The 113,731-nt window shown below is 63.3% G+C and carries 109 protein-coding genes, 2 tRNA genes and 2 pseudogenes (2 of these 113 running past the window's edge); 76 read left to right on the top strand and 37 right to left on the bottom strand.

Going from position 1 to position 113,731, the window contains the following annotated elements; all coding sequences use genetic code 11:
• Positions 1–22: the start of an NRAMP family divalent metal transporter gene (locus BSG09_RS07190; RefSeq protein WP_092931606.1), read on the bottom strand. Its footprint begins 1,247 nt before the window's first position; 22 of the gene's 1,269 nt are visible here — the first part of the coding sequence; the start codon lies at positions 20–22; its stop codon lies beyond the left edge, outside the window.
• A gap of 627 nt (positions 23–649) precedes the next feature.
• Here BSG09_RS07190 and psmA point away from each other — a divergent pair.
• From psmA to gyrA, 4 genes are all read left to right on the top strand, one after another.
• The gene (psmA, locus tag BSG09_RS07185) at positions 650–1,390 is read left to right on the top strand and encodes an archaeal proteasome endopeptidase complex subunit alpha (RefSeq protein ID WP_092931604.1); all 741 of its coding nucleotides are present in this window, start codon (positions 650–652) and stop codon (positions 1,388–1,390) included.
• On the top strand, positions 1,383–2,081 hold the full coding sequence (psmB, locus tag BSG09_RS07180) for an archaeal proteasome endopeptidase complex subunit beta (RefSeq protein ID WP_092931602.1): 699 nt from the start codon (positions 1,383–1,385) through the stop codon (positions 2,079–2,081). Before psmA ends, psmB begins: the two co-directional genes overlap by 8 nt.
• Before the next feature lie 109 nt (positions 2,082–2,190).
• A complete protein-coding gene (gene gyrB, locus BSG09_RS07175) occupies positions 2,191–4,110 on the top strand; it encodes a DNA topoisomerase (ATP-hydrolyzing) subunit B (RefSeq protein ID WP_092931600.1) in 1,920 nt (639 codons plus the stop codon).
• 18 nt (positions 4,111–4,128) lie between these two features.
• Positions 4,129–6,615: a DNA gyrase subunit A gene (gene gyrA / locus BSG09_RS07170; RefSeq protein ID WP_092931598.1), complete on the top strand. Its 2,487-nt coding sequence runs from the start codon at positions 4,129–4,131 to the stop codon at positions 6,613–6,615.
• Between the two features lie 112 nt (positions 6,616–6,727).
• Here the strand turns inward: gyrA and BSG09_RS07165 are convergent, their stop codons facing one another.
• Together BSG09_RS07165 and BSG09_RS07160 are read right to left on the bottom strand one after the other, a co-directional pair.
• Complete coding sequence (locus tag BSG09_RS07165) at positions 6,728–7,261, bottom strand: Rrf2 family transcriptional regulator (RefSeq protein ID WP_092931596.1); 534 nt, start codon at positions 7,259–7,261, stop codon at positions 6,728–6,730.
• Positions 7,262–7,506: 245 nt separating this feature from the next.
• Positions 7,507–8,193 carry a metal-dependent transcriptional regulator gene (locus tag BSG09_RS07160; protein WP_092931594.1) on the bottom strand — a complete coding sequence of 229 codons (687 nt, stop codon included), beginning with the start codon at positions 8,191–8,193 and terminating at the stop codon, positions 7,507–7,509.
• Positions 8,194–8,325: 132 nt separating this feature from the next.
• Between BSG09_RS07160 and rocF the strand changes: the two genes are divergently transcribed.
• Positions 8,326–9,246, top strand: a complete 921-nt coding sequence (rocF, locus tag BSG09_RS07155) for an arginase (protein WP_092931592.1) — start codon at positions 8,326–8,328, stop codon at positions 9,244–9,246.
• A 111-nt stretch (positions 9,247–9,357) separates the two neighbouring features.
• The gene (locus BSG09_RS07150) at positions 9,358–10,527 is read left to right on the top strand and encodes an NAD(P)/FAD-dependent oxidoreductase (protein WP_092931590.1); all 1,170 of its coding nucleotides are present in this window, start codon (positions 9,358–9,360) and stop codon (positions 10,525–10,527) included.
• A 71-nt stretch (positions 10,528–10,598) separates the two neighbouring features.
• Here the strand turns inward: BSG09_RS07150 and BSG09_RS07145 are convergent, their stop codons facing one another.
• Positions 10,599–11,141, bottom strand: a complete 543-nt coding sequence (locus BSG09_RS07145; protein ID WP_092931757.1) for an acyltransferase — start codon at positions 11,139–11,141, stop codon at positions 10,599–10,601.
• Positions 11,142–11,273: 132 nt separating this feature from the next.
• On the opposite strand from BSG09_RS07145, the gene BSG09_RS07140 reads away from it, so the two are divergent.
• The gene (locus tag BSG09_RS07140) at positions 11,274–11,612 is read left to right on the top strand and encodes a DUF7344 domain-containing protein (RefSeq protein WP_092931588.1); all 339 of its coding nucleotides are present in this window, start codon (positions 11,274–11,276) and stop codon (positions 11,610–11,612) included.
• Positions 11,613–11,619: 7 nt separating this feature from the next.
• On the opposite strand, the gene BSG09_RS07135 is transcribed toward BSG09_RS07140, so the two are convergent.
• A complete protein-coding gene (locus BSG09_RS07135) occupies positions 11,620–12,414 on the bottom strand; it encodes an Nmad3 family putative nucleotide modification protein (RefSeq protein ID WP_092931586.1) in 795 nt (264 codons plus the stop codon).
• Between the two features lie 195 nt (positions 12,415–12,609).
• On the opposite strand from BSG09_RS07135, the gene BSG09_RS07130 reads away from it, so the two are divergent.
• The 3 genes from BSG09_RS07130 to BSG09_RS07120 all read left to right on the top strand — a co-directional run bounded on the left by BSG09_RS07130 (position 12,610) and on the right by BSG09_RS07120 (position 17,675).
• On the top strand, positions 12,610–13,344 hold the full coding sequence (locus BSG09_RS07130) for an MBL fold metallo-hydrolase (protein ID WP_092931584.1): 735 nt from the start codon (positions 12,610–12,612) through the stop codon (positions 13,342–13,344).
• Positions 13,345–13,641: 297 nt separating this feature from the next.
• Positions 13,642–16,905 (top strand): MMPL family transporter, encoded by a 3,264-nt coding sequence (locus BSG09_RS07125; protein ID WP_223174700.1) that lies wholly within the window; start codon positions 13,642–13,644, stop codon positions 16,903–16,905.
• Complete coding sequence (locus BSG09_RS07120) at positions 16,902–17,675, top strand: TrmB family transcriptional regulator (RefSeq protein ID WP_092931580.1); 774 nt, start codon at positions 16,902–16,904, stop codon at positions 17,673–17,675. Before BSG09_RS07125 ends, BSG09_RS07120 begins: the two co-directional genes overlap by 4 nt.
• 26 nt (positions 17,676–17,701) lie before the next feature.
• Here the strand turns inward: BSG09_RS07120 and BSG09_RS07115 are convergent, their stop codons facing one another.
• Positions 17,702–18,769 (bottom strand): mRNA surveillance protein pelota, encoded by a 1,068-nt coding sequence (locus BSG09_RS07115; RefSeq protein WP_092931578.1) that lies wholly within the window; start codon positions 18,767–18,769, stop codon positions 17,702–17,704.
• 193 nt (positions 18,770–18,962) lie between these two features.
• Here BSG09_RS07115 and BSG09_RS07110 point away from each other — a divergent pair, with 193 nt between their 5' ends.
• Together BSG09_RS07110 and BSG09_RS07105 are read left to right on the top strand one after the other, a co-directional pair.
• A complete protein-coding gene (locus tag BSG09_RS07110; RefSeq protein WP_092931576.1) occupies positions 18,963–19,589 on the top strand; it encodes a hypothetical protein in 627 nt (208 codons plus the stop codon).
• 262 nt (positions 19,590–19,851) lie between these two features.
• A complete protein-coding gene (locus tag BSG09_RS07105; RefSeq protein ID WP_092931574.1) occupies positions 19,852–20,415 on the top strand; it encodes an HTH domain-containing protein in 564 nt (187 codons plus the stop codon).
• A gap of 160 nt (positions 20,416–20,575) precedes the next feature.
• Here the strand turns inward: BSG09_RS07105 and rqcH are convergent, their stop codons facing one another.
• Complete coding sequence (rqcH, locus tag BSG09_RS07100) at positions 20,576–22,726, bottom strand: ribosome rescue protein RqcH (RefSeq protein ID WP_092931572.1); 2,151 nt, start codon at positions 22,724–22,726, stop codon at positions 20,576–20,578.
• A 198-nt stretch (positions 22,727–22,924) separates the two neighbouring features.
• On the opposite strand from rqcH, the gene BSG09_RS07095 reads away from it, so the two are divergent.
• Positions 22,925–23,566 (top strand): hypothetical protein, encoded by a 642-nt coding sequence (locus tag BSG09_RS07095; protein ID WP_092931570.1) that lies wholly within the window; start codon positions 22,925–22,927, stop codon positions 23,564–23,566.
• 39 nt (positions 23,567–23,605) lie between these two features.
• Here the strand turns inward: BSG09_RS07095 and BSG09_RS07090 are convergent, their stop codons facing one another.
• Positions 23,606–25,153: a molybdopterin-dependent oxidoreductase gene (locus tag BSG09_RS07090; protein WP_092931568.1), complete on the bottom strand. Its 1,548-nt coding sequence runs from the start codon at positions 25,151–25,153 to the stop codon at positions 23,606–23,608.
• A gap of 138 nt (positions 25,154–25,291) precedes the next feature.
• On the opposite strand from BSG09_RS07090, the gene BSG09_RS07085 reads away from it, so the two are divergent.
• Entirely contained in the window at positions 25,292–25,837 is a 546-nt protein-coding gene (locus tag BSG09_RS07085) for a hypothetical protein (protein WP_175542160.1), read from the top strand.
• 12 nt (positions 25,838–25,849) lie between these two features.
• On the opposite strand, the gene BSG09_RS07080 is transcribed toward BSG09_RS07085, so the two are convergent.
• On the bottom strand, positions 25,850–27,511 hold the full coding sequence (locus tag BSG09_RS07080) for a tRNA uridine(34) 5-carboxymethylaminomethyl modification radical SAM/GNAT enzyme Elp3 (RefSeq protein WP_092931566.1): 1,662 nt from the start codon (positions 27,509–27,511) through the stop codon (positions 25,850–25,852).
• A 169-nt stretch (positions 27,512–27,680) separates the two neighbouring features.
• Between BSG09_RS07080 and mbhE the strand changes: the two genes are divergently transcribed.
• The 7 genes from mbhE to mnhG are packed head-to-tail and all read left to right on the top strand — an operon-like array spanning position 27,681 to position 33,823.
• Positions 27,681–30,110 carry a hydrogen gas-evolving membrane-bound hydrogenase subunit E gene (gene mbhE, locus BSG09_RS07075; protein WP_092931564.1) on the top strand — a complete coding sequence of 810 codons (2,430 nt, stop codon included), beginning with the start codon at positions 27,681–27,683 and terminating at the stop codon, positions 30,108–30,110.
• Entirely contained in the window at positions 30,107–30,571 is a 465-nt protein-coding gene (locus tag BSG09_RS07070) for an MnhB domain-containing protein (RefSeq protein WP_092931562.1), read from the top strand. Before mbhE ends, BSG09_RS07070 begins: the two co-directional genes overlap by 4 nt.
• A complete protein-coding gene (locus BSG09_RS07065; protein WP_092931560.1) occupies positions 30,568–30,921 on the top strand; it encodes a sodium:proton antiporter in 354 nt (117 codons plus the stop codon). Before BSG09_RS07070 ends, BSG09_RS07065 begins: the two co-directional genes overlap by 4 nt.
• Positions 30,918–32,567: a complex I subunit 5 family protein gene (locus BSG09_RS07060; protein ID WP_092931558.1), complete on the top strand. Its 1,650-nt coding sequence runs from the start codon at positions 30,918–30,920 to the stop codon at positions 32,565–32,567. Before BSG09_RS07065 ends, BSG09_RS07060 begins: the two co-directional genes overlap by 4 nt.
• The gene (locus tag BSG09_RS07055; protein WP_092931556.1) at positions 32,567–33,172 is read left to right on the top strand and encodes a Na+/H+ antiporter subunit E; all 606 of its coding nucleotides are present in this window, start codon (positions 32,567–32,569) and stop codon (positions 33,170–33,172) included. Before BSG09_RS07060 ends, BSG09_RS07055 begins: the two co-directional genes overlap by 1 nt.
• Complete coding sequence (locus tag BSG09_RS07050; protein WP_092931554.1) at positions 33,165–33,455, top strand: MrpF/PhaF family protein; 291 nt, start codon at positions 33,165–33,167, stop codon at positions 33,453–33,455. Before BSG09_RS07055 ends, BSG09_RS07050 begins: the two co-directional genes overlap by 8 nt.
• Positions 33,452–33,823: a monovalent cation/H(+) antiporter subunit G gene (gene mnhG / locus BSG09_RS07045; RefSeq protein ID WP_092931552.1), complete on the top strand. Its 372-nt coding sequence runs from the start codon at positions 33,452–33,454 to the stop codon at positions 33,821–33,823. Before BSG09_RS07050 ends, mnhG begins: the two co-directional genes overlap by 4 nt.
• A 6-nt stretch (positions 33,824–33,829) precedes the next feature.
• On the opposite strand, the gene BSG09_RS07040 is transcribed toward mnhG, so the two are convergent.
• Positions 33,830–34,303, bottom strand: coding sequence for an SHOCT domain-containing protein (locus tag BSG09_RS07040; RefSeq protein ID WP_092931550.1), 474 nt, complete (start codon positions 34,301–34,303; stop codon positions 33,830–33,832).
• Between the two features lie 137 nt (positions 34,304–34,440).
• Here BSG09_RS07040 and BSG09_RS07035 point away from each other — a divergent pair, with 137 nt between their 5' ends.
• Positions 34,441–34,647: a hypothetical protein gene (locus BSG09_RS07035; RefSeq protein WP_092931548.1), complete on the top strand. Its 207-nt coding sequence runs from the start codon at positions 34,441–34,443 to the stop codon at positions 34,645–34,647.
• A 131-nt stretch (positions 34,648–34,778) separates the two neighbouring features.
• On the opposite strand, the gene BSG09_RS07030 is transcribed toward BSG09_RS07035, so the two are convergent.
• Both BSG09_RS07030 and BSG09_RS07025 read right to left on the bottom strand, forming a co-directional pair.
• The gene (locus BSG09_RS07030; RefSeq protein ID WP_092931546.1) at positions 34,779–36,926 is read right to left on the bottom strand and encodes a DHH family phosphoesterase; all 2,148 of its coding nucleotides are present in this window, start codon (positions 36,924–36,926) and stop codon (positions 34,779–34,781) included.
• Positions 36,927–37,016: 90 nt separating this feature from the next.
• Positions 37,017–37,280, bottom strand: a complete 264-nt coding sequence (locus tag BSG09_RS07025; protein ID WP_092931544.1) for a hypothetical protein — start codon at positions 37,278–37,280, stop codon at positions 37,017–37,019.
• A gap of 112 nt (positions 37,281–37,392) precedes the next feature.
• Here BSG09_RS07025 and BSG09_RS07020 point away from each other — a divergent pair, with 112 nt between their 5' ends.
• The 4 genes and pseudogenes from BSG09_RS07020 to BSG09_RS07005 all read left to right on the top strand — a co-directional run bounded on the left by BSG09_RS07020 (position 37,393) and on the right by BSG09_RS07005 (position 39,662).
• Entirely contained in the window at positions 37,393–38,121 is a 729-nt protein-coding gene (locus BSG09_RS07020; RefSeq protein WP_092931542.1) for a metal-dependent hydrolase, read from the top strand.
• 187 nt (positions 38,122–38,308) lie between these two features.
• Positions 38,309–38,704 carry an OsmC family protein gene (locus BSG09_RS07015; RefSeq protein WP_092931753.1) on the top strand — a complete coding sequence of 132 codons (396 nt, stop codon included), beginning with the start codon at positions 38,309–38,311 and terminating at the stop codon, positions 38,702–38,704.
• Between the two features lie 70 nt (positions 38,705–38,774).
• Positions 38,775–38,891 (top strand): annotated as a pseudogene (locus tag BSG09_RS07010) (DUF3006 domain-containing protein); the annotation flags it as partial.
• Between the two features lie 270 nt (positions 38,892–39,161).
• The gene (locus BSG09_RS07005) at positions 39,162–39,662 is read left to right on the top strand and encodes a gamma carbonic anhydrase family protein (protein WP_092931540.1); all 501 of its coding nucleotides are present in this window, start codon (positions 39,162–39,164) and stop codon (positions 39,660–39,662) included.
• Positions 39,663–39,666: 4 nt separating this feature from the next.
• On the opposite strand, the gene BSG09_RS07000 is transcribed toward BSG09_RS07005, so the two are convergent.
• From BSG09_RS07000 to BSG09_RS06975, 6 genes are all read right to left on the bottom strand, one after another.
• Positions 39,667–40,686: an amidohydrolase family protein gene (locus tag BSG09_RS07000; protein WP_092931538.1), complete on the bottom strand. Its 1,020-nt coding sequence runs from the start codon at positions 40,684–40,686 to the stop codon at positions 39,667–39,669.
• A 51-nt stretch (positions 40,687–40,737) separates the two neighbouring features.
• Positions 40,738–41,970 (bottom strand): HD domain-containing protein, encoded by a 1,233-nt coding sequence (locus BSG09_RS06995; RefSeq protein ID WP_092931536.1) that lies wholly within the window; start codon positions 41,968–41,970, stop codon positions 40,738–40,740.
• A gap of 257 nt (positions 41,971–42,227) precedes the next feature.
• Entirely contained in the window at positions 42,228–43,403 is a 1,176-nt protein-coding gene (locus BSG09_RS06990; protein ID WP_092931534.1) for an outer membrane protein assembly factor BamB family protein, read from the bottom strand.
• An 87-nt stretch (positions 43,404–43,490) separates the two neighbouring features.
• A complete protein-coding gene (locus tag BSG09_RS06985; protein ID WP_092931532.1) occupies positions 43,491–44,252 on the bottom strand; it encodes a tRNA-dihydrouridine synthase in 762 nt (253 codons plus the stop codon).
• A 1-nt stretch (position 44,253) separates the two neighbouring features.
• Positions 44,254–45,246, bottom strand: a complete 993-nt coding sequence (gene cofD / locus BSG09_RS06980) for a 2-phospho-L-lactate transferase (RefSeq protein WP_092931530.1) — start codon at positions 45,244–45,246, stop codon at positions 44,254–44,256.
• Between the two features lie 169 nt (positions 45,247–45,415).
• Positions 45,416–46,849 carry an FAD-binding oxidoreductase gene (locus tag BSG09_RS06975; protein WP_092931528.1) on the bottom strand — a complete coding sequence of 478 codons (1,434 nt, stop codon included), beginning with the start codon at positions 46,847–46,849 and terminating at the stop codon, positions 45,416–45,418.
• Between the two features lie 260 nt (positions 46,850–47,109).
• Here BSG09_RS06975 and BSG09_RS06970 point away from each other — a divergent pair, with 260 nt between their 5' ends.
• Both BSG09_RS06970 and BSG09_RS20720 read left to right on the top strand, forming a co-directional pair.
• Positions 47,110–48,510 (top strand): FAD-binding oxidoreductase, encoded by a 1,401-nt coding sequence (locus BSG09_RS06970; protein WP_092931751.1) that lies wholly within the window; start codon positions 47,110–47,112, stop codon positions 48,508–48,510.
• 188 nt (positions 48,511–48,698) lie between these two features.
• Positions 48,699–48,866, top strand: coding sequence for a hypothetical protein (locus BSG09_RS20720; protein WP_175542158.1), 168 nt, complete (start codon positions 48,699–48,701; stop codon positions 48,864–48,866).
• A gap of 710 nt (positions 48,867–49,576) precedes the next feature.
• Here the strand turns inward: BSG09_RS20720 and BSG09_RS06965 are convergent.
• Both BSG09_RS06965 and BSG09_RS06960 read right to left on the bottom strand, forming a co-directional pair.
• A complete protein-coding gene (locus tag BSG09_RS06965) occupies positions 49,577–51,130 on the bottom strand; it encodes a hypothetical protein (RefSeq protein ID WP_092931526.1) in 1,554 nt (517 codons plus the stop codon).
• A gap of 85 nt (positions 51,131–51,215) precedes the next feature.
• A complete protein-coding gene (locus tag BSG09_RS06960) occupies positions 51,216–51,947 on the bottom strand; it encodes a ZIP family metal transporter (protein ID WP_092931524.1) in 732 nt (243 codons plus the stop codon).
• 153 nt (positions 51,948–52,100) lie between these two features.
• On the opposite strand from BSG09_RS06960, the gene BSG09_RS06955 reads away from it, so the two are divergent.
• Positions 52,101–52,412 (top strand): MTH1187 family thiamine-binding protein, encoded by a 312-nt coding sequence (locus BSG09_RS06955; protein WP_092931522.1) that lies wholly within the window; start codon positions 52,101–52,103, stop codon positions 52,410–52,412.
• Positions 52,413–52,499: 87 nt separating this feature from the next.
• Here BSG09_RS06955 and BSG09_RS06950 read toward each other — a convergent pair whose 3' ends face one another.
• From BSG09_RS06950 to BSG09_RS06940, 3 genes are all read right to left on the bottom strand, one after another.
• Complete coding sequence (locus BSG09_RS06950) at positions 52,500–53,156, bottom strand: proteasome subunit beta (RefSeq protein ID WP_092931520.1); 657 nt, start codon at positions 53,154–53,156, stop codon at positions 52,500–52,502.
• A 33-nt stretch (positions 53,157–53,189) separates the two neighbouring features.
• Positions 53,190–54,350 (bottom strand): methionine adenosyltransferase, encoded by a 1,161-nt coding sequence (locus BSG09_RS06945; protein ID WP_092931518.1) that lies wholly within the window; start codon positions 54,348–54,350, stop codon positions 53,190–53,192.
• 122 nt (positions 54,351–54,472) lie between these two features.
• Positions 54,473–55,480 (bottom strand): pyridoxal phosphate-dependent aminotransferase, encoded by a 1,008-nt coding sequence (locus BSG09_RS06940; RefSeq protein ID WP_092931516.1) that lies wholly within the window; start codon positions 55,478–55,480, stop codon positions 54,473–54,475.
• A 98-nt stretch (positions 55,481–55,578) separates the two neighbouring features.
• Between BSG09_RS06940 and BSG09_RS06935 the strand changes: the two genes are divergently transcribed.
• The 11 genes from BSG09_RS06935 to BSG09_RS06885 all read left to right on the top strand — a co-directional run bounded on the left by BSG09_RS06935 (position 55,579) and on the right by BSG09_RS06885 (position 64,240).
• Positions 55,579–56,208, top strand: coding sequence for a class I SAM-dependent methyltransferase (locus BSG09_RS06935; protein WP_092931514.1), 630 nt, complete (start codon positions 55,579–55,581; stop codon positions 56,206–56,208).
• A gap of 170 nt (positions 56,209–56,378) precedes the next feature.
• The gene (locus BSG09_RS06930) at positions 56,379–57,038 is read left to right on the top strand and encodes a helix-turn-helix domain-containing protein (protein ID WP_092931512.1); all 660 of its coding nucleotides are present in this window, start codon (positions 56,379–56,381) and stop codon (positions 57,036–57,038) included.
• A 59-nt stretch (positions 57,039–57,097) separates the two neighbouring features.
• Positions 57,098–57,454: a HalOD1 output domain-containing protein gene (locus BSG09_RS06925; RefSeq protein ID WP_092931511.1), complete on the top strand. Its 357-nt coding sequence runs from the start codon at positions 57,098–57,100 to the stop codon at positions 57,452–57,454.
• 108 nt (positions 57,455–57,562) lie between these two features.
• Entirely contained in the window at positions 57,563–59,326 is a 1,764-nt protein-coding gene (gene ligA / locus BSG09_RS06920) for an ATP-dependent DNA ligase LigA (RefSeq protein WP_092931509.1), read from the top strand.
• Between the two features lie 98 nt (positions 59,327–59,424).
• Positions 59,425–60,558: a histidinol-phosphate transaminase gene (gene hisC / locus BSG09_RS06915; protein WP_092931507.1), complete on the top strand. Its 1,134-nt coding sequence runs from the start codon at positions 59,425–59,427 to the stop codon at positions 60,556–60,558.
• Entirely contained in the window at positions 60,555–61,109 is a 555-nt protein-coding gene (locus BSG09_RS06910; RefSeq protein WP_092931505.1) for an adenylate kinase family protein, read from the top strand. The genes hisC and BSG09_RS06910 overlap by 4 nt, the downstream gene beginning before the upstream one ends.
• Positions 61,106–61,720 carry a CDP-alcohol phosphatidyltransferase family protein gene (locus BSG09_RS06905; protein WP_092931503.1) on the top strand — a complete coding sequence of 205 codons (615 nt, stop codon included), beginning with the start codon at positions 61,106–61,108 and terminating at the stop codon, positions 61,718–61,720. The genes BSG09_RS06910 and BSG09_RS06905 overlap by 4 nt, the downstream gene beginning before the upstream one ends.
• Positions 61,721–61,806: 86 nt before the next feature.
• The gene (locus BSG09_RS06900) at positions 61,807–62,349 is read left to right on the top strand and encodes a multiprotein bridging factor aMBF1 (protein WP_092931501.1); all 543 of its coding nucleotides are present in this window, start codon (positions 61,807–61,809) and stop codon (positions 62,347–62,349) included.
• A gap of 79 nt (positions 62,350–62,428) precedes the next feature.
• Entirely contained in the window at positions 62,429–63,073 is a 645-nt protein-coding gene (tpiA, locus tag BSG09_RS06895; RefSeq protein WP_092931499.1) for a triose-phosphate isomerase, read from the top strand.
• 71 nt (positions 63,074–63,144) lie between these two features.
• A complete protein-coding gene (locus BSG09_RS06890) occupies positions 63,145–63,579 on the top strand; it encodes a hypothetical protein (RefSeq protein WP_092931497.1) in 435 nt (144 codons plus the stop codon).
• A gap of 58 nt (positions 63,580–63,637) precedes the next feature.
• Entirely contained in the window at positions 63,638–64,240 is a 603-nt protein-coding gene (locus BSG09_RS06885; protein WP_092931495.1) for a toll/interleukin-1 receptor domain-containing protein, read from the top strand.
• Here BSG09_RS06885 and BSG09_RS06880 read toward each other — a convergent pair whose 3' ends face one another.
• Positions 64,241–64,930, bottom strand: coding sequence for a J domain-containing protein (locus BSG09_RS06880; RefSeq protein ID WP_092931493.1), 690 nt, complete (start codon positions 64,928–64,930; stop codon positions 64,241–64,243).
• 349 nt (positions 64,931–65,279) lie between these two features.
• Here BSG09_RS06880 and BSG09_RS06875 point away from each other — a divergent pair, with 349 nt between their 5' ends.
• The 5 genes from BSG09_RS06875 (at position 65,280) to BSG09_RS06855 (ending at position 69,398) form a co-directional block, all read left to right on the top strand.
• The gene (locus BSG09_RS06875) at positions 65,280–65,699 is read left to right on the top strand and encodes a DUF3054 domain-containing protein (protein WP_092931491.1); all 420 of its coding nucleotides are present in this window, start codon (positions 65,280–65,282) and stop codon (positions 65,697–65,699) included.
• A 297-nt stretch (positions 65,700–65,996) separates the two neighbouring features.
• The gene (locus BSG09_RS06870; RefSeq protein ID WP_092931489.1) at positions 65,997–66,212 is read left to right on the top strand and encodes a hypothetical protein; all 216 of its coding nucleotides are present in this window, start codon (positions 65,997–65,999) and stop codon (positions 66,210–66,212) included.
• A gap of 70 nt (positions 66,213–66,282) precedes the next feature.
• The gene (locus BSG09_RS06865) at positions 66,283–67,281 is read left to right on the top strand and encodes an ornithine cyclodeaminase family protein (RefSeq protein ID WP_092931487.1); all 999 of its coding nucleotides are present in this window, start codon (positions 66,283–66,285) and stop codon (positions 67,279–67,281) included.
• 188 nt (positions 67,282–67,469) lie between these two features.
• Complete coding sequence (locus BSG09_RS21255; protein WP_254799172.1) at positions 67,470–68,147, top strand: hypothetical protein; 678 nt, start codon at positions 67,470–67,472, stop codon at positions 68,145–68,147.
• A gap of 252 nt (positions 68,148–68,399) precedes the next feature.
• Complete coding sequence (locus BSG09_RS06855; RefSeq protein ID WP_092931485.1) at positions 68,400–69,398, top strand: DHH family phosphoesterase; 999 nt, start codon at positions 68,400–68,402, stop codon at positions 69,396–69,398.
• An 11-nt stretch (positions 69,399–69,409) separates the two neighbouring features.
• Here BSG09_RS06855 and BSG09_RS06850 read toward each other — a convergent pair whose 3' ends face one another.
• Positions 69,410–69,874, bottom strand: coding sequence for an Hsp20/alpha crystallin family protein (locus BSG09_RS06850; RefSeq protein ID WP_092931747.1), 465 nt, complete (start codon positions 69,872–69,874; stop codon positions 69,410–69,412).
• 152 nt (positions 69,875–70,026) lie between these two features.
• On the opposite strand from BSG09_RS06850, the gene BSG09_RS06845 reads away from it, so the two are divergent.
• The 8 genes from BSG09_RS06845 to BSG09_RS06810 all read left to right on the top strand — a co-directional run bounded on the left by BSG09_RS06845 (position 70,027) and on the right by BSG09_RS06810 (position 78,922).
• A complete protein-coding gene (locus BSG09_RS06845; RefSeq protein ID WP_092931483.1) occupies positions 70,027–70,716 on the top strand; it encodes a type 1 glutamine amidotransferase domain-containing protein in 690 nt (229 codons plus the stop codon).
• Between the two features lie 326 nt (positions 70,717–71,042).
• A complete protein-coding gene (locus tag BSG09_RS06840) occupies positions 71,043–71,246 on the top strand; it encodes a DUF1918 domain-containing protein (RefSeq protein ID WP_092931481.1) in 204 nt (67 codons plus the stop codon).
• Between the two features lie 64 nt (positions 71,247–71,310).
• Complete coding sequence (locus BSG09_RS06835) at positions 71,311–71,760, top strand: RNA-binding protein (protein ID WP_092931479.1); 450 nt, start codon at positions 71,311–71,313, stop codon at positions 71,758–71,760.
• Positions 71,761–71,960: 200 nt separating this feature from the next.
• Positions 71,961–72,593, top strand: coding sequence for a TetR/AcrR family transcriptional regulator (locus BSG09_RS06830; protein WP_092931477.1), 633 nt, complete (start codon positions 71,961–71,963; stop codon positions 72,591–72,593).
• Complete coding sequence (locus tag BSG09_RS06825; RefSeq protein ID WP_092931475.1) at positions 72,590–74,062, top strand: MATE family efflux transporter; 1,473 nt, start codon at positions 72,590–72,592, stop codon at positions 74,060–74,062. The genes BSG09_RS06830 and BSG09_RS06825 overlap by 4 nt, the downstream gene beginning before the upstream one ends.
• A gap of 318 nt (positions 74,063–74,380) precedes the next feature.
• Entirely contained in the window at positions 74,381–75,631 is a 1,251-nt protein-coding gene (locus BSG09_RS06820; RefSeq protein ID WP_092931473.1) for an RNA-guided endonuclease InsQ/TnpB family protein, read from the top strand.
• Between the two features lie 224 nt (positions 75,632–75,855).
• Positions 75,856–77,094, top strand: coding sequence for a cation:proton antiporter (locus tag BSG09_RS06815; RefSeq protein WP_092931471.1), 1,239 nt, complete (start codon positions 75,856–75,858; stop codon positions 77,092–77,094).
• 64 nt (positions 77,095–77,158) lie between these two features.
• A complete protein-coding gene (locus BSG09_RS06810; protein WP_092931469.1) occupies positions 77,159–78,922 on the top strand; it encodes a YcaO-like family protein in 1,764 nt (587 codons plus the stop codon).
• Positions 78,923–78,962: 40 nt separating this feature from the next.
• Here the strand turns inward: BSG09_RS06810 and BSG09_RS06805 are convergent, their stop codons facing one another.
• Positions 78,963–79,427, bottom strand: coding sequence for a hypothetical protein (locus BSG09_RS06805; RefSeq protein ID WP_223174703.1), 465 nt, complete (start codon positions 79,425–79,427; stop codon positions 78,963–78,965).
• A gap of 195 nt (positions 79,428–79,622) precedes the next feature.
• Between BSG09_RS06805 and cmk the strand changes: the two genes are divergently transcribed.
• The 5 genes from cmk (at position 79,623) to BSG09_RS06780 (ending at position 84,965) form a co-directional block, all read left to right on the top strand.
• Positions 79,623–80,234 (top strand): (d)CMP kinase, encoded by a 612-nt coding sequence (gene cmk, locus BSG09_RS06800; RefSeq protein WP_092931465.1) that lies wholly within the window; start codon positions 79,623–79,625, stop codon positions 80,232–80,234.
• A gap of 410 nt (positions 80,235–80,644) precedes the next feature.
• Positions 80,645–81,157: a hypothetical protein gene (locus BSG09_RS06795; protein WP_092931463.1), complete on the top strand. Its 513-nt coding sequence runs from the start codon at positions 80,645–80,647 to the stop codon at positions 81,155–81,157.
• Positions 81,150–82,736 (top strand): sodium:solute symporter family transporter, encoded by a 1,587-nt coding sequence (locus tag BSG09_RS06790; protein ID WP_092931461.1) that lies wholly within the window; start codon positions 81,150–81,152, stop codon positions 82,734–82,736. The genes BSG09_RS06795 and BSG09_RS06790 overlap by 8 nt, the downstream gene beginning before the upstream one ends.
• 6 nt (positions 82,737–82,742) lie before the next feature.
• Positions 82,743–83,255, top strand: a complete 513-nt coding sequence (locus tag BSG09_RS06785; protein ID WP_223174704.1) for a hypothetical protein — start codon at positions 82,743–82,745, stop codon at positions 83,253–83,255.
• Between the two features lie 66 nt (positions 83,256–83,321).
• On the top strand, positions 83,322–84,965 hold the full coding sequence (locus BSG09_RS06780) for an acyl-CoA synthetase (protein ID WP_092931457.1): 1,644 nt from the start codon (positions 83,322–83,324) through the stop codon (positions 84,963–84,965).
• A gap of 27 nt (positions 84,966–84,992) precedes the next feature.
• On the opposite strand, the gene guaB is transcribed toward BSG09_RS06780, so the two are convergent.
• Positions 84,993–86,495 carry an IMP dehydrogenase gene (gene guaB / locus BSG09_RS06775; RefSeq protein ID WP_092931455.1) on the bottom strand — a complete coding sequence of 501 codons (1,503 nt, stop codon included), beginning with the start codon at positions 86,493–86,495 and terminating at the stop codon, positions 84,993–84,995.
• A 498-nt stretch (positions 86,496–86,993) separates the two neighbouring features.
• Here guaB and BSG09_RS06770 point away from each other — a divergent pair, with 498 nt between their 5' ends.
• From BSG09_RS06770 to BSG09_RS06765, 3 genes are all read left to right on the top strand, one after another.
• Positions 86,994–87,884 (top strand): DUF5794 domain-containing protein, encoded by an 891-nt coding sequence (locus BSG09_RS06770; RefSeq protein ID WP_092931453.1) that lies wholly within the window; start codon positions 86,994–86,996, stop codon positions 87,882–87,884.
• Positions 87,885–87,941: 57 nt separating this feature from the next.
• Positions 87,942–88,116: transfer RNA gene (locus BSG09_RS20715), tRNA-Trp, on the top strand.
• A 1,505-nt stretch (positions 88,117–89,621) separates the two neighbouring features.
• Positions 89,622–90,017, top strand: coding sequence for an SPW repeat domain-containing protein (locus tag BSG09_RS06765; protein ID WP_092931451.1), 396 nt, complete (start codon positions 89,622–89,624; stop codon positions 90,015–90,017).
• Positions 90,018–90,093: 76 nt separating this feature from the next.
• Here the strand turns inward: BSG09_RS06765 and BSG09_RS06760 are convergent, their stop codons facing one another.
• Complete coding sequence (locus BSG09_RS06760; RefSeq protein ID WP_092931449.1) at positions 90,094–91,083, bottom strand: nucleoside recognition protein; 990 nt, start codon at positions 91,081–91,083, stop codon at positions 90,094–90,096.
• Between the two features lie 173 nt (positions 91,084–91,256).
• On the opposite strand from BSG09_RS06760, the gene BSG09_RS06755 reads away from it, so the two are divergent.
• Entirely contained in the window at positions 91,257–91,856 is a 600-nt protein-coding gene (locus BSG09_RS06755) for an NADPH-dependent FMN reductase (RefSeq protein ID WP_092931447.1), read from the top strand.
• A 31-nt stretch (positions 91,857–91,887) separates the two neighbouring features.
• Here the strand turns inward: BSG09_RS06755 and BSG09_RS06750 are convergent, their stop codons facing one another.
• The gene (locus BSG09_RS06750) at positions 91,888–92,535 is read right to left on the bottom strand and encodes a hypothetical protein (RefSeq protein WP_092931445.1); all 648 of its coding nucleotides are present in this window, start codon (positions 92,533–92,535) and stop codon (positions 91,888–91,890) included.
• Positions 92,536–92,997: 462 nt separating this feature from the next.
• Between BSG09_RS06750 and BSG09_RS06745 the strand changes: the two genes are divergently transcribed.
• From BSG09_RS06745 to BSG09_RS06720, 6 genes are all read left to right on the top strand, one after another.
• Positions 92,998–93,528, top strand: coding sequence for a hypothetical protein (locus tag BSG09_RS06745; RefSeq protein WP_092931745.1), 531 nt, complete (start codon positions 92,998–93,000; stop codon positions 93,526–93,528).
• Positions 93,529–93,625: 97 nt separating this feature from the next.
• Positions 93,626–94,678: a DNA-methyltransferase gene (locus BSG09_RS06740; protein ID WP_092931443.1), complete on the top strand. Its 1,053-nt coding sequence runs from the start codon at positions 93,626–93,628 to the stop codon at positions 94,676–94,678.
• 60 nt (positions 94,679–94,738) lie between these two features.
• Positions 94,739–96,865, top strand: a complete 2,127-nt coding sequence (locus BSG09_RS06735; RefSeq protein ID WP_092931441.1) for a bacterio-opsin activator domain-containing protein — start codon at positions 94,739–94,741, stop codon at positions 96,863–96,865.
• A gap of 118 nt (positions 96,866–96,983) precedes the next feature.
• Positions 96,984–97,274, top strand: a complete 291-nt coding sequence (locus BSG09_RS06730; RefSeq protein ID WP_092931743.1) for a HalOD1 output domain-containing protein — start codon at positions 96,984–96,986, stop codon at positions 97,272–97,274.
• A gap of 137 nt (positions 97,275–97,411) precedes the next feature.
• Positions 97,412–98,287 (top strand): universal stress protein, encoded by an 876-nt coding sequence (locus BSG09_RS06725; RefSeq protein ID WP_092931439.1) that lies wholly within the window; start codon positions 97,412–97,414, stop codon positions 98,285–98,287.
• A gap of 177 nt (positions 98,288–98,464) precedes the next feature.
• Positions 98,465–99,877: an aryl-sulfate sulfotransferase gene (locus tag BSG09_RS06720; protein ID WP_175542156.1), complete on the top strand. Its 1,413-nt coding sequence runs from the start codon at positions 98,465–98,467 to the stop codon at positions 99,875–99,877.
• Between the two features lie 38 nt (positions 99,878–99,915).
• Here the strand turns inward: BSG09_RS06720 and BSG09_RS06715 are convergent, their stop codons facing one another.
• A complete protein-coding gene (locus BSG09_RS06715) occupies positions 99,916–100,437 on the bottom strand; it encodes a DedA family protein (RefSeq protein WP_092931741.1) in 522 nt (173 codons plus the stop codon).
• Between the two features lie 202 nt (positions 100,438–100,639).
• Here BSG09_RS06715 and BSG09_RS06710 point away from each other — a divergent pair, with 202 nt between their 5' ends.
• On the top strand, positions 100,640–101,107 hold the full coding sequence (locus tag BSG09_RS06710; RefSeq protein WP_092931435.1) for a metal-dependent hydrolase: 468 nt from the start codon (positions 100,640–100,642) through the stop codon (positions 101,105–101,107).
• A 54-nt stretch (positions 101,108–101,161) separates the two neighbouring features.
• Here BSG09_RS06710 and BSG09_RS06705 read toward each other — a convergent pair whose 3' ends face one another.
• Both BSG09_RS06705 and BSG09_RS06700 read right to left on the bottom strand, forming a co-directional pair.
• Positions 101,162–101,656, bottom strand: a complete 495-nt coding sequence (locus BSG09_RS06705; RefSeq protein ID WP_092931739.1) for a metal-dependent hydrolase — start codon at positions 101,654–101,656, stop codon at positions 101,162–101,164.
• A gap of 54 nt (positions 101,657–101,710) precedes the next feature.
• Positions 101,711–102,724 (bottom strand): lysylphosphatidylglycerol synthase transmembrane domain-containing protein, encoded by a 1,014-nt coding sequence (locus BSG09_RS06700; protein ID WP_092931433.1) that lies wholly within the window; start codon positions 102,722–102,724, stop codon positions 101,711–101,713.
• 115 nt (positions 102,725–102,839) lie between these two features.
• Between BSG09_RS06700 and BSG09_RS06695 the strand changes: the two genes are divergently transcribed.
• The 4 genes from BSG09_RS06695 to BSG09_RS06680 all read left to right on the top strand — a co-directional run bounded on the left by BSG09_RS06695 (position 102,840) and on the right by BSG09_RS06680 (position 107,582).
• Entirely contained in the window at positions 102,840–104,417 is a 1,578-nt protein-coding gene (locus BSG09_RS06695) for a sulfatase (protein ID WP_092931431.1), read from the top strand.
• Positions 104,418–104,541: 124 nt separating this feature from the next.
• Positions 104,542–105,402, top strand: a complete 861-nt coding sequence (locus tag BSG09_RS06690) for a hypothetical protein (protein ID WP_092931429.1) — start codon at positions 104,542–104,544, stop codon at positions 105,400–105,402.
• A gap of 98 nt (positions 105,403–105,500) precedes the next feature.
• Positions 105,501–106,484 carry a glycosyltransferase family 4 protein gene (locus BSG09_RS06685; protein WP_092931427.1) on the top strand — a complete coding sequence of 328 codons (984 nt, stop codon included), beginning with the start codon at positions 105,501–105,503 and terminating at the stop codon, positions 106,482–106,484.
• Complete coding sequence (locus BSG09_RS06680; protein ID WP_092931425.1) at positions 106,485–107,582, top strand: glycosyltransferase; 1,098 nt, start codon at positions 106,485–106,487, stop codon at positions 107,580–107,582.
• 436 nt (positions 107,583–108,018) lie between these two features.
• Here the strand turns inward: BSG09_RS06680 and BSG09_RS06675 are convergent, their stop codons facing one another.
• A complete protein-coding gene (locus tag BSG09_RS06675) occupies positions 108,019–109,311 on the bottom strand; it encodes an MFS transporter (RefSeq protein ID WP_092931423.1) in 1,293 nt (430 codons plus the stop codon).
• A 3-nt stretch (positions 109,312–109,314) separates the two neighbouring features.
• A pseudogene (locus tag BSG09_RS06670) lies at positions 109,315–109,485 on the bottom strand (MBL fold metallo-hydrolase); the annotation flags it as partial.
• Positions 109,486–109,586: 101 nt separating this feature from the next.
• Here BSG09_RS06670 and BSG09_RS06665 point away from each other — a divergent pair.
• Positions 109,587–110,321, top strand: coding sequence for a helix-turn-helix domain-containing protein (locus BSG09_RS06665; RefSeq protein ID WP_092931419.1), 735 nt, complete (start codon positions 109,587–109,589; stop codon positions 110,319–110,321).
• A gap of 145 nt (positions 110,322–110,466) precedes the next feature.
• On the opposite strand, the gene BSG09_RS20710 is transcribed toward BSG09_RS06665, so the two are convergent.
• Positions 110,467–110,617: transfer RNA gene (locus tag BSG09_RS20710), tRNA-Met, on the bottom strand.
• Between the two features lie 102 nt (positions 110,618–110,719).
• Here BSG09_RS20710 and BSG09_RS06655 point away from each other — a divergent pair.
• Positions 110,720–111,859, top strand: coding sequence for a DUF7115 domain-containing protein (locus tag BSG09_RS06655; protein ID WP_092931415.1), 1,140 nt, complete (start codon positions 110,720–110,722; stop codon positions 111,857–111,859).
• Between the two features lie 36 nt (positions 111,860–111,895).
• Here BSG09_RS06655 and BSG09_RS06650 read toward each other — a convergent pair whose 3' ends face one another.
• A complete protein-coding gene (locus BSG09_RS06650) occupies positions 111,896–112,303 on the bottom strand; it encodes a DUF5830 family protein (protein WP_092931413.1) in 408 nt (135 codons plus the stop codon).
• A gap of 342 nt (positions 112,304–112,645) precedes the next feature.
• Between BSG09_RS06650 and BSG09_RS06645 the strand changes: the two genes are divergently transcribed.
• Positions 112,646–112,909 (top strand): helix-turn-helix domain-containing protein, encoded by a 264-nt coding sequence (locus tag BSG09_RS06645; RefSeq protein WP_092931411.1) that lies wholly within the window; start codon positions 112,646–112,648, stop codon positions 112,907–112,909.
• A gap of 43 nt (positions 112,910–112,952) precedes the next feature.
• Here the strand turns inward: BSG09_RS06645 and BSG09_RS06640 are convergent, their stop codons facing one another.
• Positions 112,953–113,731, bottom strand: the 3' portion of a protein-coding gene (locus tag BSG09_RS06640; protein WP_092931737.1) for an NAD-dependent succinate-semialdehyde dehydrogenase. The gene runs 583 nt beyond the window's last position; only the last 779 of its 1,362 coding nucleotides appear in the window; its start codon lies off the right edge, out of view; its stop codon occupies positions 112,953–112,955.

Raw genomic sequence — 113,731 nt, 5'->3', positions numbered from 1 at the left:
CCGACGCGGACTGTTCGCTCACACGTGCCCACCTCCTGCATCGATTCCAGTGGTGGTTTCATCAGCGGATCGCTGTCGGATCGGACGCGAGGCGAACCCGGTCCCTGAAACGGCCGCTGCGAGGCTGGCACCGAGTTCGCATCGATGAATTTTCTCGCTTGCCGGTTCGACAGGAACGGCCACCGCGGTACTATGGGTATGGGGTTTCATCTCTGGGAGTTTCGAAAAGCAGCTGGTGTCTCGCCTCCTCGAGTTTGCGAACGCTGGATTTCGAGGAGGCCCGAACAGCGTGCTGACATCTGTTTGCTATCGTCCGAAGCGCGATACCGGAAGCAACAGCCGGGAGTCGGTTGAGTGAAAAGCTTGAGATGGCAGACGCCCAGTCAGATAGCTGGTGTGGGTAATATCGTATTACCCCGAAACCGAACCCGGAGTGGCAGCGATGATGACTCGAGTAACACAGTACCGGCAGCACTACCGAATACGAGTGCCCGATGAATCCAGCTTCGAATATCCGATTACGACCGCCGACAGCTCATCGGCGCTGCCGAGTGTCACGATCTCAGTAACTCTCTCATGGCAGACGAAGTTGCCTTCAGACCAAGACCTATACATTTCTATCCATTACCCGAGGTGAAGACCTCTGCCAATGCAAGGACAATCTCAGCAGCAGGCCTACGATCGGGGAATCACCATTTTCTCCCCTGACGGACGTCTCTATCAGGTCGAGTACGCACGCGAGGCAGTCAAACGCGGCACCGCGAGTGTCGGTCTCCGCACACCTGACGGCGTCGTCCTCGCCGCCAACCGACGGGTCAGCTCGCCGCTTATGGAACGCTCGAGCGTCGAGAAGATCCACAAGGCCGACGACCACGTCGGCGTCGCAAGCGCCGGCCACGTCGCCGACGCGCGCCAACTCGTCGACCTCGCGCGGCGGCGCGCACAGGGCGAACAGCTCCGCTACGGCCAGCAGATCGGCGTCGAGACGCTGACCCGATCGATCACGGATCACATCCAGGAGTACACCCAGACCGGCGGCGCACGACCCTTTGGTGTCGCGTTGCTCGTCGGCGGGATCGACGACGGCGAGCCGAAACTGTTCGAGACCGATCCCTCGGGGACGGACTACGAGTGGCAGGCAGCCGCCATCGGCGGCGACCGCGACGTCATTCAGGGCTATCTCGAGGACAACTACCACGAGGAACTCGACGTCGACGGCGGCATCGAGCTCGCCGTGCGCGCACTCAGCGAACCCGAAGACGAGGTCGTCGCCGCCGAGGACGTCGACGTCGCGACGATCACGACTGACGACGAGGCGTTCAGTTCGGTCTCTGTCGACCGCCTCGATTCGATCATCGCGGAGTTCGACGCGGAGGAGACGGATGAGTAATTGGACACAGGGAACTGACCCATCGCCGTACGAGCCCGAACTGGGGTCGCTGCCCAACGGCAGCCAGCGCGACGAGCACGACGAAACTGTCGCCAAGACGGGGACGACGACCATCGGCATCACGACCGACGAGGGCGTCGTCATCGCGACGGACATGCGCGCCAGCCTCGGCGGGCGGTTCGTCTCGAACAAGAACGTCCAGAAGGTCGAACAGATTCATCCGACCGGTGCGTTGACGCTCGTCGGCTCGGTTGGCGGCGCACAATCGTTCATCCGCACGTTGCGCTCTGAGGTCGACCTCTACGAAGCTCGACGCGGCGAGTCGATGGACATCGAGGCACTGGCGACGCTGGCCGGTAACTTCGCCCGTGGCGGTCCGTTCCGGGCGATCAACCCCATCCTCGGCGGCGTCGACGACGAGGGGAGCCACGTCTACAGCATCGACCCTGCCGGCGGCGTCATGGAAGACGACTACACCGTCACTGGCTCCGGGATGCAACTGGCCTACGGCCTGCTCGAGCAGGAGTACGAAGACGACCTCTCGCTCGAGGACGCCAAGTCCATCGCGGCCCGCGCGATCAAATCGGCCGTCGAGCGCGACACCGGCTCCGGGAACGGTGTCTTCCTCGCGGAGATCACCGACGAGGGAGTCGAGATTCACGGCCACAAGTCGTTCGACGCGCTCCTGTAGCGGGCTGGCCGTCGGAGGCCCTTTGGAGGCCGTCGTATGACGGCTCGCGCTCGCGCGCGTACACGTGACTTTTATTAGGGCCGGTCTACTACCCGAAAGCAGGTTTTACATGTCCCAGGAAAGCGAGTACGGAGCCGGGCAGATCCAGGTCTTAGAGGGCCTGGAAGCTGTGCGAAAGCGACCGGCGATGTACATCGGCTCTACCGATTCTCGAGGGCTGCACCACCTCGTCTACGAAGTGGTCGACAACTCGATCGACGAGGCGTTGGCCGGCTACTGTGACGACATCACCGTCACCATCCACGAGGATGGTTCGGTGAGCGTCGCAGACGATGGCCGCGGCATCCCCGTCGACACACACGAGGAGTACGACCGCCCCGCACTCGAGGTCATTCTGACTGTCCTCCACGCCGGCGGCAAGTTCGACAACAAGTCCTACCAGGTCTCCGGCGGTCTCCACGGCGTCGGCGTCTCGGTCGTCAACGCTCTCTCCGAACGACTCGAGGCCAAGGTCAAACGTAACGACGGTGTCTTCCGTCACGCCTTCGAAGCGGGCGAGCCCGCCGGCGACATGGAGCGGGTCCGTGAGATGGAGCCTGACGAGGAGACCGGCACCGAGATTCGGTTCTGGCCCGACACGGGCATCTTCGAGACCGGCGAGTTCACGTTCTCGACGCTGTCGAACCGACTCCGAGAACTGGCCTTCCTCAACTCGGGCGTCCGTATCACGCTCCGTGACGAACGCGAGGACGAGCCCGTCGCCGAGACCTACGAGTACGACGGCGGCATCCGCGAGTTCGTCGAGTATTTAAACGAGACGCGCTCGGCGATGCACGACGACGTCATCTACTTCGCCGACGAAGACCAGAACATTCAGGTCGAAGTCGCGATGCAGGCCACCGAGGAACTGCAGGGCTCGATCCACGCCTTCGCGAACAATATCAACACCCGCGAGGGCGGGACCCACCTCACCGGGTTCAAGACCGCCCTGACGCGGACGGTCAACGACTACGCCAACGAGAACGACCTCCTCTCTGATCTCGATAACAATCTCAAAGGTGAGGACATCCGCGAGGGGCTCACGGCAGTCATCTCGATCAAACACCCCGATCCCCAGTTCGAGGGCCAGACCAAGACGAAACTCGGCAACTCGGAAGTCCGCGGGATCGTCGAGAGTGCCATGCACGAGGGGCTTGGCACCTACTTCGAGGAACACCCCGACACCGCTGAGGCAATCGTTACCAAGGCTGTCGAGGCCGCGAAAGCCCGCATGGCCGCCCAAAAGGCCGAGGAACTCACACGGCGCAAATCCGCCCTTGAGTCAACGTCGCTGCCCGGCAAACTCGCGGACTGCCAGACGAAAGATCCAGACGAGGCCGAACTGTTCATCGCGGAGGGCGACTCCGCAGGCGGCAGCGCGAAACAGGCTCGCAACCCCGAGTTCCAGGCCGTCCTCCCCATCAAAGGGAAGATTCTGAACGTCGAGAAACACCGGCTCGATCGCATCTTAGAGAACGACGAGATCCGGAACATGATCACCGCGATTGGTGCAGGGATCGGTGACGAGTTCGACGTCGACGACGTCCGCTACAAGAAGATCATCATGGCGACCGACGCCGACGTCGACGGCGCACACATCCGGACGCTCCTGTTGACGTTCTTCTACCGGCACATGCGCCCGCTGCTCGAGGGTGGCTACGTCTATGCAACCCAGCCGCCGCTCTACCGTATCCGGTACCGTGGCGAGACCTACGACGCGATGACTGACGCCGAACGCGACCGGATCGTCGAGGAGAAATGCGACGGCAACCCCTCCCAGGTCCAGCGGTTCAAGGGGCTTGGCGAGATGAACCCCGAACAGCTCTGGGAGACGACGATGAACCCCGACAACCGCATCCTCAAGCAGATCACGATCGAGGACGCGGCGGCGGCGGACAAGATGTTCTCCGTCCTGATGGGCGACGCCGTCGAACCCCGCAAGCAGTTCATCAAGGAGAACGCGCCGGAAGCCGAGTGGATCGATATCTAGCAGGTTTGAGGTGACTACATGAGTTCAGACGTACCCGATCCGACAGACGTAGAGGCACGAGCGGTAGAGAACGTCCGCATCGAGGACGAGATGGAGCAGAGCTACATCGACTACGCGATGTCCGTCATCGCTGGTCGTGCGCTCCCACGCGTCGAGGACGGCTTAAAGCCCGTTCACCGGCGCATCCTCTATGCGATGCACGAGATGGGAGTCTCGAGTGGCTCGAGCCACCGGAAATCGTCCTCGATCGTCGGGGAGACGATGGGGGATTACCACCCACACGGCGACAGCGCGATCTATGACACGTTGGTCCGGATGGCCCAGGACTTCTCGATGCGCTACCCCCTCGTGGACGGCCAGGGGAACTTCGGCTCGATGGACGGCGATCCGGCCGCTGCACAGCGATACACTGAGGCTCGGATGTCGCCCATTTCCGAGGAGTTGCTTGCGGACATCGAGAAGGATACGGTTGACTTCTCCTCGAACTACGACGACCGTCTGCAGGAACCCGACGTGCTCCCGGCGGCATTTCCCAACCTGCTGGTCAACGGCTCCTCGGGGATCGCGGTCGGGATGTCGACGAACATTCCGCCCCACAATCTGGGGGAGGTCATCGACGCGACCATCGAGCTGATCGACGACCCCGACGCGACCGTCGACGACCTGATGGACCACGTCAAGGGACCGGACTTCCCGACGGGCGCGAACATCGTCGGCCGCGACGCCATCTACTCGGCGTACAAGACCGGCCGCGGCCGCATCCGCGTTCGTGCCGAATACGAGGTCGAGGAGTGGAAGAACGGCCGCGAGCGCATCGTCGTCACCGAACTCCCCTTCCAAGCTAACAAGGCCCGACTCGTCGAGCGCATCGCCGAGGACGTCAACGAGGGCGAGATCGAGGGCATCACGGACCTGCGCGACGAGTCCGACCGCGACGGCGTCCGCATCGTCATCGAACTCAACCGCGGCGCGAACGCGGATGTCGTCGAGAACAAACTACTCGAGAACCACTTAGAGCGAACGTTCGGCGTCATCAACCTCGCGCTAGTCGACGGTCAGCCCCGGGTGCTCTCGCTCAAGGAAACGCTCGAGGAGTACGTCGCGCATCGCCGCGAGGTCGTTCGCCGGCGCAGCGAGTACGATCTCGCGGAGGCCGAAGATCGCGCGCACATTCTCGAGGGGCGGCTGACGGCCGTCGAGAACGCCGAGGACGTGGTCGAGCTGATCCGCGACAGCGAGAATCGATCGGCCGCGAAGGAGAACCTCCAAGAGACCTACGACTTCTCGACGGACCAGGCCGACCACATCGTCCGGATGCAACTGGGCAGCCTCACCTCGATGGAGGCCGCCGAAATCGAGGACGAGTACGAGGAGGTCCAGGCCGAGATCGAACGCCTGACGGAGATCCTGGAAAGCGAGTCGGAGTTACTCAGCGTCATCAAGGACGAACTCCGCGAGATCAAAGCCGAGTACGGCGACGAGCGTCGAACCTCGATTATTGAAGACCAGGGGACGGTCACTCACGAGGACCTCATCCCCGAAGAGGAGGTGTTCGTGGTCATGACCGAAGACGACTACGTCAAGCGGATGCCGATCGACCAGTTCGATCCCCAGGGCCGGGGCGGCAAGGGCATCATCGGCGCGGACGTCAAGGAAGACGACCGCGTCGCGACGGTCTTCCGAGCCAACACCCACGACTACCTGCTGTGCTTTACGAATCAGGGTGAGGTCTACCGGCTCAAGACCTACGAGATCCCCGAGATGGGCCGGACGGCCCGCGGCAAATCCGCGGTCAACATCCTCGATCTCGATCCCGGTGAAGACATCACGGCTATCGTCGACACCGACGCCTTCAGCGACGACGAGTTCGTGACGATGGTCACTCGTAACGGCTACGTCAAGCGCACTGCCGGCGCGGAGTTCGACAACATCCTCTCGACGGGGATCATCGCGGCCGACTTAGAGGAGGACGACGAACTCGTCGACGTGGAAGTCACCGACGGCTCGCAGGATCTCGTCATCGCGACCGAAGATGGCATGACGATCCGCTTCGACGAAGACGAGGTCCGCCCGATGGGGCGCAACGCCCGCGGTGTCAACGGCATCAAACTGCAAGCCGGCGACGCCGTGGCGGGACTGGTCGCGACCGACGAGGACGACGGACAGGCGCTGCTGACCGTGACCGAGAACGGCTACGGCAAGCGGACGCCCCTCGCGGAGTATAGCACCCAGTCACGCTACGGCAAGGGGCTGATCGACATCAAGACCGGCGATCGAAACGGCCCCGTGACGGCCGTCAAGGCGGTCGATCCGGACGATGGACTCGTGATGATGAGCGAGCGCGGCCAGATCGTCCGGACGCGTGTCGACGAGATCTCGACTGTCGGCCGTAACACGATGGGTGTGATCGTGATGGACGTCGAAGACGGCGACGCGGTCGCAAGCGTCGACGTGATTCCGGCTGCGACCGCTGATGGGGACGCAGACACCGACGCGCTCGAGTAAATCTCGCCGCAGTTCGTCCACCGTCTCGACTCGAAACCAGTTTTTGCCGATCAGTCATCGACCGAGCGCAGACGCTAGCAGAAGAAGCGAGGTGAGAGCCGCCGATCGCCGCTCAGTGGGACGGCTCTTCGGTCGGGGCGACCATATCGTCGATCCGGAGAATGAGGATGTTGTTCGTGTCGTCTTTGCCGTCGACGGTGCCATCGATGACGAGTTTCGAGAGCGGCGTCGGGCCGACAGTGACGGAATCGCCCTCGTGAATGTCGCTGACGCGTCCCTGCACGTGGATCTCTGCGCGGCAGAGTTCCGGATGGTGCACGCTCGAGAGGTCGATTTCCTCGATGATCGTGTCACTGACGGGTTCTCCCTCGTGTTGCAGCGGAACCGATGCGGGCTCGTCCATCTGCTGGATCTCGAGTGCTTCGTAGGCGGCGGCAGTTGGTTTGTAGCCGCCTTTCGGCCCTGGTACACCCTCTACCAGTTGGAGGGCTTTGAGACTCTGCATCTGGTTGCGGATGGTCCCGGGATTGCGGTCGACCTGCTCGGCGATATCCTCGCCTTTGATGGCGTCTTCGGATTTCTTGTGGAGGTTCGTCAGGGCGCGGAGTATTTTCTTCTGACTGGGGGTGAGTTCGATGGATGACATAGTGTTTTATTCGTATTTGGTTTCCTTAAACCCGGCGGGTGGGCCGGCTATTTTGCCAACGTTGTGACGGTTACAGCGGGAATGTGAGGGCTTTCGGATCGTCCGCCCACGGGGATACGGTTTCCTGTCACTGGGCCCCGGTGTGCCCGCGGGACGATCGCGGATACACCGGCACTGATTGACAGCAGACCGTATGAGGCGGGCATCCGTGGGGCCCCATGCGATTGCCACGGCGTCTCCGGCAGCTACGACGACGGCTGTGGTTCAGCGGGCGGCGCAACCCGGACGTGTCTGGCGACGGATTCGGGTAGCGAGACCGGTTCGTCGGCCTCGCTCGAGCACGCCGTCACCATTCCGAACGGGGCGATTTCGATGATCTCGAGGTCGACACCGGGTTCGACGCCGTGGTCGGCAAGATACGAGAGTACCTCGGGGTCGTGGTCGGCGACCTCGGCAACGGTCACGACGGCACCTTCCTCGAATTCGGTGATGGCCTCGCCGTCGGGGCGTTCCGGCGGCTCGAGGTCGGCACTCGGGATCGGTGAGCCGTGTGGGTCGACCGTCGGCTCGCCGAGTGCGTCGGCGACACGTGCCTCGAAGTTCTCGCTGATGTGATGTTCGAGGCGGTCGGCTTCCGCGTGGACTTCCGACCAGTCGTAATCGAGGTGTTCGGTGAGGTAGGCCTCGAGCAGCCGGTGATGGCGGACGATCTCGAGGGCGACGGTCTCGCCTTCGTCGGTTAGGGTCACGCCGCGATACTTCTCGCGGTCGACGAGGTCCCGTTCCTCGAGTTTGTCGAGCATGCTGGTCACCGTCGGCGACGTGACGTCCAGCTCTGCCGCGATCTCGGAGGTCTTGATCCGCTCGTCGGTCTCACGCTGGAGCTGATAGATCGCTTTGAGGTAATCCTCCATCACGTCGCTCAGCATCATGCTGTCCCGAGTTTCGACCGGTCTAACCCTAAAGCTGTCGCCACCGAATCTACTCGACGCCGATCGACACGCGTCCGCGCATCGACTGTGACTGACCACCACGACCAAACCGATCGGCGATGTAATGAACGCATGGACCGAACCGTCAGGATCATCGGCGCGCCGATGGACTACGGGGCAAACCGTCGCGGCGTCGATATGGGGCCGTCGGCGATCCGCTATGCGGGGCTGGCAGACGGCCTCGAGCGGGCAGATGTCGAGCCGATCGACGACGGCGATCTGTCGATGCCGCGGGCCGAAGAGCGAGATCCGGACGCTGACCAGCCCCACGGCGGGAACGCGAAGTTCCTCCGCGAGATCGAGGGCGTCTGTCGGCGGCTGTGCGACCGCGTCGCGGCGACGCATACCGCCGGCGAGTTCCCGCTTGTGCTGGGCGGCGACCACTCGGTCGCGATCGGGTCCCTTACTGGCTCGGCTCGGGACGTTGACCTCGGCGCGATCTGGTTCGACGCCCACGCCGACCTGAACACGCCCGAAACATCGCCAACCGGCAACGTCCATGGCATGCCACTGGCTGCGGTCCTCGGCCGCGGCGCGTTCGGCGAGATGGAATGGGCTCCCGCTCCCGGACTCCGCGAGTCGTCGGTCGTCTACGTCGGCCTCCGAAGCATCGACGACCGCGAGCGCGACTTGCTCCGGGAGAGCGAGCTAACGGCCTACACCATGTCCGATATCGACCAGCGGGGCGTCTCTGCCGTCGTCGAAGACGCTCTCGCAGTCGCGACCGACGGCACCGACGGCGTCCACGTCAGCCTCGACCTGGACTGGCTCGATCCGAAGACGGCCCCCGGCGTCGGCACGCCCGTCCGCGGCGGCGTCACCTACCGGGAAGCCCACGCCGCACTCGAGACGCTCTCTCGACGCGACGAAGCTGACGGCGTCCTCCGGTCGATGGACGTCGTCGAAGTGAATCCGATCTTAGACGAGGCAAACGAGACGGCGACGCTGGCAGCCGAACTGACCGCAAGCATGTTCGGGAAACGAATTCTCTAGGTCCCAGCCCGCCTCGAGCGCATCATTCACCGGCCGTGATGTCGTGCGAGCCGTGACCACACCGACACCGGTTCCAACAGCTTTGTATCATAGTGCTTCCCATTATGCTGTATGACTGAGAACGTTGTCGTGCTCGGAGCTGGCTATGCTGGTGCCGGCGCGATCAAAAAGCTCCAATCGGAGCTTGGCGGTACCGTACGGCTGACCTGGATCGCCGATGTCGATTATCACCTCGTGTTGCACGAATCCCACCGTGTGATCCGCGACCCCAGCGTCCGCTCGGACATTACGTTCCCGGTCGACCAGATCGCGGACCCGGCGACCCGATTCATCCAGGACGAGGTTACGGGCTTAGACGTCGACGAACAGGTCGTCGAACTCGCCGACAGCGAGCCCGTCGAGTACGACTACGTCCTCGTCGCGCTGGGCAGCCAGACCGCCTACTACGGCATCCCCGGCCTCGAGGATCACTCCCTGACGCTCAAAAGTCTCGACGACGCCCTCGAGATCCACGACGCCGTCACGGAAGCCAGTCAGGACGCGACCCGCAGCGATCCCGCACAGGTCGTCATCGGCGGTGCCGGCCTCTCCGGTATCCAGACCGCCGGCGAGATCGCCGAGTTCCGCGACCAACACCGCGCCCCCATCGAGATCCACCTCGTCGAGGCACTCGAGGAGATCTTCCCGGGCAACGATCCGGAATGTCAGCAGGCCCTGCGCGACCTGCTCGAGGAAGCCGGCGTCCGCATTCATACGGACGACCCGATCACCGAGGCAACCGCGGATCACATCGAATTCGACGAGGGCGAGCCACTCGAGCACGACGTGCTCGTCTGGACCGGCGGGATCACGGGCCGTGACGCGATGGACGAGGTCGACCTCGAGAACGAGCACAACCGCGTGACCACCCGCGCGAACTTCCAGACCTCCGACGAGCGCGTGTTCGCAGTTGGCGACTCGGCGATCATCGACCAGGGCGACCAGCCCGCACCGCCGACGGCACAGGCCGCCTGGCAGGCCGCCGAGGTCGCCGGTGAGAACATCGCTCGCGCGATCGCCAACCGTCCGCTGAAGACCTGGGAACACGAGGACAAAGGGACCGTCATCTCGGTCGGCGACAAGGCCATCGCCCACGACGTCAAGCCGGCGAAGGGCATCTCCTTGCCCGTCGACACCTTTGGCGGCCTCCCAGCGGAGAACTTGAAGAAGCTGATCGCCGCCCGCTGGATCGCCGACATCACGTCCTGGAACGAAGCCCGCAAATCCTGGTCGTCCCTGTAAGCGGCTAGACGACTGCTTGTCACCGTCTCACTATTGTTTTTCAGCCTCCGACGCTGAGCGCCTGCGGTGTCTCACTCGCCGCCGTCGCTCGTCTCATCGTCGGCGGTTCCGGCCATGGGTTCAGCCGGCACACCGGCGACCGTCGCCCCCGGCGGCACGTCACGAGTTACCAGCGAGTTCGCCGCGATACTGGCATCGTGACCGATCTCGACGCCGGGTAAGATGATCGCACCCGCCCCGATCATCGCTCGTTCGCCGACGACGACCTCGCCGGTTCGGTACTCGTCCTGTAAGAACTCGTGACAGAGAATCGTCGCGTCGTAGCCGACGATCGCGTTCGCCTCGAGCGTGATCAGGTCTGGCCAGAAGACGTCGGGCGTGGCCTCGAGCCCCCACGAGACGCCAGATCCGACCGTAACGCCGATGCGACGCAACAGCCAGCGCTTGAGCCGGAGACTGGGAGAGATCCGGACAAGCCAGACGACGATGTAGTTGATCGCAACCCGGAGTGGAGAGCGGGCGGTAGTCCAGTGGGCCAGGGAGTTGCGTGGTCCGGGCGTCGCGTGGTGTGTGACGCGCTCGTGTCGTGGCGTCGTGTCGTCGGAAGCCGTCACTGCCATACGCTTTGATGGATCGGTACATGAAACCGATCGATCGCCATGCGGTGTGCGAACGGCGCGATCCGACGGCCGATACCTAACTAGTCAGGGGATATCAATGTCCCCGTTCGTCACGGTAGCCCAGTTGTGCCTCGACCTCAGTCAACCACTCTCGACGTCGAGACGATTCACACCCTTCTCTCGAGCGGGACACGCAGGGCCGCTCTGGAGATCCTTCGTACGGTCGATCGCACGACACCCCAAGAACTGAGCCGTCAGATCGCCTCGTCGGCGCACAACTATGAAACGGCCGACGCCGGTCCCACGACCCGACGATCGATCTCCATCGCGTTGGTCCACAATCACCTCCCGCGACTCGATGCACACGATGTCGTCGACTACCGACACCAGGATAGCGTTGTCACGCCCGGTGCAAACTTCGACGACCTCGAGTCGGTTCTCGCTCGACTCGAGCACCGCGACTGACGACCACCTACGCGACGTCCCGGTCGCCCGGAACCCCGACCAGTTCCCGAAACGCGACCCCCGAGAGGTCACAGCGGTAGGCCGGCTTGAACATCATGTTCGACCCACCGGCCTGGACGTTCCACGCCGATTCGATCTCGTCGCGCAGGTAATACTGGGGGCGTTCGTTGCCGTCTGCGACGTAGTAGTCGCTGAGACGGATCGGGTCGCGCTCGAAGAGACCGCCAGGCTCCCGGCCGTCGACGATGACGACCGGTTTCTCGAGATAGAGGTCTCCGTCTCGAGCCCGCTTGGCGTGGGCGTTGTCCGGATGGGCATCGAGAATCGCTTCGCGCTCGGTTCGGGGCATATCGGGACTGACAACGGCCACGTCCTCGACGGTGAAGTAGCCGATTAGATAGCGGTGGGCGCGGTCCCCGTCCGGGCGGCGCAGCCCGGCGTAAAAGCCGACGACGTCGCCGGGCTCGAGCGCGCGCAGCCGCGAGACGTAACCGCTGGACCGGTGTTCGCCGTAGGTCAGCGCCTCGAAGTTGGGATCGCGATGGAGCGGCCACGACGCGAGGGCGTCGCCAGTGATCGTTTCGGCCCCGTCATCGACTGGCTGGGGTGTGATCCGGGTCGTGAGATCGGCGGCGACGCCGTCGTCGGCCCGTAGCTCCCACGACCCGAGCGTCTCCGTTTCTGTCGTCTCGCGCGTCTTCTCCGGGATCGGGACGTATTCGAACCGGCCGTCGTCGTACAGCGGTGCCAGCGCGCCGACGTTCGTGCTGTCGGCACCGATGCCGGCGAGAACGACTGTCATATGCGGATATACATGCCGGTCGGCGCGACGTGGCGATAAACCCGCCGAAAGCATCCCAGCGAGTCGATACCCATGCTGGTCGGTCAGCCACAGGCACGCCGTGTCATCTCTCACGCCTCGAGGCCGCTCGCCTCGGCACGGATGGGGACAGCCTCGAGAGGTACCCTTATCGGGCCAGGGGTTCCACACCCGCCTATGCGTATCACCTTTCTCGGGACGGGCAGTGCAATGCCCACGGGCGAACGGTTTCAGACGGGGATCCTCGTCCAGGAGGACGGCCGCACGCTGCTGATCGACTGTGGTGCCGGGATTCTCCAGCGACTCCAGCAGTCCGGCGTCGGCTACGAGAATGTCTCGACGGTGCTCTTAACACACCACCACCTCGATCACGTCGCCGACCTACTGCCGCTGATGAAAGCCCGCTGGCTCGCCGGCGAGGACCACATCGAGATCGTCGGCCCACAGGGTACCAAGGCGCTGGTCGACGACCTCCTCTCCGTCTACGAGTACATGCAGGACAAACTCGAGGTACAGGTTCGAGAGGTCGTCCCCGGCGAGTTCACCGTTGCGGGCTTCGACGTCTCGGCCTACGAGACGCGCCATTCGGTGCCGTGTCTGGCCTATCGCTTCGGCGATCTCTTCACGTTCAGCGGCGACAGCGAGGCCTTCGCTGGACTGGCAAACTTCGCCGAAGGATCGGCGATCTTTGCCCACGATTGTTCGTTCCCTGACGACGTCGACGTCTCGAACCATCCGACGCCCGACGCACTCGGCCGCGAACTCGCCGGCCGGGAGCTCGGCCGGGTCTATCTCACCCACCTCTATCCCCACACCGACGGCACCCACGACGAGATGCTCGAGTCGATCGCCGCCCATTACGACGGCGATGTCCGGTTCGCTGAGGACCTCCAGACGGTCTCGGTCGAGTGATCGAGCAGTCGTCCGACACGACCGATCGGCATTCCTGAGTGTCACGGGACGATGACAAAATAACCCGATTTGTCGGTGATAGACGACGGGTAGCACGCGAATAACACTGTTTTGCTGAACGTTTGGTCAGAAACGGGTCGAAAATCGCTGTTTCGGGGCTGTCGCTCGCGGCTGTCGTATTCGACGTCGTGACTGTTAGTGTAAAAATAACAACAGCTGTATACCGACTCCGTTAGTAGGATACTCACAACAGATGAGAGCGAGCACCGAGCCGAGCGACAGGTGGGGTGTGTGGCCGTGAGTCGTGCTGACCGGATCGCCGACGTGATCACGACACACTCGGCGATCGTCTTGGTCGTGCTCTTGCTCGTGACCGCCATGGTCGGTGCGGGCGCGACGATGGTCGACGACGAGTCGTCGCTCGAGCAGTACGAGAGCGACTCGCCGGAAGGGAACGCCCTCGAGTTCGCGACGGAAAACTTCGCCAGCGAGGATCAGGAAAACACGACAGCGGTTCAGGTGATCGTCAGGGGTGACGACGTCCTCTCGAAGGAGTCGTTGCGCTCCTCGCTCGAGTTTCAACAAGAACTCCGCAACGACGAGTCGATAAACTCGACACTGGTCGAAGAAGAAGCGATCGTCGGCGTCGAGAACGTCGTGGCGACGACCGCGATCCGCGAGGAGCAGGCTGATGACCTCTCCGAACGCGCGTCCGAACTCGAAGACCGGAGTGAGGAACTCAACGAGACCGCAGCCGAACTCGAACAGCGCAGGGCTGAACTCAACGAGACCGCAGCCGAACTCGAAACCCGGAGTGGGGAACTCAACGAGACCGCAGCCGAACTCGAGGCAGCGCTGAACGAAACCGTCGCGCTCGAGACGGAATCCGCGGAGCTGAACGCTTCCTTCCAGGCCGGCGATCTCTCCGAGGCGGAATACGAGCAGCAATCGGCCGCGCTCGAGGGGCAACTCGACGCGGTGTACGCGGAGGCGACGGCCGACCTCGGCGAGGAGCAGTCAGCTCAGTTTGACACAGCCATGACGAACGCGCGGGAGATTCAGTCGTCTCTCGTCGAACTCGAGCGGGCGAACGAGGCCGGAAACCTCTCCGACGCGGAATACGAGCAACGCTCGGCCGAACTCGAGGGCCAACTCGAAGACGTCTACGCCCAGGGCACGCGCGGCGTTCTCGAGGAGGACTTCGCGCAGTTGGCGGAAGATCGCGAACAGCTCCAGGACGACTTCGAGGACCTCGAAGACGACAGCGAACAGCTCCAGGACGACTTCGAAGACCTCGAGGACGATTTCGAGGAACTCGAAGACGATCGCGAAGACCTCGAAGCGGCCGACCAGCCGCCACTGGACGAACAGATCGAGCAACTCGACTCGATGAGCGAGTCCGAATACGAGGAGACGCTTACGGACGTCCTCTCGGAAGATAGCGACCGGGGCGGCGGCTTTGCCCTGCGACTCATGCCGACATCCTACGAGCCGGAGTCGACCGAGGCTGACGCACGAATGCTGGTCGTGACGCAGTCGACCGCAAGCGGGGACTTCCAAGGCCCTGGATCGGTCGACGAAGAAATTTCCAACAGCCAACTCGAGCTTCGCGACCTCGCTGATGATTACGACCAGGAGATGCTCGTCTTCGGGTCGGGGGTCATTACCGACGAGATCGACCGATCGATGGGTGACAGCTTAGCGATCGTCTCGCCGCTTGCCCTGCTGTTCGTCGTCGTCGCGCTGGTGATCGCCTACCGCGATCCGCTCGACATCGTTCTCGGGATCGCAGGCATCGCAGCGGTGTTGCTCTGGACGTTCGGCTTCATGGGCTGGGCAGATATCTCGTTCAACCAGATGTTCGTCGCCATTCCCGTGCTCCTGATCGGGCTCTCGATTGACTACGCGATTCACGTCTTTATGCGTCATCGGGAGCAACGCGAGACGCCACGCGACGCCGACGAACCGACTGACGTGCGCGGCTCGATGTCCGTCGCCCTCGCCGGCGTCGGCGTCGCGCTCGTCTGGGTGACGGCGACGACCGTCATCGGCTTCCTCTCGAACCTCGTCAGTCCGATCGGCCCGATCCGCGAGTTCGGCATCGTGAGCGCGTTCGGTATCCTCGCCGCGATGGTCGTCTTCGGCGCGTTGATCCCCGCGGCGAAAGTCGAAGTCGATTCCCGACTCGAGGCGTACGGGATCGAGCGGCGCAAGCGGGCGTTTGGCACCGGCGGCGGTCGACTCGCCGACGTACTCTCTGTCGGGGCGACCATCGCCCGGAAAGCCCCGCTGGTGGTGCTCCTCGTGACGCTGGTGGTGACCGCAGGCGGCGTCTACGGTGCGACCCAGGTCGATACCAGCTTCGACCAGGAGGACTTCCTCGCCGACAGCCCGCCTGCCTGGACGCAGGACCTTCCCGAACCGTTCCAGCCCGGCGAGTACAGCGCGAAATCCGACCTCGAGTACGTCAACGAGAACTTCCAGCGCCAGGACTCCCAGGCGCAACTGCTCGTCAGAGGTGATATAACCCACGACGAGACGCTCGAACGGGTCGCAGACGCCCAGGACGACGCCACCGACAGCGACGTGGCATACGAGTTGGCAAGCGGCGAAGCCGACGTTCGCAGCCCGCTGTCGACCATGGAGCAGGTCGCGGCCGAGAACGAATCGTTCGACGAGTCGTTCGACGAGTCAGACACCGACGATGACGGCGTTCCCGACGAAAACCTCGAGGCGCTGTACGACGACCTCTACGAGGCCGATTCCGAAGCCGCGACTAACGTACTCTACCGCACTGACGACGGCGAGTACGAGGCCCTCCAGCTAGTCGTCTCGATCCAGGGTGACGCCTCGACCGGCGAGACGACCGAGGAAATGCGCGCGATCGCGGCGGACTTCGACGACAGCGGCGATCGCTGGTCCGTGGTGGCGACCGGCGATCCGATCGTCAACCACGTCGTCGAGCAAGACCTGCTCAATACTGTCCTCGAGAGCCTGTTGATCACGCTCGTGGCCGTCTTCGTCTTCCTGACGTTGGCCTACTGGCTGACTGGCAACAGCGCGACCTTGGGCGCGGTAACGCTGCTCCCAGTGGCGCTCGCAGTCAGCTGGATCCTCGGGACGATGTACCTGATCGGGATGCCCTTTAACGTCCTGACGGGGATGATCACCAGCCTGACGATCGGGCTCGGCGTCGCCTACAGTATCCACGTCAGCGCCCGGTACACGCTCGAACTCGAGCGCCAGGGTTCGGTCTGGGACGCCATGCAGACCACGGTGACGGGAACCGGCGGCGCGTTGCTCGGCAGCGCGGCGACCACCGTCGGCGGGTTCGGCGTCCTCGCCTTTGCCATCCTGCCCGTCCTCGAGCAGTTCGGGATCATCACCGCGCTGACGATCATCTACGCGTTCATCGCGAGCGTGCTCGTCTTGCCGACCCTGCTCGTCCTCTGGACGCGGTACTTCGGCCCTGACGTTCCCTTCGAGTCGCCCGCGGCAACGGGCGCGTCCCCCGCTAGCGACGGCGGCCGCCCCGCCGACGGTACTGGTGACGAACAATGACCGACGACGAGGACGAAAACGAGAGCGAGGGCGAGGCCCTCGCCGCCTTCGAACGGCTCGGGCTCACGACCTACGAGGCGAAGGTGTTCATCGGCCTCCACCGTATCGGCTCGGGCACCGCCCGCGACGTCTCCCAGGTCGTCGACGTCCCACGATCGCAGGTGTACGGCGTCGCCGAGCGCCTCGAGGAGCGGGGCTTGCTCGAGGTCCAGCAGTCGAACCCGATCCGATACCGGCCGGTCAGCACCGACGAGGCACGCGAGCTGCTTCGTGACCGGTTTGAACGCGAACAGGACCGGGCCTTCGAGTACGTCGAGACCGTCAAACGTGAGTCGACAGGCGAGGAAACGCAGGAGGACATCTGGACGGTTCGCGGCCGCGACCAGGTCGACGACCGGACCGTCGATATCCTCTCGCAGGCAGACGAGCGGATCGTCTTCGGCACCCGGCTCCCGGAACTCGTCACCGATACGATCGAGCGAACCCTTACAGAGCGCGCCGCAGCCGGCGTCACGGTCGTCGTCGTGAGCCGAACGCCGGCAGTCCGAGACCGATTTGCCGATCTCGATGTCGTGACCGTCGAGAACCTCCCAGCCCAGCGGACGGACGACCAACGGTCGGGCCGGATCGTCATCGCCGACGACGATAGCATCCTCCTGAGTGTCGTCGGCAACGAAGGTAGCGAGACCGCAATCTGGAGTTCGGGCTCGCTGTTCGCGTCCGTCTTGATCCAGCTGCTCGAGGCCAGCGACGAACTGCAACTCGAGTAGCCCGAACCCGTGCCGGTGGCAGCCGACTACTCGAGGCGATAGCGCAACAGCGCCGCGATACCACCGAGATTGGCGAGTTGCTGCCCCGGTGGGAACTCGCTCGAGAAGACCGTCACCTCGCCGCCTTTCTGTTCGGTTGTCCGGACGATGTCGTCGATATCAATGGCCCACTCACCGTCGGGGCCGCGTTCCTGCCGGAGTCGGTCGTCGAGGACGAGCAGGCGGTCGATCGCACCGAACTCGGCAGCTTTCTCGACCTGTTCTGGGCCGTAGGCCGCCTTCGCGCCCTCGGCGATCCGCTTCGTGAGCTCGTCGATATACTCGGCCTCGCTCTCGATGCGGGTCTCTTCCTGAACGTCCGCGACGGCCCCGCGTTTCAGAACTTCGTGGACGCCGCGGTCGCCGACGGCTGCCGTGTCGACCATCGTAATGAGATCGGCGACCTCGGGTTCGTTGTCTTCGAGATACTTGTAGGCGTCTTGTTTCGTAAAGCCGGGGCCGGCGAGAATGATTGCGTCGACCTCGAGGCGTTTGAGAACCTCGCCGAGTTCCGCGAACAGCTCCGAGCGCTCGCGGGCGTACTCGCCCTTGCCGGTCGGACCGGTAAACGCCGCTCGCTCTTCGGTGCCGTACTGGGCGACTGTGTGGACGTGGGCCTGGCCCTCCTCGACGGTCGCGATCGCAACGTCGGGGTTTTCGGTGGCTTCCTCGGCTTCCTCGAGACGGGCCTTCTGATCCGGTTTGAACCGCTTCTCGATGGAGAGTTCTTCGCGGGTTTCGACGTTCAACGTGTGATGAAAGCCCAATTGATCCTCGCGCGAGCAGGCGACGATCTCGCCGCCGACCCGCAGTCGGTTGGCGAACTTGTGAAACTCGATGTCTTCGACGGCGATCGCGACCCACATGTGTTCGCGCTCGCCGCCGGTATCGCGCATCTGGTCGTCGTTGCGCTGGATCCGCCGGGTCGTATCGCCTGCGACGCGGTCGCCGGGCTCTAAGACGTACTGCAGGTGCCAGAGATCGTCGACGCTCTCGGGGACGACGGTGATCCGCTCGCGGCCGCCCTCGACCTGCTCCCGGTCTTTGATCTGCATGGCCGTGGCTTTGCGCGGCCGCGGTAAGTGGACTGCGATCGGTGGTCCAGGGTCCCGACCTGTTCGCTACACCCGTGCCTTCGTCGTCGGGGAATCGAGCACTCGATCACTGATCCGCGACAGTCACGTTATTTGCAACCTATTGACATAGGTAGGGCATGTCACTATCCACGTCGCACGTGTCCGTCTGAGTATGAACGTTGGATACACAACGCGGCTCGAAGACTTCGGTGCGCGATCGCTCGTGACACACACGATCATGGGATTGACATTTCTCGGGGCTATGGTCTCGGGGCTGTTCATCGACGGACAGCTCGGCCTCGTCTCGTTCGTCGCGTTTCTCAACTTCACCGCTGGCATGTGGATCGCACAGTCGGTTCACTCCCTCGGAAACGCACAGACCGACGATTCGTACACCGGAATCCTGGGCATCGTGGCGGTGTTGGTCGATACGACCGGCGAGAAGCGCTACCACGGCCTCGATACCGGACGACTCGCCCGCCTGCTCACGCTGATCGCGCTCGTGACGTCAGTCTCGCTGTTCGTCGCCGGCGAAGTCCTTACCGGCGTTCTGGCCCCAGTCGGAACCGTGGCTATCGCCGCCGTCGCCCTCGTGACCGCGATGGTCGGATTCCTGATCGCCATGAGCTCGGCCTACGACGCGTCTGAACGCGAGGCGACTCGACAGGTCGACCGCGATCATGACCGCATCGAGACCGGAGACCCTAGACAGCCGACCATCGAACTCGAGGACGGTACCGACATCGAAATCTCGGTTCGCGAGTCACACGTCGACGAACCGGCGACCGAGTCCCGGTAGCCGACAGGACACTCCACGCTGTCGCTCGAGCGGCCGGCTCGGAACGCGGTCCGAACCGAGGTGTCCGTTCGAGCGACACTCGAGTGCGTTGGTGAACCTGGTCGATACCGCGGCCCCGCCATCGGTTCGATCGCCGAGACGTCGGCGTAGAGCATCGATGTGGCGTGGAGCCTGAGAGTCGATTCCGCCCGGAGGTTGCTAGCTTTATGATGGTGACCGATGCCTCGGATACGTGAGGGCCGACCCGAGGCCGAGACACACAATGACAGACTCGAGCACGGAGTTTCCAGCGCCAGTCCGGATCGAGGTGTTCGTCCACGCCCACACGTCCGCGGCTGTCGTGGAGCCGCTCAAAGACCTCGTCGCGCGCGCACGCCGGCTCGAGGACGCAATCGGCGCTGCCGTCCACGTCGAGACCTGGACGGCGGTGCGACCCGCACTCGAAGAACTCAGCGATTCAGGGCCGTCGATAACGGGCACCGTCGAGGCGTTCCAGTCGTGGGCCGACCAGGAAGGCTACGACCTCGAGCCAGCGTTCGACTGGCGTGAAACGCCCTCGGTGACCGGTCATCGGGCTGCCGAAGTTCGCGTCCCAACCGCGTGCGTCGCCGTCTATGCTGACGGTGATCTCCAGTGTGTTGCTCCCTGTACCGACGGCGACCGTAGCTACACCGTCATGGACTGTCTCGCCAGACTCGAGGAGGGCGTCATCGAGCCCGAGCCGCTCGACACGCGAGAGCGAACCGACGTCTCGCGTGGCGCATCCGACAGCGACGAGTCCGCCCAGAATGCCGAGCGATACGCTCGATCTGAGGAACTCGAGTAGCAGTCGCGTTCGAACGCCGTCTCGAGCCGGCAGTGGGAGCCGGACTCGGTCGGCGCGTCCGATCGGCCCTCTGTGCCGGCATCGCGACCGTCGCCGTCGATCGACGTCACTGTCGATCCTCCCGGAGTTCCTACGATCGATCCCGGGAGAGCGCCGCGTCTCAGTCGCCCTTGATCCGGCTCCCGCCCGGCGGCATGAAGTGTTGGATTCGGTCGGGGCTGGCGATCTTGCGGACGAACGACTCGTCTTCGAATTGCTCGCGGAATCGGCGATAGAGCCGTTTCGCGGTATCGGCCTGTGCGTACCGACCGGGCTCGAGTTCGATCATCGTCTCCACCCGGTCTTCGATGGCCGACGGCGGGCCGCCGATCACGCGGGTGTACGGCTCACACTGGATGCCGACGGCTGCGCCGACCGGCGTATCTCGGTAGTAGGTCCGGTCGCCGCGGATCGCGAACCCGCCCTTCTCTAAGTACTCGCCGCTCTCGGGGGTCTTCGTGACCTGATCGGCGTCGACGGCGTAAACGTCGCCCGCGTAGCGGCCGTCCTTCCAGACCGACGAGTAGGAGACGGCAAACTGGGCAGCCTCCTCGATGCTCGAGTCGGGGAGTTCGATGTCGCTCGAGGACGCCTCGCTCGGGTCGGTCGCCTTCAGGACGGTGACGGGGCCGCCGTGGGCCTGCGTGTGGAGGACTTTGTCGCCGGGCTCGAGATACTTCTTGACGAGTTCCTCGTTCTGGTCGGCGTTGCGGCCGCCGATCACGAGGTAGCCGTCGCTGGTGTGGAACCAGCGGAAGCGATCGAACCAGGGTTCGTTCTCGCGGATCGGAATGGACGGCTCGGCGAGCCAGTCGCGCTGTTCTGTGTCGCCTTCTTCGTCTTCGCCGTCCTTGCCCGTGTCCTCGCGCTCGGTTGCCTCCCACTCGTCGCGACGACGCTTGGCGTCTTCTAAGTCCTCGCGGGTGTCCTCGATGGCCGCAAGCGCGCCCTCCTTTTTCTCCTCGACGCGTTTGGCCTCCGTGTAGAGTCGGTCGGCGTTCTGTTCGACGCCCTGCTCAACGACAAGGTCGATCCGCTCGCCGTCGAGGTCAACTGTCACCGTCCCCTCGCTGCCGTCGACGTCGACAACCGCTTCGGCGGCTTCGATACCCTGCTCGGCACCGGCCTCGAATCGTTCGCGGATCTCGTCCCACGGCCGGTCCTGCGCGCGGGCCTCTTGAATCGTCGAGAGGATCTCGTCGACCAGTCCGTACTCGGCGTAGAGCAGTTCGGCCTGCTCGCGCAACGCATCAGCTTCCTGTTCGAACCCCTCGATCGCGCCCTGCTGTTGCTCGATGATGCGCTCGTATTTCGCGATCTCCGAGTCGAAGTCCGGCCGCTGCTCGGTCGGCTCCGGCTCTTCGTCCTCGCCGAGTTCGAGCTGGAAGAAATAGTCGTCCAGCGCCTCGAGGAACGTCTCGTAACGCTCACCGTCGAGGTCGGCGTGTTCCTCGAGCGGGAACGGGGTGACGTCGACGACCTGGCCCTCGCTTGCCTCGCCGTCTCCGTCGTCCGCGTCGTCGCGCTCGCGGTAGAGTCGCGGCTCGAAGTTCCCGTTTCGAATATCGAGTGCCAGCCGTTCGATGGCCTCGTAGACGCGGTCGTACACCGCCTCGTCGGCGTCGGCGATGTCCAGTCCCTTCTCGACGCCAGCGCGGGTACAGACCTCCTCGGCGTAGAGGCCACCGAAGTTGAGCTGGGTCGCAAGCGTCCGGACGACGTCCGTATCGGAGTCGTCCATCTCGTGGTCGAACGCCTCTCGGGAGACCGTCAGTGGGTTCGTCCGGGACTCGGGGAACTCGTAGCGCGAGCCCGGGACGACAGTTCGGGATTTCAACCGGACCGTCTCGAGACAGTCGATCACTTCGTACTCGCCGTCGGTGACCGCAACGTTGCCCTGCCCGAACAGTTCGACGATGATCCGGGTCGTCCCGTCTTCGCGCTCGAAGGTAAACTCGAGGATGCGGTCGAACTCGTACTGTTCGACGCCGGCGAAGTCCGCGCCGGACAGGCGGTTTCGCAGCATCATCGCGAACTGCGGCGGTCTACCGGGGGCGTCGGGCACCCGTTCGGGGGCGACCGTGTGCGCGCGTTTGATCTCGCCGACCTCGAGGATGAGTTCGATGCGACCGCGGTCGAAATCGCGCATCTTGAGCCGGACGAGATCGTCGCCATAGAGATAGGCCTTGTCGACCTTCGCGCCCTCGTAGGCACCGAATTCCCCGACGAGAGCGGCAAGATCGACGCTAGTGAGTTCCCGCTTTGGATCCATACTGCACACTGCCCGGCCCGGTCAAAAAGACGTGTCGCTCCGGCCCCCGCCATCCGAGGTCGGAACGCCTAATCCGCGCCGGCACGCACCTGCTGTTATGACCCACGCCGTCGGTGGACAGCCACACGAGCTCGCTGCTACGGTATCGCGTGCCGGGGACTGGAACCGATCGCGCTCCGCTCGAGGAGGTGCTCTCGCATGAGCGGGGAGGAACAGCCCTGGACTGATGTCTCGCGATTCCCTGACTTCCTCGACCATCTCGAAGCTCAAGGTGGGGCGACCGTCCACGGGATCGTCGACCGGATCGAGGCCGACATCGACATGGACGGGATCGCATACCACGATCGCGGCATCCGCGCGCCAGGCTACGACGCGACGTTCATCCCGGAGCCAGAGGGGTCGCAGGTCGTCCCCGCGTTCAGCGTCGAAGTGCAGACGATCGGCCCCCGCAGCGTCTGGGCAGTGTTCGACGCGACGCTCTCCTGGGACTTCTATCTCCTCCAGGCTGACGACATCGCGGCGATCGCCTGGGTGAGCGACGAGGAGTTCAACGCCGAAGAAGCCGGGATGTTCATGTCGAAACACGACGCGCTCGCCGCAGGTCGCTTCTCCTTTGGGACGTTCATCTACGGCGGCGAGGAGTGGGACGAACAGCGCGAGCTGATCGAGGACACCGATACCCCGGCGTTCCTCCAGCGCGACGACGGCAGCGTTCTGGTGCCAACCGATCAGGCCGACTTCTACAACGTCGTCAACTCCACTCCGCAGGAATTCCGGCAAAACGGTGGCGGTGCGCCCTCGCACCTTGGCTTGCTCGAGCTCGAGGTCACGATCGACTGAGACGGCCTCGTCCCCCGTTTAGCGGGTCCGGGCGGAAATCTAGACGCTCACAGTCTCGCGAACCCAGCCGCTCGAGCCGCTGGGGAACGGACTCGATTTTTCTTCTGGTTGGATGTCGCCGGTGCCGTCGATCGCGCGGACGACGACTTCGCTGTCGCCAGCCGGTGGCTCCCAGGTGTACTGCCACTGCCGCCAGGCGTCGCGGTCGCCGAGTACGTCCGCCGGATCGAACGCTTCGCTCAGTTCTGCGGTCGTCCAGCTATCGCCGCCGTCGGTCGACACTTCGACGGTTTCGATCCCACGGGTGCCCGCGTAGGCGTGCCCGCCGACCTGCACCCTCCCATCGTCGAACTCGTTGGTCGTCCAGAGCTTCGCGATCGTGTTCACCGGGCCGGTGCCGTGCCAGCCGCGTTCCTCCCAGTAGCCGTCGACTTCCTCCTCGAGCACCTCGAATTCCGTGACCCACTTGACGTTGATCTCGCCCCAGTGGCCGGGAATCAGCAATCGCACGGGGTGGCCGTGGGCACGCGGCAGCGCCGTCCCGTTCATCCCGAATGCGAGGTAGCCGCGTTCCATCGCGGCGAGGGGAAACTGCTGAAAGTATCCGTCTGCTGCCTGAACCCGCACGCACTCACAACCACCGCCGGGGCCGGCGCGCTCGAGCAGCGGTGCGACGGGGACGGCCGTCCAGACCGCGTTATCCAGCAGGTCCGCGTTCAGCTGTTCGCCGACACAGCGCAGCGTGTTGTAGCCCGTCCGCACGTCGCCGGTCACGAGGTCGTCGTACGTGAGCGTGTAGTCGCTGTCGACTTCGCCGGTGACTGTGAGCGTCCAGTCGTCGGCGGTGATCACAGGGTCGATATTGTTGATGTCGACGGTGAAAAACGCCGACGACTCGCTGACGAGGCCGGGAATCCCGTCGACTGCGAGTTCCATGTCAGCCGCCTGCTTGCTGAGCGCCGTCGCGTCCGCTTCGAGATCCGTCTCGAGGTCTCGCTCGAGACCAGATGACCGGCGCGAACCGATCGCGTACGAGACGATCCCGAATCCGAACGCGCCGCCTGTCAGGGCGAGCAGTTGCCGACGGCTCGCGTCGACGCCCGCTGCCGAGACCGATCCACCAGATCGTCCGCTCGCGAGCGCGACCAACATCGCCGCGGGAACCGCTGTCCCGACGGCAGACGCGACGTCGCCAACGAGTAGCAACGCGAGAAGCGCCATCGCGGCTCCGACGACTGCCGGCTGGCCCACCCATGCTGGGATCGGCAGGCGCGACGATAGCGTCTTGCCACCGACCAGTGCGAACTGGGCGACGACGGCGAAGAGCCCGATCGTCAGCGCGACTGCGACGAGCGACGCGAGCGTCTCACCCAACCGACCCAGTTGTTCGATCGCAAACGTGAGCACGATCGCCGGCGTCGTCGTGACGACGAACGCATCGACCGGGGCGACGACGAACGACGGCGTCCGCCCCGAGACAGCAAACGACCCCGCGACCGCGACGATCGCCGCAAGCAAGGCGACGATCGCTCTCGAGCCGGCCCATCGCACGCGAGCAATCACAGTGCGCAGCGAGTTCGAAGGCATGTGTATGGTATGGGTTGACACGCAATAGGTATCTCCCTCTCTCGGACTCGAGCCACCTCGTACCGATCATGACGGTCCACACTGGTTAGTTGTCATTCATGTGCTAACTTTTCTTATGCGAGACAGAAAACAGCCGCTATGGCTAGCACCGGTGACGACGAGGACGCATCGACGGCTTCGAACGCCGGAATCGAGCCGTCGGACGAGCGAGCGGGTCCCAGCGGCACCGACCTCACACGCGCGGACGGGTCGGGCACGAGCGACGGCGTCGTCCCGGCGACCGTCGAGGACGCCAGCGGCTACGGGCTCTCACTGACGCTAGTCGGCGGCGTGTTGCTCGCGCTGGCGTACTACGGGTATATCGCCGTGACCGGTCCGCAGACGCTCGGACAGGCGATTCCCGGCCCGTTCTACCTCCTCGTGTTCGCGCTCCTGTTCGTCCTCGAGCTGTTCCAGAGCCGCGAACGCGGCGCGATCGCAGTGGTTCGGGCGACCGTGCTGGCGCTGTTCTACGGTGGGCTGACCGCGTTCGCGATCGAGGGTAGCGTCTACCTCTGGCGCAATCCCAGTGTGGCACTCAACGGGTACGTCGGCGTGACCGTACTGGCTGTGTCGCTGGTCGTCGCGGCGCTGGCGTATTTCCTCTATCTCTCCGCAGTCGAGTCGAACGCGGCAGGAAAATAGCTCGGTGCTGACTCAGAGCCGTTTGCTCACGTACGGCCCGTCCTGATGGTAGCCCAATTTGTTCCGGTAGTACTCGCGAGCGCCGATGCCCGAAATGACGCTTACCTTGTCGTAGCCGGCGTCGGCGGCGAGTTCCTCGGCACGTTCCATCAGTCGGCGGCCGTAGCCCTGATGCTGGTGCTGGTCGGTTTCGCTTTCGTTCCCGACTGCGACCTCCGAACCGTAGACGTGGAGTTCGCGGACCAGCGCCGTGTTCTCGAGCTCCGGGCGAACCGGATCGTTCGGGAACCGAAGCCGACAGAAGCCGACGAGGAGGTCCTTCTCGAAGTCCTCGAACGAGATGAAGTGTTCGGTGCCGCCACAGGCGTCGTAGGCCATCACGTCGAGTTCGACGTTGTCCGGGTCCTCGTCGTTCATCCCGGCCTCGCGACAGCGGATACACTCACACTCCCAGCCGTGCTCATCCATGCGCTGGCGGGCCAGTTGCCGCAAGTTGGATTTCCAGACGCCGGCGTCAATGAAGTCCGCCGGAATGTCTCGCTGGACGCGCTGGAGGCGCGTATAGCGGGGAATCATGTCTTTGATCTCCGCGACCAGCTCCGCGGCTTCGTCGTTGTCGAGCGGCTCGTACTCGCCTTTGTGCCACCAGTCGTAGGTCGCCGTCCCGCGGACGATCAGCGTCGGATAGATCTTCAGGTAATCGGGCTTCCACTGTTCCTGCTCGAAGAGCCGCCGGAAGTCCTCGAGACACATCTCCTTGCTCATCCCGGGTTGGCCCGGCATCATGTGGAAGCCGACCTTGAACGCCGAATCCCGTAGCCGCTGGTTGGCATCGATCGACTCCTGAACGCCGTGTCCCCGATGCATCTCCCGGTTGATCCGCTCGTAGGTCGTCTGGACGCCGACTTCGACTTTCGTCCCGCCGAGCTCGAGCATCCGATCGATCTGCTCAGGATCGCACCAGTCGGGTTTGGTCTCGAAGGTCGTCCCGATGTTGCGGATGTCGGCGGTCTCGTTTTCCGCGATGACGTCTTCGACGTACTTCCACTCGTACTCGTCGGGATCCTGTGCGAAACTGACGCCCTCGGCTGGTTCGGGCTCCTTGTCGACGTCGTAGTCGTTCATCGCCTCGAGCGCACGCTTGACGAACCACTCCTGGTAGTCGTGCGACCGGGCGGTCATCGTCCCGCCCATCAGGATGAGTTCGACCTTGTCGACGGGGTGGCCGATCTGGCGTAGCTGCTCGAGTCGCAGCGTCACCTGTCCATAGGGGTCGTAGTCGTTCTGGACACCACGGGCGGCGGCGGGCTCTTCGCCCGTGTAGCTCTGCGAGGAAGAGAACTCGGAGTCGGGGCCGCCGGGACAATAGAGACACTTCCCGTGGGGACACCGCTCGGGCGAGGTCATGATCGCGACCGGCGAGACGCCGGAGGCCGTGCGAACCGGCTTGCGCTGGAGCACCACTTCCAGATCCTCGCGATGCTCCTCGGCTGCGTAATCGAGCAGTTCGGAGTTTTTCGGCACTTTCGGCGCGGAGTGTTCCGAACAGGCCTCGAGTTTGGCTTTCTCGACCTCGTCGCGCTCGATCTCTCCGTTTAAGATCCGCTCGACGAGCGTCTCACAGACTCGCTCGAACGCTTCGGTTTCGGTCGGTTCGGGCGTCTCGGTACTCACTACACGTGATTCGTGGCCGTTTGTGAATAAGCGTGTCGGACTCTGCGATCGCCACGGTCGAGCCAGTCGACCACCTCGTCGTCCAGTAGTCTCGATCGTCCGTGGTCCGCGGTCAAGTGTCCAAAAGGTAATTCTTTAAGGATGGTCTCGCCCTATCTCCGACAACTGAATGTCTCCCGACCTTGCGGTGGTCGTCGCCGCGGTCGCCGTGCCGTTCGTCGCCGCAGCACTCACGCCGCTGTTCTTTCGTCTCCTCGGGGAGGAAGCCGGGTTCGCGGGGACCGTCGTCGCACTCGTCTCGTTTGGCCTGCTCGCCACCCAATACGGGAGTGAGGGAACCGTCGCGCTCGAGTGGGTTCCCGCGCTCAACGTCGCACTCCGGTTTTACGTCGACGGCTGGGCCCTGCTGTTCGCGCTGTTGGCAAGCGGTATTGGCGCGCTCATTTTCACCTACTCGCCGGCGTACATGCACGGTCAGTCGGGACTCGTGCGATACTACGCCGCCTTGTTCGCGTTCATGGGGTCGATCATCGGCGTCGCGCTCGCAGCCGATCTGATTGCGATCTTTCTGTTCTGGGAACTCACGAGCCTCGCCTCGTTCGTGCTGATCGGATTCTACACCGCCGACGACTCCTCACAGTACGCTGCCCGGATGGCCATGTTCATCACCGTCGGCGGTGGCCTTTTCTTACTCGTTGGCTTCCTGTTGCTGTCGATCGTCGCAGCTGATATCCTCGGTCCCGGCGCTGCTTTCAATCTCGCCGCGATGCTCGAGGAGCCCGACGTGATGGCCGCGGCGCTGCGAGACCGGGGGCTGTTTCTCCCCGTCTTGGGGCTGCTCGCAATCGGTGCGGGGACCAAGTCGGCACAGGTCCCGGTGCACTTCTGGCTGCCAAACGCGATGGCCGCACCCACGCCGGTCTCGGCGTTTCTCCACTCCGCGACGATGGTCAAAGTCGGCGTCTACTTCATCGGCCGCGTCCGCCCGATGCTCGTCGGCCCGGAGTGGCTGTTCCTCTTTGCGACGCTTGGCCTGACGACGATGACCGTCTGTGCGATCATGGCCGTCGCGTCGACGGATATCAAGGAACTGCTGGCCTACTCGACGGCGAGCCACCTCGGCTTGATGGTCGCCGGCTTCGGGTTTACCTCCGTCTACGGTGCCGAGACCGGCGTCTTCCACCTGCTCAATCACGCCCTGTTCAAGGCCGCGCTGTTTCTGGTCGCCGGGATTATCGCCCACGAAGCCGGGACTCGAGAGATCGACAAACTCGGCGGGCTCCGTCACGACCTCCCGGTGACGGCGGCGATCACCGTCGTCGCCGCGCTCAGCATGGCCGGTATTCCGCCGTTTAACGGCTTCTACTCGAAGGAACTACTCTTCGAGGCCGCCGTCGAGGCCAGCCACTACCACGACATCGGACTACTCGGCTGGCTCTACCCCGCCGTCGCCGTCTTCGGGAGTGTTTTCACCGTCCTCTACTCGCTGCGATTCCTCTCGCTGTTCTTCGGCGACCGTCCCGAAGCACTCGACTACGTGCAAAGCCCGCCCGTGACGATGCTCGTCTCACCGGCCGTGCTGGCACTGCTCGCGGCGGTCGTCAGCGTCGATCCGCAACTCGCCGTCGACATTATCGTCCAGTCCGGCCTCGAGGCGACGGCGGTCGACCCCGGCGAGATGCACGTCGGCCTCCCAACCACGTATTCGACGCCGGTCGGGATGAGCGCGGTGACGATCGCTGTCGGCCTCGCTGCGTTCCCGTTCTACGATCGCCTCCACGACGGCATCCGCGGGGTTGTTGGGTCGACACCACCGATCCGCCCGAACTGGTGGTACGACGTCATCATCGAAGGGCTCTCCGACGAAGGACGCTGGTTCGCGGAAACGCTTCAGAACGGTCTCCTGCGGACGTACGCGACATGGGTGCTAAGCGGGATCTGCGCGCTTGCACTCGCCGGCTTCGTCGCGGCTGGTGCCATCGATTCGATCGCCGTCGGCACCGAGGTCACGGTGGCCATGGGACTGGTCTTGCTCGTGGCGGTCGTCGGGGCGCTGGCCGTCGTGCTCTCGGATACCCACGTCGCGGGCGTGCTCACGCTCTCGATTCTCGGCTTCATGGTCGCCATCTTCTATATCCTCGGGAGCGCGCCCGACCTCGCGTTGACCCAGCTCGTCGTCGAGACGCTGGTGCTCGTCCTCTTCTTGCTCGTGATCGAGGAGATTCCAGCAACCGAGCGGATCGCGGTCGGGACGACAGTCCGCGACGTTGCCCTCTCGCTCGTCGTCGGCGTGACCGCGTTCGTTACGGTGCTCGTCTCGAGTGGTGTACGTCCCGCCGGCAGCACCGACATCGCCCGTTATTTCGCCGCGCAGGCCGTGCCGGAGGGTGGTGGCACGAATATCGTCAACGTGACGCTCGTCGACTTCCGTGGCTTCGATACGCTCGGCGAACTCGCCGTGATCGCGCTCGCCGCGATCTCGATCCTGACGCTGATCGTCATGCGCGGCAGGGGCGACGAGCGATCCGCTGCCCGCAGTGACGACGACGTGACCGAGCCTCGAGACACCGACACCACCACAGGAGGGAGCGACGAATGACGACGGTCATCATGCGCACGACCGCACGAGCGATCGTCCCGATCGTGCTGGTCGTCGCGATTTCGCTGTTCATCGAGGGCCACAACCTCCCCGGTGGCGGATTCATCGGCGGCGTGTTGACGACGACGGCGTTCGCGATCATCTACATGGGCTTTGGCCTTGACTTTCTGGAGCGAGGCATCCTCGGGCGCGACGTCGATCCCGGCAAGGAACCCTCGCGGGATCGGGTCGTCGTGGCCTATCGCCGGCTGTTCGCCTACGGCTTCGCGATCGCCGTCGTCAGCGGCCTCGCGCCGCTTGTCTTCGGACAGTCGTTTCTCACACAGACGTTCGTCATGCTCGAGGGGGTGCCGATCTACGACCACCTCGAGGTCGCGAGCGCGATCGCGTTCGACTTCGGGGTCTACTGTGTGGTCGTCGGCGGCCTGCTGACGATCCTCTCGGTGGTGGGGGCAGAATGACGGCGGTCGTGCTCGCGGCGACGATCGGCGCGCTGTTCGCTCTCGGAACCTTCCTGCTCTTACAGCGGGACCTGATCCGGGTCGTCTGGGGGCTGGCGATCATCAGCCAGGCGGCGAACGTCTACCTGCTGGCGATGGGCGGGATCGCGCCGGCGGTTGCCGACTCGGTGCCGATCCTCGCCGGCCACGGCGGGGGCGCTCCGCAGACGGCCGATCCGGTGGTGCAGGCGCTCGTGTTGACCGCCATCGTCATCGGCTTCGGCATGACTGCGTTCGCACTCGTGCTGTCGTATCGGGTCTACGAGGAACACGGGACGTTAGACGTAACTGAACTCGGTGATCGACGATGATTGCGACGCCCGTTGGAACTGACTCACAGCTCGTGATCGCGCCGATGCTGATCGTCCTCGCTGCGGCCACAGCCACGCTGTTGCTTGGTCGCTATCCCCGGGCTCGAGCCGCGGTGAGCCTAGCTGGCGGCATCGCCTACGCGGCCGCAGTGGCGGCGATCGACTGGTATATCGTCCTCGCACCGGATGCGCCCGGGATCGCGACCTACCAGGTCGGCGGCTGGCCGGCCCCCTTCGGCATTACGCTCGTCGCCGACGGCCTGTCGGCGTTCATGCTGACGATGGTCGCGATCCTCGGCGTCGCGTCGCTGGTTTTCTCGACCCGACACCTCCCCGGCGGGGAGGAACGCAGTTACTACTTCCCGCTGTTTCACTTCCTCGCGCTAGGTGTGACCGGCGCGTTCCTCACGGGCGACCTGTTCAACCTCTTCGTCTGGTTCGAGGTGATGCTGATGGCCAGTTACGTCTTCGTCGCCTACAGCGGCGGTCCCGAACACACCCGCGCCGCGTTCTGGTACGTGACGCTCAATCTGGTCGGCAGCGCCGTCTTCCTGCTGGGTGTCGGCGGGATCTACGCGACCACGGGGACGCTCAACATGGCCGATCTCGCCCAACGGCTCGCCGAACCCGCGGCCTACGGCCTCGAGCCAGCGCCAGTCGTCGGGCTATTCGCCCTGCTCCTGTCGGTGTTCGCGCTCAAGGCGGGGCTGGTTCCGTTCCAGTTCTGGATTCCGTCGGCCTACCGGGCCGCGCCGCCACAGGTCACCGCCTTGCTCGCCGGCGCGACCAAGAAAGTCGGGATCTACGCCATCATCCGACTCACCTTTACCGTCTTCGCCGGGGCAGCGGTCGGCGTCGACCTCTCGCTTCCAGGGGTGACGATCGCTGGTGATTCGCCACTACCATTCATCGGCGCGGCGCTGTTCATCATGGCCACCGCCAGCATCCTCGTCGGCGGGATCGGTGCCGTCGGGCGGGATTCGCTCGAGGGCGTGTTCGCCTACTCGAGTATCGGCCAGGTCGGCTTCATCGCGATGCCGGTCGCAATCGCGACGACGGCGACAGCGCCGGGCCTACGGAAGCTGGCGATCGTCGCCGCGTTAGTCTACGCCCTTAATCACACGCTGGCGAAGGGACTACTCTTCCTGTCGGTCGGCACGGTCCGGTCGGCGACGGGGACGAGCCGGTTTGCCGACCTCGGCGGGCTGGCAATGCGGTCGCCGCCACTCGCAATTTCGGTGTTCGTCGCCTCGCTCGCACTCGTCGGCATTCCGCCGCTGTCGGGCTTTTTCGGCAAGTTCCTCGTCTTCGACGCCGCGGCTCGAGCCCGCGCTGGTCCCGTCCTCGTCGTCTTGCTCGTCGGCTCGCTGCTGACGATCGCCTACACGACCCGGGCATGGAATCGGAGCTTCTGGGGGGCACAGACCGACGCCGTGGAGACGGCCTCGATCGATCCGGTGCAGGTGGCCGTGCTCGCGGTCCTCGCGGCCACGATCGTCGCGGTCGGCGTTGGCTTCGAGCCCGTCTACGAGTTCGCCGAAATCGCAGCCGACGCGGCCGTCGACACCGAGGGCTACGTGGACGCTGTCGCTCCACAGGAGGCGAGTGATCTGATTGACTCAAGCGCGAACGGGGGTGACCACTAATGCGCGTGCGAACCTGGCCCGTCGTCGGCGTCGTCTTCGCCGTCCTGTGGGTGTTCGTCCGAGGGCTGCCGCTGACGCCCGTCTCGATCGTCCGCGGGCTGCTCGCCGGACTGCTCGTCGGACTACCGGTCGCGTTCGTCTTCCGGCGGCTCTACAGCAAGGACCTCGATCTCGGCCGTGTAATGGGAGCCGTGCCCTACGCCGGACTGTATCTGGGTGCGTTCACGTGGGAGCTCCTGCGGGCGAACGTCGACGTCGCCTACCGGGTGCTCTCGCCTGGGATGCCGATCGAACCCGAAGTGATCCTGATCCCACTGCGAGTTGAATCCGACATCGCGATCACCGTCATCGCAAACAGCATTACGATCACGCCAGGCACAGTGACGCTCGATTACGACGACGAGACGAACGCGCTGTACGTCCACGGCGTCGACGGCCGCGATCCCGAGGCGATCGCCGACCCGATTCGCACCTGGGAGAACTACGCGCTCGAGTTGTTCAACGAAGCCGCCTCGCCATCCGACCCGCCACCAGACATCGTCGTCTCGGGCGGGGAAAGAGACAGTACCACGGATCGTCAAGAGGAGGGTGTCGACGATGACTGAGGCCAGCCCGGCCGTCCTCGAGACGGCGATTCACGGCGCGTTGATCCTCGTCAGTGGCCTCTGTGTCCTCTGTGGGTATCGCGTGATTCGGGGGCCGACGAACCCGGATCGGGTGGTCGCACTGGACGCCATCGGGACGAACGTCGTCGCGATCGCCGTGTTGTTCGCGCTGTTGACTGGCCGGGGCCTCTTTATCACGGTGAGTCTCGTGCTCGCGATCATCGGCTTCATCGCGACCGTCGCCGTCGCCAAGTTCGTCACCGACGGCGAGGTGATCGAATGATTCACACCGCCATCGTCATCGCACTGGTCGTCGTCGGTGCTTTTTTCCTCACCGTCGGCACCATTGGCCTGCTTCGCCTGCCGAACGTCTACAATCGGATGCACGCCACCAGTAAGCCGACGACACTCGGCACCGCGGCAATCTTCCTGGCTGGCTTCGTCGAGTTCGGCCCCGGCAGCGAGGGGTTGACCGCGCTCATCGGGATCGCCTTCCTCTTCCTGACGGTCCCAACCGGCTCGCACATGATCGCCCGCGCCGCCGAGCGCATCGGAGTCCCGTTCCTCGGCAGCGTCACCTGGCCCGATCCGAACGCGGTCAAGCGGCCGGGCACCGAGCGAGGCGACGACACTGAGCCGAGCGACGATTGAGGGCCGTCAGCGGTCGTACTCGAGGTCTCGGTTGCGGTCATCCGCTCGTTCCTGCTCCCGGTTTTGGGCCCACTCCTGTGCACCTTCGAGCGTCTCCGTATCCAACAGTCGCTCGAGTTTCCGTTCGAACTGCTCGTCAGTCAGTTCGCCGGCGGCGTAGCGCTCGCGCAGCGTCTCGAGGGCATCGGTCGTAGAATCCGTCGGCTCGGGTTCTCCATCTGTCTCGGCGGTGTCCGCACTGAGGGACTCGGCAGCCCATTCTCGGCGATCGTCCTCGTCACCGAACAGGATCGCAACCAATGGCACGATGGCAACGTAGCCGACGAGCAACGCTGCAAGCCACCAGTCTTGCCCGGTGAACATCGCACCGAGCCAGAACGCCGTCACGAGCAGCGACGTGATCCCAGTTGCGTTCTCGCGCAGCCGCGTCCACGGCCCGCCTCCACCCGTGCCGCGACCGGCTCGCTCGCTTCGCTTCATACATGTCAATTCTATTGGGGTCGGGAAGAGGTTGGTGGCTCGAGAGGTCGTCCGCTAGGCCGGTCCTCGAGAGATGGTGACGAATGAAGATGATAGTTCGACTGAAAGATTATAAAACCAGAACACAACCAGAAACTATGCCGTCGGTAGAAGGGCTCAAGGCGTGGTTTGACTACGAACTCCTGTTCACAGCACTCGCCATCGGTGTTCTGATCGCGATCTGGGGACTGAATCGAATCACTGGCTATCTGTCGCGTCTTCCACTTACGAGTCCACGATTCGCCCTCACGGTCACGGCGCTGGGTCTCGGTGCGGTTCTGTTTCTGATCTGGCTGGCCGAATGATACACTGAGCAGTAAGTCGTGATTCTGTGCGGATATCTGACTGCCACACGGACACAACCATTCGACGACGATCGGCTCTAGTGAACAGCGCCGCCGCTCAGTAGTCGAGCGGACGATGGAGAAGACGAGCCTTACGCGAGCGTCTCGCCGAGCGCCTCGAGTGCGGCGTCGCGAACGGCATCGCGTTCGCCGGGCAGGAACTCGACGTGGCCGTCGGCACCGCCGACGACGCTGACGCCGCCGTCTGGCACTGCCTCGGCGATTGCGTCGCCAAGGTCGCGGACGTTTACGTCTTCAGTCGCGCGGATGTGGAGTTCGTCGTCGCCGACGCCGAGCGTGACGTGGGTGTCTGCCTGCTCGCGCTCGCTGCGGTGGAGCGCGTCCAGCAGGAGGATCGTCGTCGGGAAGTTGTACCGGTGGGTGAAGGCGTCCGTGTCGAGGACGGAGACGGTGACGCCGTCGACGTCTTCCACGGTGAGGTTCTCGCGAGCCGTCTCGAGTTCGGTCTCGAGTTTGTCGCGGAACTGCTCGGAGACGTGCGCGGCGAGATCGCCGTTGCGCGGTCGGTCCGAGTCCTCGCCGTCACCGAATAGCAGGTCGATGATGAGTTCGCGCTTGTCCTTGTACGACTGGTAGTAGGCCTCGAGCGCGACGGCTTCGCGGCGTTCGGAGACGCCGGTCTCGTCGTAGCCGGCTTCGCGGGCGAGGTCGAGGTATGCCTCGGGCGTGTCCTCCCAGTAGCTGACTGCTGGGAGGTGCTCGAGATCGTCGCGGACGTCGTCGTTGACGTGGGCGGCGACGTTGGTCGCCAGCGCAGTCGAGGTGACGTCGGCGACGTCAGCGCCGGCCAGCGACGGGGCGACGGCGACGGAGACGGCGTCGGCGACCTCGTCGTCGGCGCGGCTGTCGTCGATCACGAGCGCCTCGGCGTCGTACAGCGAGAGGAGGTCGTAGCCGTCGACGGATTCAACGGTCGAACCGGCGTCGACCAGCACGACCAGCGGGAGCTGTTCGCCGTGGCGGTCGCGGGCCTCGAGCATCGAGGTGACGTCGTTGGTTGCGGCGTCCATGTCGTAGACGCGGCCGTCGAGCGGGCGACGCTCGAAGTAATGGTACTCCGCGTCCTCGCGGGTGTGTTTCTCGCGGATCAGCGGGAGGACAGCGCGTTCGATGGCAGCGCCGGCGACGTAGCCGTCGGCGGTCGCGCCGTGGCGGACGACGACTGGGCGCGCTTCCATGACGGCTCGACGGATCGCGGTCGCCGCGTCGGCGATACCGTCTTCGACGGCCGCGACCGCGTCGTGGTCAGCAAGCGGCGCGACGTCTTCGGGTCGTGCTTCCTGTTCGAGCGCGCTCTCGAGGCGGTCAACGACGGTTTCGCGGGCCTCGCCGTCGAGGATATCGAGGGATTCGGTCTCGATCTGGAGGTCGCCGTTGTGGCGTTCGACCTCGCCTTCGAGGGCGACGATGTCCTCGAGTTCGACGGCGGGATAGGCGCGAACGCCAGCTTCCTTGAACGCCGCACACTCGACGGTCGCGGTTTCGTCACGCAGTTCGAAGACCGTCGGGCCGCTGGTCTGGCGAACGCCAGTGATCTCGCCCTCGAGGCGAACGATGCTGCCGACCTGATTCTCGATTGCGTCGACGGTGGTTCGCTTGAGCGCGGGCGCTTCCTCGGCCTCGGCCTCGGAGTCGGCCTCAGCGGCGTCGTCAGTCGTCGGCGTCGATGCAGCGGCGGTCTCTGTCGCGACGGAGCCGCTACTCGAGACGGCACCGGCGGGTTCCGCGGCCGCGGTCTCGGTCTCGTTGGCGGCTGCCTGCAACTCGCCGGCCGACGGCGACTCGGCGTCGCTCTCGTCGCTCGTCTCCGCTGTGGTATCGTCTTCTTCGTCCTCGAGGTCTTCGGGACGGTACTCGTCGTCGGCGGTCTCGATCAGGTGGCCGCGGAACTCGCGTTCGCGCTGGCGGATCGACCAGCCGAGGTCGACGTTGCCGTTGTCACGGACATCGAGTACCTGGACGAAGACTTCGTCGCCCGGTTCCCAGTCGAGACTTTCGAGTCGGCGGTCGAGTTCGCTTCTGTGCAACAGGCCAGTGACGTGGTCTCCGATGTCGATGAAGACACCGAAGTCGGCGTAGCCGTCAACGGTCCCCCGGTAATACCGACCGGGCGTGAGCTGCGAGGGAGACGTGCCGCGAAATTCGAAAACAGCATCCTCCTCGTGACTCTCGCAGATCTCGCCGTCAACGGGTGTGCCGCAGATGATACAGTTACCCATCTATTCGAACCAAGCGGTTTCGCCCTAAAACGGTTGTCGAAATGCGTTCGTTCCACGAGACGCTGCCACGGCCGCGACACAGCGTCGCCGTCAGTCGAAAACGGCCGACTCGTCCTCGAGCGCGTCGATATCGTCCACGATTTTCTGAACGTCTTCCGGGAACAGCGAAATCTGGATTTCGTTGTCATCCTCGTCCTCGAAGACGAGTTTGACGCGCTTGTCGCCGAACTCCCTGGCCTCGGCGGACTCGACGTCGAACATCTTGGCCGTCACTGCCTTGTTGTTTGGACCGACGTTCTTGATCGCGCCGTCGTTCAACTCTACCATGAACTCCTCGAGCGTGAGTGCGAGCATAGTCGCCGTACGGACCGGGGATACAAAACCACACGGCATCGCCAGCGGGCGACGCGAGCCGTGTTGACCCCGCCCACTTTTATAATGGATTCGCACGAACACGTCGCCTGCTATGGAACTTACCTGGCACGGCCACTCGACGTGGCACGTCACCGTTGGCGAGACGGAGCTGTTGATCGATCCGTTCTTCGACAACCCAAAGACCGACCTCGAGCCGGCCGACGTCGACACGCCCGATTACGTGCTGTTGACACACGGCCACGCCGACCACATCGCCGACGCCGGGGCGTTTTCGGAGGCGACACTGGTCGCGACGCCGGAACTCGTCTCCTACTGCCAGGAGGAGTTCGGCTTCGAGGACGCCGTCGGCGGGATGGGAATGAACCTCGGCGGCACTGTCGAGTGTGGCGACGCCTACGTCACCATGGTCCGGGCCGACCACACCAACGGGATCATGACCGAAAACGACGCGAGCGGCGGGATGCCCGCCGGTTTCGTCGTCTCCGATACGAAGCCTACGCAGGTCGCAGACGAGAACGCAACGACGTTCTACCACGCCGGCGACACCAGCCTCATGACCGAGATGCGCGAGGTCATCGGCCCCTATCTCGAGCCCGACGCCGCCGCGGTGCCGATCGGCGACCACTTCACGATGGGACCGTGGCAGGCCGCCGTCGCCGTCGACTGGCTCGATGTCGACTACGCCTTCCCACAGCACTACGATACGTTCCCGCCGATCGAGCAGGATCCCGAGGACTTCGCCAGCGAAGTGCGCGCAACCGGCGGCATCGCCGAGGTCCACACGCTCGAGGCCGACGAGCCGTTCGAACTCGAGCCCTGAGACGGACGCCTGTCAGTCAGTGCCGGTTCAACTCGGGGCGGTCGCGGTTGCACCGGGAGCTTGTGACAGCAGCCCGTATGACGCGCCGCTGCGATCGCTCGACTCTCTCCGTTTTTGTTCGGCAGATCGGATCGTCATCCCAGCGAGAACAACGTTTACAGCACCGGCTGTGGACGTCTCGAGTGTCATGGCGAAATCAGTCACCACCGTCTCCGAGGAGGGGTACACTGCGACCAACGAGATCCGCGAGTTCGAGACCACGATCGACGCCAACGGCGAGGACGACCCCGACACGCTCGAGGCACTGCTGGCGGCGTATGGCTCCTGTTACGTGCCGGCGCTGCGCGTCGGCGGCCAGCAACGCGGGGCCGGCGATCTCGGCAAGATCGAGATCGACATCACGGGTGAGCTAAACGACGACGACAAACTCGAGTCGATTCACTTCGACATCAGCGTCGCGGGCGATGTCGACGATGACACCGGCGAGGAAGTAATTGAACGCGCCTTCGAACTCTGTAAGGTCCACGACGCGCTGAAAGACAGCCTCCACGCCGACACGACATTCGAGGGCGACGCGTTCTAACGGCGGCCCCGGGCACCGCCAGTACGCCCGTCAGTCCGCAGTTGTGACCCGCTACGGCCACCCGTACGGCGAGGGGCGTCTGCTCGAGGCGACGTATCGGGCCGAGGCCGAACGGACACGACAGGAGTCCATTCAGGACCGATTCGACCGACTCTCCGAGCGGCTGTCGGATCGGGACGAGACGTAGCGGCGCAAGAACGAACGGCAGGAGTCCGAACCCGCTGGTTCGGTGGGACTGGCGCGGCGGCAGGATGCTGTTGTCTGGACCATAGTGCGCCGCCATCCAGCATGTTTTGCGACGACCGCCGTAACTATGATACCAAAATATGCTGGTTTTATAATAGCACAGTTTATAACAAGTCACCGACATACGGGCAGAATCGCCCATCCGTCGAATCCGGCACGCCGCCCGGCCGTGATGGGCAGGTTCAAGACGGTTCTCGAGACAAGACCTCACATGCTCCGTTCGTTCAACGGGACCGAACCGCAGGTCGCCGACTCCGCGTACGTCGACGAGGCCGCCGTCGTTATCGGCGACGTTGTCATCGAGGACGATGCGAGCGTCTGGCCGAACACCACGCTCCGCGGCGATCACGGCCGGATCGTCGTCGGCGAGGGTGCAAACGTTCAGGACAACGCCGTTCTTCACGAGGAGGCCGAACTAAAACCCTACTCGACGGTCGGCCACAGCGCCATCGTCCATGACGCGACCGTCGCCGAACGTGCACTGGTCGGCATGAACGCCGTCGTCCTCGACGGGGCCCACGTCGGCGAAGGAGCCGTCGTCGCCGCCGGCAGCGTCGTCACGGAGGGCACCGAGATCCCGCCGTCGACGCTCGTCGCCGGAACGCCAGCCGAACCGAAAGCCGAGATCGACGACCCGCAGCTCGAGGCGACAGCCGACCGGTACGTCGAACTCGCGAGCGAACACGCGGAGACATCCGAACGACTCGACTGACGAACTAGCCGAAGACGACCTCTCGAACGTCGTCGACACCGGCGCGCCGAACGACGGCTCGCACTGGGTCGCGCGCGCCGGCGAGATTGTCCGAGTCGCCGTCAAGCACCAGCAGCCGAGCTTCCCGACCGGACTCTACAAGTCCGTACTCGAGGTCGGCGATTTCAGCCCCGTTAATGGTCGCCATCCGGAGGATTTCGTCAGCCGGCAGCTCCGAGAGCTTTGCGAGGAACTCCATCTCGCGGAACATCGACGGCGAGTTGAGCATCACGTTGTCCGTCCCGAGGGCGAGCGTCGTGCGCTCGTTCAGTTCGTCGTAGGGCGATAGGCCGACGTCGGTGACGAGATTCGAGCGGGGACAGACGACGACCGGAATCTCGCTGTCGGCGAGCCGATCGAGATGCAGCGGTTCGGGATGGACCATGTGGACCAGAAAGTCCGGCTCGAGGTCCAGCGCGGGGTTGATGTCGCTTGCGTCGACCTCGCCGGCATGGATGCCGAAGGGTTTGTCTGCCTCGCGGGTCGCCCGCCGTTCCTGGTCGAAATTCGCGTCGTTCGTCCCGCTGGCACCGAAGCCGTCGCCGGCATGCATCGCGTCGACGGAGCCACGGGCGAACGACAGTGCGTCGATCTCGAGGCCCTCGGCGGCGTCTACGAGCATCCGAACGCCCTCGACGTCGCCCTCACGAAAGTCGAGACAGGCGGCCGTTCCAGCCTGCTGCATGAACGACAGCGATCGTGCCATCGCGCTCACCAGTTCGTCGCGGGAGGCCGCCCGGAGCAGCCGATGTTTCAGTCCGTCCGGCGGGGCGACCAGTTCCTCGAGCGAGCGGCCGCCACCGGCCTCCTTGGCGATCGAATCGCCGATGTGGGTGTGGGCGTTGACGAAGGCCGGGAGGATGATGTCGTCGCTCTCGACCGACGTTTCCTCGATAGCCTCGATGCGGCCGTCGTCGCCGATGACAACCCGTCCCTCGATAGGGTCGAACTCGCGGCCGCGGAGAATCGTTCCCGTTCGTTCCATACGCGTCAGTTCGCCGTCAGCGTCTTCAACGGTTCGACCCTGAAACCGTGCTCAGTCGACGAACTGATCCAGCGTCGCGTCCAGCCCATCCCGGACCTCGCTGACCAGCGCGCCGTCGATGTCCAGTCCGAGCACGTCAACAGCGGCTCGCCCCACCCGCTCCCGAAGGTCCGGCGGCGAGTAGACGCCGAGTCGCCACTGGGAATACTGGCCAGCCCGGAGCGCCGCGACAAGCGGCGACTGCTGGCCCAGCCGGCGGATCTCGCCGTTGACCATTACGCGCGTCGTCGACTCCGTCATCGAGGGCCGACTCGGTACGTCGAGGATGACGTTGGCAGGGTCAACCTCTGCTCGATCGCTGATTTCGCGCTCGAGATCGCGGATCGTCTCGTGATCTGACTCGATGATCCCGCCCGGAACGTCGTCGATTTCGGCCCAGACCGCCCGCTTGAACAGGTCGCGTCGATCCAGTCGCCTCGAGAGCGTCGCCGTCCGCTCACACGAACGCAGGGCCACGATCAGGTCGTGATCGTCCATCCGCTGGAGAGTCGCGGCGTCGACGTCAGTGTCAGGAGCGTCAAGCAGGCCCTCAGCGGCCCGTCGGAGCATCGCCTTGCTGATCCGGGCGACGCTGTGGTTGTAGACCGTCGGATTCATCAACGCGCGGGCGACCAGCAGGCTCTCGGCCGTCTGGACGTTCCCCTCGTCGAGGACGAGTTCGCCGTCGACGAAGGTCAGCTCTCGGACAAGCCGGCCGTGGTCGATCGTCCCGTACGGGACGCCGGTGTGGTGGGCGTCGCGCACCAAATAATCCATCCGATCGACGTCGAGTTCGCCCGAGACCACCTGTCCGAAGCGTCCCTCCCCGGCAACCAGATCGGCGACCCGGTCGGGATCGAGATCGTGCTCGCGTAACACTTCGCCAACCGTCCCGTCTGTGAGCAGGCCGTGGACATCGTCGTGATACCGGCCCGTCCGGCGGTGAGTGAGCGACTCGAGGTTGTGGCTAAAGGGGCCGTGGCCCACGTCGTGAAGCAGGGCTGCGGCGCGGACCCGTTCGGCTTGTCGTCCCTCGATAGCGAGATGCTCGAGCGCTTCGCAGGCGAGATGGTAGACACCGAGGCTGTGTTCGAAGCGGGTGTGGTTGGCCGAGGGATAGACCAGCGAGACGGTCCCGAGCTGCCTGATGTTCCGAAGCCGCTGTATCTCGGGGGTGTCAAGCAGGTCGCGGGCGACGCCGTCGACCTGAATGTGGTCGTGGACGCTATCCTTGATGACCTTCATGACTCTCCTTTTGGCTGGTTCGTACAAAAACAGTCGTCCGAACTGGGTCCCGGTTGTGAATACCGGCCCACGAGTGTCCCTGTCGCCACGGTCCGTTCCGACAGCCACGAGCGACTTGACGGTTCCTCCAGACGCCGACGAGACGCGGATCAAAGCGCTCGTTCACGACCACGTCGAGATCGGCGATACCGTCGAGATTCGCAGCGAAGAGCGGACGGGAGACCGCGTGGTGCGTCGTGATCACCGGCAGTCACTGATTACTCGACGACGAAGATATCCGAGACGTTCCACCCCCGATAGAATACCCGACCGGCGGCGACCACCGGCTGAGAGCCCACGTTCTCAGCGGACCAGTAGCGAACGCGGTCACCTGTCGCAGCATCGAGCACGTAGATGCCCGTATTCGCTCCTGTGGCGAGCACATGGTCGCCGACGATGACCGGCGCTCCCTGACTAACGCCCGTCTCGAACGTCCAGAGGCGGTCGCCAGTCGTTGCGTCGAAGGCCATCGTCTGCGTTTTGCCCGCCGAAACGACGACGCGCTCACCGTCGACCGCCGGCGGCTCGGTGACGCCAGATTCGACGCTTGCCTGCCACTCGACGCTCCCATCAGCGGCAGCGAGCGCCGTCAAGGTTCCCGTCTTCGAGACGGCAAAGACAGTCTCGTCGGCGACTGCCGGAGCGGTATACACTTCCCCGGGTTCGGTCGTGCGCCACCAGTCATTGCCGTTGCGGGTAAACGCAGCCACCTCACCGCTGCCGTTGCTCCCCGCGCCGACATAGACGCGGTCGGCCACAGCAACTCCCTGCGCACTATGCTCCGTCTGCGCATGCCAGCGTTCGTCGCCCGTTTCGGCGTCAAGGGCGGCGACCCCGCCCACCGCGACGAAGATCGTATCGTCACCCACAATCGGCGACGTAGAAACACCGCTGTGTGCCCCGCCGTCCGCTCGCCAGAGCACATCCCCGGTTTCTGGATCGAGCGCGAGTGTTTCGTTGAACATGCTCACGTAGACGGCCCCGCAGGCTACCGCCGGACTTGTATTGACGCCATCCTCGAGGTCGGTTGCCCACAGACGCTTCCCGGTCTCGATGTCGCGGGCTTCGATCCGAACGTCCCCTGCGACGTAGGCAACGCCATCAGTGACGACTGGTGGCGCTTCGACACTCCCACCGCCACCTGTCCGAGCACCGGTCTGGGAGAATCGACCCACCTCAGCGTCAGCCGACGGTAGGTCACGAGAAGCCACATGACTCGTGCGAGCGGTATCGTAGCCGTACATCGGCCACGCAGCGGTTGTCGGTTCGCATTCGATAGGCGGCTTCGACATGCCTGTTTCCAAGACATCCGAGCAGCCGGCAAGCATGGTAGTCCCGCAGGCGGCGAGAACCGTTCGGCGTGCCAGTGAGGGGTGCCTATTGGAGGGCGGCATACGCTATCTGTTCAGGGAGGATACAATATATTTTCTGGTGAGAACGATCGTGAACGCAAGAACAGCGAACCCGTGCTTCAATCTCCTCTAGCGAACCTGCTCGAGCCCGAACTGACGGTCGACAGCCGCTCGGATGCGCTCGAGGGCGGCCGGCTTGTCACTGGGACGGCCGACACTGACCGCATCAGCGCCGTAGTCGACGTACTCGCGGACGGTCGCGTCGTCGCGGACGCCGTTGTTGGCGATCACGAACAGGTCCGTTGTGTCGACCACGTCCGCGATGACCGATTCGGTGTCCATCGCGTCGATGTGGACGAAGTCGGCTCCTGCCCGCTCGAGGTCGCGAGCCAGCGTCGGCAGGTCGATCCCGGGAACTTCGGCGCGGACCTTCACCCCGACAATCGCGCCGGTCTCGGCTGCTCGAGTGACGTACTCCGCGAGGCGGTCGCTATCTTTCAGGAGCGTCTCGCCACAGCCGACGGCGCAGAGTTCGTCCTGTCGGCAGTGGGCGTTGATCTCGAGATAGGCGTCTCGATCGCGACAGACACGGGCCGCGTCGGCGACCGGCTCGATGGTCGCACTCCGAACGTTGAACGCCGGCTGAATTGGGACGTCCGACAGGGCCTCGAGCTGGCGGTCGATGAAGGCGAGCGGATCGTCGGGGAGGAACTCGGATCGGTCACGAGCGACGAGGTCGCGCGCGGCAGCTCTCGAATCTTCATCCAGCGCGATGCCGCCGAGGAACGCAGCGCCGGCGTAGTTAGCGCCAGCCTGCGCCCAGTCGGCGTCGGCCTCGCCGCTGAGGCTGGCGAGCGCGAGCGGCGGGCTGAAAGAGACAGCGTCGGTCATGTTAGCGTACACGTTCGATCGCGTCGTCGACGGCTCGAGTCACGCGTGCGGCGTCCTCGCCGTCGTCGATCCGGATGTCCGTCCGGACTGTCGGCCGGTCGAACGCGGCGTCGTCGTCCTCGTCGATCACGAAGGCGTCGACGAACGGGTACACGGTGGCCAGCCCCTCGGTGCTCGGCTCCGCATCGACCGCGGCCATGAGATCGCCCGCGGGCCCGGAGAAGGCGTCGTCGCCGAGAAACGGTGAGATGGCGACGACCGTCGTCTCCGCGAGCGCCTGTGCCACGCCTGGCAGCGCGAGCATCGGCCCGATGCTGGTGACTGGGTTCGACGGGCCGATGACGACGGTGTCTGAGAGCGCCTCGAGGACCCCCGGTGCGGGCTCGGCTGCCGAGGAGCCGCGGAACTCGACGGTTTCGACGGCTGGCTCGCCGCGGTTGGCGACCCAGTACTCCTGGAAGTGCATCATTCCTTCGTCGGTATGGACGAGACTGGCGACGGGATCGTCGCTCATCGGGAGCAGGTCGATCGTCACGCCGAACGCGTCTGCCAGCCGCTGGGTCGCCTCACTTAGCGTGTGGCCCTCATCGAGGAGGCTCGTGCGCGTGATGTGGACGGCCCGGTCGCGGTCGCCGATCGTCATGAACTCCGCGATGCCAGCGAAGCGCCGCCAGTTCGCGAGTCGCCGGCCCGCGGTCTGTTTCTCCTCTGGAAGGTATTGCGGCCCCTCGGGCAGTCCTGCAGCCGACGCGATGTCGGCCAGCGCCGCGTTAGTTCGGTGCGTATCGTCCTCGATCCCCCACCACGTCTCGCGGTCGAGGACGCCGCCACCCTGGAACAACAGCGTGTCGACATCCGGCGAGACGAACAGTCCACCGAGTTCGATGTCGTCGCCCGTGTTGGCGACGACCGTCGTCTCCTCCGGCGAGAATGCGACAGCGGCACCGTCTAAGAGCTTCGGCGTTCCGGTGCCCCCGGAGAGGAAAGTTACCATACGCACACCTCTCGAGCGACGTTACTTAATCGCTTTCGGCTGTGTGAGACAGGCGGTGCTGTAGTAGCCACTGAAACGGTTTACACACTGATCACACAGCCCTCGTGCGATCAGGTGTGCACTGACTTGCAGTGGCGACTATCACTATAGTGGGTTGCAAGCCGTACCATCAGGCACCAGTCGGACGCGGTGGGACGTTCGTGTTCGACTGGAACAGGTTGTCGGGATCGTATTTCGTCTTGATGTCAACCAGTCGGTCGTAGTTCCCGCCGTAGAGCAGCTTTGCGGGGTCTTCGTTCAGCCCCGGGAAGTTACCGTAGCGGCCAGAAGCGATCGAGAGCTTTTGTGCCTCGGCAAAACCATCGCGTACCCACACCACGTTCGCGTCATCGTCGTCGGCGTCCTCCCAGTTCGCCTCGAAGTTGAGCATGTACGGCTTGTCGCGGTGCCAGAACGCGGTCGCGTCCTGGGGAACGTCAGCGACCGCGTCGCCGAGGTGCCAGACGTCGACCGTCGAGAGCGCCGACGGTGCGGACTCGTTGTATCGCGTCATGAGGTCGATCACGTCGTCAGTGAGTTCCTCGAGGAAGATCGACTTCCAGTAGTAGCGCAGCCCATCGGGATAGTCCTCGTCGAGCATCGACTGCAAGTCGACGTAAGGCATCTGGCCGCTCAGATCGGTGATCGGCGTCGCACGCTCCCGGAACGAACCGAAGATGTCCTCGGCGTCGTCGGGGTCTCCCAGGTACGAGCCGAGGAACGCGATCGCCGGCTCGCCCCACGACTCCTCGGGGAACTCCGCGATGTCGGGGACGTGGGCAGTAAACGCGAGGACGCTCGCGTCCCGCGGTGCGGTCTCGGTCCACTCGCGGAAGGCGTCCATAGCGACGGCGGTGTCGTCGCCGTGGAACCAGACGAAGAGTGCGTACACGTTGGGGCCGACCTCGTGGAGTGTGTACTCGAGCGACGTGACGACGCCGAGGTTGCCGCCGCCACCGCGGACCGCCCAGAACAGGTCCTCGTTCTCGTCGGCGCTGGCGTGGCGCAGTTCGCCATCGGCCGTCACGACGTCGACGCTGAGCAGATTGTCAAGTGCCAGCCCGTACTTGCGGCTCAGGTGTCCATAGCCGCCGTTGAGCGTCAATCCGGCGACACCGGTCTCCGACACGACACCGAGTGCCGTCGCGAGGCCGAAGCGTTGCGTCTCGAGGTCAACATCACCCAGCGTCGCCCCGCCGTCGACGCGGACGGTCTTCGCCTCGGGGTCGACCCGGACGCCGTTCAGTTCCGTCAGGTCGATCACGAGCCCGCCATCGCAGACCGCCGTCCCGGCCGCGTTGTGGCCGCCGCCCCGGACCGCGAGGGGGAGGTCGTGTTCGCTGGCGAAGTCGACGGCTGCGACGACATCGTCGACGTCCACACAGCGCGCGACGAGCGCCGGATACTTGTCGATCATCCCGTTCCAGACCTCGCGAGCTTCGTCGTATTCGTCGTCGGACGGACGCAGGACCTCTCCGTGGAACCCGTCGGTGAAGGACCGGACGGCGTCGCTCGAGAGGTCCTCGAGCGCGTCGGTACCTGCAGTTCGATGTCTTGTTCCCATATGTCATGGCACCCCTGCGACAGCGATAAAACAGTAGTCTATCTAATACGATGGTCTATCGGGGAGATATGTTTGCTCATGTGTGACAATCCGTTTTAGCGCAGTTACCAGTCGAGAATCCGATTGTTTGGAGAGGAAAAGCGATCCCTCGAGCGACGGCCAGACACACCAGTTCGTCGGTCTCTCCTGTTGCCCGACTTATCCTAATTATTAATTATGGAATCTATATGCTCGAGCGAGGTGTACGACGAGTGAGGGGGATCACAGTGGCAACTATACCCGCGGATAGCGGCGAACTAGACGGATTCGGCGAGGGACTACACGGCGAGGTGGTCCGTCCAGAGGATCCGAACTACGACGAGACGCGAGCGATCTGGAACGGGATGATCGATAGGCAGCCGGCGCTCATCGTTCGGGCGATGGGCGTTTCAGACGTGATTGCGGCGGTGGACGCTGCCCGCGAACACGACCTGCGTCTCGCGGTGTGTGGCGGCGGCCACAACATCGCGGGGAACGCGGTTTGTGACGACGGGCTGATGCTCGATCTCTCGGCGATGCGATCGGTTCGCGTCGACCCGGAGACGAAAACGGCTCGCGTCGAACCGGGCGCGACCCTGGCCGACGTCGACCTCGAGACGCAGGCGTTCGGGCTGGCGACCCCGCTTGGCATCAACTCGACGACCGGCGTCGCGGGGCTCACGCTCGGCGGCGGCTTCGGCTGGCTCACCCGAACGTACGGCATGACGGTGGACAACCTGCGGGGTGTCGATATCGTTACCGCGGACGGCACGCTTCGGCACGCGAGCGAGACGGAGAACGCGGATCTGTTCTGGGGACTCCGCGGCGGCGGTGGTAACTTCGGCGTCGTCACGTCGTTCGAGTTCGATCTCCACGAGGTCGGCCCCGAAGTGCTCTCGGGACCAGTCGTCTACGCGGGCGCGGACGCGCCGGACGTGCTCCGACACGTCCGGGATTTCAACGAGGAGGCACCGGAGGAGGCCGCCGTCTGGATCGTGCTCCGACAGGCACCGCCGCTTCCGTTCCTCCCAGAGGACGTTCACGGCGACGACGTCGTCATCGTCGTCACGTTCTACGCCGGCGACATGGAAGACGGTGAGGACGTCCTGGCCCCGATCCGGGAGTACGGCGACCCTATCGCCGACGCCGTCGGCCCACACCAGTACGCGGCGTTCCAGCAGGCGTTCGATCCGCTGCTCACCGAAGGTGCGCGCAACTACTGGAAATCACACAACTTCCGTGCGCTCTCCGACGACGCCATCGACACCGCGGTCGAGTATGCAGCCAACCTCCCGTCGCCACAGTCCGAGATTTTCTTCGCGCAGCTCGGCGGCAAGATGGCACGCGTGCCGTCGGACGCGACGGCCTATCCACACCGCGATGCCGAATACGTGATGAACGTCCACACGCGCTGGGAAGACCCCGCGATGGACGACGACTGTATCCCCTGGGCTCGAGAGTTCTTCGACGCGATGGCTCCGTACACGTCCGGTGGGGCCTACGTGAACTTCATCAGCGAGGATGCAGGCGAGGAAGCTCGCGGCTACGGCGACAACTACGACCGACTGGTCGCGCTCAAGACGAAATACGACCCGGACAACCTGTTCCGGATGAACCAGAACGTCGAACCCGAACAACGGTAGATATTCGCCCTTTTCCTTCTTTAGAATGGTTGTTGAAAAACAGTAAGTACAGGAGAACGATGTAACACGGTTGGCGCTGATCCTCCACATTCTAGCCAAGAACCGGATGTTGAGAATAGGGAGGATACAGCTTAACAGGCGAACTGACCAACACAAGATTAATACATATATTGAAATGTAATCTATTAATGAATGAACTGTATTATTTCGGATTGCTTCTTTTGCTCTCCGGTGGGTTTCTTGCTCTCAACAGCACAGGAATCGTTTCGGCTATTGGCGTCGGAGCGTTGTTTAGCGGAACGCTGATCGGCGTTCTTGGACTTCTTCAATCTCGTCTGTCGAAGCAAAATAAGTAGCTAAAACTGAAAGGTATGTTCGCTGTACTGGCCGGTCACTATCCCTTGTTGACTGACCATCACCCCATGCTGCATACGCGCCTTACATCGGTCACTCCAGAACGTGTGCGTCCCATTTTCACGGCGCGTGTTCCCGCCGCTGGTAACGGTTCGTATAGCCGAAGAAAATGAGGAGAACCCCCAATCCGACCAGCGAACCGCCTCCGATAACTGTTGCAAGTGCGTGTAGCGGTTTAACAACAAGACTGGGACCAGAGGGGACGAATAGTGAGTAATAGACCGGAAGCAGTACAGGAGTGAGGATAATCGGGGCAAGGAAGAATGCAATCCCAATTAGTCCGGCCCACAGACGTGGTACTAAGATGTGCTGACGTTTCGCAGTACGATATACGAGTAGTCCTGCGAGAGCACCTACGCTAAGCGCTATTGGAGGTACCAGTACACCCATGCCGGGAACCGACGGATACATGACTCGATCTACTATCTGTCCATTTGTAGACTTTCTGAATAGATCTGCTCATAACCAACTTGCACTGTGTATTCCACACGATTCTACAAACACACCCAATATTTGATAGAAATGCTAGCGTGAGATCCACATCTGTAGTTACCAAATCGGGCACTTTCGTTTCGAAATCGATTCGAAATAGAGAAACCGTACTATCGACCGTGAATACGCTCTTTTTCCTCGCCACACCGCGTTCGATCCGTCAGTCGCCGATCCAGTCAGCGAAACTCCCCTCGAGCAGCGTCTCCGACTGCCGGCTGACGTAGCGCTGTTGCATCCGTTCGAGCGCATCGGCGAAGTCGGCACCGTCCTCGAGGGCCGCCCGCACCTGTTCGCGCTTCCAGCTTGCGGGCGTCACCTGCTGTCGGACCCGCCGCCGAAGCGGGTAGAGGTACTTGGCGGCGTCTTCCTCGCTCAGCCCGCGGTTGACCAGCCCATCTTCGGCGTGAGCAAGCAGGTCCTCGTAGAGTTCGAGGCCGTCGGTGACTTCCCGGCCGTCGTTGGTAATCCACGTCAGCTCGGCCTCGAGACCGTCGGTCATCGCCCCGTAGAAGTTCTCGCGAGCGAGCTGCCAGTCGAGTTCGTGAACGGGGTGCTCGAGTCGGGTGAGACTCTCCATCAGGCCGGCGAACGCGGCGAGGAAGGCCACCGAGTCGCGGACCGTCGGCTGGGCGGGGATCGGCCGGAACTCGATGCGGGCGTTGGCTGCCGAGCGCGTCGGGCCGCCGAAGACGGGACGGACCCACCGCCAGTAGGTGCCGTGTTTGCGCCGGAAGTGGGGGAACTGGTCGTCGAAGCGCTCGCCGGGTTCGACCGGCATCGGCACGATCGTATCGTCGTCGGCAATCCGGTCGATCGCCTCGTCGACAGTCTCGAGATCGTGGGGGAACCGGACCTTCCCTTCGCCCGTCGTAGGATCATTGAGCATCGTCTCGAAGACGCTGATGCGGTGTTCCATCCAGCCGTCCTGAAGGATTTCGTCGCCGGTCGCGTCCTCGTCGTACAGATCGGCAGGGAAAAACGGCGAGTTGACGCCGAGTGCGAGCAGCGGCCCCGCCACCCGGAGCGCGTAGTTGAAGTATTCGGGGAGGTCGGGCGCGTGTGGAACCTGATAGTGGGGCTGGATCGACGTGATGAGACTTTCGGGCATGACGGTCTCGGCCTGTAACGAGACGTGTGGTGCTTCGATGCGCATCCCCGCAGAGTCGGACTGAGCGGTGTTAGCCATCGCGTGATAGCGGGCGGAGTCACTCATGTTCGTCGCGATGCGGATCGAGCGGTCGTCTCCCTCCGGCGTGGCTGCCGTGCGCTCGACGCTGTCGGTGAGGTACGTGCCCGCCGACTCGCCTTCGGGCGGAATCGTCCAGAGCCCGTCGCTGACCAGCCGCATCCGCTCGGACTGGGTTACATCGAGTGCCGTCTGCAGGCGCGCTTTGACTTCCGACTCCTGAGCCGCCAGCCCGGGCGCGTTCAGCGGCTGTGGGCTGGTCGTCATCTCCGCGTTGTGCAAGCCGAGTTCCTTCTCGAAGCCGATCAGCTCGAGCAGCCGGCGTGGAACCCGTCGCAACGTGCAGTCATCAGCCTTGATCGCATAGAATTCGTACTCGAGGCCGACGATCGCCTGTGGGTTATCGAAGACACCCTCCTCGACGGCGTCTTTGATCACCTCGGTATCCGCCTCGGCCTGCTGGCGGAAGTCAGCAGCGTCGACTGCCAGCACGTCCGCGACCCGTGCGGCGAGTTCCTCCTCTGGCATAGCTCCGAGTGTGCGCCCGACTGACTTGAAAGCACGTTTCTCGAGATGACGACTGATTCGGGACCGACACGGGTTTCGAGCCCTCCTACACCGTCCGCGAGAACACGATGAACAGTGCCAGTCCGACGCCAGCCATGAGGGCGACGGTCGAATGTTTCTGCTCGTGTGCGCTCGCTTCGGGGAGCAGGTGAGATGCGGAGACGTAGAGCAACACGCCCGAGACGAAACCGAGCAGCAGTCCCAGGTGGCGCTGGCCCAGTCTGGTGACCAGCGGATACGCGACGAACGCGCCGATCGGCGTCGTCAGCGCGGCGATGAAGAACGCGTACACCGCCGCCGTTCGTTCCGTCACGTTGCCTTTCAGCAAGACGAGATACGTGATAACGCCCTCGGCGAACTCGTGGACCACTAACCCGGTGCCTGCCAGGATCCCGGTCAGGAGGGACACGCTAAACGTGACGGTGTACACGACGCCGTCGACCAGCGAGTGGATCCCGATGCCCTCCGCCGCCGTCACCCCGAACGCGAGACTCTCCTGCTGGGTGCGATACGTGATCAGTTTGTTCGAGAAAAACATGAACAGAAACCCGCCTAAAGCACTGAATCCCGCGTTCGAGTTGTTCGCGATCGCGTTCGGTAGCGCGAGCAACAGCGGCGTCGAAAGGAGAACCCCCGCGGCAAAACACATGAAATAGGTGAGGTATCGTTCCGCCCACTCCCGATAGCGGAAGATAGCGACGATCCCCGCGCTGTTGACGAGCGCCGCGACAATGGCGAACCCCGCGATCCAGTAGAACTCCGCCGAGACCGCTACCATGGCCGACCTCCCATACCCTGAACGTTCATCGTGGGTAGGGGTGACAACGCCGGACGGATATATAGGAATGGTGGGGTGTCGAGGGCAGGCCGGAAAAGAACCCTCGTTCGAGGGAGTTGCGCCATTATATTCGCCGACAACGTACTGTGAGACATGACAGCGATCGGCGAGCTCAACGTCACGCCCGTTCGGGAGGGCAGTCTGTCCGAAGCGGTCGCGAAGGCAATCGACGCGCTCGAGGATTTCGACGTCGCATACGAGACCAATCCGATGGGAACGGTCGTCGAAGCCGACGACGCGAGCGAACTGTTCGACGCCGCAGCAGCAGCACACGCGGCCGTCGACGAAGCGCGAGTGATCACGACGCTGAAAGTCGACGACAAACGAACGGTCGAGCAACGAGCCAGCGACAAGGTCGACGCCGTCGAACGACAGCTCGGCCGGGACGCCAAGCGACGCGACTGATACGGTCTGCTGTCACTGGGTACCGGCGCACGCGCAACCGTCATGCGGGTGTGCCGGAACTGACTGACAGTGGTCCGTATGGTGCCCTTACAGGAGTTCGTCGGCCGACTCGTAGTCGGCCGTCTCGACGCCAGCGGCCGTGATCTCGGCGATGCGAACGCCGACACCGGTCAGCGCGTCGCGCTCGGCACTGCTCGCGAGAGCGCGGCCGGCGACCCGTCGCGCCTCGGCCATCGGCAGTGAGTCCGTGGCCTCGGCTTCGAGGACGCCCGTGGCGACCTCTTGGCCGCTACCGACTGCGACGAATTCGTCTTCGAGGACGCCGCCGTCCGGGTGCAGGCAGAAGACGTGTGCCCCCTCGGCGTCGACGCCGCCGAGGACGAACGTCCCCGCTTCGGACTCCGACCGGAGTGTTCCGGCCGCGACCGTACTCAGTTCCGGCAGCGTCATCGGCTCGCCACGGTCGGTCTCGTAGCGGTCGGCCTCGAGCCGGATCGTTCGGACGAACGACTGTGCGGCACCGAGGTGGTCGGTCGATCCAATCGCGGCAGTTGGGTGAACCTGCGCGAGCTTCTGAACGCGCTCGCTGCGGACGACAGTACCCTGGCTCGTCCGCGTGTCGGCCGCGAGAAGAACGCCATCTCGCGTCGCGAGTCCGACGAGCGTCCCGGCTACTCCGGACCCACCGTCGGTCAGTGGCCCCTTGTCCCGCGATCGACTGGTTCGCAGTCGGCGTGCTGTCACTGTGATACCTCACGGACCCGACGTCGACCAGCGCTAAAACAGTTGCACGTCGCCGGCCACGATGTCACGAGCGAGCGAGTCGATCCCCTCGAGTTCGGCGGCCACGAGCCGCCGGAGTTCGTCGTCGTCGCGCGCCGTCGTCTCCACGCCGATAGCCTGGGGTTCCGCCACCGGCGCGCCGATCTGCGAGAGGAGTTTTATCCCGGTGTACTCGGCGTCGAGTTCCTGATTGATCCGTTCTGCAGCGTTCGTCGCGACGATGTTGTAGAGCTTGCCGACGTGGCTGACCGGGTTCTTGCCGGCCGTTGCCTCGAGGCTCATCGATCGGTGGGGCGTAATGAGGCCGTTGACACGGTTGCCACGCCCGACGTTCCCGTCGTCACCCATCTCAGCGGAGAGGCCGGTTTCGGTGAGGTAGACCGTCTCGGTATCGATGTCGTCTGCGGCGTTGACGTCGACGTGGACGTCGCGCTCCGTGCGATCGCTCGCATAGCGGGTGGTCAGGTTCTCGACTTGCGCGACGACATCGACGTACTCCTCGAGAGTCGCGACGTGCCGAGAGACGACGGCCGCGGCGACGGTCAACCTGAGTTCGTCGTCCGTGCGCCAGCCCAGTACCTTGACGTCCTCACCGACCGCCGGAATCTCCTCGCGAATCGCTGGCTCGAGCCCTCGAACCATGCGCTCCGTGTTGGATAGCGGCGCGTAGCCGACGCCGATACTGGTGTCGTTCGCTCGCGTGGCTCTCTGCTCGTCGAACAGCGCTTTCAAATCGGCGGATGTCTCACCGATCCGCGGGTCGAACTCGACCGCATCGGCAGGGAGCTCGTCGAAAGTCGTGTCGACGTAGTCTCGAGCGGCGTCGATTGCGAGGTCGTCGACCGGAACGTCCTGGCCATCGACGGTCGTGGTCGCCCGGCCGCTGATGAGCACGTAGATCGGGTCGACGATCTCGCCGCCGCCGAACGCTGGCTCCGTCGTCCCGGCGACGAGTTGCACGCTGTCGGTGTTATGATGCAGGATGTGTCCGAACTCCTCGAGATAGTACTGCGAGAGGCGTCGTGAAACCGCCTCGGCGATCCCATCACAGATCGAATCCGGATGGCCCAGTCCCTTCCGTTCGACGAACTCCGTCGGTCGTGCCGCGACGGGATCGCGATCGAGGTGGGAAACGGAAACCGCGGAGACGTCCATAGACAGAGAGAAAACCGCTGTAACAACCTATACGTTGTCGACGATACCTGAACCATCAGGGGGACTGGTATGTGATCGCCAGCAAAGCGACAGCGAGGGCAGTCTCGACGCTTTCGAGATGTCTATAGGATCTCCGCGAGCGCGCTGACGACCCGCTCGTTGTCTTCGGGTCGAGACGTCGTGACCCGCATGTAACCGGGGCCGAGCCGATCGTTCTCGAGTGGTTTGACGACGATGTTTCGCTCTCGTAACTGTGCTGCGATGTCGTGTGCGTCGTGTGGGCTAAAATCCGCGAGGAAGAAGTACGTCTCGCTCGGGAACGTCGTCACTCCCAGTGACTCGAGGTCGTCGGCCAACTGTGTCGTCCACGACTGGAGTCGGTCGATCCGTGCGCGGATCTTCGATTCGTGCTCTATGGTTGCGATCGCGGCGGCTTGACTCGGCCGCGTGAGCGGATAGGCGTCGTTGTTCGCGTTCAGCTCGTCGGCGATGGGTTCGGGGAGAATCGCGTAGCCGATGCGAAAGCCAGCGAGGCTGTGTGCTTTCGACAACGTCTGGGTCACGAAGAGGTTGTCGTACTCGGGGACGAGATGGGCGACCGATTCGTCGACGAAATCGACGAACGCCTCGTCGACCAAGAACCGCGTCTCCGGATTGGTCTCGAGGAGGTCCGGAAGCGGACGCATGTCGAAGCCATCTCCGTTCGGGTTGTTCGGATTGACGATGACCGCGAGCGTCGTTTCGTCGGGGATGTCTAGCTGTCGGAGATCGAACTGAAAGTCGGTCTCCGGCTGCAGCCGCGTTTCGGTATACTGCTCGGCGATTTCCGTAAACAGCGGGTAGGTCGGCGTCAGGAGGTGGACGTGTTGGCCGAAACGATCGAACAACTGACGGAGGATTAGTTCGGAGCCTGCATTGACGTGAATCTGTGCGGGTCGAACGCCGAGCCGGTCGGCAAGGACCTCGCGCAACGGGTTGGAATAGGGCTCTGTATAGTGATTACTGTGTGGGACCTCGTTCGTGGCAGCAGCGATCGCTTCATCGATCGGTGGCAGTGGGTTCTCACAGAGGAGCAGTCTGACGCCATCGGCCGCAGCGCCACCCTTCTCTGCCGTTGACGAGTCAGTCATGTCGAGCCATACGAGCCATGTCAACACAAATCTTTCATGGGTTCATAGCAGCCCTGTCGTCCCCAATATTCGTAGTACCACGCAGCCTACGTGCAGGCATGCCAAAAACAGCCCCGTTCGAGACACACACCGACCGCTACGAAGACTGGTTCGAGGCACACGAGGACGCCTACCAATCCGAGCTCGAGGCACTCGAGCGACTCGTCCCGGCGACCGGGCGCGGGGTCGAAATCGGCGTCGGCAGCGCGCGCTTTGCGGCTCCCCTCGAGCTCGACGTCGGCATCGATCCGGCCGCGGCGATGCTCGAGCGCGCCCAAACACGGGGTATCGACGTGGTTAGAGGGGTCGCCGAAGCACTCCCCGTTCGGAACGGAAGCTTCGACACCGCGTTGATCGTGACGACGATCTGTTTTGTCGACGACATCCCGCAAACGCTCACGGAAGCCGACCGCATCCTCACGCCGTCGGGCAGTCTCGTGATCGGCTACATCGACAAGGACAGTCCCGTCGGCCGGCAATATCAGGAGAAAAAAGAGCAGAATCCGTTCTATCGCGACGCGACGTTCGTCTCGACGGATGAACTCGTCGACGCACTCGAGGCAGCTGGTTTTACCGACTTCGAGTTCGTTCAGACGATCTATCACTGGCTCGACGAGGTCGACGGCACTGAACCGATCGAGGAGGGGTACGGCGACGGCTCGTTCGTCGGGATCAAAGCGACCAGATAGCTATCGCCAGCGTAACAAAAAGTTATGTTTTCTCTGCGATCCTACACGCCGGACGGGATGTGTACTCGAGATCACACTGCCGAGGCGAGACTCATAACGGCCGATGGCCCGCCACCGTGTCCAGCCGAGGGTACTGAACGAATCGTTGGAACTCCCGATGGGCGATCCAAATGAGCTTCATTGCGGAGTATACGCTCTCGAATCCGATCCTGTATGAGACCAGGGAAGCGGTCCCCGAGATCACCGTCGAAGTCGAAGACGAGCAGCCGGCGCTGGAAGACGACTCGCGGCTCACCCTCTGGGCACGGGGGGAGGAAGGCGAACTCGATCGATTCTTCCGAAAGCTTCCAGACGATCCGACGATCACGAGCTTCGAGACGCTCGCGGAACTCTCCGGGCGACGGCTCTTTCGGATCACCTTATCGTCAGCGGGCGAACGTGGCCTGACGTATATCGATGCGATCGAACTCGGGATCACGTTTCTCGAGATCAAAGCGATGGGGACGACGATGGAGTACCGCGCGCAGATCCCGAGCCGCGAGGCGCTCTCGAGCTATCGTGACCGATGTGACGAGGCCGACCTCTCGTTTGCGCTCCGTCGCCTCTATCAAAACGATGCAGAAGCGTCGGCCAAATACGGGCTCACCGCTCGCCAGCGTGACGTGTTATATCGCGCGCTGGAACAGGGTTACTTCGAGGTGCCGCGTGAGACCTCGGCCGAAGAGTTGGCTGAGGAGTTCGAAATCTCGAGCCAAGCGCTCTCGGCGCTCATTCGGCGCGGCCAGAAGGCGCTCGTCCGGAGCACGATCGCAAACGACAGGGACAGTTAAACCGTTGATCACTAAACCCGGGTAGTCACTAATCAATAGCAGTTCATACTGGTATACTGATGGCCACGAGACAAAACCGATCTACGCACGCAGACGCCGATGTCCGTCGGGAACCGCTCACCTACACCGCGGCCGACGATGAGTCTCTGAGCGACGCTGTCATCGCGGCATTACGGGAAGCCGAGGGTGTGACAACCGAGTCGGACGCGAGTGCTCCCATGGAAACCGTCGGCGTTCTCACGCCGCTTTTCGAGACGATCGATCCCGACGCGCTCAATGCCCTGTTCAGCCCGACGTACAGCGGTGACACACGAACCGGGTCGGTAACGTTCACCCATGACGGCTACGACGTGACTGTGACTGCCACAGGAGAGGTCACCGTCTCCAATTCGTCGTCTGCGTCCGATCTCCACTGAATTCACACTCGCTTCGGCCCGTCCACTGCAGACCGCGCCGTTCTATCGCCACTGCCTTTCGACCCCGTCTCAGAACCGTTTTACTGCTCCCGGTAAGAGACACCGCCGATGGAGTTCGCCACGTTCGCCGACCGCGCCGGGACGATCGACGACGAAGCCGCCGACCTCGAGATCGTTGCCCACGTTCGGGACCTGCTCGCCGACGCCGGCGACGACACTGACGAGAGGGCGGAACCACAGACCCTGGAGCTCGTCGCCCGCTTTGCCCAGGGCCGGGTGTTTCCGGCCTGGGATTCGACGACGCTGGATATCGGGCCGAGCGCGTGTTACGAGGCGATCGCCCGCGCGGCGGGGACGAACGTCGGCGCTGACGACGTCGAGGAGCGACTCGCTGACATCGGCGAGATCGGCGATGTGGCGGCGAGTTACGACTTCGGCGGCCAGCAGGGTCTGAGTGCGTTCACCGGCGGTGGCGACGGCGATGACGACGACCTCACCGTTCGCGAGGTCTACGAGACGCTCGAGGAACTGGCCCACGCCGAGGGCTCGGGAAGCCAAGACCGCAAGGTCGACCTGCTCTTTGGGCTGTTCAATCGCTGCTCGAGCGAAGAGGCTCGGTATCTCGCTCGCATTGTTCTCTCGGAGATGCGCATCGGCGTCGGCGAGGGGACCGTCCGTGATGCGATCGCGGCGGCGTTCGACGTCCCCGAGGAGCGAGTCGAACGCGCGTTGCAGGTGTCGAACGACTACGGGCAGGTTGCTCGGATCGCCCGCGACGAGGGACGCGAAGGGCTGGACGCGATGGACCTCGAGGTCGGTCGACCCGTCCAGGCGATGCTCGCACAGGCGGGCACTGTCACCGACGCGCTCGAGGAGTGGGACGAGGCCGCCGTCGAGTGGAAGTACGACGGCGCGCGGATTCAATTGCACCACGAGCCCGGCAGTTCCAAGCCGGCGGAAACGCACGTCTTCTCGCGAAACATGGAAGACGTCACCGACGCCCTGCCCGAGGTCGTCGAGTTCGCCGAAGACACGCTCGAGGGCCCCGTGATCCTCGACGGCGAGGTCGTCGCGATCGACGACGATGGCGCTCCGCTGCCGTTTCAGGAGGTTCTCAAGCGGTTCCGGCGCAAACACGACGTCGCGAAGGCCCGCGAGGACGTCACGGTGCGGCCCGTTTTTTTCGATTGTCTGCACGCGGACGGCGAGGACTTGCTCGCGGAGCCGCTGATGACCCGCCACGACAGACTTCGATCGGTGTTGGATAGCACCGATGCCGAGGACCACGCCGACGGTGACAGCATCGCCACCGACGCGGATATCGAGGGACTCTCCCTGCTCTGGCAGACCGACGATCCCGACGAGATCGAGGCGATCGACGCCGACGCTCTCGAGGCGGGCCACGAGGGCATCATGCTCAAAGATCCCGACTCGGCGTACTCGCCGGGCCGTCGCGGCAAACACTGGCGCAAGCACAAACCGGACGTGGAGACGTTGGACTGTGTCGTGACCGGTGCCGAGTGGGGTGAGGGGCGGCGCGCGACCTTCCTCGGAACGTTCGAACTGTCCGTGCAGGCAGACGACGGTCTCGAGACAGTCGGCAAGGTCGCGACCGGCATTACGGACGACAAACTCGCAGAGCTGACAGCGTTGCTCGAGCGCCACATCGCGGCCGAAGACGGGCAGGACGTCGATATCGAGCCCGCGGTCGTCTTCGAGGTCGGCTACGAGGAGATCCAGACCTCGCCGACGTATTCGTCGGGCTATGCGCTACGGTTTCCGCGGTTTCTGGGCGTTCGCTCCGACAAGGACCCGGCCGATGCGGACACGCTCGAGCGCGTCGAGCGGTTACAAGGTTCGCCGTCCGAGTAGCCCCTCGGCCCCTCACGCACCATCACGACGGACAGTCAGCCAGACGCGATTGATCACATGTGAGCATCCTTAAGAGCCACGGGAAACAGGATTCGCGTATGCAACCGCGCGACCTGTCCGATCACGTCGCATACGAGGCGGGTCGAGGCATCGAGGAGGTCGCCCGCGAACTCGGGCGCGATCCCTCGGAGTTCATCAAACTCGCCTCGAACGAGAACCCACACGGACCCTCGCCGGCCGCCACCGTGGCCATCCGGGAGACGGCCTCGAACGTGAGTTCCTACCCCAAAGCCGCCCACGCCGATCTCACGACCGCCATCGCAAGCCGCTGGAACGTCGCCGACGAGCAAGTCTGGCTGGCCAACGGCGGCGACGGCGCGATCGATTATCTCCACCGAGCGACCCTCGAGCCTGGCGACGATATCCTCGTCCCCAGACCCGGCTTCGCTTACTACGGGATGAGTTCCCGGTTCCACCACGGCGACGTCCGCGAGTACGAACTCTCGCGGGCCGACGACTTCCGACAGGATGCCGACGTCGTCCTCGAGGCCTACGACGGCGAGCGCGTAATCTGGCTGACGAGTCCGCACAACCCAACCGGCTCGACGATGCCGCTCGCGGAAATCGAACGCCTCGCCGACGAAACCGACGAAGAGACGCTGATCGTCGTCGACGAAGCCTACGGTGAGTTCGCCGACCGGGAGAGTGCGACCGCCCTGATCGAAGGCTGGGATGACTTTGACGCACGTGACGACGTGGCGGTCCTGCGGACGTTCTCGAAAGCGTACGGGCTGGCCGGCATCCGACTCGGCTACGCCGTCGTCCCCGACGAGTGGGCCGACGCCTATACGCGGGTGAACACGCCCTTCGCGGCGAGCGAACTTGCCTGTCGGGCCGGTCTCGCCGCCATCGAGGACGAGGAACACGTCGTCCGCACCGTCGAGACGACCCGTGAATCTCGCGCATACATGCAGGATACCATCGATGCCCACGTCTGGGAAAGCGAGGGCAACTTCGTCCTCGTCGATGTCGGCGATGCCTCGGCCGTCGCCACCGAGATGCAAGAACGCGGCGTCATCGTCCGGGACTGCTCGAGTTTCGGCCTCCCCGGCTGTATCCGTATCACCTGTGGCACCGAAGACGAGACCGAGCGCGCGGTCGACACGCTTAACGACGTGCTCGCCGACATCGACGCGGCCGACGACCCGGACGCGGAGGTGGCCGATCCGTGAGAATCGCCGTCACTGGCACGCCGGGCACCGGCAAGACGACCGCGACAGAGTTACTCGAGTCGCGACTGGCCGATTCGGGCACCGAAGGTGACGACGAACAGACGCCCGACCTCGAGGTGATCCATCTCAATCAAGTGCTCGAGGACGAGGCACTCTACACCGAATTCGACGCGGATCGCGAAAGCAAGATCGCCGATCTCGAGGCACTGAGCGACTGGCTCGAGGGTCGCGACGACGTCGTGATCGAATCCCATCTCGCACATCACTTCGACGCGGATCGAGTCGTCGTGTTGCGCTGTCACCCAGAGACGCTCGAAGAGCGGTTACGTGAACGCGGCGAGACCGACGCGAAGGCGGCTGAAAACGCCGAAAGCGAGGCGCTTGACGTAATCCTCTCGGAGGCCGTCGAAGAACACGGTCTCGAGTCGGTCTACGAGATCGATACGACCGACCGCGACCCCGAGGCAGTCGCGGACGAACTCGCTGCGGTCGCCACAGGCGAGCGCGAGCCCAGCGCCGGCGAGGTCGACTTCATGGAGTATCTGACATGACACTCGACAAGTTCCGTCCGTACGTCTCGGGTGCCCTCGATCCGTTCGTAAAGGGGTTCGACCGCGTCGGGATGACTCCCAACGGCGTGAGCGTGCTCGCGTTTGGGATGGCGGTGCTGGCAGCCGGTGCGTTCGCACTCGGCGGCCTAGAGGACCCCGTCTGGTACGCCGTCGCGGCGGGGCTCGTCTTTCTGAACGGCTGGCTCGACATCGTCGACGGCGCGCTCGCGCGCGAGCAAGACGTCGCCTCGGCCGGTGGCGACCTGCTGGATCACGTCCTCGACCGCTATGCGGACATCGTCGTCATCGCCGGGCTGGCTGCGGGACTGGAGAACTACCTGCTCGGCTTTGCCGCCGTGACCGGCGTGGTCATGACCTCCTATCTCGGCACGCAGGCTCAGGCTGTCGGCCTCGATCGGGTGTATGGCGGGCTCGTCGGTCGTGCAGACCGGCTTGCGATCATCGGTGTCGTCGGCCTGCTGGCCTATCCGATCTCGGGACCAGTCGTCGGTGAGTTTTCCCTCGTCGGCCTGCTGTTGGTCTTCCTCGCTGTCGTCGGCCACCTGACCGCACTCCAGCGGTTTTACTACTCCTGGGCTGCCCTCGAGTGAGCGTGCGTTTTCGGCCGTTGCCCGGGTCTTCCGTCGTCTGAAACGACGCCGTGTCCTTTATCCCTCGGCGCGATATAGAATTGCGTATGGTTCAGTGCGAGATGTGTGGGGCCGAGACGTCGTCCCCGAAGACGATCAAGGTCGAGGGTGCGAAGCTAGACGTGTGTTCGAACTGCACGGACTTCGGCACTGAAGTCAAACAGCCCTCGAGTTCGAGCACGTCGACCAAGTACTCGACCGACTCGAGTTCGTCCGCATCGAGCGGAGGGAGCCAGTCGACGACGAGTACGAGTACGTCGAGTTCCGGTGGCTCGACGCAGCGTCGCTCGGACATGTTCGACGACATGGAAGAGCTTGCGACCGATTACGACGATCGTGTCCGCAACGCTCGCGAGAGCAAGGGGCTGAGCCAGTCCGAGCTGGCAAACGAACTCAACGAGAAAGCAAGCCTCATCCGCAAGATCGAACGCGGTGACACCCTCCCGAGCGACCGCGTCCAGTCCAAACTCGAGAACTTCCTCGAGATCAACCTGAGCGCACAGGGGAGTTCCGGCGAGGATTCGGAGTGGTCCGGTGGCTCGTCGACGGGTAGTTACACCCTCGGCGACGTCGTCAAGCGCAAAGACTGACGTGTGACGCGGGGCGTGTCCGCAGCGTCCGCGTCGCCGACTCGCAAGCTATTTCTTCCGTGCGAGTGCGGTTGCCGATATGTTCGTCTTAGTCAACCTGAAGACCTATCCGTGTGATCCAGTCGCAGTCGCAGAAGCCGTCCGCGATGTCAACGAAACCACCGACGCCAGACTCACCGTTGCACCGCCGGCAGCCCACATCGAGCGTGTCGCCGAGACGGGCGCGGAGACGTGGGCCCAGCACGTCGATCCGATCGACCACGGGAGCAACACCGGCCACACCCTCGCCGAGCACGTCGCCGATGCGGGGGCGGTCGGCACCCTGATCAACCACTCCGAGCAACGGCTGAAACTGGCCGACATCGACGGTGCCGTCCAGGCAGCCGAACGAGCCGGCCTCGAGACGGTCGTCTGTGCGAACAATCCGGCCCAGATCGGCGCAGCCGCGGCGCTCGGACCGGATGCCGTCGCCGTCGAGCCCCCGGAACTCATCGGCACCGGAACGCCGGTCAGTCAGGCCGATCCCGATATCGTCGAGGACGCCGTCGACGCCGCGGCAAGCGTCGACGCCGACGTCTCAGTCCTCTGTGGGGCCGGTATCAGTACGGGTGACGATGTCGTCGCAGCGGGCGACCTCGGATCCGAAGGCGTCCTGCTGGCAAGCGGCGTCGCGAAAGCTGACGATCCAGAGGCGGCGCTCGAGGATCTCGTCGCGCCGTTGTAAGTCGCGTCACGAGCGAGAGCCGACACACGCACCGCCGACCGACTTTTCTCTGTGCCCGTCGAACGACACGTATGACCGACGACAGGGCCACCACCGAGCGTGATTCGGCAACCGAGGAGCGTCCAATCGCCGTAACGCTTGAGAATCGCCTGATGGGCCACGGCATCTACCTGACGTCGTTCGCGTGGAAAGACGAGGCTGAGCCGCCTGCCGAAGACGGTGCCGGCATCGAACTCGCCTACGAGGTGGTCACCGAGGCGTCAGGGATCACACGCAACGAGGTCGGCGCGGTGTTGCGGACGCTGCTGACGATCGGCGATGAACGCTCGTGGACGCCGGGTCGGCTGGAGGTGACCTCGCTGACGACCGACGGAGACATCCGCGGCTGGTGGTACGTCGAACGCGAGTGGTTCGAGCAACTGGGTTCAGGCCTCTCCCAACTCGAGTTTTCACAACGCGTGCTGGGTACTATTAAAAATCACCGTGCAGAAAACGACAGTAGGTAACGAAATGTCTGACGTAGATTCATAACGGTTCGCACGTCTGCGTATCGTAGGCAACTCCATGACCGGCGAACAGGTATACGTCTCTCACGCGCCAGGCGATCTCACGCTCGTCCAAGACCTGTTCTCGACGGTCAAGAACTTCCCCATTGGCGTGCACATCGCGCTCGAGGAACTCGAATCCGTCCACGCTCGGACGCGACTCGAGGGTCGGGTCGCCAACAGCGATGTCGTCGTTGCGGTACTGACCGAGGACATGGCCGAGACCACGTGGATCGATCAGGAGATCGGGTACGCGGTCGCCAAAGGGATTCCCGTGGTCCCGCTGTGTGAGGAGGGAGTAAGCCATCGTGGCTATGTCAGTGACGTCGAGAGCGTGACGCTCGATCGGTCGAACCTCACGGTGACGATCTTTAACCTGCTCTCCCGGCTGCGAAGCGAACTCGCACCGCTTGGTGCGCTGTCGGTCCCGAACTGGTACATTCGGTTCCCATGTACGGTCCCGGACTGTGGACATCCAGTCACACTCGCACTCGAGGAGAGACAGGCCAAACTCTGGCAACGCTACACACACGGCAAGCATCTGACAGCGTCATGTGAAGCCTGCGGTTCGACGTACTGCTTCGATCCAGCGACGATCGGTTTCAGGGGTCGCAAGGAATAGTCACTCGTCGTCCCGAAGACGCTCGTACGCATCTATGACGAGCTGAAATGCCGATTTACTACCGCTTTTGCGATCGGGATGGGCGCGTTTGACCTGTTCGTGATACACGTCTCGGAGTTCGTCGTCGGTCACGTCCGGCTCCACCCCGAGTATCTCTCGCGCTCTGGTCTTTCGCATCTCGACGGCCGCGACGATACCCCGATCTTCGGCGTTGGCCTTGCAGTCGGGACACAGTCGCTCGGTGCGATCGTCGATCGTCGTCACGCAAAACGGCTCCTCGGAGACCTGTTCGTGACACTGCGTACAGCGGTACTGGGGCTCGTCGGCTGGCTTCGAATCGGTCACCGTCTCGGCATCGGCTAGACCGTCAGCGTCGGGTGATGCCGTGTCGTCATCGGGTGTCGTCGGTGCTTCGGCCGCACATGACGGACAACAGGTGAGGACGGTTCCATCGTCGAGTCTCACGTCCTCGAGTTCGGCCACGAGGAAGGTCCCGGTACAGCCGTCGCACGCGTCTCGACGCTGAGCGAGCGAGCGGCCCTTCCGTGCGGCTGCTCTGGCGTGAGGCGTACAGTCAGGACAGCAGACGACCTGTTGGTCGTCCGGCATCGTCACTGTTGTCAGTTCCTCGAGCGAAACTGTTCGACCACAGCCGTCACAGTCGACTCGTTCATCGCCGACCACAGCCATCACGACGGCGATTCGGCGGCGGTCGATATTAGTTCTTCTGCAGAGAGTCTCGAAACTGGTCACATCGTGACGGTAGTCGGTCGTGGTTCGACCGCGGTTTCGGCTCTCGTAATACGCTATTACTGCGTGGCCGCGCTGGACAGCGCGACAGCCACAGCTGAACGGCGTTGCTAACAAAGTAGTCCCCTGTCGACTACCCGACCGTGCGAGGGTTCCCTCGCACGAAGACGCGCTGTCCGGTGGACGGCACTCGGCGACCGGTGTTCGCCGAGGCCCACCACTCCTGTCAGGTCGCTTTTCGTCGCTCCGAACCGGGACACCAATAGGGCCACAGTGCGGACGCTTTCGTATGGATACGGCAGTTCAGACCGGGTCTCGAGAGAACACACTCGACCGGAAACGAGTCATCGCTGGCGTTGGCGATCTCGTTATCATCACCGGGCTAGTCCTCCTCGGAAACGTCGAACATGGAGGGAACCCGATCGCCGAACCGCTTGCATCGCTCACGACGGCCGTCCCGTTCGTGATCGGGTGGCTCGCTGTTGCAGCCCTCGCAGGCGTGTACACGCGTCCCGGCGGGATCGACGACACCCGGCTGACGGCCGTCGCATGGATCGCGGCAGCGAACGTCGGGCTCATGATCCGTGGGTCGCCGCTGTTCGAAGGCGGGACGACCTGGCCGTTCCCGATCGTCATCACGGGGACCGTTCTCGTCGCCTTGCTCGGCTGGCGGCTCGGCTACGCCCTGTTCATATCACGAACGCGGTAAGTCGTACAGGCCTCGAGCAGCCGCCATTTCACGGCCGCTCATCGAACCCTCTACTATCCGACGTTGATAATTAGATAGCGTATTTTTTCGGTTTTAACCGCCGAATACAGCCATTGGCGATGTTTTTGCTATCTTATGAAAATTCGACACTCGGCGAAATGTCGGTACTTTAACTATTTAAAACCACTCCGTAAGTTATGGGGATAATTTTCAATAGCTACTAGTCACAACCAGATCCACTATGAGCCGATTATGGGGAACACTTATATGGCTATTCCGCGTATTATAGAATAGATTATGACTGGATACTACGACATCGTTCTTGGCCTCATCCCAGTCGCACTGCTCGGAATCACCGCAGCTCTGACCGTCGTCGGCGTCTCGCTGACGGCGGCGGTTCCGATCGGCGCACTCGTCGCAATGTCGGTCATCGGACACGCGATGTTCATCAACACGCCAGCAGACGTTTCCGACGAGGCCAACTCCGCGCGTCCGCCGCTCAACGCGGACTAACTCCAGTCACGGTTTCGCTCCTCTCTTTGCGGCCGGTTGTTTTTCCTCGATTCGGCTCCTCTGATTGCGTATGACAGACGCTTTATTTCTGACCAGCGACGACGTTGCCGACCTCGCGACGCCAGCCGAGTACGTCGACGCCGTCCGCGAGGGATACCGCCAGCGCGGTGCAGGCGCACCGGCACAGCCACGGTCGAAACTCCACCAACGCGATCCCGATGGCATGCTCACCAGCTATGCCGCCGTCCTCCCCGAGACGGGTGTAATGGGCGGCTATATGTACACCGCGGGATTCGGTGCCGGCGATGCCTGGTTTATGACGCCGCTGTTCGACGCCGACAGCGGCGCACCGCTTGCCCTGCTCGACGGTGCGAGCATGAACCCGTTCAAAACCGGCGCGGCCGGTGCCGTCGCGGTCGACGAACTCGCGCGGACGGACGCCGACATCCTTGCCGTCATCGGCACCGGCGCGCAAGCCCGTGGCCAACTTCGCGCGACCACGACAGTCCGGGCGTTCGACGAGGTCCGCGTCTACTCGCCGACGCTCGAGAACCGCGAGGCGTTCGCCGCCGAGTTCGACGAGTCGCTCGCAGCGACGGTCCACCCGGTCGACTCGAGCGCGGCCGCCGTGGCCGGCGCGGATGTGGTGATCACGGCGACGACGGCCAGCGAGCCTGTGTTCGACGGCGACGATCTGGAACCGGGCACACACGTCACCGCGATGGGCCAGTACTCGCCGGCCAAGCGCGAACTGGATACGACGACCATCGAGCGGGCGACGTACGTCCCCGACCTCCGCGAGCGCGCGACCCTCGATGCCGGCTCGTTCATCCACGCGCTCGAGGCGGGTGCGATCACGGACGATCACGTCCATGCGGAACTGGGAGAGATCGTCGCCGGGAACGCACCCGGACGGACGAGCGACGACGAGATTACGGTCTTCGACAGCGGTGGCACCGGCATCGAGACGGTCGCCGCGGCGTCGTTGCTCTACAACCGCGCACTTGAGGCCGGTCGCGGGACCGAACTCGAGTTCGCGCCGGCAAGCGAGGCGTTGACGGGGAACTAGGGTTTCGAGGGCGTGTTCGACGCCGCTACTGGTGCTCCGTCGACTGGTTCGCTGCCCCTGCGAGTACAAGCTGTCGGACAGTTCGTGAGTTCACCAACGGGAAACGTCACCAGCAGACCGGGAATATGTCAAAAGAGTATTTTAGCTTGAGTGACGTTTATTGCGCCCTTCCAAGTTAGGGCTACTCGATGCGACGACGATCATACATCGCCGGTGTAACCGGTCTCGGCGGTACCCTCACCGCTGGACTTGTTCCAGGAGTTGCGCGTAGTAGTAACTCGACCTGTGAGACGGAGTCACAGCACGACTCGAATATGCCCCCCGAGTCAGCAGAGCCGGACCAGCCGGCGAACCCGTCCCCCCAGGCCCTTCAGGATCCCTCGTTCGAGGAGTCCCTTACCGGGTGGTCCGTCGGAACCGATCTCCCCACAAAGCCCGGAGACTCGACCGACCCAGTCGCGCATTCCGTCTCGATCACCACCGAACGGGCATCGGATGGCACGCACTCGATGGCGCTGTATATCGAGGGCTCCGCCGATGATGGGACGATCTGGGTCGAACAACCGGTAAACATCACTCGAGCGAGCACAGTAACCGTCGACGTCTACAGCGAACAGCAGTCGTTCAACCGGCTGTCAGAGGTCGCCTTCTTCGCCGGAAAGAAACCACAGGACGGACTCTCGGAGAGCGATTTCAACCGCAAGAACGACATCGAAGATCACGCCGGCTGGAAAACCTACTCGTATCCGGTGGGCGATCTCACCGGTTCCGTCACGCTCGCCGTCGGCATGAATGTCGTCTGGGAGACTGGCATTCGCCGGTTCTTCGACAACGTTCGACTCGTCGAAGCCGATAGTAGTCACTGACAGGACTGCAACCGTTCGGACGGCTTCTCGTCAGTACCGGCAGCGCTCTCTGGGCCCGTTTTTCTGGACGGACGGTGCTGTGAGACGGACAGCTGTCAGTCAGTGCCGGCCGGCCGCGACCGCCCTGCGGTCCCATCGGGACAGCGCCACAGCAGCCCATCTGAGTCCGCCGTACACGTCCGCAGACGACTACCGTGGTCGCAGTCCCGAAACCGACGCGGGTTTCAAGCGTCTCGTCTACGTAGAGCGGGTATGTCTCGTGCGGCCGAACTCGTGTCCGTACTCGAGGCGACCGATTCGCTGGCGATCGTCTGTCACGACAACCCGGATCCCGATTGTCTCGCCAGCGCGCTCGCACTCGAGGCGATCGCCGACGACCACGACGTCGCAGACGTGACGATCGCCTACGGTGGGGAAATCTCTCACCAGCAAAACCGTGCGTTCGTCAACCTCCTCGATATCAGCCTCCAGACGATCGCGAAGACAGCTCTCGAGGAGTACGACTGTCTGAGCTTCGTCGATCACAGCACGCCGGGGTCGAACACCGAGGTCCCGACGAGCGTCATCCCGGACATCGTCGTCGATCATCATCCCGGTGAGCCGGCTGCGGCAACGTTCGTCGACGTTCGAACCGAGTTCGGCGCGACTGCGACGATCTTCGTCGAGTATCTCTGCGAGCTCGAGGTCGAGTTCACCGAGCGTCTCGCCTCGGCGCTACTCTTTGCGATCCACCGCGAGCGGCTCGATTTCGTCCGGGATCCGACGCGACGCGAGTACGAAGCCGCACTGGCAGTCTACCCGGATGCGGACCTCGAAATCCTCGAACAACTGTACGGCAGCACCTTCTCGCCGGGAACGCTTGACGCGATCGGACGCGCCATCACCAGCCGCGAACGACGGGGCTCTGCGCTCGTCGCGAGCGTTGGGGCGACCGGCGAAACCGACGCACTGCCGCAAGCGGCCGATTACCTGCTTAATCTCGAGGGTGTGGACACGGTACTCGTCTACGGCATCATCGACGATGCGATCCGTCTGAGCGGGCGATCGATCGATCCACGCGTCAACTTGGGGAAGACGCTCCAAGACGGCTTCGGCAAACTGGGATCGGTCGGCGGCCATCACGACATGGCCGGCGGCCGGATCGAACTCGGACTGTTCGCCGATTCGGGTGACGATATCGGTGAACTCCTCGCGCTCATCGATGACCGACTCACCCGCCGATTTTTCGATGCGTTACATCTCGACGAGTGATAGCCGAACCGCTATTCGATATCGATCGAGTGTGCCTCCTCGCTCGGCTCGCGCTTGGGGAGTCTGACCGTCAGAATACCGTTGTTGACGCTGGCCTGCACTGCGTCCTCGTCGACCGGTTCCGGCAGACGAACCTGCCGGCTGAACGATTGCGTTTCCCGCTCGCGCCGAAGGTAGGTCTCGTCTTCACCGCCGACGTCGTGTGTTCGCTCTCGAGTGCCCGAGATCGCCAGCGTCTCCCTCGAGAGCCGTAACTCGAGGTCGTCGCTCTCGTAGCCGGGGACGTCGACGGTAACGACGAACTCGTCGCCTTCGTCCGCGAGGTCGAGTCGCATCTCCGACCCGGTCGGCGAAAGGTCGAGGCGGCTTCGGTTGTCCAGTTGGCTCTCCCACGACTGGGCAGCGGTCTCGAGTTGGCGATTCAGTCGGTCGAGCAGTTCTTCGATGCCGTCGAACGGCCGGGGTCGATCTGCCATGGTTTCACCTGCCATAGATAGGTGCCCGAGAGCGAAAAAAGCCACCCTCACCAGCGAAGATGATCGTCCGTTTCGATATGTTATCTCACCGACTTGCGGCAGAACCGACGGGTGGGCTGGTCGTTTTCAGGCTGCCCGGTGTAACAGTGCCTATGACGGATGCACTGTTTGTCGTCAGTGAGGAAGGCTACTGGGGCGAAGAATGCGTCGAACCACTCGAGACGCTCTCGGAGGCGGGCGTCGAGATCACGGTCGCGACGCCCTCGGGCAACCCACCGGTGATCGACGAGCGCTCGATCGACCCCGAGCAGGTCGGCGCAGAGACCGCCGAGCACGTCCGGGAGGTCCACGAGACCGACGAGCGACTGAACGATCCGATTTCGGTCACGCAGGCCAACGCGGAGGGGTACGACGCCGTCGTCTTCCCCGGCGGGCACGGCACCGAGTGGGATATCAATCAGGACACACACGCCCGGAAACTCCTCCGGGATATCATCGAAGGCGATGGCAAGGCGCTGGTCGTCTGCCACGCCGTCGGTATCCTCGCGTTCACCCGCGACAGCCACGGCGCGTTCATCGTCAACGGCCGCGATGTGACCGGCTTCCCAAACGAGTGGGAGGAGGGAATCGTCGACGAAGGCGATCGGATGCCCGACGGCCGCAAACTGCCCTACTGGGTCGAAGACGAGGTCAAAACCGCCGGCGGTAACTGGGACGCTGAGCTCGATTCCGACACCAGCGTCACCGTCGACGGCGATCTCGTCACCGGCCGCGGCCCCGGCTCCTCGCATGCGGCCGCGAAAACCTTGCTTGAGGAACTGGACGTCGAACTCGAGGCCTGATCGGATCGGATCGGATCGCACCCGACACCCGTTTTCCGCGGTATTCGCTGTACGTGGTCAGCGCTGGACTGGCCACTGAGACGGGCTGCGATCACTGTTGTCCGGCGTACCCACACGGTAACTCGCGCGAGCGGCTGTGCCAGCACGCCAGAATCGAGTGAGACGGTCTCCTGTCAGTCAGTGCCGGCGCGCCCGCGACCGTCCTGCGGACCCACCGGGACAGCGTGACAGCAGACCGTCTGACACACCGATCGCGCGTAGCGTCTCACGGGAGACCGTTGCAACGAATCAGTCCCTTTTTACACGCCGGCGGGGAAGAATCGGCTATGAGCTTCGAGAAAGACGACCAAGTAGTTCTCAACGACGAGCACAGCGAGTTCGACGGCGAGACCGGTACCGTGACCCAGACGATGGAGTCGATGTTCGGCGACGTCACCTACACCGTCAGCTTCGAGGACGGGCAGGAAACCGGCGTCCCCGAAGACGATCTCGAGGCAGCCGACGCTGACGCCGACGAAGACGACGACTAAGACCGACCGCGACTCCCGCTCGCTCGAGCCCCGTTCCCCGACCACATCGAAATTCGACCTGCAGATGCCACAGATCCCGCTTCACTACGTCGATTTACGGACGTTCTGCTACGCCACCGAGGACGAAAAACGCGTCGAGGAAGCCCTGCGAACCTTCCTCCCCGACCGCGACGACGAACCGTTCGAGATCGAGCGCGTCGAAAGCGAGGGCCACTACGGCGACCGCATCCTCGTCCTTTCGGCTCGCGTCGAGAACGCCGACGATGTCCGGCACGTCCTCTCGCGGCTGGCCGACCTCGAGTCGTTTGACGACCTGATCGACGAACTCGACGAGCGGGTCACCGAGAACACCGAACTGTTCCTTCGACTCGACAAACAGGCCGCCTTCGAGGGAGATGTCCGGCTGGGTGACGGCATCACCTTCCGCGGGAAAGTCGAGGCCTATCCGGCGAAGAAACCACAGGCCGTCGAAAACGCTCGAGAGGTCCTCGAGCGACTGCGCGACGAGCACTGATCGGTTCGTTACTGGTTGCTGATACAACCTACTTCTGACGAGTTACGTCGATAGCGGTCGATATTCGTTCGTCGGGGCGGCTCGCCGTTCGGTACTGGTGATGGCACACAGACCAGTTGCGTGTGCCTCTCAGCCACCGCTGACGATGGACGAAGTCCTTTTGACTGGCCAGTCAGTAAGTTTGGATAGATCCGTTCTGAATGTCCGACGAAACCATCGACGACCTCATGGAGGCGACGTATTGTGCCCTCTGTAAACACGGGTACGCGGAGGTGACGATGCAAGACATCGCCGCCGAATCGACAAAGAGCAAAGGAACCCTCCACTACCACTTCGACAGCAAACAGGACCTCCTCGAGTCGTTTCTTGAGTTTCTGCTAGACCGATTCGAGGAGCGAACTGAGACCGTGCCCGGCGAGACACCGGCCGAACGGCTCCACGAGTTCACCGACGAACTGCTGACGCCGTCGGACGACTCCGCCGAGGAGTTCCGGACGGCGATCCTCGAGATCAAGGCGCAGTCGCCGTACAACGAGGCCTACCGGGAGCGATTGCGCGAGTTCGACCGCGCGCTCCGAGAGCGCATCGCGACGCTCGTCGCTGACGGGCTCAAGGCGGGTGAGTTCCATGATGACGTCGAGCCGGAGGCGACGGCCGACTTCCTCGTCACGCTGTTTCACGGTGCACAGACGCGTGCGACTGCGGTCGACCGGCCGCCCGAACGAACGCGTCAGTACGTCCACATGTATATCGACGAAACGCTGCGGCCGGAGAAAGCCGGGAGCCGTGACAGCGTATCGACGCGTGTCGAGCACGGAGGAGACGGCGAATGAGCCTGCTGGATCGGTTGTCGGGGCTGTTCAAGGGTCGCGATGAGTTCGATCTGACTTCCGGCGACATCGCGGGACCGCTGTTCTATCTGTCGCTGCCGATCATCGTGACAAACCTGCTGCAGACGGCGTACAACCTCATCGACACGTTCTGGCTGGGCCAGTACAACACCGAGGCGCTTGCAGCGATTAGCTTCGCGTTCCCGATGGTCTTTCTGCTGATTTCCGTCGGGATGGGACTGTCAGTCGCCGGGAGCGTCCTTGTCGCACAGTATACCGGTGCGGATGAGGAGTCGAAAGCGGAGTACGCCGCCTCTCAGACGGTGGCGGTATCGCTACTTGGTGCGATGCTCCTCGGGCTCGTCGGCTATGGCTTCGTCGGTGAACTGCTCGGTCTGCTGGGGGCATCGGACGACGTATTGCGGCTTGCGACCGACTACATGCAGGTTATCTCACTCGGGCTGCCGTTTATGTTCGGTTTCTTCGTCTTCATTGCGCTGATGCGGGGCTACGGGGACACGATCACGCCGATGCTGGTCATGTTCGGCTCGGTGCTGCTCAACGTCATCCTCGACCCCTTCCTGATCTTCGGCTGGGGGCCGTTCCCCAGACTCGGAATCGAGGGGGCAGCGATCGCGACGGTCTTCTCCCGTTCCCTCGCGCTCGTCGTCGGACTCGCGATCATGTTTCAGGGTTCGAGAGGTGTTCGGATCCGGCTCGGACAGATGCGGCCGGATCTCTCCTTCACGAAGCAACTCGTCAGCATCGGATTCCCGGCGTCGATCGAGGGGATGGGCCGTGCACTCTCGATCAACCTCCTGCTGGTGATCGTTGGGCTGTTCCCCACCTACGTCGTCGCAGCCTACGGGATCGGAACGCGCGTGTTCTCGGTCATCTTTCTGCCAGCGATCGCGGTCGCTCGTGGCGTCGAGACGATGACCGGTCAGAACGTCGGGGCGGACAAACCGGATCGCGCAGAAGCCGCCGCGAACTTCGCCGCCCGCACCATGTTCGTCATCCTCGGTGTACTCGGCGTCGTAGCGTGGCTCGCCGCAGAACCGATCACGGCCGCCTTTACTGACGACCAGCGGGTCATCGAAGTCGGCGTGACGTTCCTCCGGTATGTCGCGCCCTCGTTCGGGTTCATCGGCGTGATGCGGGCCTACAACGGCAGCTTCCGTGGGACCGGCAAGACGCTGACCGCGGCGGCGATCGTCCTCGTGACGTACGCGCTGATCCGACTGCCGATCGCCTACGGCCTTTCACAGGCGATCGACTACCGCGGGATCTGGATCGCCTTCGCGATCTCGAACGTCGTCGGTGCCGCGCTCACCTACGGCTGGTATCGCAGAGGTACCTGGCGTAACGTCGACGTGACTGAGAGCCCTGCGGGACCGGCGCTGGGCGACGACCTCGAGCCCGGGGCCGACCTCGAGCCCGGGGCCGACCTCGAGACCAGTACCGACGACTGAGACGGACTACTGTACGGCATTTCCGGCGCATCCGCAACCCGTCATGCGGGTGCGTCGGTACACAGTGACAGCAGACCGTATGAGACCGTCGGTTGGACAGTCGCTCCGGCACACTCGCAACCCGTCGTCGCTGTTCGAAGGCCTCGAAAACCAATTAAATCAGTAGTATGCAGCCCGGTTCAGCATAATTCGAGGTGGAGCCTCCGTCCTCAAGGAGCAAGTAGGCCGGAGAGGAAACCGACGAAGGACGACGCAACCGCACGACGGTAGTTATCCGACTCCCAATCGTATAAGTACCGTCAGACAGCAATCTGAAACATGGAAGTACGTCGAACCGCGCCGGTCAAACTCATCGTTCCTGATGAGTGCCGCGACGACTTCCACGAATCCGCTCGCCAGTTCCTTCACTGCGCCAACCGAACTGCCGAGTTCTGTTGGTCTGATGTCTCTTACACAGAGTGCATCACCGCCAACACAACTGCACGGGACGCGCTCTACGAAGAACTCCGCGAGGAAACTGATCTCACCGCGAACCTCGTTCAAGAAGCCATCCGACGCGCCGTCCAAGCCGTCAAGGGATGCGTCGAACGATGGAAACAGGGCAAGCGGGTGAGCCAGCCAGAGTTCACCTCATGGAGCATGGTATACGACAAGCGGAGCGCGACGTTCTACCGCAATCATGTGTCTCTCTCGACCGTCAACGGGCGTGTCGAGTGCGACTTTGAACTGCCGGCAGACAGTCCGACCCCCTACGAGCGGTATATTCTCTCTGAAGAGTACGAGTTCCGGGCGAGTACACTGCAATACGAGAAGGCGACCGACGAGTTCTACTTCCACATCACGACTCGGAAGGACGATTCGGGCGATGACGAGTCCGAGGTTTCGGGCGATACCGAGCACCAAACAGTCCTCGGTATCGACCTCGGCGTCAACAGCCTCGCAGTAGCTTCGACCGGTAACTTCTGGCAGGGTGACGAGTACAACCACTGGTGCCGCGAGTTCGAGAAGCGACGGGGTGAGATGCAACAGTGCGGAACACAAGCCGCGCATAACGTGCTTCTTCGCCTTGGCAAGCGCGAAGAAGCGTGGCGAAAGCAGTATATCCACACTGTCGCCAACGAGATCGTCACGGAAGCTGTTGAGAACGGGTGCGACGTAATCGTGTTTGAGGACTTAACAGACATCCGCGAACGGCTTCCACAGGCAAAGTGGCACCATGTCTGGGCGTTCCGACGCCTATTCGAGTACGTCTCCTACAAGGCACCTGAACGCGGTGTCTCCGTGGAACAAGTCGAGCCGAACCACACGTCCCAACGCTGTTCTCGGACAGACTGTGGGTTCACGCACGAAGCGAACCGTGACGGCGCACATTTCCATTGCCAGAAGTGCGGCTACGAAGTCAACGCGGACTACAACGCGGCGAAGAATATCGGGCTACGGTACGCCCGGAAGCAAAAACACAGACTCCGTTCCTCGCCCACGTCGGGGAGCGGAGACGCACCAGTAGACGTGCGTGTGAATGGTGGGACGGTGAACAGCGAGAGTCACCAGCCTATTGCCGGTGACTGATTGCCAGGAGTCCACATCAAAGCCCTACCCTCACGGACCGAGGCGCGTATGCGCTGAGGGAGTAGGGTAGGGTAGGGTAGGGTAGGGTAGTTTACTAAAGTAGCTGTGTGCCGTCGGGTATACCTGAACTGATTGTGATGGGACAGCTAGTAAAGTATCTCCACCGGCAGGTTCATATGCGAATTCAGCGACACGGTCGTCCCATATCCAGCGAGGTGTAACCGATGGTCGAGGTAGTCCATATCGACCTTCTGAGCCTCCTGCTCGTTCTCTCGGTTGCGTGGGTGTTCGGCGCGCTCGCCGAGCGAGTCGGCTATCCGACGATGATGGGTGAGTTGTTCGCCGGCATCGCGTTCGGCCCGGCGTTGCTTGGGCTCCTCCATCCCTCAGAGCTACTCTCGGTCCTGTCCGAACTCGGCGTGTTCCTTCTGATGGTCTACGTCGGCATGGAGGTCGATCTCCGTGAGCTGTTCGAACTCGGCCCGCAGGCGCTGTTGATCGCCTTCGGGGCCTTCGTCATCCCGTTCGGCCTCGGCTACGCGGCCGGTATCTGGCTCGGAATCTCAGTCGGCGCGGCGCTGTTTCTCGGCCTCGCGATGGCCGCCACGTCGCTGGCCACGAAATCGCGCATTCTCGCTGATCTCGACTTGCTCGAGACGCGGATCGCGAACGTGTTACTCGGCGGGGCACTCGCCTCCGACGTTGGCGTGCTCATCGCGTACGCGGGTGTCGATAGCTACGTGACCGCTGGCGGGCTCGACCCGACCGAGCTCAGTGTGATCCTCCTCAAGGCGCTTGGCTTCTTCGCAGTCACACTCGTAATCGGCTATCGGTTCCTGCCGCTCGCATGGCGGTATATCGAAGGCCAGCGCGAACGATATGGCTTCGTCAATCGGACGACGGCATTTACGTTCGCCCTGCTGGTTTCACTGTTGTTCGCTCAGCTCGCGACGCTCGCGGACCTGCACATGATCATCGGCGGGTTCATCGCGGGGATGTTCCTCCGGCAAGCCGACGTCGAGCCTGGCCTGTACGAGCACATTCACATGGTCATCTACGATCTCGCGATGGGGTTGTTCGCACCGGTCTTTTTCGTCACGATCGGCTTCCAGATCACGTTCGATGTGTTCGCTGACAGCGTTGGCATACTCGTCGTGCTCGTTGCTATTGCGTTTCTCGGCAAAATCGTCGGTTCCTGGCTGTTTTCGCTCCCGACATCGCTGACCTCGCGCGAGGGACTGGTCGTCGGCTTCGGGATGAACGGTCGCGGCACCGTCGAAATCATCATCGCGGGCGTCGCCTATCAAGCCGGCGTGATCGACCAGTCGCTGTTCTCGATCCTCGTCTTCATCGCCATCTTCACGACCGCGCTCGTCCCCGTCACTGTCACCTGGGGGGTTCAGCTACTCGAGCGGGCTGACGAACTCGTCTACGTCGACTCGATGGCACCATCCGAGGACTGAGTCCATGGTGCCCCGACTACGCTCGAGCGGGGCGTTTTTGCCGCCTGCCCCAGCAGATAGGGGTATGCAAGTTTCAGTCGTGGGTGACGATCCAGTCCGTGAGGCCGTCGTCACCGCGCTCGATGACGTCGATATCGGCGTCCGCGAGGCACGTCCCGGCGAGATCGCCGACGCTCGCTTTGCAATCGTCAGTGACGTCGCCGGCTCGGCGACGTTCGACCGGGCGAACGAGGCCGCACTCGAGGGGGGCACGCCCTGGATCGCCGTCGAAATCGGCGGGGTCGGCAACCATCCGCTCCCGGACGTGGACGCGGCTATCTCTGGCTTTGCGCCTGCCACCGCCTGTTTCGACTGCCTGCGTGCACGTGTCGCGTCGAACGTCGAAGATCGCGCCGCGAAGCCACAGGCCGATCGCGCCGCCGCACGACTCGCCGGTGCAATCGCTGGCCGGGAATGCGTGCGCGTCCTCTCGGGCGACGAGGAGTCGATCATCGGGCAGGTACGCGAAGTGCCCCACGCTCGCCGGCAGATACTGCCCGTCCCGGGCTGTACGTGTGCCGAGGGCGAGCGCGATCGCACCCTCGAGCGCGACGCCGAAACACTCCCGCTCGAGACTGCGGTCGAACATGCCGAGGGAGCGATCGACGATCGCGTTGGCCCCATCTCGAGCATCGCCGAGGTCGAGTCCTTCCCGACACCCTACTACCTCTCGACGGTCGCGGATACGACCGCCTACAGCGACGCGAGCGCGCCCCGGCAGGCCGCCGGCGTCGCCGACGACTGGAACGCCGCCCTGATGAAAGCCGTCGGCGAGGGCCTCGAACGCTACTGCGCTGGCGTCTATCTCGAGGCAGACTTCGTCCACGCGAGCGAGGACGACCTCGAGCACGCGGTCGCGCCGACGGACCTCGTCCGACCCGACGACGCGCCGGCCTACGATGCGAGTGACGTCCATCGCTGGGTCCCGGGTGAGAATCTCGCGACAGGTAAGGAGACACACCTGCCCGCCGCGGCGGTCCAGTTCCCCCAACCCGGCGAGACGCTGGTTCCAGCGATCACGACCGGGCTGGGACTTGGCTCCTCGACGGTCGACGCGCTCGTCTCCGGGCTGACGGAAGTGATCGAGCGCGACGCGACCATGCTCGCGTGGTACTCGACGTTCGAGCCCCTTGGCCTCTCAGTCGAGACAGACGCCTTCGAGACGCTCGAGCGCCGCGCCCAAAGCGAAGGGCTGTCAGTGACGCCACTGCTCGTCACACAGGATATCGACGTCCCAGTCGTCGCTGTAGCCGTCCACCGGGAGTCGGACGCACTCGACGATGACAAGGCGATCTCGCCAGGCGACGACGCGTGGCCGGCGTTCGCCGTCGGCTCGGCGGCCGGTCTCGACGCCGAAGCAGCCGCGACGTCAGCGCTCGAGGAAGCCATCCAAAACTGGATGGAACTGCGCAGTCTCGGCCCCGACGAAGCTGCCGACGCTGGCGGTGCGATCGGCGAGTACGCCGCGTTCCCCGATCGCGCGCGAGAATTCGTCGACGTCGATCGGACGGTGCCCGCGGCGAGCGTCGGTCCAGATCCCGTCCCAAGCGGCGAAGCTCGGCTCGAGGAACTCTGCTCACGGGTGCGTGACGCCGACCTGACGCCCGCCGCCGCACGCCTGACGACTCGAGACCTCGAGGCACTCGGTTTCGAGGCCGTCCGGGTCGTCGTGCCGGGTGCGCAACCGCTGTTTACCGACGCGCCGTTTTTCGGCGAGCGCGCGCGGACGGTGCCCGACGAGCTGGGCTTCGAATCGCGCCTCGAGCGGGCGTTCCATCCGTATCCCTGATCGGTCACGGAATCCATCGAGAAACGCCGGCGGCGGTGCGCTATTCCGACATGTCGGTGGCCGAGTCGTTGGTGCTGGCGTCGCCGTCGTTCGGTCTCCTCCCCTCGTCGTCTCCCTCGACTTCGAGGAGGAGATCGTCGTCGGTGAGCCGAATGACCACGGAACTCGTGTTCTGCGTGATCGTCGCCCGTTTGGTGACCTGTCGATCGCGTTGCTCCCGATCGATCTTGGTCACGCGAAGCCGTTGCTCGGTCGCATCGAGATGCGGTGGCGTCGCCCGCTGCCCGGCCGTGATCGTGTAGCTCTCGTCGTAGGTCTGCCGATCAGTCTTCAAGTCGAAGGCCTCGAGCGTGAGGTCATAGGGCCGGTCGGCCTCGCTGTAGATATCGACTGGAACGACTCCCTGAAAGCTCCCTTCGTAGTGTTCCTGTAGTGCCTCGACACAGCCCGAGAGCCCGACAGTGGCGACCACACCTGCAGTTCGAAGTACCGTCCGACGGTTCACATCCGGCGTTGGGTGGCGGACGACTGTAGGCGTTACTCTTCGAACCGAACTGTCGTCGCCACTGCACGTCAGTGGACACCTGCTCGCACGAAGGCTGTGCGATCAGTGTGTAACCAGTTTCAGTTGGTACTGTAGACTCTCCCCAGTGGTCGGTTGGGGCGGAACCTTTTCACGGGGGATGGAGTGACTCAACGTATGGCCACAGCAGACAGTTCGACCGAGCGAATCGACACGACACTCTTTCTCACCGTCTCTGGCCCACCAGGGTGTGGGGCGACCACGCTGTGTGAACGCCTCGCCGACGCGATGGGCTGTCCCTACGTCTCCGGTGGCGACATCTTCCGTGAACTCGCCGAAGATCGCGACATGAGTCTCAACCAACTCACCGCGAAAGCCGACGAGGACGACGAGATCGACCGTGCGTTAGACCAACGCCTCCAACAGATCGCCGAGAAATGGGGCACGGCAAACAAACCCTTCATCCTCGAGTCGCGGCTGGCGGGCTGGCTGGCCGGTGACCGTGCAGACATACGGATCTGGCTCGATGCACCCAAGGAAGTCCGGCTCGACCGTATCGAAGATCGTGTCGAAACCGAAGCGGAAATGCGTGTCCGCGAGGTCAGCGAAGCCGGACGCTACGAATCGTACTACGAGATCGACATCGCCGACCGATCGTTCTACGACCTCGAGATCAATACCGCACGCTGGAGCAAACAAGGTGTGTTCACGCTGGTTCGAGCCGCGATCGAAGAGTACGATCCCGAACTCGACGAAGGGGCGTTTCGAACCCCGTCGATAGACGTGTAAACTCGGTCGTCAACGGTTTCTCCTGACAGCCACGATTCGTCGGCGTCGAGAGCAGCAACGCACTGTGCTGCCTCGAGCGGCGTAGATGGGACGGAGACGCATCGCGAGATCCGGTAGTGGGACGGACTCCTGAGAAGAGAGCGGGTTCCGGCGCAACCGTAACCGCCCTGCGAGCACATCGGCGGTCGGGACAGCAGACCGTCTGACGGATGGCACCCCCATAGACCGGCGAATGATTAAAATAGGTGTTTGTATTCGCATGTGAGGTGTAGGAACATGGTAGTTACTACCAATAATAGACGAGCCACAGATCACGGGGTCTTCGCCGACGGGCTGTCTCGCTCGAGCGGGCAGGGACTCCCGTGGCACGGGGCCACGAGTCACATAGTACGCGGCGGACGGGGGTGTGTATGGCACGAAACACGTTGATGACTGGGATCGCTCTCCTCGCAGCCGGGGCGCTCGTCGCCGCGAGTCTCGGAGCCTATCGCGTGTTCTCGTACGTCGCGGCGGTGTTCATCCTCGCCGTCGTCGCCTCCGCATCGATCGAACACGACGGCTCGGCGCTCGAGCCCTATACTGGTCTCATCGCCGGACTTACCGTGGTGTTCCTCGGCGGACTCACGGGGATCTGGCTGCTGTGGGGCCCGGACGTGGCGAGTTACACCTACGTACTTGGTGTGCCGAGACCGACACTCGTCTACTTCGCGCTCCTGTGGCTTGCCCCCGCGTTCGCGGCGATCTACTACTCGGTGACAGTTTTCGACCGAATCGGCAGCGATGCGGTCGTCGACGAGATCATCAGCGAGGCACGGGACCGACAGCAACGGACGAACGTCCCGCTCGAGCCGCGGCGAATCGAGCGGTCGACGAGCACGGACGGGCTCGATCGGTCGGCCGACGTGGAGGGAAACGATGATTGAACGCGCGTCGCTCTTGTCTACCCCGCTGCAGTCGGGTGGCATTCCGGTCGCCGACGATCCGATCATCCTCGCCTTCGGAGCGGCATACCTGCTGATCGTCGTCCTGATCGGGGCGTGGGGATACATGCGAACACAGACGACCGGCGACTTCCTCATTACCGGCAAGAGCATCGGTACCTGGGTCCTCGCGATGACCGCCTTTTCGGTCATCCAGTCCGGGTTTGGCTTCGTCGGCGGCCCCGAACTCGTCTACGCGTTCGGGACGACGTCGCTTTGGATCTTCTTTACCGCACCGTTCGGCTTCCTGCTGACCTGGGTCGTCCTCGCCAAACGGCTGCGCCTGCTCGCGGACATCCGGAAGGTCCTCACGTTGGCCGATGGGATGTACGTCCGCTACGAGAGCGACTGGGTCCGCGGACTCACCGGACTTGCCGTCATCGTCGGCGTGATCGCCTATTTGGCGACGAACCTCGCGGCGTTGCAGTTCGTCATGCGCGCTATTTTCGGCATCCCGGTCATCTGGGGACTGCTCGGCGGTGCCCTCATCCTGCTGCTCTACAGCATGCTCGGCGGCATGATCGCTGGCGTCTGGACCGACTTCCTACAGGCGCTGACGATGATCACCGGCGCAGTATTCGTCTTTGCGTATGCGATGTCCGTCGGCGGCGGCATGGGAACGATCTCGAGAAACCTCGCGACTGCCGATCCAGCCCTCGTCTCGCCGTTTGGCGCGATGGGCGGGGCGACGACAGCCATCCTCGTCGGCATCGCGTGGTGGATCCTCTTTTCGGTCGGTGCCGCCGGCCAGCCCCACCTGATCACGAAGTTCTACATGAGCCGCAACCTCGAAATTCTGAAGTGGGGCGCGCCGATCGCCGCCCTCTCGTATGCCGTCTCGAGTCTGATCGCCTTCTCGGCAGGGCTATCGATGCGCTCGATGGTCGAAGCCGGCGAGATCGCAGAGACGTTCAGCGCAAGCGAGGTTGGCCCCGTCTTCGTCCTCGAGTACACGCCGAGTGTCGTCGCTGGCCTCATCCTCGCGGCGCTGCTTGCAGCGATCATGTCGACGAGCGATTCATTTCTCAACATCGGCGCGGCGGCCGTCTCGAGGGACATTCCGCGAGCACTGGGCCAACCGATCGAGGACGACAAGACGGAGCTTCGGGTCACACAGGCTGCGCTGGCCGGGTTGACGATCCTCTCGACGGGCGTCGTCTACTACTCCGAGGCGCTGGTCGGCATCCTTGGGACGATCGGCTGGGGCTTCTTCGCTGCGGCGTTCGTCCCGATCGCCGTCTTCGGCATGAACTGGAAGGGCGCGACGAAGTGGGGTGCGGTCGCCTCGGTCGTCGGTGGCCTCACCGTCAACGTCCTCTACAGCGCCATTCCGATGGCCGCAGACGTCGCGGGCTACGGCGGGCTCGCGAGCAGCATCATGGCGTTCTATCCGTTCCCCGACGCGTTCCCGGTCGGCACCGTCGCACTCCTCGTCGCCGTCGTGTTATTTATCGGTGTCTCGCTTGCGACCCAGGAGTGGGAGGAACTGCCGACCGATCTCCACCCGCTGCTCGAGCACTGACCGCAGATGCCCGACCACACAGTCCCCCAGCCGGCAGTCGAACACACCGGTAATGACCCAATGAAGACCGAGACCATCATCGCGCGGCTCACCCACTGGTTTCGCCAGCGACCGAACTCGCTCGAGTTCTGGGAACTGATCCTGACCGACGAGCGGCTCCTCTTCTGCTTCGTCGGCGAGTCCTACCGATCGCTGCTCTTGCGGGCCGATATGGGCGAACGCGATCGGGCCGCGATCGCAGACCTGCCGCCCGACGACATCGAAACGTTCGACGAGCGGAATTTTACCGTCCCGCTCGAGGCCGTAGAGAAACTCCGTCTCGTCACTGGGACGCGACTGCGCCGGGCACGTCTCGTCGTCGGCTGGCAGGCGGGAGACGATGTCGAGTCCGACGAGTGGACACTGTATCAGTCGCGAACGGCAGACTCGCAACGCGAACTCGTAACCGAGCTCGAATCGGATCCGCGACTCGAAGACGTAGACATCACCGTCGAAACGCCACGGTTTCCCCGTCTCTAAGCCGGGCCACTCCAGCCACTGGCTCCGGCCCAACCGTTTATTTGGGACTTCGTGGTATGGCGCGTCATGACGTGGCATGTCACTTTCGATGAAGATTCGTACGACGAGGCTCGCGAGTCGTTCGAGTGGGACCTCCCCGCGGAGTTTAACGCGGCAACCGATCTAGTAGGGAAACACCCCGACGGCGATCGGCCGGCGCTCTTTCAGGCGTATCCGGACGGCCGCCGCGAGACGTACACGTTCGACGACCTCGATCGGCGATCGAACGCCGTCGCCAACGCTCTCGAGTCGATGGGCGTCGACCGGGAAGACCGAGTCGCGATCGCCGTCCCACAGAAGCCGGCAAACGTCCTCACCCACCTCGCGTGCTGGAAGCGGGGGGCAGTATCACTCCCATTGTCGGTGCTGTTCGGTGACGACGCGCTACGCTACCGGTTGCAGGACAGCGAGGCGCGTGTCGCCGTCGTCGACGCCGCCCAGTGGGAGACGATCCGGGCCGTCGCACCCGACTGTCCTGCCTTAGAACACGTGCTCGTAGTTGACGGCGACCCGGAACCGGCACGGATCGGTGAAACGACCGTCCAGCCCTTCGAGGCGGCGGTCGAGGGACGCTCGAGCGAGTACGAGGTCGTCGCAACGGACGCCGAGACGCCGGCGATCGTGATGTATACGAGTGGCAGCACCGGCGAACCGAAAGGGGTCCTCCATACCCACGATCTCTGGGTAGGCCACTGTCCAGCGTTTTCGATGTACTTCGAGCGAGATGTCCGCGGCGACTCAGTCTACTGGACGCCAGCCGACTGGGCGTGGATCGGCGCGCTGGGCGACCTCGTCTTCCCCGCATGGCACTACGGCCGGCCGGTCGTCGGCTACCCGATGGGCTCGTTCGATCCCGAAACCGCCTTCGAGATTGCCGCGGAGTTCGACGTAACGAACGCTTTCATTCCGCCGACGGCGATCCGAATGCTCATGGATGTCGACAACCCCACCGAACAGTGCGACTTGTCACTCGAGGCGATCTGTTCGGGCGGCGAACCGTTGACACGCGAGATTTTGGAGTGGGCGGACGCGGAACTTGCAGGGACGGCTATCAACGAACTGTACGGCCAGACGGAGGCGAACCTGCTGGTCACGAACTGTCGCGACTGGTTCTCCGCGAAGCCGGGGAGCATGGGGAAACCCGTTCCCGGTCACGACGTCGCGGTCATCGATCCGGATAGCGGCAAGCCCGTCGACACCGGCGAGGTGGGCGAGATCGCGGTTCAACGTGGCGACGATCCCGTGGTCTTCGAGGAGTACTGGAACGCGCCCGAGAAGACAGCCGCGGTGACACTCGGGGAGTGGCATCGGACGGGTGACCTCGCAAAACGCGACGAAGACGGCTTCCTCTGGTTCGTCTCGCGCGACGACGACCTCATCATCACGAGCGGCTATCGCGTCGCTCCGCGAGAAGTCGAGGAAGCGATCCTCGAGCACGACGCTGTCGAGCAAGTCGGCGTCGTCGGTGTCCCCGACGAGACCCGCGGGGAGATCATCAAGGCAGTCGTCCAGCCGGCAGCGGGAGCGACGGCCTCGGACGAGTTACGGACGGAAATCCGGACGCTCGTTCGAGAGCGGTTAGCAGAATACGAGTATCCGCGCGAGATCGAGTTCGTCGACGAGTTGCCAACGACCACGACCGGGAAGATTCGCCGGACGGAGTTAGTATAACAGCGCGTCAGTGCTGATTGGCGTCCGTTACTCGCTGTCGGGCGAGTAGTTCGGTGCTTCGTCGGTGATGACAACGTCGTGGGCGTGGCTCTCGGCCTGGCCGGCCGAGGAGATGCGGACGAACTCGCTGCGCTCTTTGAATGCGGGGACCGTCTCGGCACCGACATAGCCCATCCCCGACTGCATGCCACCGGCGAGCTGGTGGAGTTCAGACTTGAGGGTGCCTTTGTACGGCGTTGCTGCCTCGACGCCCTCCGGGACGTACTCGTCGTCCTCGTCGGGTTCGTCCTTGAGGTAGCGATCGCTGTCGCCGGATTTCATCGCGCCGACCGACCCCATGCCGCGGTACTGCTTGTACTTCTTGCCGTTCATCGTGACGACGCGGCCGGGTGCCTCGTCGGTGCCGGCGAAATAGGAGCCGAGCATGACCGCGTCTGCCCCGGCGGCGATCGCCTTGATCGCGTCGCCGGAGTATCGAATGCCACCGTCCGCGATGACAGGGACGTCGTGTTCGGCGGCCACGTCAGCGACCTGTGCGACAGCCGTGATCTGGGGCATGCCGGCTCCCGAGACGACGCGCGTGGTACAGATCGAGCCCGGTCCGATGCCGACTTTGATCCCGTCGGCGAAGTCCACGATATCCGCGGCCGCTTCGCGGGTGCCGACGTTGCCGACGACGACATCCGCGTCGACGGATTCCTTGATTTCGCGAGCGCCGTCGATGACGTTCAGGTTGTGCGCGTGTGCGGTATCAATGAAGAGGACGTCTGCGCCGGCCTCGTCGGCAGCTTCCGCACGATCCTGCTCGAAGGGACTGACGGCGACGCCAAGCCGGAGTCGGCCCTCCTCGTCGCGGACAGCTTCCTGGTACTCGCGGCGCTGGAGGATGCCCTGCATCGTCACGAGACCCACCAGCAGGTTCTCGTCGTCGACGACCGGCACGCGCTCGATCTTGTGCTCGTACATCAGATCGAACGCGTCGCGAGCGTCGATGTCCTCGTGGGCCGTAATGACCTCGTCGGTCATCGCTTCCGTCACCGGGTCGTCCTCGTTGACCTCGAGGTGGGGACGAATGTCCGTACTCGAGATAATCCCCAGCACCTCGCCGTTGGTGTTGACGACGGGCGCGCCGCCGACGCCTTTGCGGGCCATCAGGTTGTCGACCTCGCGGACGCTCATTTCGGGGTCGGCGGTGACGACGTCCTCGAGCGGGATGATGAGTTCGTCAGCGCTTTTGACGCGCTCGATCTCCTCGACCATCTCGTCGACGTTCATGTTGCGATGGAGGACGCCGAGCCCGCCATGGCGGGCCATCGCGATCGCCATGCCGCTTTCGGTGACGGTGTCCATCGCCGCCGAGAGAATTGGAACCGAGACCTCGACGTTTTTCGAGACTCGCGAGGTGAGGTCGGCGTCGTCGGGTTCGACACGGCTTTCCTTCGGCCGAAGAAGGACGTCGTCGAACGTTAGCGCTTCCGGTACCTGTAGCTTCGAAGAATAGGGCTCGTGCTCGGGAACGTCGTTCGCCATGTAAACTGTCCGGCGTCTCGAGGGAAAAGCGTTGCGAGATAAAACTCGGGTGTGAACGGTTGTCGACCCTCTCAGTGGGCGATTCGCCTATCTATGGTATTCGTTGATGTGTCCCGTGATATTCGTTCAAATGCAACGGTCATCCTTCCGACGACCACACCAACAGGTGCACACATTCGTACCACAGCGGGTGGTTTTTGTACGAACCTGTTCGATATCCCCATCACACTACCGAGTCGTGGAACTGTATCACACACAACGTTTATTGACGATCCCGTCCTCAATTGAGGTATGTACGCTGTGAGTGCATCCACTGCCCGAACTGCTGGCCGGACGAGTCTCGACTCCGTCGCCACCGTTGCATTCGGGAATTTTACATCGAAACTCACAGCGAATGGCCAGAAACCCAACTCGATCGAGCGGCGTGCGGATCGATCGGTGCGGGATCGGCATTCATATCGCCCACTGGCCTCGGGTCATGGCCATCGGCCCTGACCGATGAGTACGTCACAGCACCCGGTCGCGCTCCGGATGGAGCGCATCGTCGGCGGTGACGCGAGACTGCTCGCACTGGTGATGATGCTCCCGTTAGTCGACGGTGTCTTCCCCGCGTTGATCCTGGCCGACGCGCTCGACGATCCGCTTGGGGCAGTTCAGGTCGGCCTGTTGATCTTCGGTGGGAGTGCCACCGTCGCCGTCATCCTCGCGGAGATGGACGGCACTCCCCGTGAGCAGGCTGCCGTCGTCATGCTCGTTGGGGTCCCGCTGATCCTGCTGGCAGCCGTCCAGGCCGCGCTCGCGCCGACCTTCGAGAGTCTCATTGACATCGCCATCTTCGAACGGTTCGCGGCGCTGGTGATCGCCGCCATCGCGGCCAAAACCGCCAGCGCGACCATCGGCGACTACCTCCCCAACCCCGTCGTCGTCATCGGGCTGGGACTGGTCGCCAGCATCGATCCGACCGGCCTGACGGTGCAAGTGATGACCGATCCCGTCCTCGTCGCCCACGCGACGCTGGCCGCCGCCATCGGCGTCGCCTTCGCGCTGACGATCGCGCTCACCGGCCCCTACCTCCGGCGGTACATGGACATCGATCGGTTCCGCTTTGGCAGCGCCGTCGCGCTGGGCCTGCTCCCGCTGTCCCTGCTTGGGATGGCCTTCGGACAGGCCCCGCTCGCTGCACTGCTCGTCGCCGCCATCTTCGCCGTCGACCTGCCGCTTGGCGGAGCCGACTCGGAGACGGAACCGAACGCAGCCGCCAAGCTCAGTGCGTTGCCCGACGGTGGGGACGGCACGGCCTCGAGCGAACTCGAGCCGTCGGTCGTGGAAGTCGAAGACGATCCGGACGACGAGACGACGGACACCCCGGGTCGGGCCCCGTGGCTGTAGTGCGGTTTCGGTCCGAATCGAAACCACTTTAGGTGAGATCCCCCAACTGAGAGTCGAGGGGTCGTGGCCAAGCCAGGCATGGCGGCTGACTCCAGAGGCAACGCGCCCGGGACGACACTCCAGACTGATATACTGATCGGGCACCTGATCAGTGTCCGTGTGATGACCCTCTGGAGTTCCGAGGCGCACCGGAGATATCAGTAGATCGGGGGTTCAAATCCCTCCGACCCCATACTTCTGCCGCGAGCAAACTCGCGAGCGGCAGGTATGTAACTCGGTGGATTTGAACGAGACTGAGGTTCTGCGACCGACGGGAGCAGGTTCTCAGGCGTTGTTCAAATCCCTCCGACCCAACTTCTCGAGTCAAACACACTCGCGAGCCGTGAGTAGTGGATGAGTGTGGGGTGAACTCAAACGGAGTGTGACCACTTCTTTCCAACAACTCAGTTTGTATTCTATTGGCGACTGTCCAGATTTGGTTATAATCCGTGGCTCGAGGGCGGGGTCGGCACCGTGCGACGCCTGCGGTGTCGGTTCGCGCTGCGTGCGAACGCCCTCGTGGCGGGTGTCGCCACGCCGACAGCGCCCCATCCCCGCCTCCATCGAGTTCCAGTTGATCCAGATAAAACAGGGGTTATTCCAAAGATGGGGTGCCACCATGTTTTTATCAAATAGCCTCTGATCGAGTATTATGGACTCTGAAACTCTAACGTATATTGTATCTATTATATTGATATTCCTCGTGATTTGTGCAGCTATGATCTTGGCGGTAGCGTACGGGGCAATAGATGTTTTCACCGACTACTACGGTTGGATGTTGTCTGGTTTCTAATTCTTAGATCGGGGGCCGGCAGTCTTAGGTTGACCGAGTAGGTTGCACGTCGACAGAATCCAATCTCCGAATCTTCACACGGGCCGCGACTCGTCGTGTGCAACTCTCGAGCCAAGCCATCGTCTGAACACCCGGTTGTGGCTGGCTGATCGACCCGTGTCACCGAGTGGGCCGCGATGAGCCGTTCAGTACGGCGAACTAACGCGGAGTTCGGGAGTCGTGTGTCCGAGCATGCAACTCAGGACCGACAGTAAGTACACGTCCCGACGGGACACGATCAACGGGTAACTGGCTTCTCTGACTGCAACACGACGAACGCAGTGGTGAGTGCCCGCGACAATGGTCGACGGCCGTCCAGGTCGCTGTCAGGTCCTCGAGCGCGATGCGCGCACCTGCAGTACAATAGCTACAGTTTTAACTACGAGTCTTACGTTACCGTAGAAACGCCGGCTAAAGGCCGACGCCAGCACACTCATTGCCCAAATGGTGTTTTGCTTGTATCTGTTCTGAGATCGTCGCGCAGATGGATGATCGTGAAGCGATCTCAGGTCCAGCGAGGATATGTGGCTAGATCGACCATCCCTCGCCATCTGTCTCTTATAGCTGGTATATAGTAGTCTATTTCCTATCTGAGAATATGGCGTGTAGTAGAGCACCGCACCCGAATTAGAACCAAGATTGTTGTCCTTCTCCAGCACCCGCTTCCGGAGCGCCAGCTGCTCGCTCATTGCTCATCCGGGACGCCATGAGTCCGTCCACCTGGTGTCGATATCGTACTTGGACTCGAGTCCACGTCGGCCGAGCCGCGTCGCTGCAAGCTGAACTCCGTGGTAACACATAATTACGTGGTAAAGACATGGTGTGCGAGACACCCCTTCATTACGGAGCACGTGGTAAGCGCGTGTATGAGCCAAACCCGATCCGCGGACGATTCGTCAGTATTGGTCCAGCGAACGGCCGGGTTGACGGCAGTGCTCGGCGCGTTCGTCATGGTGTCGACGGTCATCTTCACGATCACTGACTTCATGGGGATTCAGAACGTCTTCGTCGGCGCGGCGGTGGCGTTTCTCGCGGCGTTTCAGGCCTACCGAACCAACGAGCGCCGATCACCGAGTATCGTCATCGCGGCTGTCGTCGCCGTGCTGGGAATTTGGATCGTCGCGGCACCGTTCGTTCTCGGCGCCGACCGCACGCTGGTCGTCGGGGTCAACGGTATTGCCGGTGTGATGATCGTGATTCTGTCCCTCGTCGGAGCATACGGAAGCCGCCAGGTATCGACGACCGCATCGGCGAGCGCATAGGATCGATTTTCCGGCACTCCGTTCGAGACATAGGACACAGCACCCCACAGCGTGCCATCCGACGGCTATCCCAGCGTCAGACGGCGAAGAAAACGCCGATCGCAACGAGGATGAACGCCGCTTTCAGACAGACGTTGACAATGATCACTTTCGTTCCGAACGACGCTCCCCAGATGCCGTACTGAAACGGGATCGAGCGCTTGACTGTCCCGATCGTCAGCGAGATCAGACTGCCGACCAGCAGCGTGATCACCGTCTCCTCAGGTGTCAACACGTCCCCGATCAGTGGCGCGACAGTGATCGCGCCGGTCGTCGGATCGACCAGTGAAACGAGGATCACCGGTATCGCCGCGCCCGGTAGCCCCAACAGGCCAGCGATCGGCTCGAGCACGGCGTTCGGATCGTCGAGGCCGACTGACGCGAACACGGCGAGAATCTGATCCGAGTACTCGAGTGCGACGAAGACGAGCGAATAGACGACTGCAAGCCGGGGGACGATCGAGCGCAGGCGATCAGCGGTGTTCTCGGCGGCCGTCTGCAGTTTCTCGCGGTTGGTCTGTGAGTCCTCCTCGGGCGTGTCGGGGTCGATGGAACTGCCGTCGTAGTCGTCATCCCGGAGCAAGACGGCACCGGCGAGCAAGCCGACGAACGTGATGCCAAGCGAGATGCCGGCCCGTGCGCCGACGTACATGAGGCCGACCTGCAGGCCGAGGATCGGGATCAGAACGGGCCCGTAGTAGGTGAAGATGTGCTGGATGAAACCGAAGAAGGTGTTGATGATAACGGCGATCAGCGTGGCCCGGTCGTCGAGCAGACCGTCCTCGCGAAACTCTGCGAGCATCCCGTAGCCGGCGGTCACCGAGACCGCGTTCGTAAGAACGGCGGTGCCGACTTCCGGGGGGAGGTTCGCCGGCTCGGTAAGATAGTGGCCGACGCGGGCAACGAGTTTGACGAGCCCGTACTCCACCGCGAGGTTGGCCAGGCCGACACCCACGCCGATCAGGAGCGTAATCGTCAGCACGCGCGGAAGCGCCTCCTCGAGCAAGACGGTAAGCAGCGACTGCACAGCACTCGGTTCGAATTCAGTAGAGAAAGGGCCTCCGAATCGAGCGATCGCTGCCGACTGCCGCGCGCTGATACGGACTCCTGTCAGTCAGTGCCAGGATAGCAGACCGTCTGAGACACACATGTTAGTATCTCTTCAGATTGCTTTTCCCGTCGCCTGTCGACAGGACAGCTATGAGCAACAGTGACAGTGATGTTCACGTAGCCGCACTCTGTGGCAGTCTCCGCGATGGCAGCTATACTCGGATCGCACTCGAGCAGGCGCTCTCGGCCGCCGAACAGGCTGGTGGGACGACCGAACTAATCGATCTCCGTGAGTACGAGTTGCCGATTTTCGATGCGGACCGCGATCGTGTGGACGCAGGCGATGCAGACGAGCTTGCGGCTCGCGTCCGCGCGGCCGAGACGATCCTGCTCGGCTCGCCAATGTATCACGGCTCGTTTTCCTCGCCGCTGAAGACCGCGCTCGACTACTGTGGCTTCGACGAGTTCGAGGACAAGACCGTCGGCTTGCTTGCCGTCTCCGGCGGGGCCTTTCCTGTGACGGCCTTAGAGCATATGCGGTCGGTCTGTCGAGCGCTGAACGCGTGGGTTATCCCACACGAGGCGGCGATCCCGAACGCCAGTGCCGCCATCGATAACGGGGCGTTCGTCGATGCAAAACTCGAGACGCGGGTAACGACGCTGGGCAGGCGGGCAGTCCAGTACGCGACGATCGAGCCGGACCCGGACTCCTTCGAAAGCGACCAGAACGTGGGCGCACAGGGGAAGTGATACTGCCGACGGAAAACGAATCGGCGATCCACTAGGGACTGAGAAGTCGCTGCAATCGGCGCTGATGGGCGAGGAACGCGAAGAGGCCGAAGACGAACACGCCGAGATGGGCGGCCTCGATTCGGAGCACGATCGTCATCGAGCCGAGCGCGAGCGGCGACGAGGAAATCGTCCAGTCGGTAAACCAGACAGTCGCGAGCAGCGCCGACGCACCGGCAGCCAGCAATAGCCCCGAAACGACCAACGTGACTGGTCGGCCATCGACTGCGGACTGGCTGAAGATGTATCGCTCGAGGACGAACTGGCCGGTGAGCATGCCAGCGAACACGACGGCTGCGACGGCGACACCGAGCGAATCGCCGATCAGTTCGGCCACGAACAGCCAGACGATCCAAGTGGACGTCAGCGCGACCGTCACGCCGAGTTCTTTCGGCTGCAGGAGATCACCGAGGTCGCTAACCGTCGCACCGAAAATTCCCATTCTAAGCAGTGAACCACAGAAAAGCACACCAAGCCCTGCAAGCGCTGTCACTGTCGTCCGCGAGCCGACGACGACGAGGCTGAACCAGCACCCGACCGCGATCGTTTCGACGGCCGCCGCAGAGAGCGCAGCGGTGACGCCAACGACGCGCCGCCGGTTCGTTCGGCCGAGTACCTCGGGCTGGCGGAGAACGCTCATGTGTACGCTCGCTCAGGGGCCCCTTTCGTTATGGAAGGCATTCCACGGCGATGCCGCGTGCTCGGCGTGCCGATGTGACCTTATAGGGTCCGAAGAGTCAGATTTACCGATCACTGACACGGCCCGACAGGCGATGGCGATACACTTCTGAATCAGGAGAGTTCGTAATTATCGGACGGTTGTCGCGCACGCGAATGAAATGTTATTCTGAATGCTGGCAGCAACTGCGCACGATCAGAAATGCGGATCGCTGACCGGTTCTCGAGGGAGTTCTGAACACCGATCACATCGCCGTTCGACGCCGACTCGTATCCGTCGTTCGCGCACGCCCAATCATCGCCAGTAAACAAGCTGTTATATCATCCGATTTTCTGAGTAGTTCATGCATACGAGACGACGAACTCGTCCGAGCGATAGAAACGGGGGATAGAATTATGTACAGCGATGTGGTCGGAGCGGATTATGCCCGAGACGGAACAACAGGACGCCACACTATCCGAGCTCATCGTTAAAGAAGCGGTCAATCGGGGGATGGAGTCTCCGATGCGCGAGACGATTCTCGAGGCCGTCGAGGAATCCGAAGGGGCTCGCTCAGGCGGGCAGTTTCCGCTTGCAGGAGCGTTGTTTGGCATCGGTGCGGCCGTTGGCTTTCTCCTCGGTCGGCAGTCATCGATGCTCGAAGAGACGCCGCTCGAGGACGTCGAGGAACCGGAGATCATCGAGAGCGTCCGGGAAACGACCGAGGAAACCGAGGAGACGACAGTCGAGGTGACGGACGAATCTGACTCACCGTCGCGGCTGTCGCGACTTCTGCTCGCAGTGGGGCTGCTCGCGGGGGCTGCGATCCTTCGGCGACGGCTCACATCGGACGAGGAAGAAGAGTGGGAGCCGATCGAGGAGTTCGAGCCGGCGACCGATATCGAGAGCGAACCTGAAACGGCTACAGAGTCCGAAGTCGGGGCTGAGGAACCGGACGAGGAAAGCGAGGAGTAACGACCGGCCCGCTCGACTGGGGGCGATCGCCTACTTTTCCGGTCTGTGCGTCGCCTGACGAAGAAGCTAAGGGAGAGACGCCGACAGTGTCAAGCCAATGGAGACCACTCACCGCGTGGTCGTCGGTGACTCCCGCACGCTCTCGGACGTCGCCGACGAGTCGGTCGAACTCGTCGTGACGTCGCCACCGTATCCGATGATCGAGATGTGGGACGACCTCTTTACGGACCTCGATCCGACGATCGGTGACGCACTCGAGACTGGTGACGGCCAGGCCGCCTTCGAGGCGATGCACACACAACTCGCGGCCGTCTGGGACGAACTCGAGCGAGTGCTGGTCGACGGCGGAATCGCCTGTATCAACGTCGGCGACGCGACCCGGTCGGTCGACGGTAGTTTTCGAGTCTACCCAAACCACGCCCGCGTGCTCGCGGCGTTCGAGGACCGCGGGTTCGAGCCGCTGCCGGACGTGCTCTGGCGCAAGCCGGCAAACAGCGCGGCCAAGTTCATGGGGAGCGGCATGATCCCGCCGAACGCCTACGTCACCCTCGAGCACGAGTACGTCCTGATCTTTCGGAAGGGGGGAACGCGCCGCGAGTTCGAGCCGGGTGCTGACCGGCGCTACGAGGCCGCCTACTTCTGGGAGGAACGCAACCGCTGGTTCTCGGACGTCTGGACCGACGTGACCGGCGAGTTACAGACGCTCGAGGCGGTCGACGACGAGCTCCGGGAGCGGTCGGCGGCCTACCCTCTCGAGATTCCTTACCGGCTGATCTGTATGTACTCGACCTACGGCGACACCGTCCTCGATCCCTTCTGGGGCACCGGCACGACCACGCTCGCGGCGATGTGTGCCGGTCGCAGCTCGGTCGGGGTCGAACTCGAGGACGCGTTTCTCGAGGTGTTCGACGATCGGATTGACGAGGTGCCGACACTGTCACGGTCGGTTGGACGCACACGCCTCGAACGCCATCGAGCGTTCGTCGAGCGCCGCCGACAGGAGGGAAAAGGGTTCGAGTACGACGCTGACCACTACGATACACCGGTCGTGACCAAGATGGAACAGGGGCTCAGACTGCGGGACGTGCGGGGGATCGAGGCCTGCGACGACGGCTATCGAGTTGAGCACGGCACACTCACGCCCGAGTAAACCGGGGTCGCCCGTCGGAACCGACATGAGCTTTTTATTATCGCCGCACCCACCAAGGGTATGATTCGCAGTCTCGAGGATGCCGAGACGACGCCCGAGTGCGTTCTCGTCGGCACGTCCGAGTGGATTCGGACGGCAACGGCGGAGCTTGCAGACGAGGCGGTGACAGTCGCTGGCGTCGTCTCGGCGGCGTCCGACCTCACGGACGATCGACTCGAGACCGCAACGTGCGTCCTGACGGACGAGCGTGCTGCTCTCGCAGCCGTCGACGGCGCATGTCCGATCGTCTACGCGATCGATTCGACTGCCGACGAGGCGATCGACGACCTCCGAACCGAGGGCGCGACTGAAATCGTCGTCAAGCGGTCGGTTCAGAAGCCACGGCTCCTTGCACAGCGGCTCCAGCGAACGCTCGCAGCTGCCGAATGCGAGCGCGAGCGAGCACTGACCGACCGGCACAGATATCGAGCAGCGCTCGATGCCCTCTCCAACGCAACCAGCCACGTACTCGCTGTCGACTCGGAACCGGCCGCTTGCGAGTCCCTCGTCGACATCGTCGCCGACGTACTCGAGATCGACGGCGTCGTCTATCGGTTCGACGATCGGGCCACTGAACTCCGTCCGGTGGCATACTCAGCAGCCTACGAATCGACGGCTGGCTCCCCCGCAGCGGTCGAACCCAACGGCAGTAGCATCTGGGAGACGTTCATCACTGGCGAGCCGTCAACCGCTGACGATATCGCAACGTCGCCAGCGGCCCCTGCTGCGACTGCTGCCCAGAGCGGACTCGCCGTTTCGCTCGGCGAACACGGCGTGTTCGTCGCGGTCTCGAGCGCTCCCGACGCCGACGTCAGCGGGGCCGTCGAACTCGTCGAACCGTTCGTCGTGGCAACGGAAGCCGCGCTCGATTGGATCGGACAGCGCCAGCGGTTTCACGACCGCGAACGCGAGCTTGAACGGCACGCTCGCCGACTCGAGCGCCTCGACGCCGCACTCGAGACGCGCCGAGATATCGAACAGTTTCTCCTGGCGGCTGATTCCCGGACGGCGCTCGAACGCGGCGTCCTCGCACGGCTCACCGAGTGCGACGCGTGTTCGCTGGCCTGGTTCGGCGAGCCCGACGCGAACGGCAACAGCCTCGAGCCGCGCGCTCACGCCGGACACGACCGTGGTTATCTGGACGCGGTAACGGTACCGACAGTCGACGAATCGACCGCCGAACCGGCGGGACGGGCGGCGCGAGCGAAAGCGCCGGTCTACGTCGAGAACGTCGCGGCATCGGTCCACGACGGTGCATGGCGCGGTGACGCACTCTCACGCAACGTCCAGTGTGTGTACGCGGTGCCGCTCGTCTATGATGGGGTTCTCTACGGCGTTCTGTCGATCTACGGAGACCAGCAGGACGCGTTCGACGAGCCGTTTCGGTCGATGCTCGCCGACCTCAGCGGGACGATCGCATACGCGATCGACGCCGTCAACCGGACCCACGCGCTGTCAGCTACCGATCGTACCGAAGTGGAACTCGAGGTTGCAGCGGATGCGACGCTGTGTCGGCTGGCTGCGTTCCTCGACGAGCGCGTGCTCTATGCGGGCGCGACGGCTCGAGACGACGAGGCACAGGTCGTGTTCGCGGCCGTCGACGGGCCACTCGAGAGACCGATCGAGACCGAAGCCCACGCCCCAGTCGACGGAATCAGCCAAGTCGTCACGGTCGCCGAACACGAAGCCGAGACGGTACTGCAACTCCGGTTGACTGAACCGTCTCTGGGAGCGATTACCGACGCCCACGGGGCGCAGTTACGCGAGTTCGTGGCCGATACCTCGGGTGGACGCGCACGCATCGACGTCCCGGACGCGGTCGACGTTCGCGACCTCATCGCCGGGATCAGCCGAAACGGCCCCGACGTGTCGATGGTCGCTTGCCGTGCTGTGGCGACGGATGGGTGTTCGACGGTGGCCAACCACGCGCGCAGCGCCTTGCTCGAGACGTTCACCGATCGCCAGCGAGAGGTCGTCCAGACGGCATACCACGGTGGGTTCTTCGAGTGGCCCCGGCACGCAAACGGTGAAGAGATCGCGGACTCCCTCGAGATTTCCTCGCCCGCCTTCCACAAGCACGTTCGGGCGGTCGAACGGAAGCTCTTTGCCGTCCTGTTTGAGGGTGCGACTGCGTCCGAGGTTAACTAATTAACCAGCTGCTGTGGCGGCCCTTACACAGTTAACAAGTAGGTTCTTTACAACGACTATTGAACCACGAAACGACTTCCCACCACCGTACTGGGGGTACGTATATGCTATGAGCAAGATGAGTTCACCAACACCGGCGACCGAGATTGGGGATCACCATTCCATGCACTACGATCGACTCGGCGACGAACCGCTTAGCGTCGCCGTCGCGGACGCCGTCGCAACATTCTTAGACGAAGACATCACTGAACTCGAGCCACTGCATTATTCGATCAACGCCGACGCGCTCGAGCGACTGTTCGAACCGCGTGCGAACGGCCTCCGCCCCAACGGCGCAGTGTCCTTCGAGTACAGCGGGTGTCTGGTGACCGTCACAGCAGCCGGCGAAATTCGCGTCGAAACCGTCTAGCGACTCGACGCCGTCTGCGGGCAGAGCGGTATCCTCTATTTTGCGTTCGACACCCCGTACCGAGAACCGAGAGCGACCGGGTATTCACTGACTGTTGGCCAACAGTATATAAGCAGGTCCGTCCCGAACGCTCGAGTATGCCACCTCGCTTTCTCGTCCCGACCGACGGGAGTGACCCCGCAACCGCAGCACTCGAGCACACCCTCGACATCGCCTGCGACCGGGACGCGACCGTCCACCTGCTTCACGTCGCGGACACGAACCAACCGAGCCTCACTCGACTCGGTACTGACGTCGTCGACGTCCTCGAGGAGGAGGGCGACTCGCTCGTCTCGGAGGCTGCCGCGCTCGCCGAGGAACGCGGCGTGTCCGTGGTCACGGACGTCGTCCAGGGTGATCCCCGGCCGACGATCGTCGACTACGTCAGCGCCGACGAGTTCGAGTTCATCGCGATGGGTGCCCACGGTCGGCGCGGACTGGGAGAATACGTTCTCGGGAGCGTCACGGATCACGTCGTAAACAGAAGCCCAGTACCGGTGATGACGGTTCGAGCAGCCGACGGTGTGACGCCGACGTACCCCTACACCGACGTGCTCGTTCCGACCGATGGGAGCGACCATGCAACGGCGGCGCTGAAACTGGCAGCGACGGTCGCCGAACGTACCGGTGCGACACTCCACTTGCTGTCTATCGTCGACGAACTCCCGGAGGTCGGTGATACGGAATCGGCACAGCTCTCCGAGCAACTCGAGGAGAACATCCAGACGGTTCTCGACGAGGCAGCGGCGACCGCCACGCAGGCGGGCGTCGACGACGTCACGACGACCATCGTGACCGGCTCGATGCCCCGGGAGGTCACAAGCTATGCCGACGAGGCGGGGATCGACCTCGTCGTGATGGGGACACACGGCCACACAGGCCTCGACCGACACCTCCTCGGGAGCTTCACCGAGCGAGTGATCCGCACATCGCCGGTGCCCGTCCTGACCACGCGGGCGGACGAGCAGGCGTAATACTATCAAGACCATGTTACCCGCCAGAACGAGCGCTCGAGTCGCTGTTGGGACAGGCACGATGTGGTTCCCCTCCCACGGAAAATAGAACGTTCAACAACGTACTAATATCTTGATCAGGAAACAAAGGGCAATGGGTCCCCAAACGGCATGCCGAAACGAGATGGTGAGAATACCGTGACCGAACAATCGCTTCCGTCGCTCGAGCGGGTCCGGTCGGAAATAACGAGAACCCGGCTCCGGGCTGCGTTCGTCGTCCTCGTTCTTTTGTCTGCCGCCGTCGTCGCCAGCGCAGCGGGAGAAGGCGTTTCGACGGCCTCGAGAGAAGGCGTCCCGAACGCACCGCAGACAGAGAACCACACGGTCGTCACCGAATCCGGCCGCGCCGGGACGATCACCGCCTATCAGCCCAACGGCGAGGTCCTCTACTACAACAACTCGCGGACGAAGTACTTCGACGTCGATCCTGTCGAGGGTGATCCGTTAACCGTCGAATACGCCGCGACGGATACGATTCACACCGAAGGTGCCAACTGTGGCGCTCCACCGTGTACCCGCAACGTCATCGAGCGCGCCGACCTCGAGACAGGTGAGGTGGAGGTGCTCTACGAGCGCTACGACTACAAGGAGTACGCTGGGGAGTGGCACGACGTCGACCGCATCAACGAGACCCACTTCGTCGTCGCCGACATGGTCGCCGATCAGGTCTTCATCGTCAACACCGAGACGGCGGTCGTCGAGTGGCTCTGGGACGCCCAGAGCGACTTCCCGCTCGAGGGCGGCCACTCCTGGCCCCGTGACTGGGCACACATCAACGACGTCGAGTACATCGAGAGCGGGCAGATGGAGGGCCGGATCATGGCCAGTCTGCGCAACCAAGACCAGGTCGTCTTCCTCGATCGGGAAGACGGACTGCTCGAGGACTGGACGCTCGGGTCGGAAAACGAGTACGACATCCTCCACGAACAGCACAACCCCGACTACATCCCTGAGAGCCAAGGCGGGCCGGCAGTCCTCGTTGCCGACTCTGAAAATGCCCAGATCAAGGAGTTTCAGCGTGAGGACGGCGAGTGGAAGCAGACCTGGCTGTGGGAAGACGATCAGATCCAGTGGCCACGGGACGCCGACCGGCTTCCAAACGGCAACACGCTGATCGCAGACACCCACGGCAACCGCGTCATCGAGGTCAACGAGTCCGGCGACATCGTCTGGGAGGTCGGCTCGTCACTCCCCTACGAAGCCGAACGCCTCGAGGCTGGTGACGAAAGCACCGGCCAGAGCGCGGCCGCGCTCGGCCTCGAGAACCGAACCGCAGCCGAGACCAGCAGCGGCGGTGGCGGCGGCGAGGGGGGCGAACTCGAGTTTAGCCCCTTCGAGTTCCTCGGCGATTTCGTCGAGACGATCCTCCCACATCGGATCTACAACGCCCTGCTGTTCGTGAGTCCAGTCTGGATGGGGGCCTCCGAGTTCGCCGCAATTGGCGTTGCGCTGCTGACCGGCCTCTCGTGGGCCGGCTTCGAGATCAAGTGGCAACTCCGCGACGCCGGCGTCCGGTTCCGGCTGCCGGTCTACCGACAGGGCGGCGAGTAACTACCCTCGAGAGCTGCCGTCCGTTTTTCGTCGACCGATCACGCCAACAGGTGGCCACCAACGAGATACAGCGCCGCGAGAATCGACTGGAACGACAGCGAGCCGATCGCCGACAGCGCGACGAACGCGCGGCCGTCCATCTCCGAGAGTCCCGCAGGGACGGTCAGTAGCCCGCGGACGAACAACATCGTGTTGCTTACGGCGACAGCCACTGCGCCCCAGCGATCGAACCAGCCGTCGAACCGCTCGAGTCGCGACTCGGTGACGGGAAACCAGCTCTTTCGGAGGACGTACTCCCGGCCAGCGCGGCGGACGAGACAGAACAGGCCGAACTGGCCGATCGTCGTCCCGGCGACCGCAATCGCGACGATCGTCACCACTTTCGGCATCGACGACCCGATCAGCGCCAGTGCGGCCGGGACGACGAGTTCGCTCGGCATAAATCGCAGCAGCATCGCACCCTCGAGGACACAGATACCGAAAAACACCGCAAGCGCGAGTTCTGACGTCAGCATCGACTCGAGCCAGGGCGGCATCCCCTCGAGTTGCAACGGATACATAACCCGTGCGTAGTTCGTCCCGAATGTAAGCATTGTTGATTCGCTTCCGGCGATCGCGCTGGCAGGCCGTCGCCGCGAATCGCTGTCGTGATGTGCCGAGTTGACCGGCGAATCACACACCGGGTATGGCCACTTGTCTGTCCGTCGCTCCCGCCTTCGGAGAGCATAAACTATGTGGTGATACCCGTTGAAACCATCGCTGATGGAGCTCGGACGTGCATTGTTTCTGACGGGTGCGTTCGCGACCCACGCGTTCGTCGGCTACGCCCTCGTTGCCGGGCTCACCGACGCAGACCCGCGGATCGGGCTCGTCTTCGGACTGCTTCCGGACGCCGACTTTCTCTTTCCAGCGGACTGGGCCTGGCCGTTCGTTCACCGCGGGATCACTCACACGCCACTGTTCGCGCTGGCAGTGGTCGCTGGCGGGTATGCCGTCGGTCGTCAGCAGACTTCGACGATCGGTCGACGCGTCGCGCTCGCCATCGGGCTGGCACTCGGTTCCCATCTCGCGATCGACTCGCTGTCGCCGAAAGGGATCGACGTCCTGTTTCCGCTTCGGACAAGTTGGAGTCCCGGCTTGCCGGTCCACAGCCCGACCGCGACAGTCTTCCTCTGGACCGCGTCGATCGCACTCCTCGTCTGGGACACAGACGAGCAGCGGTCGATCTAGGCCTCGAGTCGACCCGAAACCGGGCGTGGCCGGATGGCCGGTACCGATCAACGATCAACTCGCCGGAACGACCGCCGACAGCCCCATCGTCAAAAGTAGTGACGCGAACAGCGCACTCGAGCCGACGAGCAAAAACGCCCGATTGATCCGGCTGTTCTTGGATTTGAACCACTCGAGCGTGACATGATACCGCCAGAGCGGGGCAAACGGGCTGATCCCCATGGGGGTCACGACGTCGCCGGCGAGGTGGGCGAGGATGCCACCGGTGCCGACGATGAAGCCAAACCGGAACGCCACCGGCGTCGCGGGGACGAGGAGGTCGGTGCCGATGCCCGTGACCAGCCCGACGAGGAGAGCAAACCAGACGGTATGGGTCGGTCCGCGATGGCGTATGCGCGGAAGCGGCTGATCGAGATCAGGGATATTAGCGACGCCAACAGCCACGAGCGCCCCAACCAGCGCCAGCTCGAGCGACCAGACGGAGCTCACGAGGGGGAGAACCGGCGCATAGAGCAAGGCGTTGAAACCGGAGTGACCCTCACGGTACATGCTCGGAAAGGTCATCGGAGCCGGACGGAAATGACGCTGTCGGCCAGCAGCCGCTTACCGAACCGCTCGGACGCCGAACGCCGACACCGACAGCCCGCCGATCAGGACCGGCATCCAGTAAATCGCGCCCCGGAAGATGAGGACGGCCGCGGTGATGGCCGACGCCGGAATCCCGGTCGTTGGCACGAGCAGCGTGACGAACGCGGCTTCGATACTGCCGAGCCCACCTGGTAGCGGCGCAGCGCCTGCGAGGTTCGCAAGCGGGATGACAAACAGCAGGACGTATGCCGAGACGTCGTACCCGATCGCGTCGAACGCGACCGTAAGCGCAGCCGTCTGAAAGAGCCACCCACACAGTGACAGGCCGATGATGGCGGCCAGTCGCCACCGATCCGTTGCCACGCGTTCGATGTTCTCGAAAAACCGCCCCAGTCGGTCGGCGATGTCTTCCTCAAGCGTCTCGGAGTCGAAGCGCTCGAGCCGGCCGAGTCGGGGAGCAATGATCCCGGGCAGTCGCTCGACGAGCGTCCGGTGATAGCGCCACACGAGGCCCATCACGATGACGATGCCCCCGATCAACACGACCGCCGAGCCGACGGCCGTCTCGAGGCGCTGGCCGATCGCCGCGGTGGTCGCGTAGTAGCCGACACCCACGAGGATCAGCGAGATCGATGGGACGACGTTGATGACGTCGACGGTCGCAATCCCGACGAGGCTGGTCTCGTAGCGAGCGTCGGAGGTCTTCGAGATGAGCAACGCGGCGATCGGTTCGCCGCCGGCCTGCCCGAACGGAGTGACGTTGTTCGCGAAGACGGCTCCAGCATAGACGAGAAACGACTTCCCGATCGGGATCTCGATATCGAGCGCGGCCAGCACGGTCCGAAGCATCAGACTCCAGGCGGCCAGCCAGCCGAGCGCAAGTGCAAACGTTGCGACGACCCGAGAGGGTGAAGCCGACAGCAACGAGTCGAGGACGTCACGGGCACCAACGAGGAAAAACAAAACCGCGAAGGCCGCGATCGCTCCGGCGATGCCGATGAGAAATGCTCGCCGATTTCGATCGTCCATGCCGGATATGACTCGTCAGTAAACTTGAAACATCTGATCGGCACCGACCCAGTCGAAACGTGTCGCGTCACCCCCTTCAATCGATTTATTTGCGTGGAGCGAAGTGTGGCCAGTAATGAACAGGACTCGCCAGTCGAATGTCCTCTTCGTCGTTCTGGATACGGTCCGGAAGGATCGCCTCGAGCCGTATGGATACGAGCGAGCGACGACGCCGGAACTCTCGCGGTTCGCCGAGGAGGCGACCGTCTTCGAATCGGCGATCGCACCTGCGCCGTGGACGCTACCGGTACACGCCTCGCTGTTTACCGGCCAGTATCCGAGCCAGCACGGGGCCGATCAGGGCAGTCCGTATCTCGACGGCGATACGACCCTCGCGTCGGTCCTGTCGGCGGCCGGGTACGACACGGCCTGTTACTCCTCGAACGCCTGGATCACCCCCTACACCGGCCTTACCGACGGCTTCGACGCGCAGGACTCCTTTTTCGAGGTGCTGCCCGGCGATGTCCTTTCGGGGCCGCTCGCGAGCGCGTGGCAGGCGATCAACGACAACGACTACCTCCGCGATCTGGCATCGAAGCTCGTCCACCTCGGCGCGATGGCACACTCGAAACTCGCCAGCGGCGAGAGTGCCGACTCGAAGACGCCGTCGGTCATCGACCGCACGAAGTCATTTATCGACGACAGCGACAGCGACGAGGGCTGGTTCGCGTTCGTCAACCTGATGGACGCCCACCTCCCGTACTACCCGCCCGAGGAATACCGCGAGGAGTTCGCCCCCGGCGTCGACCCCGACGAAGTCTGCCAGAACTCCAAGGAGTTCAACTCCGGTGCGCGAGACATCGACGACGATGAGTGGGCGGCGATCCGCGGGCTCTACGACGCCGAAATCGCCCACATGGATGCCGAACTCGGCCGGCTGTTCGACTGGCTGCGCGAAACCGGGCAGTGGGAGGACACCACCGTCGTCGTTGCGGCTGACCACGGCGAACTCCACGGCGAACACGACCTCTACGGCCACGAGTTCGCCCTCTACGACCACCTCATCAACGTCCCGCTACTGGTCAAACACCCCGACCTCGAGGCCGACCGTCGTGACGACCTCGTTGAGTTGCTCGACTGCTATCACACCGTGTTGGACTCGCTGGATGTCGATCCCGAGGCGGTCGGTCTGGCTGGCGATGCTGCCGGTGCCGTCGCTCGTGACCCGACGCGCTCGCTGCTTGCCGACGAGTACCGCGCCTTCGAGGGGGCTGCCGACCTCGATGCCGGTCAACAGGCGATCCTCGAGGCCGACGACGCGAACGACTACGCGTTCGTCGAGTACGCCCAGCCGGTCATCGAACTGCACCACCTAGAGGAGAAAGCCAGCGAGGCCGGGATAGACCTGCCCGACGACCACCGCGCGTACTCACGACTCCGTGCCGCCCGAAGCACCGACGCAAAGTATGTTCGCGCGGATCGCATCCCCGATGAGGGCTACCGCCTCGGCGAGGATCCCGACGAAACGTCACCGGTCGAGCCGGCCGACGACGACGTCGTCGCTGCGACCGAGCAGGCACTTGCCCGCTTCGAGGCAAACGCCGGCGGCGCGTGGGACGATCCATCCGAAACCGATACCGACGACGTCGACGCCCTCGAGGAGGCCGACGAAGAGACCCGCGACCGGCTCCGGGAGCTTGGCTACCTCGAGTGACACGTCGATCCGACGTGACGTTGTCCGACAGTATTGCGGCTTACAGGCCCGAAAAGTGCTGTTTTAGTGACTTTCCTGGAACCAACAAGAATACATAGGTTGGTTCGAAAGATAGTCGCAACTAATGGACGACCAGCACTTCCTCGAGTCGGAGTGGGACTACTGTCTCGTGCTGGATGCGTGTCGGTATGACGTGTTCAGCGAGGTCTACGACGAATATCTCGACGGGACGCTGGAAAAGCGCCGGAGTGTCGGCTCGTCGACGCCGGAGTGGGCCTATCGAACTTTCACCGAGGAACACGATATCGCGTACTTCTCGGGGAACCCGTTCATCAACGACCTCGGCATCCCGTTAAACGAGCTCAAGTGGGGGGCCAGTTGTGACTACGAGTGGTCGGCTTCGAATCACATCAGCAACGTCTTCGACGTGTGGAAGTCGGGCTGGGACGATGACCTCGGCACGGTGCCGCCGGACGGCATCGCGGAGGCGTTCTACAACAACCAGGGTGCCGTCGAGGAAGCCGACCGGACGGTGCTCCACTACATGCAGCCCCACGCGCCCTATCTCGCACGCGGCAAAGGCCAGAAACTCAAACAGATCCAGAAAGGGATTCGAAAACAGGAGGAAGCCGAGCAAAGCGAGGATGGTGGCGGCGGTGCGCTTGCCTCACTCGGCGATACGATCCGTCCGAAAGTCGAAGACAGGCTCGAGGGCAGCGAACTCGCACAGAAAGCGGGCCTGTGGCTCGAGCTCGATCCCACCGAGGTCGTCACGAACGGCACGCGCGAGGCGGCGATGGCCCTCTACGAGGAGAACCTGCGGATCGCACTCGAATCCGTCGCCGACATCGTCGATGACCTCGACGGCACCGTCATCGTGACCGCAGACCACGGCGAAGCCTTCGGCGAGGAGGGCGTCTGGGAACACCACATCGAGACGTACATCCCGGCGCTCATGGAAGTGCCGTGGCTCGAAGTCGAGTGACGCCGCGATCGAACAGGGACGAAAACACCGGCCGTCGACTCACCGCGGCGGTCTCGCATCTCCAACGGTAACCAGCACCCGGTACAGGAGGGTCAGGTATGAAAATCAGTCACTACTTCGAACTCGAATCTCACGTCACCGGCGGCATCCACGAGTCGGTCGTCCACCAGCGGAAGATGCTGGATCGACTGGACCTGACCTACACGACCGAACCGACACTCGAGGCCGACGTTTTCCACTGTAACCTCATGGGACCGCGCTCGGTCTGGTATGCACGGCAGGCGCGATCGAAGGGGGTCCCCGTCATCGCGAATACGCATGTGACCGCCGAGGACTTCGGCGACAGCTTTCGGTTCACGAACGCCCTCGCGAAGCCGCTCAAGCCGTATCTCAGGTGGGCCTACGGGTTAGCCGACGCGCTCGTCTGTCCGTCGGCGTACAACCAGGACCTGATCGAGACGTACACCGATGTGCCGACGACGGTCGTCTCGAACGGCGTCGACCGGTCGAAACTCGCGGGGTTCCAATCGCTCGAAGACGAGTATCGTGATCGGTACGACCTCGAGTCGCCGACCGTTTTCCTCGTCGGCCACGTCATCAAGCGCAAGGGACTCAAAACGTTCGTCGAACTGGCCCGCCGGCTGCCCGACCTGGATTTTGCCTGGTTTGGCCCGCTGGATCTCTCCCTAAAGGGCCGAGAGACGACGGCGCTGATCGAGAACGCGCCGGACAACTGTACGTTCACCGGCTACGTCGACGACATTCGCGGTGCGTATGCAGCAGGCGATATCTTCTGTTTCCCCACCCACGAGGAAAACGAGGGGATCGCGTTGCTCGAGGCGATGGCTGCCGGCAAACCAGTCCTCGTCCGCGACATCGAGACGTTCTCGTGGCTCGAGGACGGCGAGGACAGCCTGAAAGTTTCGGAATCGGGCGTCGACGGCTTCGCAGCGGCGCTTGAGCGACTTCGCGATCCGGAGCTCCGAGAACGACTCGGATCGAACGCGGCCGACCGCAGCGAGGAATTTTCGCTTGATGCGGTTGCGAACCAGTATCAGTCGTTGTACGAGGAGGTGGTCTGAATGAAGATCGGGTTCTTTACGGACAGTTACTTTCCCGAGATCGATGGCGTAACGTATACGATCAAACTCTGGCGCGAGGAATTGGAACGGAAAGGACACGAGGTGTACGTCGTCTACCCGGACGGCGACTACGAACCCGGCGACCGGGAGATTCCGGTGACCTCGATGCCGAACCCCTTCTATGCCGGCTACCGGATCCCGCTTACCCGACGGCCGTCGACGCTGCCCGACCTCGACGTCGTCCACTGTCACGGCCCCGCACCGATCGGCATCCTCGGCCGCTACTACGCCTGGAAACACGACCTGCCGGCGATTTACACTCATCATACGCCACTCGAGGAATACTTCCACCAGAGCATCAAACTCGAGTCGGTCGCCGGGCTGCTCTCGAACCTCTATGTGCCGGTCGAAAACAGCTTCCTACAGAGTTTCGATATCGTCACCGCCTCGACCGAGCGGATCGACCGCGATGTCGAACACGTTCAGTTGCCAGTCGGGATCGACATGGACTTCTTCCAGCCGACCGCGGAAGACTGGTACCCCGACCGGACGGTCGTCGGCTACAGTGGCCGGCTCAGCATGGAGAAAAACGTCAGCGAGATCCTTCGAGCCGCCGAGGCGCTGCCGGAGTACGACTTCGTCATCGTCGGCGACGGCCCGTACCGCGACTCCCTCGAGCGTGCGGCCCCGGACAACGTCGAGATTCGTGACTTTCTCCCCCGCGAGGAGTTGCCCGTCTTTTACTCCTCGATCGATACGTTCGTCACGGCTTCGACCGCCGACACGCTCGGCCTCTCGACGCTCGAGGCCAACGCCTGCGGGACGCCCGTCGCTGCCGCCGATGTCGCGCCGTTTACTCGTACCATCGAGGCCGGTAACGGCGAACGGTTCACCTACGGCGACCGCGAGTCGATGGTCGAGGCCATCGAGACCTGTCTGACGACCGATCGCGATACCAGAGCGGCCGTCGAACGCTACGCGGTCGACTATACCATGGATCACCTCGAGCAGCTCTACGAGACGGTCCCGCTCGCGACGGACGAGAGTCCCACTGACGTCGAGAGTCCGTGGCATCTCTCCGACGAAGAGCGAAGCTGAGCCCGAGTGCTGAGCGACAGTGCCGTCACGCGGTATCGATTGTCCCATCCTGACGGTCCCAGATCGGGCTGTGAGACCGCACCTGCAGCTGACAACCAGGTTTCAGCTGAACCGCCGATACCACCGTGCGGAATCGACGAGACGTTCGTTTCAGCGGGACCTCGTGTTTCGGGGCCCGCTCGAGTCCGTGTCGGTGGTGTTATCCGCATCGCCTGCGGAAGATAAAGATGGACAGAGTGGAGCTCCTGCATACACCCTTCTGTCCGTGCTGCCGCGTTACTGCGCGGCGGTGTTCTCAGCGACCGATTCGGGTCTCCGTTGTTGAATAGCGGTCAGTCGTCGAGAGAGTGCTGAGAGTGTGTGTTCGATACGCACAGCGTGAACAGACCGTTACACAGCGTCGATGGGGTTGGGAACCCGTCCGGATCAAACGAAGTTAGTCTTGAGGGAGCGTCTGACCTGAGTGCTCAGGAGCAGGTGCTGGCGGCTCGTGCGTCCCGAAGTCGGGATGCGTTTCTTCCATCCAGAGATATACGATCGCCCCGGAGACGAACATCAAGGCAGCGGTCAGATAGAAGGCAGCTTCGGCGGTTACGAACTCCATCGAGAGCCCGATCAGGATTGCGCCGACGCCGTAGCCCGAGTCGCGCCACATCCGGTAGACGCCCATCCCGGTCGCACGCCACGTCGGGTGGGCAGCGTCGCCGGGAACGGTCATCAGATTCGGGTAGAGCAACGCCATTCCGAGGCCGGACACACCGGAGAGGACGGCCCACGGGAGATACCCGTCGACGAGTACCATCCCGAGGACGCCCGCGCCGGTAAGGAACATTCCGACGACGACGGGTGGACGACGACCGATCCGGTCCGCGAGTCCACCGGTCGCGATCTGGAGGAAGTACATCGCGCTGTGGATGCCGACGACGAACCCGGCTGCTGCGATTCCAAGTCCGTGGCTCGTGAGATACAACGGGACGGCAAGCCAGAACAGCGTATCGACGAATTTCTCGATGTGACCCGCCTGTGCCGCGGCGAACAGCGTCTTGTCGCCGTAGGTCGCCCGCTTTAGCACCTCCGCGAATGGGAGGTTCGCATCGTGGTGGTCGTCATCGGCGACCTCTACCGCCGCGAACTGGACGGTCTCCTTGATGAGAAAGATCGAGATCAGAAACGCCAGCACGACGACGGCAGCGAGGAAGTAGAACGGCTCGGGCCGGAGGCTCGTCCGCGCTGCGATGATGCCCGTAATCCAGGCACCGACGGCGACGCCACTGTATCCGAACGCCTCGTCGATACCCACGGCCAACCCTCGTTGCTCGGGGCCTGCAAGGTCGATCTTGGCGTTGATCGCCATACTCCAGGTCAACGCCTGATTGATGCCCAACAGGATGTTGCCGACGGTGATCCAGCCCCAACTCGGCGCAAAGATGAGGATGACCGGAATCGGCAGTGCAGTTAGCCACCCGAGAACGAGCACGGGCTTGCGCCCATACTCGCCGCCCCATTTGCCAGCGTAGAGGTTCAAGAGCCCCTTGACGAAGCCGAACGAGACGACGAACGAGCCGATGACGAACAGCGACTCGACGCCGAGCACGTCGCGGCCGAGGACGGGCACGACGGCGCGTTCAGAACCGATGGTCAGCCCGGTAGCGAACACCAGGAGGACGTGGAGCGAGAACTGCCCGAGGTGCTCGCGGATGCCCTGTTTGAGTTCAGTTTCCGTCCGCATAGCTCACGCTGCTGTACAGTTGTTCGGGCCCAGTTCCAGTTCAGCCAGTTCGGCGGCGGGTTTTTGCCCCACGTTCGTTCGCTTGACGCGCTCGAGGCTCAACGGCTGATCCGGGAGAGCCGACGCGAGTTTCTGGACGAATTCCCCGTGGGTGCGGCCACGGTCACCGGGGCGACGCTCAGACATCAGTATGCACTCGTATGGGAAGTATCAGAATATAGGTGCTGCCGGACATGACCGGCACCGTTAATTCGTAACAGACCAACTAGTCCGCCATGGGTCTGTACGAGGCTTCGTTCCGGGTCAAACACGAGTGTCCGTATCGAGAAATCTCGGAACGCTATCCGGATCTCACGATCCGCGAGTGGTACCTAAGCGACTGCCAAGTGATCGAGCTCACCTCGCCAGCATCGCCAGCCGACGAACTACTCGAGGAGATCGATCAAATCGGAACGCTTCTCCACAAGTCGGTGGACGACTCCGGTCTCCACGTCGTCACGCAGTCCTGTCTCTGTTCGTTAGAGGACTCTATCATCGGTCGCTTTGAACAGTACAACTGTCTGTACCAGCCGCCGACGATCCACCGCCACGGCTGGGAGCACTACACTGTAATCGCGTTCGACGAGAACGATGTCCGCGCATTGCTGCAGGATTTGGAAGCTGATCGTGATATCGAGGTTCTTTCGAAAACGGCGATCACGGACCAGCAGATCCCCCACAGTATGCTTGCCCCGGTCGATCAACTGTTCGAAGACATCACCGAGCGGCAGTTAGCCGCACTTCGCCTGGCACTGGAAAGCGGCTACTACGAACAGCCCCGGCAGACATCACTTCGTGAACTGGCCGAGCAGACCGCCGTCGCACGCTCGACGTACGAAGAACACCTTCGGAAAGCCGAGAACAAACTCCTCACGAACGCAGGTCAGTTCTTGCGACTGGTCACCGCGACCTCGACGACAGACCCACTAGACATCGACCGGATCCGACAGACTGAGCACGCAGCTGACTGACCGGCGGTCAACACTCCGAACTGTTCGCTCGCCGTTCCTGCCTTGCGGTCGCTCTTCCGTCGCTCACGCAAGACCACCGGGTTCTCCGCCTTCCCGAGAATTGTACAGCGTCGTAACTCACTACGTTCGTGATTTCGTTGAAAAATGCCCGGGGAGGGCTCCGAACCCTCGATCTCCGCATGTCCCAGGTTCGAGGCTCGGCAGTCCTCGAGGGACACGGAGGCTTCCAAGGCGAAACCGCACCGAATCTCTGAACCCTATGAGTGCGGCGCTATGTCCAGCTAAGCCACCCGGGCTCGATTAGGAGTAGTGGCGTCTATTTCTTTAAGCTTCTCATTCGAATCCGCCGTGCAACGCGGACCCACGGATTTATCATACGGTGTTACTAACTCCGGGGCATGAGCGTTCCTGGAATCGTCACTGCTACTCTCGACGGCGAGGAGATCGCAGCACGCGTCTCCCTCGGCGGCGACGACGAGCTTTTCATCACGCCGACGCGGACCATCGTCTATCGTTCTGATGGCCTCCTGAGCGACGAATCAGCAGACGACTACCCACACGACGCCGACCGGCTGACTCTCTCGGAAGGCCGGCGCAAGACGAAGTTCACGCTCGAGTACGCTCTCGAGGGGGAACACGCGTTTACGGTTCCCTCGAGCGTGACCGACGAGGTCCTCCATCCCGTTCTCGCCGGTGTGTTAAGCGGCAACGGGATCACAGATCCCGGCGAGACGGTCGTCAAGACCTACCGCTTTAGCGAGCTGACCCTGATCATCACGAGCGAGCGGCTCGTCAAACACATCGGGGGCGCAGTCTGGGACGAAGACTACGAGGAGTACCGGTTCGAGGACGTGACGAACCTCGACTTCGAAGACGGGAGCGTCGCGACCCAAATCGTCCTCACCGTCGACGGCCGCCCTGAGCGGATCAAAGCCCCCAACGAGGAGGCAAACGATCTCCGAGAGCGACTGAAACGTGCGCTGTTCGAGTATCACGACGTCGGCTCGCTCGAGGAACTCAACGAGACGGTCGGTGACGACGACAAGGATGACAGCCGCGAGGCATCGGTCGATTTCGGCAGTGGTGTCGACCCGCTCGATGCCGACCCGCCGGAGCCGGACGACGGCGACCGCGACACGCCGGCACGCACTAGCGCTGCTACCCAGTCGACTGATCCACTTGCCGACAGCGGGTCCGACGGGACTGCGACTGCCGGCGCTGAACGACAGTCGAACACGGACGATGGGGTGCAGGCACAGTGGGCACAGGGGACGGAGACAGCAAACCGCGACGACAGCGACAGCGCAGCGACAGCTACAAACGCCGGCTCGTTTTTCGAGGAGACTGGCGAAGCAGACACGGGGGACGGTACCGACGAGCCTGCACGGCGAGCTGAGCCTGTCACGACCGAGCCCGATCCCGAACTCATAGAGCGCCTCGAGGCACTCGAGGCAGCAGTCGAGCAGCAAAACGAGATCATCGAACAGCAAGGGGAGACGATCGAGCAGTTGATCGCGGAGCTTCGGCAGGGACGGTAGGCACGCGGTGAGCAGCGACCAGACAGACTCGACAGCCTACTCCCGACCGGTCACTTTTCGAATACAGGACGAGCCGAAGGGACCGAGTTCGCCGGCCTCGAGTTTGATGAAGTAGCCGGTCGACAGCCCGGACCCACAGCGTTTGCAGGTAAACTCGCCTTCTTTCGTGATGACGTCCTGGTCAAAGCTGACATACTGGCGGCTCTTCGGGCGGACGATCCCGTCCTCGCGCTCGATCAGCCCGCGGAGTTCGGCCTGATCGAGGATCGTTCGCGTGACCGTCGGATCGCTCGTAATCGTCTCGATCCGATCGATTACCGCGGCAAGCGAGAGCGAGTCGTGCTCGAGTCGTGCGAGCAACGCCAGCCCGAGTTCGACGCGGTCATCGGTCACCGCAGCGTCGCCGGTCCGTCCATCCACGGGATGCTCCTCGTCGCGATCCATCTATCAGTGGGTCATCTCGGCGCGAATAAACGTGTTTGCCTCGAGAAGCTAGCTACGGCTTCACAGGGCAAGAACGGCGTTGACGGTTCCCACGGCATGAGAATCCGCCAGCCGTTGATACTGTCGCTCCGCTCTTTTTCGAGCGAGAGCAGGATCCGACCGGAGCGAGACTCCGGCGACCGCACCCCAATGACCCGGATAACGACTGACGGCACACCACGAGCGAGGACCGACCCACGTACCCTGGCACGTCTGCGTGACGAAACCGGTGACTGCACGCTCACGGTTCGAAACGACGACCGACCGCGGCTGGAACCAAACGGGACAGCCCGTGATCGATAGATGTTTGGACGACAACTCGAACGAGAGATTCTGATGGCCCTCGCCGACGAGGGGCCGCTGTCTGCTGTCGATCTCGCCGGGATGATCGACGAGCATCCGCTGACAGTCGAGCAAGCGTGTGATCGCCTCTGTGATCAGGGCGACATCCGGTCGGTCGGCAGCCGCCGGTACGAACTCGCCGCGTCAGGCCAGCACCAATTCACCGACGCGGAACCGACACGAAGCGGTTCAGGCGGATCCGATATGAGCGGACTGGCGGACTGATTCCCGGTTCGATCGGCGGTCGATTTCTTGGTTGGCACCTCGCTTACTCGACCCAGACGGTCTTTCGGTTGACGAACTCGAGCATCCCTTCTCGCGCGAGTTCGCGGCCGTAGCCTGATTCCTTGACGCCGCCGAACGGTACTCGCGGATCGGATTTGACGAGTTGGTTGACGTAGACACAGCCGGCGTCGACCTCGCGTGCGAGCCGCTGGCCGCGCTCGCGGTCGGTCGTCCAGATGCTTGCGCCGAGTCCGAATTCCGTGTCGTTTGCCTTCGCGACGATCGCTGCCTCGTCGTCGAGCTCGTAGACAGCGGCGACGGGGCCGAACGTTTCCTCACTGTCGGCTGGGCAGCCCTCCGGGATGTCGGTCAGCACGGTCGGCGGGTAGTACGCACCCTCGCGGTCCATTGGTTCGCCGCCCGTGAGCACGTCAGCACCGGCCTCGACGCTCGCCTCGACCTGCTCGTGGAGGTCGTCCATAAGATCCTCCCTGGCCTGCGGACCGATATCGGTCTCTTCGTCGGTCGGATCGCCGACGGTGAGTGACTCGATCTCGTCGACGAACCGCTCGAGGAATTCGTCGTAGACGTCGGTATGGACGAGGAATCGCTTGCCAGCGATACAGGACTGGCCGCCGTTCTGGTTGCGCGCCCACGCGCCGGTCTCGGCCGCGTCGTCGATGTCGGCGTCGTCAAGGACGATGAAGGGGTCGCTCCCTCCGAGTTCGAGGACCGACTTCTTGAGCTGGTCGCCAGCCGTCGAGGCGACTGCCCGGCCTGCGGGGCCGCTTCCAGTGACGGTCGCGGCTTTGACGCGCTCGT

Origin of the sequence: Natrinema hispanicum (assembly GCF_900111485.1) — an archaeon.
GTDB lineage: Archaea > Halobacteriota > Halobacteria > Halobacteriales > Natrialbaceae > Natrinema > Natrinema hispanicum_A.
This window is presented reverse-complemented; position numbering and strand designations above follow the sequence as displayed.

Bases quoted from the DNA above. Each gene is read 5' to 3' on its own strand.
- psmA (WP_092931604.1), top strand. From the start codon at position 650: ATGCAAGGACAATCTCAGCAGCAGGCCTACGATCGGGGAATCACCATT.
- psmB (WP_092931602.1), top strand. From the start codon at position 1,383: ATGAGTAATTGGACACAGGGAACTGACCCATCGCCGTACGAGCCCGAA.
- gyrB (WP_092931600.1), top strand. From the start codon at position 2,191: ATGTCCCAGGAAAGCGAGTACGGAGCCGGGCAGATCCAGGTCTTAGAG.
- gyrA (WP_092931598.1), top strand. From the start codon at position 4,129: ATGAGTTCAGACGTACCCGATCCGACAGACGTAGAGGCACGAGCGGTA.
- BSG09_RS07165 (WP_092931596.1), bottom strand. From the start codon at position 7,261: ATGTCATCCATCGAACTCACCCCCAGTCAGAAGAAAATACTCCGCGCC.
- BSG09_RS07160 (WP_092931594.1), bottom strand. From the start codon at position 8,193: ATGATGCTGAGCGACGTGATGGAGGATTACCTCAAAGCGATCTATCAG.
- rocF (WP_092931592.1), top strand. From the start codon at position 8,326: ATGGACCGAACCGTCAGGATCATCGGCGCGCCGATGGACTACGGGGCA.
- BSG09_RS07150 (WP_092931590.1), top strand. From the start codon at position 9,358: ATGACTGAGAACGTTGTCGTGCTCGGAGCTGGCTATGCTGGTGCCGGC.
- BSG09_RS07135 (WP_092931586.1), bottom strand. From the start codon at position 12,414: ATGACAGTCGTTCTCGCCGGCATCGGTGCCGACAGCACGAACGTCGGC.
- BSG09_RS07130 (WP_092931584.1), top strand. From the start codon at position 12,610: ATGCGTATCACCTTTCTCGGGACGGGCAGTGCAATGCCCACGGGCGAA.
- BSG09_RS07120 (WP_092931580.1), top strand. From the start codon at position 16,902: ATGACCGACGACGAGGACGAAAACGAGAGCGAGGGCGAGGCCCTCGCC.
- BSG09_RS07115 (WP_092931578.1), bottom strand. From the start codon at position 18,769: ATGCAGATCAAAGACCGGGAGCAGGTCGAGGGCGGCCGCGAGCGGATC.
- BSG09_RS07110 (WP_092931576.1), top strand. From the start codon at position 18,963: ATGAACGTTGGATACACAACGCGGCTCGAAGACTTCGGTGCGCGATCG.
- BSG09_RS07105 (WP_092931574.1), top strand. From the start codon at position 19,852: ATGACAGACTCGAGCACGGAGTTTCCAGCGCCAGTCCGGATCGAGGTG.
- rqcH (WP_092931572.1), bottom strand. From the start codon at position 22,726: ATGGATCCAAAGCGGGAACTCACTAGCGTCGATCTTGCCGCTCTCGTC.
- BSG09_RS07095 (WP_092931570.1), top strand. From the start codon at position 22,925: ATGAGCGGGGAGGAACAGCCCTGGACTGATGTCTCGCGATTCCCTGAC.
- BSG09_RS07090 (WP_092931568.1), bottom strand. From the start codon at position 25,153: ATGCCTTCGAACTCGCTGCGCACTGTGATTGCTCGCGTGCGATGGGCC.
- BSG09_RS07085 (WP_175542160.1), top strand. From the start codon at position 25,292: ATGGCTAGCACCGGTGACGACGAGGACGCATCGACGGCTTCGAACGCC.
- mbhE (WP_092931564.1), top strand. From the start codon at position 27,681: ATGTCTCCCGACCTTGCGGTGGTCGTCGCCGCGGTCGCCGTGCCGTTC.
- BSG09_RS07070 (WP_092931562.1), top strand. From the start codon at position 30,107: ATGACGACGGTCATCATGCGCACGACCGCACGAGCGATCGTCCCGATC.
- BSG09_RS07065 (WP_092931560.1), top strand. From the start codon at position 30,568: ATGACGGCGGTCGTGCTCGCGGCGACGATCGGCGCGCTGTTCGCTCTC.
- BSG09_RS07060 (WP_092931558.1), top strand. From the start codon at position 30,918: ATGATTGCGACGCCCGTTGGAACTGACTCACAGCTCGTGATCGCGCCG.
- BSG09_RS07055 (WP_092931556.1), top strand. From the start codon at position 32,567: ATGCGCGTGCGAACCTGGCCCGTCGTCGGCGTCGTCTTCGCCGTCCTG.
- BSG09_RS07050 (WP_092931554.1), top strand. From the start codon at position 33,165: ATGACTGAGGCCAGCCCGGCCGTCCTCGAGACGGCGATTCACGGCGCG.
- mnhG (WP_092931552.1), top strand. From the start codon at position 33,452: ATGATTCACACCGCCATCGTCATCGCACTGGTCGTCGTCGGTGCTTTT.
- BSG09_RS07040 (WP_092931550.1), bottom strand. From the start codon at position 34,303: ATGAAGCGAAGCGAGCGAGCCGGTCGCGGCACGGGTGGAGGCGGGCCG.
- BSG09_RS07035 (WP_092931548.1), top strand. From the start codon at position 34,441: ATGCCGTCGGTAGAAGGGCTCAAGGCGTGGTTTGACTACGAACTCCTG.
- BSG09_RS07030 (WP_092931546.1), bottom strand. From the start codon at position 36,926: ATGGGTAACTGTATCATCTGCGGCACACCCGTTGACGGCGAGATCTGC.
- BSG09_RS07025 (WP_092931544.1), bottom strand. From the start codon at position 37,280: ATGCTCGCACTCACGCTCGAGGAGTTCATGGTAGAGTTGAACGACGGC.
- BSG09_RS07020 (WP_092931542.1), top strand. From the start codon at position 37,393: ATGGAACTTACCTGGCACGGCCACTCGACGTGGCACGTCACCGTTGGC.
- BSG09_RS07015 (WP_092931753.1), top strand. From the start codon at position 38,309: ATGGCGAAATCAGTCACCACCGTCTCCGAGGAGGGGTACACTGCGACC.
- BSG09_RS07005 (WP_092931540.1), top strand. From the start codon at position 39,162: ATGCTCCGTTCGTTCAACGGGACCGAACCGCAGGTCGCCGACTCCGCG.
- BSG09_RS07000 (WP_092931538.1), bottom strand. From the start codon at position 40,686: ATGGAACGAACGGGAACGATTCTCCGCGGCCGCGAGTTCGACCCTATC.
- BSG09_RS06995 (WP_092931536.1), bottom strand. From the start codon at position 41,970: ATGAAGGTCATCAAGGATAGCGTCCACGACCACATTCAGGTCGACGGC.
- BSG09_RS06990 (WP_092931534.1), bottom strand. From the start codon at position 43,403: ATGCCGCCCTCCAATAGGCACCCCTCACTGGCACGCCGAACGGTTCTC.
- BSG09_RS06985 (WP_092931532.1), bottom strand. From the start codon at position 44,252: ATGACCGACGCTGTCTCTTTCAGCCCGCCGCTCGCGCTCGCCAGCCTC.
- cofD (WP_092931530.1), bottom strand. From the start codon at position 45,246: ATGGTAACTTTCCTCTCCGGGGGCACCGGAACGCCGAAGCTCTTAGAC.
- BSG09_RS06975 (WP_092931528.1), bottom strand. From the start codon at position 46,849: ATGGGAACAAGACATCGAACTGCAGGTACCGACGCGCTCGAGGACCTC.
- BSG09_RS20720 (WP_175542158.1), top strand. From the start codon at position 48,699: ATGAATGAACTGTATTATTTCGGATTGCTTCTTTTGCTCTCCGGTGGG.
- BSG09_RS06965 (WP_092931526.1), bottom strand. From the start codon at position 51,130: ATGCCAGAGGAGGAACTCGCCGCACGGGTCGCGGACGTGCTGGCAGTC.
- BSG09_RS06960 (WP_092931524.1), bottom strand. From the start codon at position 51,947: ATGGTAGCGGTCTCGGCGGAGTTCTACTGGATCGCGGGGTTCGCCATT.
- BSG09_RS06955 (WP_092931522.1), top strand. From the start codon at position 52,101: ATGACAGCGATCGGCGAGCTCAACGTCACGCCCGTTCGGGAGGGCAGT.
- BSG09_RS06945 (WP_092931518.1), bottom strand. From the start codon at position 54,350: ATGGACGTCTCCGCGGTTTCCGTTTCCCACCTCGATCGCGATCCCGTC.
- BSG09_RS06940 (WP_092931516.1), bottom strand. From the start codon at position 55,480: ATGACTGACTCGTCAACGGCAGAGAAGGGTGGCGCTGCGGCCGATGGC.
- BSG09_RS06935 (WP_092931514.1), top strand. From the start codon at position 55,579: ATGCCAAAAACAGCCCCGTTCGAGACACACACCGACCGCTACGAAGAC.
- BSG09_RS06930 (WP_092931512.1), top strand. From the start codon at position 56,379: ATGAGCTTCATTGCGGAGTATACGCTCTCGAATCCGATCCTGTATGAG.
- BSG09_RS06925 (WP_092931511.1), top strand. From the start codon at position 57,098: ATGGCCACGAGACAAAACCGATCTACGCACGCAGACGCCGATGTCCGT.
- ligA (WP_092931509.1), top strand. From the start codon at position 57,563: ATGGAGTTCGCCACGTTCGCCGACCGCGCCGGGACGATCGACGACGAA.
- hisC (WP_092931507.1), top strand. From the start codon at position 59,425: ATGCAACCGCGCGACCTGTCCGATCACGTCGCATACGAGGCGGGTCGA.
- BSG09_RS06905 (WP_092931503.1), top strand. From the start codon at position 61,106: ATGACACTCGACAAGTTCCGTCCGTACGTCTCGGGTGCCCTCGATCCG.
- BSG09_RS06900 (WP_092931501.1), top strand. From the start codon at position 61,807: ATGGTTCAGTGCGAGATGTGTGGGGCCGAGACGTCGTCCCCGAAGACG.
- tpiA (WP_092931499.1), top strand. From the start codon at position 62,429: ATGTTCGTCTTAGTCAACCTGAAGACCTATCCGTGTGATCCAGTCGCA.
- BSG09_RS06890 (WP_092931497.1), top strand. From the start codon at position 63,145: ATGACCGACGACAGGGCCACCACCGAGCGTGATTCGGCAACCGAGGAG.
- BSG09_RS06885 (WP_092931495.1), top strand. From the start codon at position 63,638: ATGACCGGCGAACAGGTATACGTCTCTCACGCGCCAGGCGATCTCACG.
- BSG09_RS06880 (WP_092931493.1), bottom strand. From the start codon at position 64,930: ATGGCTGTGGTCGGCGATGAACGAGTCGACTGTGACGGCTGTGGTCGA.
- BSG09_RS06875 (WP_092931491.1), top strand. From the start codon at position 65,280: ATGGATACGGCAGTTCAGACCGGGTCTCGAGAGAACACACTCGACCGG.
- BSG09_RS06870 (WP_092931489.1), top strand. From the start codon at position 65,997: ATGACTGGATACTACGACATCGTTCTTGGCCTCATCCCAGTCGCACTG.
- BSG09_RS06865 (WP_092931487.1), top strand. From the start codon at position 66,283: ATGACAGACGCTTTATTTCTGACCAGCGACGACGTTGCCGACCTCGCG.
- BSG09_RS21255 (WP_254799172.1), top strand. From the start codon at position 67,470: ATGCGACGACGATCATACATCGCCGGTGTAACCGGTCTCGGCGGTACC.
- BSG09_RS06855 (WP_092931485.1), top strand. From the start codon at position 68,400: ATGTCTCGTGCGGCCGAACTCGTGTCCGTACTCGAGGCGACCGATTCG.
- BSG09_RS06850 (WP_092931747.1), bottom strand. From the start codon at position 69,874: ATGGCAGATCGACCCCGGCCGTTCGACGGCATCGAAGAACTGCTCGAC.
- BSG09_RS06845 (WP_092931483.1), top strand. From the start codon at position 70,027: ATGACGGATGCACTGTTTGTCGTCAGTGAGGAAGGCTACTGGGGCGAA.
- BSG09_RS06840 (WP_092931481.1), top strand. From the start codon at position 71,043: ATGAGCTTCGAGAAAGACGACCAAGTAGTTCTCAACGACGAGCACAGC.
- BSG09_RS06835 (WP_092931479.1), top strand. From the start codon at position 71,311: ATGCCACAGATCCCGCTTCACTACGTCGATTTACGGACGTTCTGCTAC.
- BSG09_RS06830 (WP_092931477.1), top strand. From the start codon at position 71,961: ATGTCCGACGAAACCATCGACGACCTCATGGAGGCGACGTATTGTGCC.
- BSG09_RS06825 (WP_092931475.1), top strand. From the start codon at position 72,590: ATGAGCCTGCTGGATCGGTTGTCGGGGCTGTTCAAGGGTCGCGATGAG.
- BSG09_RS06820 (WP_092931473.1), top strand. From the start codon at position 74,381: ATGGAAGTACGTCGAACCGCGCCGGTCAAACTCATCGTTCCTGATGAG.
- BSG09_RS06815 (WP_092931471.1), top strand. From the start codon at position 75,856: ATGGTCGAGGTAGTCCATATCGACCTTCTGAGCCTCCTGCTCGTTCTC.
- BSG09_RS06810 (WP_092931469.1), top strand. From the start codon at position 77,159: ATGCAAGTTTCAGTCGTGGGTGACGATCCAGTCCGTGAGGCCGTCGTC.
- cmk (WP_092931465.1), top strand. From the start codon at position 79,623: ATGGCCACAGCAGACAGTTCGACCGAGCGAATCGACACGACACTCTTT.
- BSG09_RS06795 (WP_092931463.1), top strand. From the start codon at position 80,645: ATGGCACGAAACACGTTGATGACTGGGATCGCTCTCCTCGCAGCCGGG.
- BSG09_RS06790 (WP_092931461.1), top strand. From the start codon at position 81,150: ATGATTGAACGCGCGTCGCTCTTGTCTACCCCGCTGCAGTCGGGTGGC.
- BSG09_RS06785 (WP_223174704.1), top strand. From the start codon at position 82,743: ATGCCCGACCACACAGTCCCCCAGCCGGCAGTCGAACACACCGGTAAT.
- BSG09_RS06780 (WP_092931457.1), top strand. From the start codon at position 83,322: ATGACGTGGCATGTCACTTTCGATGAAGATTCGTACGACGAGGCTCGC.
- guaB (WP_092931455.1), bottom strand. From the start codon at position 86,495: ATGGCGAACGACGTTCCCGAGCACGAGCCCTATTCTTCGAAGCTACAG.
- BSG09_RS06770 (WP_092931453.1), top strand. From the start codon at position 86,994: ATGAGTACGTCACAGCACCCGGTCGCGCTCCGGATGGAGCGCATCGTC.
- BSG09_RS06765 (WP_092931451.1), top strand. From the start codon at position 89,622: ATGAGCCAAACCCGATCCGCGGACGATTCGTCAGTATTGGTCCAGCGA.
- BSG09_RS06755 (WP_092931447.1), top strand. From the start codon at position 91,257: ATGAGCAACAGTGACAGTGATGTTCACGTAGCCGCACTCTGTGGCAGT.
- BSG09_RS06750 (WP_092931445.1), bottom strand. From the start codon at position 92,535: ATGAGCGTTCTCCGCCAGCCCGAGGTACTCGGCCGAACGAACCGGCGG.
- BSG09_RS06745 (WP_092931745.1), top strand. From the start codon at position 92,998: ATGCCCGAGACGGAACAACAGGACGCCACACTATCCGAGCTCATCGTT.
- BSG09_RS06740 (WP_092931443.1), top strand. From the start codon at position 93,626: ATGGAGACCACTCACCGCGTGGTCGTCGGTGACTCCCGCACGCTCTCG.
- BSG09_RS06735 (WP_092931441.1), top strand. From the start codon at position 94,739: ATGATTCGCAGTCTCGAGGATGCCGAGACGACGCCCGAGTGCGTTCTC.
- BSG09_RS06730 (WP_092931743.1), top strand. From the start codon at position 96,984: ATGAGTTCACCAACACCGGCGACCGAGATTGGGGATCACCATTCCATG.
- BSG09_RS06725 (WP_092931439.1), top strand. From the start codon at position 97,412: ATGCCACCTCGCTTTCTCGTCCCGACCGACGGGAGTGACCCCGCAACC.
- BSG09_RS06715 (WP_092931741.1), bottom strand. From the start codon at position 100,437: ATGTATCCGTTGCAACTCGAGGGGATGCCGCCCTGGCTCGAGTCGATG.
- BSG09_RS06710 (WP_092931435.1), top strand. From the start codon at position 100,640: ATGGAGCTCGGACGTGCATTGTTTCTGACGGGTGCGTTCGCGACCCAC.
- BSG09_RS06705 (WP_092931739.1), bottom strand. From the start codon at position 101,656: ATGTACCGTGAGGGTCACTCCGGTTTCAACGCCTTGCTCTATGCGCCG.
- BSG09_RS06700 (WP_092931433.1), bottom strand. From the start codon at position 102,724: ATGGACGATCGAAATCGGCGAGCATTTCTCATCGGCATCGCCGGAGCG.
- BSG09_RS06695 (WP_092931431.1), top strand. From the start codon at position 102,840: ATGAACAGGACTCGCCAGTCGAATGTCCTCTTCGTCGTTCTGGATACG.
- BSG09_RS06690 (WP_092931429.1), top strand. From the start codon at position 104,542: ATGGACGACCAGCACTTCCTCGAGTCGGAGTGGGACTACTGTCTCGTG.
- BSG09_RS06685 (WP_092931427.1), top strand. From the start codon at position 105,501: ATGAAAATCAGTCACTACTTCGAACTCGAATCTCACGTCACCGGCGGC.
- BSG09_RS06680 (WP_092931425.1), top strand. From the start codon at position 106,485: ATGAAGATCGGGTTCTTTACGGACAGTTACTTTCCCGAGATCGATGGC.
- BSG09_RS06675 (WP_092931423.1), bottom strand. From the start codon at position 109,311: ATGCGGACGGAAACTGAACTCAAACAGGGCATCCGCGAGCACCTCGGG.
- BSG09_RS06665 (WP_092931419.1), top strand. From the start codon at position 109,587: ATGGGTCTGTACGAGGCTTCGTTCCGGGTCAAACACGAGTGTCCGTAT.
- BSG09_RS06655 (WP_092931415.1), top strand. From the start codon at position 110,720: ATGAGCGTTCCTGGAATCGTCACTGCTACTCTCGACGGCGAGGAGATC.
- BSG09_RS06650 (WP_092931413.1), bottom strand. From the start codon at position 112,303: ATGGATCGCGACGAGGAGCATCCCGTGGATGGACGGACCGGCGACGCT.
- BSG09_RS06645 (WP_092931411.1), top strand. From the start codon at position 112,646: ATGTTTGGACGACAACTCGAACGAGAGATTCTGATGGCCCTCGCCGAC.